Origin of the sequence: Staphylococcus sp. 2S1 (genome assembly GCF_046721335.1) — a bacterium.
Lineage (GTDB): Bacteria > Bacillota > Bacilli > Staphylococcales > Staphylococcaceae > Staphylococcus > Staphylococcus equorum_A.
Window position 1 is genome coordinate 807,401 of sequence record NZ_JBEUUJ010000003.1, and the last position, 115,343, is coordinate 922,743.

At 33.0% G+C, this 115,343-nt stretch carries 105 protein-coding genes, 20 pseudogenes and 1 other annotated feature (1 of these 126 cut by a window edge); of the genes and pseudogenes, 71 read left to right on the plus strand and 54 right to left on the minus strand.

The window, feature by feature from the left end; genetic code table 11:
- The first annotated feature begins 434 nt into the window (after positions 1 to 434).
- From ABLV90_RS04285 to ABLV90_RS04295, 3 genes and pseudogenes are all read left to right on the plus strand, one after another.
- A complete protein-coding gene (locus ABLV90_RS04285; protein ID WP_460872238.1) occupies positions 435 to 1,868 on the plus strand; it encodes an MFS transporter in 1,434 nt (477 codons plus the stop codon).
- A gap of 14 nt (positions 1,869 to 1,882) precedes the next feature.
- Positions 1,883 to 3,830: pseudogene (locus ABLV90_RS04290) on the plus strand (right-handed parallel beta-helix repeat-containing protein).
- Between the two features lie 292 nt (positions 3,831 to 4,122).
- Entirely contained in the window at positions 4,123 to 5,199 is a 1,077-nt protein-coding gene (locus tag ABLV90_RS04295) for an acyltransferase (protein WP_427705679.1), read from the plus strand.
- Positions 5,200 to 5,418: 219 nt separating this feature from the next.
- Here ABLV90_RS04295 and ABLV90_RS04300 read toward each other — a convergent pair whose 3' ends face one another.
- The 3 genes from ABLV90_RS04300 to ABLV90_RS04310 are packed head-to-tail and all read right to left on the minus strand — an operon-like array spanning position 5,419 to position 7,795.
- Positions 5,419 to 5,559 (minus strand): FeoB-associated Cys-rich membrane protein, encoded by a 141-nt coding sequence (locus tag ABLV90_RS04300; protein WP_460872239.1) that lies wholly within the window; start codon positions 5,557 to 5,559, stop codon positions 5,419 to 5,421.
- Positions 5,560 to 5,571: 12 nt separating this feature from the next.
- Positions 5,572 to 7,566 (minus strand): ferrous iron transport protein B, encoded by a 1,995-nt coding sequence (feoB, locus tag ABLV90_RS04305; RefSeq protein WP_427708256.1) that lies wholly within the window; start codon positions 7,564 to 7,566, stop codon positions 5,572 to 5,574.
- A complete protein-coding gene (locus tag ABLV90_RS04310) occupies positions 7,559 to 7,795 on the minus strand; it encodes a FeoA family protein (RefSeq protein ID WP_277579966.1) in 237 nt (78 codons plus the stop codon). The genes feoB and ABLV90_RS04310 overlap by 8 nt, the downstream gene beginning before the upstream one ends.
- A 416-nt stretch (positions 7,796 to 8,211) precedes the next feature.
- On the opposite strand from ABLV90_RS04310, the gene ABLV90_RS04315 reads away from it, so the two are divergent.
- Positions 8,212 to 8,508, plus strand: a complete 297-nt coding sequence (locus ABLV90_RS04315) for a hypothetical protein (protein ID WP_069817358.1) — start codon at positions 8,212 to 8,214, stop codon at positions 8,506 to 8,508.
- 451 nt (positions 8,509 to 8,959) lie between these two features.
- On the opposite strand, the pseudogene ABLV90_RS04320 reads toward ABLV90_RS04315, so the two are convergent.
- Positions 8,960 to 9,794, minus strand: a pseudogene (locus tag ABLV90_RS04320) (aldo/keto reductase).
- A 265-nt stretch (positions 9,795 to 10,059) separates the two neighbouring features.
- Positions 10,060 to 10,158 (minus strand): type I toxin-antitoxin system Fst family toxin, encoded by a 99-nt coding sequence (locus ABLV90_RS04325; RefSeq protein WP_141714367.1) that lies wholly within the window; start codon positions 10,156 to 10,158, stop codon positions 10,060 to 10,062.
- Positions 10,159 to 10,418: 260 nt separating this feature from the next.
- Here ABLV90_RS04325 and ABLV90_RS04330 point away from each other — a divergent pair.
- From ABLV90_RS04330 to ABLV90_RS04340, 3 genes and pseudogenes are all read left to right on the plus strand, one after another.
- Positions 10,419 to 11,841: pseudogene (locus ABLV90_RS04330) on the plus strand (APC family permease).
- Positions 11,842 to 12,188: 347 nt separating this feature from the next.
- A complete protein-coding gene (locus tag ABLV90_RS04335; RefSeq protein ID WP_460872240.1) occupies positions 12,189 to 12,809 on the plus strand; it encodes a hypothetical protein in 621 nt (206 codons plus the stop codon).
- 151 nt (positions 12,810 to 12,960) lie between these two features.
- Complete coding sequence (locus tag ABLV90_RS04340) at positions 12,961 to 14,292, plus strand: TcaA NTF2-like domain-containing protein (RefSeq protein ID WP_427705675.1); 1,332 nt, start codon at positions 12,961 to 12,963, stop codon at positions 14,290 to 14,292.
- A gap of 457 nt (positions 14,293 to 14,749) precedes the next feature.
- Here the strand turns inward: ABLV90_RS04340 and ABLV90_RS04345 are convergent, their stop codons facing one another.
- Entirely contained in the window at positions 14,750 to 15,058 is a 309-nt protein-coding gene (locus ABLV90_RS04345; RefSeq protein ID WP_277595565.1) for a hypothetical protein, read from the minus strand.
- 644 nt (positions 15,059 to 15,702) lie between these two features.
- Here ABLV90_RS04345 and ABLV90_RS04350 point away from each other — a divergent pair.
- On the plus strand, positions 15,703 to 16,503 hold the full coding sequence (locus ABLV90_RS04350) for a Cof-type HAD-IIB family hydrolase (RefSeq protein WP_460872241.1): 801 nt from the start codon (positions 15,703 to 15,705) through the stop codon (positions 16,501 to 16,503).
- 109 nt (positions 16,504 to 16,612) lie between these two features.
- Positions 16,613 to 17,989 carry an MFS transporter gene (locus tag ABLV90_RS04355; RefSeq protein WP_370736930.1) on the plus strand — a complete coding sequence of 459 codons (1,377 nt, stop codon included), beginning with the start codon at positions 16,613 to 16,615 and terminating at the stop codon, positions 17,987 to 17,989.
- Positions 17,990 to 18,043: 54 nt separating this feature from the next.
- Here the strand turns inward: ABLV90_RS04355 and ABLV90_RS04360 are convergent.
- From ABLV90_RS04360 to ABLV90_RS04385, 6 genes and pseudogenes are all read right to left on the minus strand, one after another.
- Positions 18,044 to 18,660 (minus strand): annotated as a pseudogene (locus ABLV90_RS04360) (flavodoxin family protein).
- Positions 18,661 to 18,733: 73 nt separating this feature from the next.
- A complete protein-coding gene (locus ABLV90_RS04365; protein ID WP_427708258.1) occupies positions 18,734 to 19,009 on the minus strand; it encodes a thioredoxin domain-containing protein in 276 nt (91 codons plus the stop codon).
- A complete protein-coding gene (locus tag ABLV90_RS04370) occupies positions 18,972 to 19,523 on the minus strand; it encodes a peroxiredoxin (protein WP_427708260.1) in 552 nt (183 codons plus the stop codon). Before ABLV90_RS04370 ends, ABLV90_RS04365 begins: the two co-directional genes overlap by 38 nt.
- Complete coding sequence (locus ABLV90_RS04375; RefSeq protein ID WP_069817384.1) at positions 19,513 to 19,905, minus strand: hypothetical protein; 393 nt, start codon at positions 19,903 to 19,905, stop codon at positions 19,513 to 19,515. Before ABLV90_RS04375 ends, ABLV90_RS04370 begins: the two co-directional genes overlap by 11 nt.
- Before the next feature lie 328 nt (positions 19,906 to 20,233).
- Positions 20,234 to 21,382, minus strand: coding sequence for an alcohol dehydrogenase catalytic domain-containing protein (locus ABLV90_RS04380; protein WP_069832307.1), 1,149 nt, complete (start codon positions 21,380 to 21,382; stop codon positions 20,234 to 20,236).
- A gap of 234 nt (positions 21,383 to 21,616) precedes the next feature.
- Positions 21,617 to 23,306 (minus strand): annotated as a pseudogene (locus ABLV90_RS04385) (CocE/NonD family hydrolase).
- A gap of 170 nt (positions 23,307 to 23,476) precedes the next feature.
- Here ABLV90_RS04385 and ABLV90_RS04390 point away from each other — a divergent pair.
- Both ABLV90_RS04390 and ABLV90_RS04395 read left to right on the plus strand, forming a co-directional pair.
- Entirely contained in the window at positions 23,477 to 23,848 is a 372-nt protein-coding gene (locus ABLV90_RS04390; protein WP_460872242.1) for a TetR/AcrR family transcriptional regulator, read from the plus strand.
- Entirely contained in the window at positions 23,811 to 24,065 is a 255-nt protein-coding gene (locus ABLV90_RS04395) for a TetR-like C-terminal domain-containing protein (protein ID WP_460872854.1), read from the plus strand. Before ABLV90_RS04390 ends, ABLV90_RS04395 begins: the two co-directional genes overlap by 38 nt.
- Before the next feature lie 490 nt (positions 24,066 to 24,555).
- Here the strand turns inward: ABLV90_RS04395 and ABLV90_RS04400 are convergent, their stop codons facing one another.
- The 7 genes from ABLV90_RS04400 to ABLV90_RS04430 all read right to left on the minus strand — a co-directional run bounded on the left by ABLV90_RS04400 (position 24,556) and on the right by ABLV90_RS04430 (position 29,278).
- Entirely contained in the window at positions 24,556 to 24,771 is a 216-nt protein-coding gene (locus tag ABLV90_RS04400; protein WP_069817392.1) for a hypothetical protein, read from the minus strand.
- Positions 24,772 to 24,802: 31 nt separating this feature from the next.
- Positions 24,803 to 26,302 carry a flotillin family protein gene (locus ABLV90_RS04405; protein ID WP_427705665.1) on the minus strand — a complete coding sequence of 500 codons (1,500 nt, stop codon included), beginning with the start codon at positions 26,300 to 26,302 and terminating at the stop codon, positions 24,803 to 24,805.
- Between the two features lie 109 nt (positions 26,303 to 26,411).
- The gene (locus ABLV90_RS04410) at positions 26,412 to 26,651 is read right to left on the minus strand and encodes a DUF3923 family protein (protein WP_069817396.1); all 240 of its coding nucleotides are present in this window, start codon (positions 26,649 to 26,651) and stop codon (positions 26,412 to 26,414) included.
- A 110-nt stretch (positions 26,652 to 26,761) separates the two neighbouring features.
- Positions 26,762 to 27,022: a hypothetical protein gene (locus ABLV90_RS04415; RefSeq protein ID WP_069817398.1), complete on the minus strand. Its 261-nt coding sequence runs from the start codon at positions 27,020 to 27,022 to the stop codon at positions 26,762 to 26,764.
- Between the two features lie 26 nt (positions 27,023 to 27,048).
- Positions 27,049 to 27,321 (minus strand): hypothetical protein, encoded by a 273-nt coding sequence (locus tag ABLV90_RS04420; RefSeq protein WP_460872243.1) that lies wholly within the window; start codon positions 27,319 to 27,321, stop codon positions 27,049 to 27,051.
- A 488-nt stretch (positions 27,322 to 27,809) separates the two neighbouring features.
- Positions 27,810 to 28,583, minus strand: coding sequence for an ABC transporter permease (locus ABLV90_RS04425; protein WP_460872244.1), 774 nt, complete (start codon positions 28,581 to 28,583; stop codon positions 27,810 to 27,812).
- Positions 28,584 to 28,585: 2 nt separating this feature from the next.
- The gene (locus tag ABLV90_RS04430; RefSeq protein ID WP_427705661.1) at positions 28,586 to 29,278 is read right to left on the minus strand and encodes an ABC transporter ATP-binding protein; all 693 of its coding nucleotides are present in this window, start codon (positions 29,276 to 29,278) and stop codon (positions 28,586 to 28,588) included.
- Positions 29,279 to 29,621: 343 nt separating this feature from the next.
- Between ABLV90_RS04430 and ABLV90_RS04435 the strand changes: the two genes are divergently transcribed.
- The 4 genes from ABLV90_RS04435 to ABLV90_RS04450 all read left to right on the plus strand — a co-directional run bounded on the left by ABLV90_RS04435 (position 29,622) and on the right by ABLV90_RS04450 (position 32,105).
- A complete protein-coding gene (locus tag ABLV90_RS04435; protein WP_460872245.1) occupies positions 29,622 to 29,981 on the plus strand; it encodes a hypothetical protein in 360 nt (119 codons plus the stop codon).
- Positions 29,935 to 30,852 carry a hypothetical protein gene (locus tag ABLV90_RS04440; protein ID WP_460872246.1) on the plus strand — a complete coding sequence of 306 codons (918 nt, stop codon included), beginning with the start codon at positions 29,935 to 29,937 and terminating at the stop codon, positions 30,850 to 30,852. Before ABLV90_RS04435 ends, ABLV90_RS04440 begins: the two co-directional genes overlap by 47 nt.
- A gap of 157 nt (positions 30,853 to 31,009) precedes the next feature.
- Positions 31,010 to 31,618, plus strand: a complete 609-nt coding sequence (locus tag ABLV90_RS04445; protein ID WP_427705655.1) for a stage II sporulation protein M — start codon at positions 31,010 to 31,012, stop codon at positions 31,616 to 31,618.
- Between the two features lie 169 nt (positions 31,619 to 31,787).
- Positions 31,788 to 32,105 carry a hypothetical protein gene (locus ABLV90_RS04450; RefSeq protein WP_427705653.1) on the plus strand — a complete coding sequence of 106 codons (318 nt, stop codon included), beginning with the start codon at positions 31,788 to 31,790 and terminating at the stop codon, positions 32,103 to 32,105.
- 380 nt (positions 32,106 to 32,485) lie between these two features.
- On the opposite strand, the gene ABLV90_RS04455 is transcribed toward ABLV90_RS04450, so the two are convergent.
- On the minus strand, positions 32,486 to 32,806 hold the full coding sequence (locus ABLV90_RS04455) for a helix-turn-helix domain-containing protein (protein ID WP_427705651.1): 321 nt from the start codon (positions 32,804 to 32,806) through the stop codon (positions 32,486 to 32,488).
- A 396-nt stretch (positions 32,807 to 33,202) separates the two neighbouring features.
- Between ABLV90_RS04455 and ABLV90_RS04460 the strand changes: the two genes are divergently transcribed.
- The 5 genes from ABLV90_RS04460 to ABLV90_RS04480 all read left to right on the plus strand — a co-directional run bounded on the left by ABLV90_RS04460 (position 33,203) and on the right by ABLV90_RS04480 (position 35,939).
- Positions 33,203 to 33,478: a hypothetical protein gene (locus ABLV90_RS04460; protein ID WP_427705648.1), complete on the plus strand. Its 276-nt coding sequence runs from the start codon at positions 33,203 to 33,205 to the stop codon at positions 33,476 to 33,478.
- A 122-nt stretch (positions 33,479 to 33,600) separates the two neighbouring features.
- Positions 33,601 to 33,831: an epilancin biosynthesis-related protein ElxI1 gene (gene elxI1, locus ABLV90_RS04465; RefSeq protein ID WP_277579949.1), complete on the plus strand. Its 231-nt coding sequence runs from the start codon at positions 33,601 to 33,603 to the stop codon at positions 33,829 to 33,831.
- Between the two features lie 205 nt (positions 33,832 to 34,036).
- Positions 34,037 to 34,330, plus strand: a complete 294-nt coding sequence (locus ABLV90_RS04470; RefSeq protein WP_277579948.1) for an antibiotic biosynthesis monooxygenase family protein — start codon at positions 34,037 to 34,039, stop codon at positions 34,328 to 34,330.
- A gap of 449 nt (positions 34,331 to 34,779) precedes the next feature.
- A complete protein-coding gene (locus ABLV90_RS04475; protein WP_277579947.1) occupies positions 34,780 to 34,875 on the plus strand; it encodes a type I toxin-antitoxin system Fst family toxin in 96 nt (31 codons plus the stop codon).
- Positions 34,876 to 35,390: 515 nt separating this feature from the next.
- The gene (locus ABLV90_RS04480; RefSeq protein WP_427705645.1) at positions 35,391 to 35,939 is read left to right on the plus strand and encodes a GNAT family N-acetyltransferase; all 549 of its coding nucleotides are present in this window, start codon (positions 35,391 to 35,393) and stop codon (positions 35,937 to 35,939) included.
- 256 nt (positions 35,940 to 36,195) lie between these two features.
- Here the strand turns inward: ABLV90_RS04480 and yidC are convergent.
- The 4 genes and pseudogenes from yidC to ABLV90_RS04500 all read right to left on the minus strand — a co-directional run bounded on the left by yidC (position 36,196) and on the right by ABLV90_RS04500 (position 40,589).
- Positions 36,196 to 37,049 (minus strand): annotated as a pseudogene (gene yidC, locus ABLV90_RS04485) (membrane protein insertase YidC).
- The gene (locus tag ABLV90_RS04490; RefSeq protein WP_460872247.1) at positions 37,049 to 38,152 is read right to left on the minus strand and encodes a helix-turn-helix domain-containing protein; all 1,104 of its coding nucleotides are present in this window, start codon (positions 38,150 to 38,152) and stop codon (positions 37,049 to 37,051) included. Before ABLV90_RS04490 ends, yidC begins: the two are co-directional and overlap by 1 nt.
- A 285-nt stretch (positions 38,153 to 38,437) precedes the next feature.
- On the minus strand, positions 38,438 to 40,207 hold the full coding sequence (locus ABLV90_RS04495; RefSeq protein WP_460872248.1) for a peptidase domain-containing ABC transporter: 1,770 nt from the start codon (positions 40,205 to 40,207) through the stop codon (positions 38,438 to 38,440).
- A gap of 28 nt (positions 40,208 to 40,235) precedes the next feature.
- Positions 40,236 to 40,589, minus strand: a complete 354-nt coding sequence (locus tag ABLV90_RS04500; protein WP_460872249.1) for a cysteine peptidase family C39 domain-containing protein — start codon at positions 40,587 to 40,589, stop codon at positions 40,236 to 40,238.
- Between the two features lie 138 nt (positions 40,590 to 40,727).
- Between ABLV90_RS04500 and ABLV90_RS04505 the strand changes: the two genes are divergently transcribed.
- Positions 40,728 to 40,952, plus strand: coding sequence for a hypothetical protein (locus ABLV90_RS04505; RefSeq protein ID WP_069814971.1), 225 nt, complete (start codon positions 40,728 to 40,730; stop codon positions 40,950 to 40,952).
- 295 nt (positions 40,953 to 41,247) lie between these two features.
- Here ABLV90_RS04505 and ABLV90_RS04510 read toward each other — a convergent pair whose 3' ends face one another.
- The 6 genes from ABLV90_RS04510 to ABLV90_RS04535 all read right to left on the minus strand — a co-directional run bounded on the left by ABLV90_RS04510 (position 41,248) and on the right by ABLV90_RS04535 (position 44,671).
- Positions 41,248 to 41,418 (minus strand): class IIb bacteriocin, lactobin A/cerein 7B family, encoded by a 171-nt coding sequence (locus tag ABLV90_RS04510; RefSeq protein ID WP_460872250.1) that lies wholly within the window; start codon positions 41,416 to 41,418, stop codon positions 41,248 to 41,250.
- A 53-nt stretch (positions 41,419 to 41,471) separates the two neighbouring features.
- Complete coding sequence (locus ABLV90_RS04515; protein WP_460872251.1) at positions 41,472 to 41,609, minus strand: hypothetical protein; 138 nt, start codon at positions 41,607 to 41,609, stop codon at positions 41,472 to 41,474.
- 638 nt (positions 41,610 to 42,247) lie between these two features.
- Positions 42,248 to 42,535, minus strand: a complete 288-nt coding sequence (isaB, locus tag ABLV90_RS04520; RefSeq protein WP_427707032.1) for an immunodominant staphylococcal antigen IsaB family protein — start codon at positions 42,533 to 42,535, stop codon at positions 42,248 to 42,250.
- A 140-nt stretch (positions 42,536 to 42,675) separates the two neighbouring features.
- Positions 42,676 to 42,804: a hypothetical protein gene (locus ABLV90_RS04525; RefSeq protein WP_256092372.1), complete on the minus strand. Its 129-nt coding sequence runs from the start codon at positions 42,802 to 42,804 to the stop codon at positions 42,676 to 42,678.
- A gap of 87 nt (positions 42,805 to 42,891) precedes the next feature.
- Entirely contained in the window at positions 42,892 to 43,692 is an 801-nt protein-coding gene (locus ABLV90_RS04530; protein ID WP_277579944.1) for an ABC transporter permease, read from the minus strand.
- 367 nt (positions 43,693 to 44,059) lie between these two features.
- Positions 44,060 to 44,671, minus strand: coding sequence for a YIP1 family protein (locus ABLV90_RS04535; protein ID WP_427705643.1), 612 nt, complete (start codon positions 44,669 to 44,671; stop codon positions 44,060 to 44,062).
- A 245-nt stretch (positions 44,672 to 44,916) separates the two neighbouring features.
- Between ABLV90_RS04535 and ABLV90_RS04540 the strand changes: the two genes are divergently transcribed.
- The 3 genes and pseudogenes from ABLV90_RS04540 to ABLV90_RS04550 all read left to right on the plus strand — a co-directional run bounded on the left by ABLV90_RS04540 (position 44,917) and on the right by ABLV90_RS04550 (position 47,877).
- Positions 44,917 to 46,029: an efflux RND transporter periplasmic adaptor subunit gene (locus tag ABLV90_RS04540; protein WP_460872252.1), complete on the plus strand. Its 1,113-nt coding sequence runs from the start codon at positions 44,917 to 44,919 to the stop codon at positions 46,027 to 46,029.
- Positions 46,026 to 46,705, plus strand: a pseudogene (locus ABLV90_RS04545) (ABC transporter ATP-binding protein). The gene ABLV90_RS04540 and the pseudogene ABLV90_RS04545 overlap by 4 nt, the downstream one beginning before the upstream one ends.
- Positions 46,702 to 47,877, plus strand: coding sequence for an ABC transporter permease (locus ABLV90_RS04550; protein WP_427705635.1), 1,176 nt, complete (start codon positions 46,702 to 46,704; stop codon positions 47,875 to 47,877). The pseudogene ABLV90_RS04545 and the gene ABLV90_RS04550 overlap by 4 nt, the downstream one beginning before the upstream one ends.
- A gap of 154 nt (positions 47,878 to 48,031) precedes the next feature.
- Here ABLV90_RS04550 and ABLV90_RS04555 read toward each other — a convergent pair whose 3' ends face one another.
- From ABLV90_RS04555 to ABLV90_RS04575, 5 genes are all read right to left on the minus strand, one after another.
- Entirely contained in the window at positions 48,032 to 48,499 is a 468-nt protein-coding gene (locus ABLV90_RS04555) for a DMT family transporter (RefSeq protein ID WP_460872253.1), read from the minus strand.
- Between the two features lie 12 nt (positions 48,500 to 48,511).
- Positions 48,512 to 48,943, minus strand: coding sequence for a DMT family transporter (locus tag ABLV90_RS04560; RefSeq protein ID WP_069814958.1), 432 nt, complete (start codon positions 48,941 to 48,943; stop codon positions 48,512 to 48,514).
- A 59-nt stretch (positions 48,944 to 49,002) separates the two neighbouring features.
- Positions 49,003 to 49,314, minus strand: a complete 312-nt coding sequence (locus ABLV90_RS04565; RefSeq protein ID WP_056935115.1) for an ArsR/SmtB family transcription factor — start codon at positions 49,312 to 49,314, stop codon at positions 49,003 to 49,005.
- A 215-nt stretch (positions 49,315 to 49,529) separates the two neighbouring features.
- Positions 49,530 to 49,844, minus strand: a complete 315-nt coding sequence (locus ABLV90_RS04570; protein ID WP_460872254.1) for a hypothetical protein — start codon at positions 49,842 to 49,844, stop codon at positions 49,530 to 49,532.
- Positions 49,828 to 50,151, minus strand: coding sequence for a hypothetical protein (locus ABLV90_RS04575; protein ID WP_460872255.1), 324 nt, complete (start codon positions 50,149 to 50,151; stop codon positions 49,828 to 49,830). The genes ABLV90_RS04570 and ABLV90_RS04575 overlap by 17 nt, the downstream gene beginning before the upstream one ends.
- Positions 50,152 to 50,703: 552 nt before the next feature.
- On the opposite strand from ABLV90_RS04575, the gene ABLV90_RS04580 reads away from it, so the two are divergent.
- The 11 genes and pseudogenes from ABLV90_RS04580 (at position 50,704) to ABLV90_RS04630 (ending at position 62,826) form a co-directional block, all read left to right on the plus strand.
- A complete protein-coding gene (locus tag ABLV90_RS04580; RefSeq protein ID WP_460872256.1) occupies positions 50,704 to 51,300 on the plus strand; it encodes an NDxxF motif lipoprotein in 597 nt (198 codons plus the stop codon).
- Between the two features lie 350 nt (positions 51,301 to 51,650).
- On the plus strand, positions 51,651 to 51,923 hold the full coding sequence (locus ABLV90_RS04585) for a hypothetical protein (protein WP_069826318.1): 273 nt from the start codon (positions 51,651 to 51,653) through the stop codon (positions 51,921 to 51,923).
- 115 nt (positions 51,924 to 52,038) lie between these two features.
- The gene (locus tag ABLV90_RS04590; RefSeq protein ID WP_427705628.1) at positions 52,039 to 52,164 is read left to right on the plus strand and encodes a hypothetical protein; all 126 of its coding nucleotides are present in this window, start codon (positions 52,039 to 52,041) and stop codon (positions 52,162 to 52,164) included.
- A 163-nt stretch (positions 52,165 to 52,327) separates the two neighbouring features.
- Complete coding sequence (locus ABLV90_RS04595) at positions 52,328 to 52,594, plus strand: type II toxin-antitoxin system Phd/YefM family antitoxin (protein WP_069826319.1); 267 nt, start codon at positions 52,328 to 52,330, stop codon at positions 52,592 to 52,594.
- Positions 52,595 to 52,965: 371 nt separating this feature from the next.
- Positions 52,966 to 53,868: an ABC transporter substrate-binding protein gene (locus ABLV90_RS04600; protein WP_427705625.1), complete on the plus strand. Its 903-nt coding sequence runs from the start codon at positions 52,966 to 52,968 to the stop codon at positions 53,866 to 53,868.
- A 235-nt stretch (positions 53,869 to 54,103) separates the two neighbouring features.
- On the plus strand, positions 54,104 to 54,535 hold the full coding sequence (locus tag ABLV90_RS04605) for a universal stress protein (RefSeq protein WP_427705622.1): 432 nt from the start codon (positions 54,104 to 54,106) through the stop codon (positions 54,533 to 54,535).
- A gap of 339 nt (positions 54,536 to 54,874) precedes the next feature.
- Positions 54,875 to 56,450, plus strand: a pseudogene (locus ABLV90_RS04610) (CoA-transferase).
- A gap of 18 nt (positions 56,451 to 56,468) precedes the next feature.
- On the plus strand, positions 56,469 to 57,995 hold the full coding sequence (locus ABLV90_RS04615) for a class I adenylate-forming enzyme family protein (protein ID WP_460872257.1): 1,527 nt from the start codon (positions 56,469 to 56,471) through the stop codon (positions 57,993 to 57,995).
- Positions 57,996 to 58,088: 93 nt separating this feature from the next.
- Positions 58,089 to 59,297, plus strand: coding sequence for an acyl-CoA dehydrogenase FadE (locus ABLV90_RS04620; RefSeq protein WP_069814947.1), 1,209 nt, complete (start codon positions 58,089 to 58,091; stop codon positions 59,295 to 59,297).
- A 52-nt stretch (positions 59,298 to 59,349) separates the two neighbouring features.
- Positions 59,350 to 61,609: pseudogene (locus tag ABLV90_RS04625) on the plus strand (3-hydroxyacyl-CoA dehydrogenase/enoyl-CoA hydratase family protein).
- A gap of 32 nt (positions 61,610 to 61,641) precedes the next feature.
- On the plus strand, positions 61,642 to 62,826 hold the full coding sequence (locus ABLV90_RS04630) for a thiolase family protein (RefSeq protein WP_460872258.1): 1,185 nt from the start codon (positions 61,642 to 61,644) through the stop codon (positions 62,824 to 62,826).
- Positions 62,827 to 62,934: 108 nt separating this feature from the next.
- Here the strand turns inward: ABLV90_RS04630 and ABLV90_RS04635 are convergent.
- From ABLV90_RS04635 to ABLV90_RS04670, 8 genes and pseudogenes are all read right to left on the minus strand, one after another.
- A pseudogene (locus ABLV90_RS04635) lies at positions 62,935 to 64,759 on the minus strand (assimilatory sulfite reductase (NADPH) flavoprotein subunit).
- Between the two features lie 99 nt (positions 64,760 to 64,858).
- Complete coding sequence (locus tag ABLV90_RS04640; RefSeq protein ID WP_069814938.1) at positions 64,859 to 65,320, minus strand: DUF3021 domain-containing protein; 462 nt, start codon at positions 65,318 to 65,320, stop codon at positions 64,859 to 64,861.
- On the minus strand, positions 65,317 to 65,757 hold the full coding sequence (locus tag ABLV90_RS04645) for a LytTR family DNA-binding domain-containing protein (RefSeq protein WP_069814937.1): 441 nt from the start codon (positions 65,755 to 65,757) through the stop codon (positions 65,317 to 65,319). Before ABLV90_RS04645 ends, ABLV90_RS04640 begins: the two co-directional genes overlap by 4 nt.
- Before the next feature lie 314 nt (positions 65,758 to 66,071).
- A pseudogene (locus ABLV90_RS04650) lies at positions 66,072 to 66,813 on the minus strand (cyclase family protein).
- Between the two features lie 24 nt (positions 66,814 to 66,837).
- Positions 66,838 to 69,084: pseudogene (gene metE, locus ABLV90_RS04655) on the minus strand (5-methyltetrahydropteroyltriglutamate--homocysteine S-methyltransferase).
- On the minus strand, positions 69,081 to 70,922 hold the full coding sequence (locus ABLV90_RS04660; protein WP_460872259.1) for a bifunctional homocysteine S-methyltransferase/methylenetetrahydrofolate reductase: 1,842 nt from the start codon (positions 70,920 to 70,922) through the stop codon (positions 69,081 to 69,083). Before ABLV90_RS04660 ends, metE begins: the two are co-directional and overlap by 4 nt.
- Entirely contained in the window at positions 70,876 to 72,051 is a 1,176-nt protein-coding gene (metC, locus tag ABLV90_RS04665) for a cystathionine beta-lyase MetC (RefSeq protein ID WP_460872260.1), read from the minus strand. Before metC ends, ABLV90_RS04660 begins: the two co-directional genes overlap by 47 nt.
- Positions 72,048 to 73,151 (minus strand): PLP-dependent transferase, encoded by a 1,104-nt coding sequence (locus tag ABLV90_RS04670; protein WP_069814927.1) that lies wholly within the window; start codon positions 73,149 to 73,151, stop codon positions 72,048 to 72,050. Before ABLV90_RS04670 ends, metC begins: the two co-directional genes overlap by 4 nt.
- A 62-nt stretch (positions 73,152 to 73,213) precedes the next feature.
- Positions 73,214 to 73,590, minus strand: a binding site (T-box leader).
- Between the two features lie 180 nt (positions 73,591 to 73,770).
- Between ABLV90_RS04670 and ABLV90_RS04675 the strand changes: the two genes are divergently transcribed.
- Positions 73,771 to 74,616, plus strand: a complete 846-nt coding sequence (locus ABLV90_RS04675; RefSeq protein ID WP_069814925.1) for a ParB/RepB/Spo0J family partition protein — start codon at positions 73,771 to 73,773, stop codon at positions 74,614 to 74,616.
- A 307-nt stretch (positions 74,617 to 74,923) separates the two neighbouring features.
- Here the strand turns inward: ABLV90_RS04675 and ABLV90_RS04680 are convergent, their stop codons facing one another.
- Together ABLV90_RS04680 and ABLV90_RS04685 are read right to left on the minus strand one after the other, a co-directional pair.
- The gene (locus ABLV90_RS04680; protein ID WP_460872262.1) at positions 74,924 to 76,300 is read right to left on the minus strand and encodes an amidohydrolase; all 1,377 of its coding nucleotides are present in this window, start codon (positions 76,298 to 76,300) and stop codon (positions 74,924 to 74,926) included.
- Positions 76,287 to 76,529 carry a hypothetical protein gene (locus tag ABLV90_RS04685; RefSeq protein WP_460872263.1) on the minus strand — a complete coding sequence of 81 codons (243 nt, stop codon included), beginning with the start codon at positions 76,527 to 76,529 and terminating at the stop codon, positions 76,287 to 76,289. Before ABLV90_RS04685 ends, ABLV90_RS04680 begins: the two co-directional genes overlap by 14 nt.
- Positions 76,530 to 76,821: 292 nt before the next feature.
- Between ABLV90_RS04685 and ABLV90_RS04690 the strand changes: the two genes are divergently transcribed.
- The 13 genes and pseudogenes from ABLV90_RS04690 to add all read left to right on the plus strand — a co-directional run bounded on the left by ABLV90_RS04690 (position 76,822) and on the right by add (position 89,390).
- Complete coding sequence (locus ABLV90_RS04690) at positions 76,822 to 77,967, plus strand: globin domain-containing protein (RefSeq protein WP_069814921.1); 1,146 nt, start codon at positions 76,822 to 76,824, stop codon at positions 77,965 to 77,967.
- 421 nt (positions 77,968 to 78,388) lie between these two features.
- Positions 78,389 to 79,117, plus strand: coding sequence for a phosphoadenylyl-sulfate reductase (locus ABLV90_RS04695; protein WP_069814909.1), 729 nt, complete (start codon positions 78,389 to 78,391; stop codon positions 79,115 to 79,117).
- 331 nt (positions 79,118 to 79,448) lie between these two features.
- Positions 79,449 to 81,272 carry an assimilatory sulfite reductase (NADPH) flavoprotein subunit gene (locus tag ABLV90_RS04700; RefSeq protein WP_069814907.1) on the plus strand — a complete coding sequence of 608 codons (1,824 nt, stop codon included), beginning with the start codon at positions 79,449 to 79,451 and terminating at the stop codon, positions 81,270 to 81,272.
- A 20-nt stretch (positions 81,273 to 81,292) separates the two neighbouring features.
- The gene (gene cysI / locus ABLV90_RS04705) at positions 81,293 to 83,002 is read left to right on the plus strand and encodes an assimilatory sulfite reductase (NADPH) hemoprotein subunit (RefSeq protein ID WP_460872264.1); all 1,710 of its coding nucleotides are present in this window, start codon (positions 81,293 to 81,295) and stop codon (positions 83,000 to 83,002) included.
- Positions 83,003 to 83,025: 23 nt separating this feature from the next.
- Positions 83,026 to 83,800 (plus strand): annotated as a pseudogene (gene cobA, locus ABLV90_RS04710) (uroporphyrinogen-III C-methyltransferase).
- 14 nt (positions 83,801 to 83,814) lie between these two features.
- Positions 83,815 to 84,554, plus strand: a pseudogene (locus tag ABLV90_RS04715) (sirohydrochlorin chelatase).
- A 36-nt stretch (positions 84,555 to 84,590) separates the two neighbouring features.
- Entirely contained in the window at positions 84,591 to 85,013 is a 423-nt protein-coding gene (locus tag ABLV90_RS04720; protein ID WP_460872265.1) for an NAD(P)-dependent oxidoreductase, read from the plus strand.
- A 31-nt stretch (positions 85,014 to 85,044) separates the two neighbouring features.
- Positions 85,045 to 85,203, plus strand: a complete 159-nt coding sequence (locus ABLV90_RS04725) for a hypothetical protein (RefSeq protein ID WP_460872855.1) — start codon at positions 85,045 to 85,047, stop codon at positions 85,201 to 85,203.
- Positions 85,204 to 85,228: 25 nt separating this feature from the next.
- Positions 85,229 to 86,135: pseudogene (locus ABLV90_RS04730) on the plus strand (sulfite exporter TauE/SafE family protein).
- 22 nt (positions 86,136 to 86,157) lie between these two features.
- The gene (gene sat, locus ABLV90_RS04735) at positions 86,158 to 87,336 is read left to right on the plus strand and encodes a sulfate adenylyltransferase (protein WP_460872266.1); all 1,179 of its coding nucleotides are present in this window, start codon (positions 86,158 to 86,160) and stop codon (positions 87,334 to 87,336) included.
- Between the two features lie 18 nt (positions 87,337 to 87,354).
- A complete protein-coding gene (gene cysC / locus ABLV90_RS04740; RefSeq protein WP_427705596.1) occupies positions 87,355 to 87,954 on the plus strand; it encodes an adenylyl-sulfate kinase in 600 nt (199 codons plus the stop codon).
- 72 nt (positions 87,955 to 88,026) lie between these two features.
- Positions 88,027 to 88,227: a hypothetical protein gene (locus tag ABLV90_RS04745; RefSeq protein ID WP_069832263.1), complete on the plus strand. Its 201-nt coding sequence runs from the start codon at positions 88,027 to 88,029 to the stop codon at positions 88,225 to 88,227.
- Positions 88,228 to 88,408: 181 nt separating this feature from the next.
- A pseudogene (add, locus tag ABLV90_RS04750) lies at positions 88,409 to 89,390 on the plus strand (adenosine deaminase).
- Between the two features lie 289 nt (positions 89,391 to 89,679).
- Here add and ABLV90_RS04755 read toward each other — a convergent pair.
- Entirely contained in the window at positions 89,680 to 90,087 is a 408-nt protein-coding gene (locus ABLV90_RS04755) for a class I SAM-dependent methyltransferase (protein WP_460872267.1), read from the minus strand.
- Positions 90,056 to 90,283 carry a hypothetical protein gene (locus ABLV90_RS04760; RefSeq protein ID WP_460872268.1) on the minus strand — a complete coding sequence of 76 codons (228 nt, stop codon included), beginning with the start codon at positions 90,281 to 90,283 and terminating at the stop codon, positions 90,056 to 90,058. Before ABLV90_RS04760 ends, ABLV90_RS04755 begins: the two co-directional genes overlap by 32 nt.
- Positions 90,284 to 90,538: 255 nt before the next feature.
- Here ABLV90_RS04760 and ABLV90_RS04765 point away from each other — a divergent pair, with 255 nt between their 5' ends.
- Both ABLV90_RS04765 and ABLV90_RS04770 read left to right on the plus strand, forming a co-directional pair.
- Positions 90,539 to 91,720 carry an FtsW/RodA/SpoVE family cell cycle protein gene (locus ABLV90_RS04765; RefSeq protein WP_460872269.1) on the plus strand — a complete coding sequence of 394 codons (1,182 nt, stop codon included), beginning with the start codon at positions 90,539 to 90,541 and terminating at the stop codon, positions 91,718 to 91,720.
- A gap of 51 nt (positions 91,721 to 91,771) precedes the next feature.
- The gene (locus ABLV90_RS04770; protein ID WP_427708266.1) at positions 91,772 to 92,305 is read left to right on the plus strand and encodes a phosphatase PAP2 family protein; all 534 of its coding nucleotides are present in this window, start codon (positions 91,772 to 91,774) and stop codon (positions 92,303 to 92,305) included.
- Positions 92,306 to 92,646: 341 nt separating this feature from the next.
- Here ABLV90_RS04770 and ABLV90_RS04775 read toward each other — a convergent pair whose 3' ends face one another.
- The gene (locus tag ABLV90_RS04775; RefSeq protein WP_460872270.1) at positions 92,647 to 93,432 is read right to left on the minus strand and encodes a VLRF1 family aeRF1-type release factor; all 786 of its coding nucleotides are present in this window, start codon (positions 93,430 to 93,432) and stop codon (positions 92,647 to 92,649) included.
- 248 nt (positions 93,433 to 93,680) lie between these two features.
- Between ABLV90_RS04775 and ABLV90_RS04780 the strand changes: the two genes are divergently transcribed.
- The 8 genes and pseudogenes from ABLV90_RS04780 (at position 93,681) to ABLV90_RS04815 (ending at position 100,199) form a co-directional block, all read left to right on the plus strand.
- A complete protein-coding gene (locus tag ABLV90_RS04780; RefSeq protein WP_427708270.1) occupies positions 93,681 to 94,079 on the plus strand; it encodes a hypothetical protein in 399 nt (132 codons plus the stop codon).
- A gap of 39 nt (positions 94,080 to 94,118) precedes the next feature.
- Entirely contained in the window at positions 94,119 to 94,451 is a 333-nt protein-coding gene (locus tag ABLV90_RS04785) for a YflT domain-containing protein (RefSeq protein WP_069814880.1), read from the plus strand.
- 21 nt (positions 94,452 to 94,472) lie between these two features.
- Entirely contained in the window at positions 94,473 to 95,369 is an 897-nt protein-coding gene (locus ABLV90_RS04790; RefSeq protein WP_427708272.1) for an ABC transporter ATP-binding protein, read from the plus strand.
- A gap of 1 nt (position 95,370) precedes the next feature.
- Positions 95,371 to 96,327 carry a hypothetical protein gene (locus ABLV90_RS04795; protein WP_460872271.1) on the plus strand — a complete coding sequence of 319 codons (957 nt, stop codon included), beginning with the start codon at positions 95,371 to 95,373 and terminating at the stop codon, positions 96,325 to 96,327.
- A 94-nt stretch (positions 96,328 to 96,421) separates the two neighbouring features.
- Positions 96,422 to 96,958, plus strand: coding sequence for a hypothetical protein (locus ABLV90_RS04800; RefSeq protein ID WP_427708276.1), 537 nt, complete (start codon positions 96,422 to 96,424; stop codon positions 96,956 to 96,958).
- A gap of 447 nt (positions 96,959 to 97,405) precedes the next feature.
- Positions 97,406 to 98,353: a ferrochelatase gene (gene hemH, locus ABLV90_RS04805; RefSeq protein ID WP_427708278.1), complete on the plus strand. Its 948-nt coding sequence runs from the start codon at positions 97,406 to 97,408 to the stop codon at positions 98,351 to 98,353.
- 13 nt (positions 98,354 to 98,366) lie between these two features.
- Positions 98,367 to 99,849: pseudogene (locus ABLV90_RS04810) on the plus strand (catalase).
- A 20-nt stretch (positions 99,850 to 99,869) separates the two neighbouring features.
- A complete protein-coding gene (locus ABLV90_RS04815; RefSeq protein ID WP_460872272.1) occupies positions 99,870 to 100,199 on the plus strand; it encodes a PH domain-containing protein in 330 nt (109 codons plus the stop codon).
- 111 nt (positions 100,200 to 100,310) lie between these two features.
- Here the strand turns inward: ABLV90_RS04815 and ABLV90_RS04820 are convergent.
- Positions 100,311 to 101,046 (minus strand): annotated as a pseudogene (locus tag ABLV90_RS04820) (glucose 1-dehydrogenase).
- Between the two features lie 149 nt (positions 101,047 to 101,195).
- Between ABLV90_RS04820 and ABLV90_RS04825 the strand changes: the two are divergent.
- Entirely contained in the window at positions 101,196 to 101,630 is a 435-nt protein-coding gene (locus tag ABLV90_RS04825) for a MarR family winged helix-turn-helix transcriptional regulator (RefSeq protein WP_427708284.1), read from the plus strand.
- Positions 101,631 to 101,695: 65 nt separating this feature from the next.
- Entirely contained in the window at positions 101,696 to 102,451 is a 756-nt protein-coding gene (locus ABLV90_RS04830; RefSeq protein WP_427708286.1) for an SDR family NAD(P)-dependent oxidoreductase, read from the plus strand.
- 133 nt (positions 102,452 to 102,584) lie between these two features.
- Here the strand turns inward: ABLV90_RS04830 and ABLV90_RS04835 are convergent, their stop codons facing one another.
- Positions 102,585 to 103,010: a MaoC family dehydratase gene (locus ABLV90_RS04835; RefSeq protein ID WP_069814863.1), complete on the minus strand. Its 426-nt coding sequence runs from the start codon at positions 103,008 to 103,010 to the stop codon at positions 102,585 to 102,587.
- A gap of 150 nt (positions 103,011 to 103,160) precedes the next feature.
- Between ABLV90_RS04835 and ABLV90_RS04840 the strand changes: the two genes are divergently transcribed.
- Both ABLV90_RS04840 and ABLV90_RS04845 read left to right on the plus strand, forming a co-directional pair.
- Entirely contained in the window at positions 103,161 to 103,379 is a 219-nt protein-coding gene (locus tag ABLV90_RS04840) for a hypothetical protein (RefSeq protein ID WP_427708288.1), read from the plus strand.
- Positions 103,363 to 104,125: pseudogene (locus ABLV90_RS04845) on the plus strand (SDR family oxidoreductase). Before ABLV90_RS04840 ends, ABLV90_RS04845 begins: the two are co-directional and overlap by 17 nt.
- 163 nt (positions 104,126 to 104,288) lie before the next feature.
- Here ABLV90_RS04845 and ABLV90_RS04850 read toward each other — a convergent pair.
- Both ABLV90_RS04850 and ABLV90_RS04855 read right to left on the minus strand, forming a co-directional pair.
- Entirely contained in the window at positions 104,289 to 104,891 is a 603-nt protein-coding gene (locus ABLV90_RS04850) for a hypothetical protein (RefSeq protein WP_069814856.1), read from the minus strand.
- Positions 104,884 to 105,516, minus strand: a complete 633-nt coding sequence (locus tag ABLV90_RS04855) for a hypothetical protein (RefSeq protein ID WP_460872273.1) — start codon at positions 105,514 to 105,516, stop codon at positions 104,884 to 104,886. Before ABLV90_RS04855 ends, ABLV90_RS04850 begins: the two co-directional genes overlap by 8 nt.
- Before the next feature lie 176 nt (positions 105,517 to 105,692).
- Here ABLV90_RS04855 and ABLV90_RS04860 point away from each other — a divergent pair, with 176 nt between their 5' ends.
- Genes ABLV90_RS04860 through ABLV90_RS04880 form a run of 5 tightly spaced genes read left to right on the plus strand, consistent with a single transcriptional unit; the run spans position 105,693 to position 109,866 of the window.
- Complete coding sequence (locus ABLV90_RS04860; protein WP_460872274.1) at positions 105,693 to 106,334, plus strand: hypothetical protein; 642 nt, start codon at positions 105,693 to 105,695, stop codon at positions 106,332 to 106,334.
- Positions 106,312 to 106,917: a hypothetical protein gene (locus ABLV90_RS04865; protein ID WP_069814850.1), complete on the plus strand. Its 606-nt coding sequence runs from the start codon at positions 106,312 to 106,314 to the stop codon at positions 106,915 to 106,917. The genes ABLV90_RS04860 and ABLV90_RS04865 overlap by 23 nt, the downstream gene beginning before the upstream one ends.
- Positions 106,914 to 108,047, plus strand: a complete 1,134-nt coding sequence (locus tag ABLV90_RS04870; protein ID WP_460872275.1) for an ABC transporter substrate-binding protein — start codon at positions 106,914 to 106,916, stop codon at positions 108,045 to 108,047. Before ABLV90_RS04865 ends, ABLV90_RS04870 begins: the two co-directional genes overlap by 4 nt.
- A gap of 11 nt (positions 108,048 to 108,058) precedes the next feature.
- Entirely contained in the window at positions 108,059 to 109,057 is a 999-nt protein-coding gene (locus tag ABLV90_RS04875; protein WP_427708296.1) for a FecCD family ABC transporter permease, read from the plus strand.
- A complete protein-coding gene (locus ABLV90_RS04880) occupies positions 109,057 to 109,866 on the plus strand; it encodes an ABC transporter ATP-binding protein (RefSeq protein ID WP_460872276.1) in 810 nt (269 codons plus the stop codon). The genes ABLV90_RS04875 and ABLV90_RS04880 overlap by 1 nt, the downstream gene beginning before the upstream one ends.
- A gap of 70 nt (positions 109,867 to 109,936) precedes the next feature.
- On the opposite strand, the gene ABLV90_RS04885 is transcribed toward ABLV90_RS04880, so the two are convergent.
- Positions 109,937 to 110,317 (minus strand): winged helix-turn-helix transcriptional regulator, encoded by a 381-nt coding sequence (locus ABLV90_RS04885; RefSeq protein ID WP_002506113.1) that lies wholly within the window; start codon positions 110,315 to 110,317, stop codon positions 109,937 to 109,939.
- 121 nt (positions 110,318 to 110,438) lie between these two features.
- Here ABLV90_RS04885 and ABLV90_RS04890 point away from each other — a divergent pair, with 121 nt between their 5' ends.
- On the plus strand, positions 110,439 to 111,620 hold the full coding sequence (locus tag ABLV90_RS04890; protein WP_460872277.1) for an MFS transporter: 1,182 nt from the start codon (positions 110,439 to 110,441) through the stop codon (positions 111,618 to 111,620).
- Between the two features lie 157 nt (positions 111,621 to 111,777).
- Positions 111,778 to 112,974: an amidohydrolase gene (locus tag ABLV90_RS04895; RefSeq protein WP_460872278.1), complete on the plus strand. Its 1,197-nt coding sequence runs from the start codon at positions 111,778 to 111,780 to the stop codon at positions 112,972 to 112,974.
- A 261-nt stretch (positions 112,975 to 113,235) separates the two neighbouring features.
- Here the strand turns inward: ABLV90_RS04895 and ABLV90_RS04900 are convergent, their stop codons facing one another.
- Positions 113,236 to 114,657 (minus strand): MDR family MFS transporter, encoded by a 1,422-nt coding sequence (locus ABLV90_RS04900; RefSeq protein ID WP_002506109.1) that lies wholly within the window; start codon positions 114,655 to 114,657, stop codon positions 113,236 to 113,238.
- Between the two features lie 587 nt (positions 114,658 to 115,244).
- Between ABLV90_RS04900 and mbcS the strand changes: the two are divergent.
- Positions 115,245 to 115,343 (plus strand): annotated as a pseudogene (gene mbcS / locus ABLV90_RS04905) (acyl-CoA synthetase MbcS) (it continues 1,480 nt past the right edge of the window).

The following is a 115,343-nucleotide window of genomic DNA, read 5'->3' on the forward strand; positions in this document are numbered from 1 at the left end:
GTAAATGTTTGAGCAAGCAGTTTAGTAGTAATCAACTCCCTACAATTTAATAAATTTATTTGTAGATAATGTAGATAATGAAATACCTTAAAAATCAAGACACGTGCATGCTCATCGGCATTCATTTCAAAATAAAAAAATAAAGAATATAGCTAATATTAAGTGAATTATTATCCTTAAATTGTATTTAATTTTAAGGAGTAAAAAACTACTCCAATATAAGAAAGCGTTTACAAATAAGAAATAAGGTGATATATTAACGTTAATTTGGTTAGTTAAATTAACAAACCAACCAAAAATAAGGGGGCATCGCTAAAAGTTAACGCGTAAAGATAACTATACATATTACTGGTTTGGACATTCTAATTTATGAATAGTTGTTTTGTTAATCATCTATGAGCAGGCATACATTAAAAATTAATGGGGTGGGGATTATGTCCGTTAGTTATGATTCTAAACAAAGTGATAAGAATGAACGATTAGGTATGCCAGAGAAGATTACTTTTGGTATCGGGGATTTTGGAGCGAATTATAGTTGGACCTTTATTGCATCTTTTATAATAATTTATATGACTGATGTAGTGGGTGTTGTTGGTTCAGTAATAGGTACTATTATATTGATTTGTCGGTTTGCAGATGGTTTTTCGGATTTGTTTATGGGAAGTATCATTGATAATACAAATACAAAGATGGGCAAGGCTAAGCCATGGGTCTTTTGGACCGCTCCTATTTTGGGAATCTTAACTATTTTATTATTTAATGTGCCACAATCTTTTGGTGATACTGAAAAGATTATTTATATCTTTTCAATATACTTTTTGATATCAGTAGTGTTTTATACTGCCAATAATGTTGCATATTCTTCTCTTATTTCATTTATGACTAAAAATGAAACTGACCGTGTTTCATTGGGAAGTATCCGTTTTATTTTTGCTAACTTAAGTGTTTTGTGTATTACGACATTTACCACATTTTTAGTTAATGGATTTGGTGGTAATCAGCAAGGTTGGACTGTTACATCTATTATTTATGGCGCATTATGTGCTATACCGTTAATGATTGCAGGATATTTTGTAAAAGAAAGAAACGTTGCAACTAAGAAATATGACCACATTGATAAAAAAGGTGTCAAAAAACAAAAAAACCGCATACCTTTTACATTAATTATAAAAACATTAATGACAGAAAAATACTTTCTTATTACTATTGTTTTATATTTACTATGGTATTTACGTCAAACAGATAATAGCATGAGAATATATTATGCTACGTATATTTTTAACGATGAAAATGTTATGGCGCTTTTAAGTTTTGCTACTTTAATCCCAACAATTTTAGGTTTACTACTTGCGGCTAAATTTTCAGAAAAGGTTGGAATTAAGAAAAGTATCATTATTGGTTTAGTAATATCAATAATTTCTTATATCATTATGAGTTTGTTTTCGGAAAACTTAACTATGTTAGTTATAGGTTTAGTTATACATGGTATAGGAATCGTACCATTTACTGCCGCACTCAGTGGTATTGTTGCAGATATTGGCGATATTATATATTGGAAAACAGGGGTACCAGTACAAGGGTCAGTGTTTAGTTTGGCTAGTGCTGGAATGAAAATTGGATCAGGTCTACAGTCAGCTATTGTAGGGTGGTCATTGTCCATCGGTGGTTATGTCGCAGGAGCTTCAATACAATCTGAAAGTACTATATTTGCCATAAAATCGATGCAAATATACTTTCCGTTTTTAATGGTTATAATGATAATGATTGTTACGTTCTTTTTAAATTATGAAAAATTCATAGGTAAGGTTAAGGACCAAATAAGAAATAATGAAGTGGGAGAACTGAGAAATAAACAAATATATAAATAAGCGGAGGTTATATTATGTCAAAAAAATTATATGTAGCTAAAACAGGATCAGATTTTGCTAAGGGGTCTGAGGATGAGCCGTTATTAACAATTAATAAAGCGGCTTCGCTTGCGTTACCTGGGGACACTGTAATCGTTCATGAAGGCATATATAGAGAAGAAATAAACGACATAAATTCAGGATTAAGCGAGTCTCGCAGAATTACATTTGAAAGTGCAAAAAATGAAAAAGTGACTGTAAAAGGCTCTGAAGAAATAAATGATTGGCATCTTGTAGAAGGAAATATATGGAAAGTAGAAGTTCCTAATCAATTATTCAAAACATTTAATCCTTTTTCAGTGAAATTATTTGGTGATTGGCTTGAGGTTGATAATGATCAGACTTTAGGGCAAGTATATTTAAATGGTCATGCACTATTTGAAGTAAATGCTTTTGATAGATTGAAAAATCCACAAAGCGTCGAAAAAGTATTTGATCATTGGACTGAAAAAGAAGTTGATTTTGATTACGCTGATTTATCGACATTTTTATGGTATGCGGAAGTAGATGAAAATAGTACTACGATTTACGCTAATTTTCAAAACTATAATCCAAATGAAGAATTAATAGAAATCAATGTCAGAGAACACGTATTTTCGCCAAGTCAAACACATACTAATTATATAACAATTCGTAATTTTGAATTAGCGCATGCGGCAACACAATGGTCTCCACCTACAGCTAAACAGACTGGTTTGATTGATACGAATTGGAGTAAAAAATGGATCGTAGAAAATAATTATATACATGATTCGATGTGTAGTGGTGTTTCAATTGGTAAAGAGATATCTACCGGACAAAACTTTAGTTCAATTAGAAAAGATAAACCTGGTTATCAATACCAAATAGAAACAGTTTTTAGTGCTGTTAATGCTGATTGGAATAAAGAAACGATAGGATCACACATTATTAGAAATAATAAAATTAGCGATTGTGGACAAAATGCTATTGTGGGTCATTTAGGGTGCGCTTTTAGTGAAATATATAATAACCATATCTTTAATATTGGTAATAGAAGAGCGTTTTTTGGATATGAAATTGCCGGTATTAAACTACATGCGGCTTTAGATACACAAGTTTATAATAATTACGTTCATAACTGCTCTTTAGGTATGTGGTTTGATTGGCAAACTCAAGGAACAAGAATTAGTAAAAATATATTCAATGAAAATACAAGGGATCTTTTTGTAGAAGTGACAAGCGGACCTTATCTCGTCGATAATAATATACTAACTGCTGATTACGCTTTAGATAATCATGCTCAAGGTGGCGCTTATGTTAATAATATTATTAACGGTGAAATGGTTCATAGATTGATGCTAGATAGATCAACGCCTTACCATGTGCCACATAGTACATTAGTCGCTGGATTTGCTCCAGTTTATGGAGGAGACGATAGATTCTACAATAATATATTTATAGGGAAAAATGCTGTAAATAATATTGGAACTGAACTGTATAATGGTTATACAACATCTTTAGAAGAATATAAGTATTTGGTCTCTCAAGAAGAAGGAGATCACCAAGCTTATCATAAAATAAAACAACCTGTTTTTATTAACAATAATGCTTATTTCAATAAAGCCAAACACTTTGAAAAAGAAGAAAATAATTTAATAGATGAGAACTTCAATCCTGCGTTATCTTTAGAAGAAGAATCAGAAGGTTTATATCTTAACATTTCATTACCAAGCATCATTTTTTGAAATTAAAGGAGAAACCCAATCAAGTGATACTTTACCTAAAGTAAGACTAGCAGATGCAGACTTTGAAAGTCCAAATGAAAAGCCAATCAGTATTAATACTGATTTAGTAGAAAATATGAGAACGGATACTACTCTATTAGGACCGATTGAAAATTTACAAGCTGGTGAAAATAAAGTGCTAATTTGGAAACACAATGAAAACGGTGACTATCTGTAGGACTAAGTCATTATTATACAGATAAAATGCACAAAATAATTAGACCGCTATAACATTCACAAATGAAAAACAGCCTCAATTTTTAAAAATTGAGGTGCATCCCAAAAGTTGGACATAAAAATTCAACTTTTAGGGATGTTTTTTTATGTCAAAATACTATCAATCTATTTTTATTATTGTTTCATACAGAAGCAATGTGCTTTAACGGTTGATTTATGATAATATAGAATAATTGTTTTTTTATTTAATTTATTTAAAAACTTTTTATTAAAACCATAGGAGATATTAGTTTATGAAATATTATGAAGAAATACCTGTTATAAGAGCTATAGCCACGATGTTAGTTCTATGTATACATTTAACAGCTCAATTGTATAATTCAAATGGCGTCATAACAGATCCTATTTTGTCATATTTTAATCAAATAGCGAGATTAGGAACACCAATTTTCGCCGTAATCAGTGCATTTTTGCTTACAAGTTCGACTTTGAATAGAAAATTTAGTTTATTATACTTTATCAAATCAAGATTCACTAAAATCTTTATACCTTATATACTATGGACAACTTTATATATAGTATTGAGGTATCTTTTTACTAATACATATTATCCTCCAGGGACGCCTTTAATAAAATACTATATACTTGGTACAGCTGAAATACATTTATATTTCATTTTAGTAGTAATTCAATTTTATTTACTATTTCCATTCGTACACAAACTTAAAAAGGGGTTACCATTAATAGTAGCATATATCATTGCGACAATAATAAATGTAATTTGGTTGAATTATGGTAGAGGTGAAATCACATTCCAAAGTGACTTATTAAACGCTTTTGTTAATAGTAAAGCATTTATATTGAATTGGCTTTCTTTCTTTTTCCTTGGCATTTGTTATGCGAAGTTTTATAAAGAAATTAATAGAACAATATTAGAATATAAAATTTATTTCAAAATAATAGGGATGATATTATTTGTTGATTTAATAATCAGCATTGATATTACAAATTTATATGGTTCAAGCAGTATAGCTAACATCATTTATATACCATTCTTTCTTGCGCTATTAATTATATTTTATAATCATGTTAAAAATTATAAGTATTTAATGAAATCTTTAACAGTTATAGGAAATTATTCTATGGGGATATACTTGATTCATGTTTTATTAATTATGATATATAGACAGTACCCTTATGCAGATATTGTTAATAATCCATCTACATTTGTTATTTCTTATATCGTTATATTATGTCTTTCTGTAATATCCATTTATTTAATAAGTAAATTGCCTTTTTCAAGTTATATTGTACCGATTCCAGCTAAAAAAACTATTATTAATAAGCGTGTACGAAATGAGAAGACATAGTGAAGCTGTAATATGAGCATTAAGGTATTAGAAAGAACAAGCTTTCAGGACGACAGACTTATCCATCTACAAATAGAGAAAATAAGTAAATAGATATGTAAGAACATTTTGAATGCTAAAGCGTAAAATTTAAATGAGAGGCTGAGACAAAATATGTGTCTCAGCCTCTCATTTTATCTATTTTAGTGATTGAATTGATAAGATCTATTTAGTTCACTGTTATTCTTTTGTATTACAACCTTCTTTAGAACCGCAAGAGCCGCATTTTCCTTCTTTAGATTTTTTCATAAATTTAGTTAATGTAAATATAGTGTAGCCAAAAATTGCTAAAAAGATAACGATGTTAATGATAATCGACATAAAATCACGTCCTCAAATAAAAAATTGGCTAACTTGGTAGAAGATGAATGTCAGTATATAGGCAGCAATTAAAGGATAGGCTACTGCGAATATTGTCCATTTTAAGGCATAGGTTTCCTTACGAATGGTTGCTACAGTCGATAAACAAGGTATGTACAATAGGATAAATATCATAAAGGCATAGGCTGATAATGGCGTAAATTGATCTTGAACGATATTTACTAATCCGGCTTCATCTGAAGCGTAAATAATAGCCATCGAACTAACTATGACTTCTTTAGCTAAGAACCCTGGAACAAGCGTTGCGCCCGCTTGCCAAGTTCCGAATCCTAAAGGTGCAACTAAAACTGCAAAGAAACTTCCTATAAAATGTAAAAAGCTGTCGTTTACATCTACGTTGAAACCACCTGGTCCTGTATAATTTAAAAGCCAAATAACTACTGAACCCGCAAAGATGAAAGTTCCTGCTTTTTTAACAAATCCTTTTGCTTTTTCCCAAGTACTTCTCCAAAGTGTTTTGATAGAAGGTAAACGATATGTCGGTAATTCCACGATAAATACTGAATCATCATTTTTCAGCACAGTTTTAGTCAGTAAGACACTTGTTAATAATGCGATGACAATGCCAAGCACATAAAGACTTAACACAATGAGCGCTTGATTTTGCTCGAAGAAAACACCAACAAATAATGCATACACAGGTAGTCTTGCAGAACATGACATAAACGGTGCAATTAAAATTGTTGTAAGACGTTCTTTCTCACTTTCAATACTACGTGCGGCCATAATACTAGGCACGTTACACCCGAAACCAATAATCATAGGAATAAAGGATTTACCACTTAAGCCAAAGGTTTCCATAATTCTATCCATCAATATAGCTATACGTGCCATGTAACCTGAATCTTCTAGTAAAGAAATAAAGAAGAAGAGTACGATAATCTGAGGGACGAATACTAATACACCCCCAACACCCGCAATCACTCCGTCAGTAATTAAATCTTGTAAGAAAGCTACAACACCAAGGTTATCCATGACTGACTTAACGGTATCGGTAAATGTGCCACCAAGAAATTCATCAAGCTGATCAGATAATGGTGTACCTACCCATGTAAATGTAATGTGGAATATGAGCCACATGATACCTAAAAAGATAGGGATACCTAATATTCTATGTGTTAGCAATTTATCTATACGATTAGAAAGATATTGTTGTTCTTCATCAGGATATTCAATCACCCCGTCTAATAATTGAGCTATGTAGTCGCTACGTTTACGTTGTACTAATTCACGAATAGAACAGTCTAGTAAATCAGATAATGTTTCACGTAAAGGGATGATTTTTTCTAACACGACTTCATCGAGTAATTCATGAATTTTAGGATTGTCTAAAAGGAATTGTATAGCGATAAATCTGAAAAGCTGTTTATCGAAAGAAGTGTGTTCAGATAAATATTTTTCAATACAAGATATTGTATCTTCAAATTTTTCGCCATAATTTATTCGTAAAGGTCTAGATTTTGATAATGAATGGTCTTTAAGCGCATGTAATAAATGAGTCGTACCTTTACCACTTCTCGCTAGGATAGGTAATAAGGGTAGTTTTAATTTCTTCATTAGAGCAGTCTGATTAATACGAATACCACGTTTTGTGGCTACATCTATCATATTTAAGCCGATAATAATGGGTGCCCCTAATTCCATTAATTGAACTGTTAATTGTAAATTTCGTTTGAGTTGGCTTGCATCTATGATATTGATCATACCTGAGAAGTCATTGTTTAATAAGTAGTCGGTCACTACAGTTTCATCTTTAGAAATAGGTGACAGTTCGTATATACCAGGTAAATCTATAAGGCTTCCAGCGTTCTCTTTTAGACGGCCGACCTTCTTCTCAACGGTAACGCCGCTCCAGTTGCCTACATATTCGTAAGTGCCAGTTAATGCATTAAATAATGAGGTCTTACCTACATTAGGATTTCCTAGGATACAATAGCTATTATTCATGTGCTTCCTCTAAAAAAATCTGACATGCATCACAACCACGTATACTTAAACATTGGTCATTAACTTCTAAAATACAAGGCCCTTTGAATAAACATTTTTGCTTAATTTTCACGTTCGTTCCGTTATTTAAGCCTAGCGCATTTAAACGTTGTAACATATGTTGGTTTTTAATATGTAGAGCTTTAATTTTATAACGTTTTTCCAAAGTGGCTGTCTCGATATTTAGCATAGTCATCACTCTTTCTTAATTGTAAATAATAATCATTGTCAATTATACAACTAAGTTTTGTACGATAAAAGCGTTTTAAATATTAATTTTGTGGACATTTTGTTAAAAGACATTGCAATGCTCATAGATTTCATTAAACTTGTAATAAAATCTATCTGAAATATATATTAACCTTGAATTAAGGGTATAGATAAGTGAGCAAAAATATTGTATATTTACACGATAGGTATTACACTCGAATCAAACTTGAAATGAAGCGGTCCAGTTTTTTAGATATTTTGATTTGTAAATATAGTTTTTAATACATAAAAATAAAGACACCAAGACGATTTGTTTTCAATCCATCAGTAGCAATATGTAAATAGTTTATATGCATTAAGGGTTTGTAAAATGCGCATAATGTAGGAGGGATTCAAATGGTTATTCGTGAAAATAAACGTATCAAAGTCAAAAGATTGAATGAAACACGTTCTAGTGGTATTTCTGTGATGATTGAGGAAGGCGGATTGGGAGCCGATCAATATTATCAAATAGAAAAGCAAAACACGGAAACTTCAGAAGAGCATTTACACCAATTTGAAAATGAAGTTCGTGAAAAGAGTGACATTGAACTTATAGATTTATTAGTTGTAAATGCAAAAGAAAATACAAATACAGATTATAATGAAGCGTTGCAAGTAATTCAAGAAGAGATACTGGATCGCATGAAATAGTGATTAAATTCATACAATTGAATAATAAAATGAGCATATGAAGGCTATTGATAGGGGGTAATTAGAACTATATCAGTAGCCTTTTTAGTATGTTAGGCTGTCTAAAGTACGTCTAGAATATTAAAAATGATTAGAAATACCAATGAGAACATAAAAAAGGAACGGGAATACGAAATCAAAAGTTGAAATTTGATTTCGTATTATCGCTCCTATCAGACTGCTACTGTGTAATTGTTAGTTGGTACTTTTTGTGCACGCTTTCCGAGGGCACAGCCTTAGCCTGTAGTCTTCGGCTGATGCTTTCCTCACAGGAGGCGGTCCAAATCACTGGCATTTTAAAACAATGAACAAACATTTAAAGTTATATAGTAACCCAAAGTACAACTTTTTGAGTTCTTTACACATTGGGTTTGTTTACGTTCTGTTACAACATCATATATTTGTATTTTTGTTAACCATTTAATTCTAATGGATTAGGTCCAATTCTCTTATTTTCGTTTAATGCATCAATACGTTCCATTTGATTAGTTGATAATGAGAAATCAAAGATATTAATGTTTTCTTCTATTCTATGAGGTGTAATTGATTTTGGAATTGTTACGACACCATGTTCAATATTCCATCTAATAACAACTTGTGCTTGGAGATTTTCCAATTTCTTCTGCAATCGCATTGATTGTTTCATCTGTTAAAATCTCCGCGTTCATTAGTGGAGACCATGACTCCATGTATATAGATTCAGTATCTAAGTAAGTTCTCAATTCTTGTTGTGTGAAGTAGGGATGAAATTCGACTTGATTGATGACAGGTTTAATAGAAGTTTGTGATTTTAACACTTCTAAATGCTCAATATTGAAGTTACTTACACCAATATTTTTAACTTTGCCTGATTCGTATAGAGCTTCCATACCTTTCCAAGTTTCAATCATGACAGACTCATCTGTACCCGGCCAATGAATAAGGTAAAGATCTAAGTAGTCTAGACCTAAGTTATCTATAGAAGTTTGATATCCTTGTTCTACATTGTCTTTGCCAAAGTTATCAAACCAAAGTTTTGATGTAATAAATAAATCTTTTCTTTGAATACCGGCTGCGACCATACCTTCTTGTATACCACGGCCGACCATTTCTTCGTTTCCGTAAACTAATGCGGCATCAATACTGCGATAACCGTTGATAATTGCATGCTTCACTGCATCTTTTGCAGTGTCATCATTTTCTACTCTAAAAACACCTAAACCAAGTTGAGGCATAGTATTACCATTATGAAAATCAATATATTGCATAGTTATTCTCCTTTTACTGTGTTTGATTTCAAAATATTTTCAAACAATGTTTATATTAGTTATATTACCGATGATTAAGTAAAAATGTAAGTACGCACTTTAAAGTAACCTAGGTATCTATTTTATGAATAATCATATTTTTAATTGATTTTTAAGATTGCTGTGATTATAATATAGGTATAAAAAATGTTACCATTTAGTTCACCAAGCCCTCACTATTGCCTATAATAGTGAGGGCTTTTTATGGTGTGGCTTACGTTATCGCCTATTGTTTTTCGCCACGATTACGAAGCCATTGCGTAAACATGGCAATGATGCAACCACTGATGATTGTGGCTAAGACATTTATAAAAAATGCTACCATTATTCAGCTCACCTCCTCTCAACGTCTAAATTGACGCCTGAGAGATAGGCGACATCCATATTATATACTAGAAATGCTGTGCTTTTATCATATGTTTGAGCTTGTCACTTTATCTTCAAATATTTCCTCAATTATACAAATTACCACAAATATCATTATCAATTTATTTAATTTCTTCTTAAAACAACATGTACATTGTATTCGAAAATCATTATACTTAAGAACATGTTTATTTTTAAAACAACAAGGAGTTAGACAAAATGAGTATCATTAAAAGAGTATTTCGGAAAGAAGATTTATCCCGTTATCAAAATAAAGATTCAAATTTAGAACGTACACTTCGTGTGAGAGACTTTTTAGCATTAGGTGTCGGAACGATTGTATCGACTGCTATTTTTACATTACCAGGTGTTGTTGCTCGCAGATCATACAGGACCAGCTGTAACACTTTCATTTTTAGTATCAGCAATAGTAGCGGCACTCGTTGCTTTTGTATATGCAGAGATGGCTTCAGTGATGCCATTTGCAGGTTCGGCTTATACTTGGATTAGTATATTATTCGGAGAGTTTTTTGGTTGGATAGTAGGATGGGCGCTCATTGCAGAGTATATTATTGCAGTTTCTTTTGTAGCGTCAGGTTTTTCAGCCAATTTAAGAGGGCTTTTAGACCCCTTCGATATATCATTGCCAAACGCATTATCCAATTCACTTGGAACTAACGGTGGCATAATGGATATTATTGCGGCAATTGTAATTATTATCACAGCACTCTTGTTAGCGAGAGGTGCATCAGAAACAGCACGCGTACAAAATATACTTGTTGTGTTAAAAATATTAGCGATTTTCTTATTTCTTATTGTAGGTTTATCAGTTATTAATCTTGGAAACTACATACCGTTTATTCCTGAATATAAAGAAACAGCAGCAGGTGCCTTTGGTGGTTGGCAAGGTATTTACGCAGGAAGTTCGGTTATTTTCATTGCTTATATCGGTTTTGATTCTATTGCGCCTAATTCTGGAGAAGCAATTAACCCACAGAAAACAATGCCTCGAGGTATCTTAGGATCACTACTTATTGCAGTTGGATTATTTGTTGCTGTATCACTCGTATTAGTAGGTATGTTTGATTACTCAGCATACAAAGATAACGCAGAACCAGTAGGTTGGGCATTACGTATGAGTGGACACGGCACAGTTGCTGTTATCGTACAGGCTGTCTCAGTTATAGGTATGTTTACGGCACTTATTGGTATGATGCTTGCCGGTTCACGTTTACTTTATTCATTTGGCCGTGATGGCATTCTTCCGTCTTGGTTAGGGAAGTTAAATACCAAGAATCAACCTAATCGTTCTTTAGTCATACTAACAATTGTGGCAGTCATTATCGGATCTGTATTTCCATTTGGATTTTTAGCGGAATTGATTTCAGCAGGTGCGCTCGTCGCATTCATGTTTGTGACAATTGGAATTTATGCATTACGCAAAAGAGAAGGTAAAGATTTACCAGAACCAGCATTTAAATTACCATTTTACCCTGTTATGCCGATTTTTATATTTATCTGTGTATTTGCAGTGTTTTGGGGATTAAGCGGACAAGCTAAATTCTATACATTGATTTGGTTTATTATTGGTATTGTATATTATTTATTTTATGCCATTAAGATGAATGGTCAGCAGAAATAGATAGCTTATAGTTTAAAAATTACTTTTAATGAAAAGACTCCGGATCTAGATGATTAGATTCGGAGTTATTTTTGTGCAGAAATAGATAATCTATAAGTAAAAGTAAAAAACATATAGAGTGACGAATTAACTTAGTTTTACCTTACATGTTTAAACTTTATTTAGACAAAACCTCAAAAACACTTCTATAATTTTTTTAAATAGTTCATAATCATTATTTTTATTTTAAAATTTTTAGATTAATTTAATTTCGTACATAAATTAAAATATTTTTCAAAAATAAACAGAAATTATATATAGAAATATGATAAAATTTAATTTAAATACATAAATAAGGGGTGTTTGATATGAATTGTCCTAATTGTGGTGCAACTGCTCAAAATGAAGACTTATTTTGTGGAGAATGTGGAACAAAATTACAAAATGATTTCACTGAACCTACAAATAAAAATTCTAGTCAAAATGATAATGATGACAAAATTCAAAATTTCAAAAAAAGTATGAATGATTATACGAGTGACACTTTAAGCGAAAGTAAAAGATTTTTTGGGAATGTTTTCACTGGTTTAGATAACGAAATAGCTTCTAAATATGTTTATTCTTATAAGCTCTTAATGTCATTAGTTGGTGGAGGATTGATTATACTATTGTTATTTTCACTTTTTCTAGTACCTGGTGAAGTAGCATATTTGGGGATAACTAAAAGTAGTATTATATTTAAAATTCTAATCTATTCATTGATTGCTTTATTAATACTGTTTGGAATTACTATTGGAATTATGAAGATTTTAAATATAAAAGAAGATGTACATAAAATACTCTCAGATTTTATAGCTTTTAATACATACGCTGTAATATTTATACTTTTAGGACTTTTATTTATCCTTATAAAAGTGGCAAGTTTTGCAAGCATTCCTAATTGTAATTGGAATACTATTATTTGTTGTTTCGCCAATTTATTTGATTAGTAAATATAGTAATTATAATAAACTTCGTATACCTACAATTTATGGTATTATTGTTTATTTTATTATATTAGCTATAATAACTCGAATAATCGTTGAAAGTAGTATATCAGGCTCTTTAAATCTTATTCAAACATTGGTAGGAGGGTAATATATGAAGTATTGTAAAAAATGTGGAGCTCCTTTAAATGAAAATCAAAAGAACTGTACAAAGTGTGGAGAACAAATTAAACAGGAAACAAAAACACCAAAAAATAATAAAAAGTTAATAATGATTATAAGTATTATTGTAATAATATTTATTCTGTTATTTACATTATACAAAATAATTGAATCAACTATATCGCCTGTAAATGAAGCTAAGACAATTTCTGAAGATATCAAAAAAGGAAAACATAAAAATTTATCTAATAATTTAGTGTTTAATGATCGCAATTTAAGTAAAGAAGAGTCCAAAGCTTTTTATGATTATATTGTAGAATCTGATAGCCCAGATAGAGTTGCAAACGAAATTGAAAGTAATGTTAAAGAGATGCAAAAAAATAATACGGAATATACTTCTATTGACATTAATGATTCTGAAGTAATACATGTTAAAAAAAATGGCAAAAAATATGGCATTTTTGATAATTATGATTTTGAAGTAGCTAAAGAAACGGTTTCCATTTATCCTGATTCTGATGGTACTATTGCATATCAGTATAATGATAAAAAGCATAAAATCAAACTGTCTGAAGAAAATGAAAAAGTATTTGCTACACTACCAATTGGTAATTATAAGCTAAAAGCAGATAAAAATATCGATGATAAAAAGTTTGAGGGCCACCTCATTATCAATATGTCTGATGATAATGAAGTTACTGAAGATTTTAACGCAAAATATTTAGATGTGAGTATTGATGCCGAAGATGTTGATGATACTTCAACTATTGAAGTTTATGTTAATGATGAGAAAAAAGCATCTTATGATGAGGTAAATGAATATTTATTTGGTCCACTTTTACCGGATAAAAAACAAGAAGTATATGCTCAAGCTGAGGTAGATAATAAAAAATTCAAATCAAATGTAGTTAAAGTACCAAAAATGAAAGATACTACTGATCCAATTAATATAGATTTAGTATTTGATGATAACGAAATAAAAGAACGACAAGAAAATGCAGAAGTTAAAGAAGAAGTACAAACATTTATAGAAGATTACACAGATGCCTTAAACGAAGCTTATGAAGAAGAAGAGTATATGTATATATCTAGTTATATTAAAAGTGACAGTGATACAGCTGACCACATGGAAGAAGTTGTAACATCAGGAAGTGAGGCAGAATATTCTGATCCTAAAGTTACAAAATATAATAAGGATGGTAATACTGTAACGATTGAAGTTGAAAAACAAGATAAGAATGGAAAAAATATTAAATCTCAATACGTTTTAGATTATGATGATGATATATCTGATTTTGAAATAAAAAGTTATACAGATATTTAATTGCATTTTATGTATTTAAAAATATTTATGCTAAATGATATGTTTCTTTTGTTTTGAAGTGGTGTTTGCAAGCATATATAACCAACTTTAAATTTAATAAGGTTAAAGACGGAGGGTATGCATTTATATGACTAATAAAGACAAAAAAAGAAAATTTGATAAAGAAGATAAATTTAGCATTATGACTATTATCTTAGATGTATTACTCTCAATAATTAGAGGTATAATTACTGTGATAAAAAACATATTTTCATAACAATACCCAATAAAAAGCGCTTAACAGTTTGTTCTCTGTTAGGCGCTTTTAACTTTTTTATTTTAATGATTCATAGTTATCTTTCTTTTTCTTATTCATAGCTTTAACAAAAATAGGATAAAAAAGTAATAAAAAAATGACTAACATTTTAGGTAACATGTGTGACTTCCTCCTTTGATTTCATGTAATATACAAAAATTCTTAACTAATAAATACATTTATGATAAGCATAGCTAGACCAAAGTAAATATAAATCGGTTTAACTTTATTTTTACCTAATAGAGAAAGTTGAATCATTGCTATTCCTAATAATATTAAAGTTCCTTCAAAATTTGACAGTTCAATAATTTTTAAAAGCCCTATGACTGCAAATATAATTAATAAAACACTATTTAACATTAAAAACATAGCAGTTATTTTCTTCTTTAATCCTTCTGACTCGTTACGATCTATGAATAAAAACCACAAACTTATGGCAATACCATAAACCAGTGAAAGTATTGCTATCATATTTTTAATCTCCTTAGCTACATTTATTATGTTATCCATCATCATTCTTTTTTGTTTTTAAAAAGACAAAGCAATTATAGACAGAAATTACCCAGGAAATACTTACAAATATAAGTATTATATAGTCTTTATCAGTAATAAATTTGGGCACAGTAATAGTTACTATTTTCATTTTATATAATATCTTTGACGCTTTTAACTATTCTCCGAATTATTACGCTTTTTTGGAGCGACGATATCACTTAAGATACCGATAGCAACAAAGCTTAATACGAATGCTAGTGACCAACCAGAAGAAATCCAGTCAGTCGACAGTAATAATATGCCGTAAACGATGGCGTATATAATTAGCCCTATATGTATGTAAAACCTTAATTTATTTTTATTCATATGTTAAAACCTCTCCACAATATGCTATGTAATTTAGTATCCCAGTAAATGACTGTTTAAAACACTTTATATTTAAATTAACACATATTATTTCAACTTTATACTTTATTTTGAATATATATCTAAAAAATAAAGTTTTAATGTGACGAAAAAGATTCTACCCACGAAAAATATGAACAAGTCGATATAAATATTATCGTTTTCATTTATAAACCGATACAATTATCTTAATTATGGTTAAAGGGGAATTTATAATGGATATTAAACTGGTTGTTGCGGACATGGATGGCACATTTTTAAATAATGATAGTCAATTTAATAGTGAATCGTTCCAATTATTAAAAGAGAATTGCGAGAAACACAATATTCGGTTTGTATTTTGTACGGGGAAACAGTGTGAGCGTGTCGAGAGTATTATTGGGGATTTAGCACAAAATACGTTTATCGTAGGAGATAGCGCAACAAGAATTAAATTTAACGGTGATTTTATTTATAATGCCACGATTGAAAATAAGAAAGCTAAAGAAATTATACAAGTGATCAAAGATATTGATCCAACGCAAACGGTACTTGCATGCACCGCATCAGGCGCGTATGTCTTACAAGACACACTAGAATCAGAGAAGAAATTGGTACATGGATCGTTCCAAAATGTAATTTATATTAATAATTATGACGAAATTGAAGAAGATATTTTAAAAATTTCTGTGCATGATGCAACAGGTAAGTGTAAAGAGACTGCTAATCAAATTAAACACTATGAGTCGGAGGTTTATATCATCGCATCTGATGAAGAATGGATTGATATTGCAGATTTGGGAGTTAACAAGGGAACGACAATTAACCGAATTCAAAGTTTACTGCAAATCAGCCCTTCAGAAACTATTGCATTTGGCGATGGATTAAATGATATTGATTTATTTAAAGCGACGAAATATAAAGTGGCCATGGATAATGCTTACCCAGAGTTGAAAGCAGAGGCCAATTTAATAGCAATAAATAATAATGCTGATGGCGTAGTACAAACATTGAATTTATTATTAAATTTTAAATAATAAAAATATATAATAGTTTTTAACATTAAGTAGTTAATTCTGTGATATTATCTATCTAGTGCATATGTTTTTTTAAACATATGAATTATATAAGATGGAGGCATAGAACATCATGAGTACGAAGCAACAATCGGGCAACAAATTAATTTTAGCTATTGTATTAAGTGTATTAACGTATTGGCTGTTTGCTCAATCGTTTATAAATATATCTACCCCAGTGCAACAAACATATCAAACAACGTCTGGTATTATTAATTTGTCAGTGAGTATTACATCTTTCGCAACTGGTATCTTTATGGTAGGCGCAGGTGATGTGTCAGACAAAATAGGAAGACTCAAAATGACCTATTTGGGTATCATTTTAAGTATTATCGCCTCGTTATTAATCATTATTTCGGATATTACGGCACTACTTATTATAGGAAGAATCATTCAAGGTATATCAGCAGCCATACTCTTACCCGCAACAGTAGGTGTGCTGAAAGATCAATTTGAAGGCAAGGATTTACGTAAAGCGATTAGTTACTTAATGATCGGGACTGTTGGAGGCGTAGGTATTGCTTCATTGGTTGGTGGATTTATCGCTACATATATCAATTGGCAGTCTAACTTCATCTTGTCTATTATCATCGCTATCCTAGCATTTGTGCTATTACTTGGCACGAAAGAAGAAGCTAAGGAAGTTATCGATAATCGACCATTCGACTATATAGGTATGTTAATCTTTGCTGTTTTAATAGGAAGTATCACCTTATTTGCAACGCAAGGCTTTGAACAAGGCTGGACGAGTCCTTTTTCAATTATTTGTGGTAGTGTATTTATTATTTCTATAATTGTATTTTACTTTTTTGAACGTCGAAAGCGCGCCCCATTTATTGATTTTGCATTATTCCGTAACCGTGGGCTCGTTGGGTCTTCTTTGGTTAACTTTGTACTTAATACAGGTATAGGGGTAACAACAGTATTTAATATGTATGCTCAGACAGAATTGGGCTTAACGCCGTTTCAATCAGGTTTAGTGACAGTGCCGTATGTCATCATGGCAGTGTTAATGGTTCGCTTAGGGGAAAAAATATCACTGCGTCATGGCGGTAAACCAATGTTACTTGTAGGACCATTATTTCCTGCAATAGGCATTATTTTCGCCAGTTTAACCGTATTGCCATCTGACTGGTATATTGCATCTGTAACATTTGGTTTTGTTATTTTTGCTATTGGCAACGGTTTATGTGCGACACCTGGTTTAACTGTAGCTATTTTAACGATTCCAGATGAAAAAATTGGCCTAGCTTCAGGTCTGTATAAAATGACTTCTTCACTTGGTGGGGCGTTTGGCATTGCAATGAATACGACAATATTTGCTGCGGTACAAGTGACACATAGTGCAAGCGTGGCAGCGACTTGGTCTTTCATGGCTAGTATCATGTTAATGATTATTGGTGTGATTTTAGCGCAGATCATTATACCAAAAAATATAAAAGCTTAAACACTACGAGAAAAAGCCAGTTGCTGCTATGCAACTGGCTTTTGACATTGTATTTTATAATTGGTTACCTTCATTAGGAATAGGGTAATCCTTGAAAATTTTGGCTAAGTGCATTGTATTATAGGCGAGCATTTCAACGTGTTTTTTGGTAAATTCATTTACGTGCTCGATGTCTAAATAAGAAGGGCCTGGACCAGCTTCGCCAACCCAATAAGCGTCAACATTTGGAGGTACTGTTAAGCCAATATGAGATAGGGCGTATAGGATTGAGGCAGTTGCATTTTTTGCGCCATCTTCGTTACCAGTAACAATGGCACCACCCACTTTATTATAAAAAAGGATTGACCACGCTCGTTGGTTAAACTTGTGCTACCATAAAGGCGTTCAATGGCAAGCGTTGCGATACTACTTTTTTCACCTAGCCATAAAGGCGTACCAATAATTAAAATATCTGCATTTTTAATTTTTTCTAAAATGAGAGGCCATTCGTCTCCGTTGCCCATATCATCAGAAATGCCATAAGAAATATTATAATCACTTAATCGAATCATCTCACTCGTTACATTTTCTTTATGATAGATGTCAGTGACTTCTTGCGCTAACCCTTCTGTATTGGATAGTTCATCACCATGTTTTAGAGATGCATTTAAAATAATTGCTTTCAAGGTCATAACTTAGCCTCCATTTTTATATTTTCGTCTTGAACATGAGCTAGAAGTAATAACACATTTTCTTGGAGTAGGACTAATTGTTATATAAAAATGGGTTATAAAATTTTTTAGAGCTTTGTTCAGCATCTTTTTCACAATAATACCAATTTTTACAGTCATAATTGGAATCTTTCATTCGTTTTTTAGCATCTTCAAGCGTTTCTGGTGGGGCAGCTAATAAATTATCTCCCTTTTTCCAATTAGCAGGTGTGTTATCTCCTGTTTCATCAGAAATCTTAATCGCTCTAGTAACACGTAAGAGTTCATCGATATTACGACCGGTAGTCAGGTGTGTTATCTCCTGTTTCATCAGAAATCTTAATCGCTCTAGTAACACGTAAGAGTTCATCGATATTACGACCGGTAGTCATTGGATAGTAAATCATAGCACGGACCACAGCATCGTCATCGATAATAAATACTGCTCTTGAGCTTTCGGTATTATGCGATTCAGGCGCCAACATACCATAGGTTTCTGATATTACCTTGTTGGAATCTGAAATAAGTGGGAACTCAATTTGCACATCAAAAGACTCTTCGATACTGTTTAACCATGCCACATGTGACGCAAGACTATCTACACTTAAACCAACCAGTTTCACACCTAAATCTTGAAATTCCGAATATTGATTTTGTAACGCTACAAACTCCGAAGTACAAACTGGCGTAAAATCAGCTGGATGAGCAAATAAAAGCACCCAGTCATTTTTATAATCATCTAAAGTTATTTCCCCTTGTGTGGATTGACCTTTAAAAAATGGGGCTTTTTCTCCAATGCGTGGTAGACGTTGTGTTTCGGAATGTAAATCTGAATTAAGTGGCATGTACATCACCTACAGTAGAAGGGTGGTTGAAAAATTTCACTTGCATTTTATTTATATTCAAATTAAATAATGGCGTAGTTTGATTACCAACAATTTTGAATTCTGTCTTAAGATAAGAATTATTTTGAGCAAAAGAATATTTCACTATATATTTATCGCCATCTTTAAAATACTCGTATTTGTAAAAAGTAGTTACTAAACGTGTGAGTTTTTTTAAGTATTTATCTTTTATATAACGATTTACACCAAGGTGACCTGTTTTTATATATAGTTTTTTTCTTAAAAGAGATAAATCTTTAGGGCATAATAAACTACAAAATAACTCTGGGTCTTTTTTAATAATACTTTTTATAAAATCTTCTATACATTGTTCTATTTTCATAATTATCACACCTAAACTTTGAATTTTATATCTTAGCTTTGGAATTGAAAATTTAAAACTGTAATGGAAATTGTTAAAAAGGTTAAAAAAGGGCGTTTATACAAAATAATATATTAAGTCGTTTGTGTATTAGACATGAATTTAAAAAGTTATATTGAAGATTGAGAAAAATTACTGCTATGGTGTATATATTCCACAAAATTAATATATTAAACTTTTTACAATAATTATGTATTATATTTATTGTTTTGTGTAACAAATAAAAATATCTCCCCAATTCTATTTGAATTGAGGAGACATTCATAGTCGTATTAATTTTTTATTTTGTTTAAGGTTTTAAAATCACTTTAATATTATTATCTTTTTTCTGGTCGAATATTTCATAAGCTTCTGCCGCTTTATCTAATGGCATCGTATGTGTAAGAATGTCAGTTGGATCAAATGTACCTTCACGAATCATCTCATATAATTTCGGCATAAGGTGAATCACAGGTGCTTGACCGGTCTTAACTTGGACATTACGGTTAAAAATCAGATTTAGTGGGAAATCATCGGCTGGTGTTGCGTAGATACCTGTTAATTGAATTGTACCGAATTTACTTACAGCTTCTGCCGCAGTATCAATGGGACTGATTGTGCCGCGTTGTGCAGAATCTGGACTCAAGTCACGTTCAGATGCTTTGACTTGGCCATCCATGCCTACGCAATCGATCACAATATCCGCACCACCATGTGTAGTATCACGCAGTAATTTACCGATTTCTTTTTCTTTATCAAAATTATAGGTTTCGACTTGGTTATATTCCTTGGCATGTTGCAGTCTGTGCTCAATATTATCTACAGCGATGACACGTTTTGCACCTTTAAGTTTTGCGAATTTTTGTGCCATAAGGCCAATTGGACCACAACCTAAGATGACAACTGTATCACCTGATTTAACGCCAGAATGCTCTACACTCCAATATGCAGTAGGTGCGACATCAGATAAAAATAAAACATCTTCATCTTTCATATCATTGTCTGGAACAATAAAAGAAGAAAAGTCTGCGTAAGGGACTCTTAAATACTCAGCTTGGCCGCCCCAATGGTTACCATGCATACTGCCGAAACCAAACAAACCACCATTATCCATTTGCCAATTGGCTTGCTCTTGATTTGAATTATCACACTGCGATTCCATTTCGTGATTGCAATAGTAACAATCACCACAGCCTATATTAAAAGGAATCACTACACGATCACCTTTTTTGAGTTTTTTAACGTCTTTACCAACTTCTTCAACGATACCCATAGGTTCATGACCAATGACAAATCCTGGGTCCATCATTAAATCACCTTGATGATATAAGTGTAAATCAGAACCACAGATGCCGGATGCCGTTATTTTAATAATAGCGTCTGTTGAATCTTCAATCTTTGGGTCGCTGACTTGCTTAACTTCCATTTGTTTTTGACCTTGAAAAGTAACAGCTTTCATAAATAACGCCTCACAATTTTTATAGAATTTCTCGTGATCAAGTGGCATAAATATAATCTGTTTCTTTCAATATATTCCCGTCGCCTATATGACTAAACTTTATGGACTTGTAAATTGAAATATAGTTCCATATAAAAAGCTTAATAGTACGTGTTTATGACCCAGTGATATCAATGTAAGTTTATAGACTCAAGAGCATAGAAAAATGAGCGTTACTAACATTGAAATGAAATATTAGTGATTTGGTATTATTGGTACAAGTAGATGTGAATCATAGTCGCCACCTGTATAAATGTTGTGTGTACCTTGATTGACTGTTTCGGTATGTTCATAACGTGTTTTAAGGCCAGGTGTGCTATTCCCTTTAACGACTTCACTTGCTTTGATGACAACTTGAATACTTTCGCCTTTTTTGAACAATGTACCGGATGGCAATATTTCAATTTCTACTGACACAATTTCATCGCCATTAAGTTTACGTTCGCTTTCATGTGTATGCCAAGGTTGTAGTGGTGTAGATTTGGTATTATCTCGTTCACGATGAGAAACACGTAGCCAACCCGTTGCGACTTGACCATGTTCGATATGATTAAAGTCTGGGAAGTTAACTTCTTCGCCTTGACGATTCACTTTTTTAATCCCGACAAATAGATCCATATCATCTGCGTTATCTGCAAATACCCATAATTTTAATTTCATATTACCTGTAAGTTCAGTATCTTCTTCAAATATTTTGCTGAATCTTACTTCGTCGTTGTCTGCTACTTCACTATTATATGAAATTTTTGCAACGTCTTTAACTTTTGACGTATTTAATGTCATATTATGTCCATCTAAATATAAAGGCGTTGCTTCTGTATTTGGAAGCGGGTAGTTGGATGCTGATTTGATTTGGCCTTGATAAAATTTATCTCTGACTTCATAAGATACAGTTGGTGTATCTTGCCAATCATTTTTAATACCTTTTAAATAGTAATCAAAGAAGTCTTTTTGTTGTTCAAGTGATTCACGTGCATAATATGTTTCCCATTCTTTACGTCCATGAATTTTAAGCCATTTGTCTTTGGAACTTGCTTGTTTAAATCCTTCGAATGTACCTCTGTTATGCAATCCTTGTGTAGACCAACTTGCACAAACAAACATAGGTACTTGAATCGCTGATAAATTGGCTTGCTTTCCTTTCCAATAATCATCAAACCATGGATGGTCTTGCTGTACAGTTTTTAAATCTTCAATATCTGTGTCTGGCCATCTTGCGATAATACCTTCATACCAAAATCTATAAAAACCAGTATCAGTGCATACCACCATGGAACGCTATTTCACGATACATATCGTTTAAGCCCTCCCAAGGAATCATCGCTTTTAAATGTGTTGGATTTAATGAAGCGACCCACCATTGTGTAACAGCTAAATAAGAAACACCATTTGTACCTACATTGCCATTACTCCATGATTGTCGGCCAGCCCATTCGATTACTTCGGCATAGTCTTTTGCTTCTGCTAGACCCCAAGGATATAAAGCACCCTTAGATTTCGCACTGCCACGTAATGCAACTTTCACCACGACGTAATCATTTGGTACCCAGAAACCAGGGTCAGGGGACTCTTCCGGCGTTATACTTGAAGTTGGAATGGGACCTAGTGTTGGCCATAATGCACCCATGTTCGTAATTTTAGGTTTGTTATCTTTACCGTATGTGTCTGCGGACATTACTACAGGAAATTGACCTGATTTATTAGGACGGATGACATTAACATATAGCTCTGCACCGTCTGACATTGGAACGATGATATCTTTTTCCATAATCATTTCTTGATTACCATATTGGATGCTATCGACTACGATATGGTTTGTACCTTCTGTAATATCTTCCATAGGTGTAGCTGTTAATTTTGGATTACCTAACATTTGTTTAGTCATAAATCATCATATCCTTTCTTGTATAAGGTAATACTTGTTTTTGAATACACGCTTACCCTAAACTTAAAATAATCGATAAACAACAAGCGGGGATGTGCTTTGTGTACGAAACTCAACAGTCTTTGTAGGATTGTCTATTAAAGAGAAACAAATGGAGGTGTGATACGTAAATGACTCAAGATCGTAGAGTAAGAAAATCACAGCAAGCGATAAAATCATCATTTTTACAATTATTGAAAGAAGTACGTTTTGAAGCTATCACGGTGCAACAACTTGCAGATTTAGCAGATATTAACCGTGGCACATTTTATGCGTATTATGTAGATAAATATGATTTATTAGAAAGTATGGAAAATGAAAAAATAGATGCCCTTCAAACATTTATTGAAAATCAACACAAAAAGGGTGCAGAAGAGGCACCATCAAGTGTGGTTGAAAGTATTATGTCTTATCTCGTTGAGCACATAGATGACAATATAAATTTCTATCAAACGATGTTTGCGATTGGTAAAGCGTCTATGCTCGCAAGAAAAAATATATAGACTTATTTATAATCATTTAAGTGCATATAAAGGGGAAGACAACAAAATTGGTAATATGCCATTTGATTATTTTATGAGTTATGTGTCAGGCGCAGGAATTTCAATATTAAAACATTGGGTTGAAGATGAGCACAGAATTACAAAAGAAGAATTTGTTCAGCATTTCTATAATATTGTGACTGTAGGAACTATTGGGATCGTAAAGCAGTCTATGTAAGGTGAACCGGCAGTGGTTAGTTGGAGCTATACGTGTGATTGAAGCGGGAAAAGATGGATATAAACGGCTATGCATGGAATGAACATGAAAAGCGTTTGAAGTGAGAATATAAAGTTAATATCCCGTCTCAGGATAAAATGAAAATAATAGATGTTATTGATAAAAGAATAGAGTTCGAAAAAGTCGAATTAAGAGGTAAGTAATTTTGCTTCTCGTGTTTATACGCAAGCGATTGCTACAGGGCAGGGGCATGGGATTATGTATTCTGACTAAGCTATCAAAGTTGTGAATTTAAAAATAATGATTTTATAGTAAACATTCTGATCATTTAATAAGTGCTAATATTACCCGCATATGTATCTTAAAAGTCATTGTATTTTAGAGATAGTTAAGTAAAAGGTTATTTACTTTTTATATATCATGTTTTTATGAAAAACAAAAACACATACAAAATATGTATGTGTTTTGATCGTGTGTATTAAATGGTTTTCTATTTAACTAATTTTAAAGATACATTAATTAACAGCCATATGAATTGTACAATAAATGGTATTACTAATAATCCAATAAGTAGCCAGAAAAATGAGTACACTTCTTTGTTATTAGCGTCGGATAATCCGTTGGACCAAGAATATAGTGACAATCCCAATATCACTAGAAGCCAAAATAAAGTTGCTACCGACCACAATATCCAAGAAAGTTTCATAATAATCCTCCATTTGCACTTATAAGTTCAATTATTGTTTTTCGTTGCTACTTACATCTTGTGTTTGATCGATATCATTTTTAAGCGCGGCTTCTTCATTTTCTAGATCATTATTCTTAGACATCTCATTTTGTTCAAAAGCATAAGTTTTCTTTTGATCTGAGACGTTCTCAAGCATCTTAGTTAAATTAAAACCAGTCATTTGGTTTAAACCTTCTTCAGCGTTAGCCATTTGAGCAATAATACCGTTTGATAAAGAATTAACACCATCACCGTTTCCCCCATCAAGAATACGGATATTCTCAACGTTAGATAATGGTTCAGCAATTGCTCTAGCAAACTCAGGCATTGTTTTAATCATCAATTCAGCTAACATAACGTCTTTATTTTTCGCAAGCGCATTTGCTCTTTCTCTTAAGCCATCTGCTTTTGCTTTTTCTTGTTCTCTAATAACTTCAGCTTCAGCTTTACCTTCCTTGATACGTGATTCGTAAGATGCTTCGGATTGTTTAATCATAATTGCCGCATCTGTTTCGGATTGTTGGCGGCGTACGTCATCTTTTTGACGTTGAATATGAACGTCATTCTCACGCTCCATTTGGATTAAGTGTAATTCGTTTTCTTTCTCAGTACGTTCAACATGCAATTGTTTTTCTTTAATTTCTAAAGCTCTAGATTCTTTCTCTAATTGACCAGAAGCTTCGGCTTGCGCTTGAGCTTTATTTGTTTCACTCAAGATTGATTGTTCTTTTAAATCTTTCTCTCTACGAGAATCAGCTACGTTCATTTGGCGAGAAATCTTTTCCTTCTCGGTTAATTCCGTATTTTCTGCTATTTTCATTTCAGTTTCTCGTGAAGCATCACTTTCAGCAATATCTGCCTTTTTCTTAATCTTAGCAATCTCAGGTTTACCTAAGTTTTCTAAGTAGCCTTCGTTGTCACTAATGTCAGATAGTCCTAATGAAGTAATACTAAAGCCCATATTGTTGAGTTGCCCTTGAGCAACCTCGGTTACTTTATTATTGAATGCTTCTCTGTCTGAGTTGATTTCTTCAACTGTCATTTTAGATAAGATAGCTCGTAAATTTGTATTCAAAACTTGCGATATTTCATCAGATACTTCATCTTTTGACTTGCCTAAGAATTGTTCAGCATATTTAACAATACCTTGTAATTGATCGGCAACTTTAACTGTAGCCACCGCCTCAGCTTCGATGCCAACACCGGCTTTAGTCCAAACAACAGGTGTTTTGATTTCTAACTGAAATGATTTTAGTGAAACTCGCGTTGATGATTGGAACATTTTCATTCTATAACCACCACCACGTACTACTCTCATGTGACGTCCTTCATCATCTTGATAAACATTGGACTCAGATTTTGGATCGCCGATGTTAGGTCCTGTAATGATTAAAGCTTCATTTGATGGAACTGTCTTAAATCTTGCTTTCATGTATAGGTACCAAATTAGACCTCCAAATACTACAAGTCCAATTATGGTAGCAATTGTAATTAATATAAATATATTCATATGGGTATTCTCCTAATTCTTTTTGAATTTAATAAACGTTACACATCTTTTAACGAATTTCGATATGATTTATCTTGTTTTTATTGATTTTGGAGTGACTTCGTTATTGTTAATGAACTACATTTTTGTTTTTTGAATAAATTAAATTTATGATTAACCATATGAGTTGCATTACGAAAGGTAGCAAGAAAAAAACAGCTAATATTGCTATGTTAATCCATTTAAGTTCAATTGTTTGAATAGCACCAGTAGCATCGACTTCTCTGAACCAAACCATAAATGATAGGATTAAAAACGCTGAAAATTCGAGTACGCTGACAATCCACCAAAAAATCCATGAAAATTTCATATTATCATCCTTTTATTATTAAATATTTCATTACATAACTAAGAAGCAAGCGCATCAAAATACATAAGGTTAGAATTAAATCAAACGTATAGTGAAAATTTAATAATTGGCTAGTTAGAATCAGTTTCTTTTTCAGTATTGAAAAACATATCGTAAATAAATGAAATAACGCCAAGTATAAAGCCAAGAACAATTAATCCATTTAAATTTTGACTATCGTATATATTAACCCAATCCAGATGACCTAACTTATTCCAATATTTATTAAGACTTAGATTAGGATTTATATAATTTAATAAAGTCGCTAATATAAAAGTGAACATAACAATGAAAATGAAATCTTTTATTGCGTCTAAAAATCTATGCTTCATACTTCATACCTCGTTTTTATACATATTTAGTATTTTTTATTCCATTTTTTTAGAACAGCTGACATCAAAGCACTTAGAAAAGTAATTAAAATTAATACACTCATGATAATTGAACTCGTACCACTGACAGTAAAGCCCATTTCGAAATTACCATTAGCGTCTGCATTTAAATAAAAATTCAAAATTACAATGATTATTGCTCCTATAAAAGCAATAATGCCCAGTAAATCAAAAGCTAATTTAGTATAAGGATATTGAATGTTTTTAGTTAACATATATATGTATTCCTTTCTTCTCATAAAATATCGTTTATTTATTGCTGTTTTTGTTTAAAAATACAACAAAATAACACATGCTTATAATCAGCCATGTGGCGATTATTGTGATACATAAAGTAATCATTTAAAGTGCCCCTTTATAAAACTACTTATTTTGATACTTTTCTACTTAATTGAGTTGTTGCCATATTTCAATGGAACTTTCTCTATAACGTAATTTCACCTCTTTATAAATCCGTTAGTAAAGTAATTGAAAACGGTCATTATAGTCGCAAATATAAATGACAATAATACTATTTTGATAATGGCGAAATCGCTTTTGAAAATCCATAAAACTATGCTTTCTAGTATAAAAAATATGGCTAGCATGAGTATAAAATATTTAAATAAATACATTAGAAGCTCTCTCCATCATATTCATTTTCTAACTTTCCTATTTAAAAACACGCGCTTAACATTATAAACGCGTGTTTAGTTAAATCACTTGTTACGAATTTTTGGGGTTAATCTTAAACGTTTTTCTTTTTGAAAACAAAAATAACGAGTACTAAGAAAATCACAATATAAACAATGTTACCGATAAAGAGTTCATGTAATTCCAATTTAGTGAAAGGTTTCATCATGTCGTTATCGATAATTTGAGAACTTAAATTCAACATATTAATCGGTAACCATTTTAGCCATTCCCATTGATCAATCAATGCGAATAATATGCCTGAAACAATAGAAATAGCGAAATAAAAGATGATGCCGATTGCGATAGAAACGCCAGGACTTTTGAAGATACAAGAGATGAGGAGCGTTAAGCTTAATAATAACCACATACCTACATAGTTACCTAAGCCTGTTAGCAACATTTCTTGTAAAAGTGAAAGATTATCACCCGTTTGTTTTAGGATATTTACATCAGAGAACATTGCTAAATTGATTATGACAGTAATAATCATGCTAAGCGCAAATATAATGACAGAGTAGATAAATAAAGCAATGAACTTACTGATAACAATGCTTGTTCTAGAATAATTTCTGTATAATAAGTTTTTAATTGTTCCATAATGAAATTCCATCGCTATAATCGTGTTGGCTTGTATAATCATGAGGAAAAAGATCCATGAGAAGGAACTAAAACCTTGTTTAAACAACGATTTTGAACCCATGATATCAGGATAACTTTTACTTAATATAGCTAAACCAATCATTAGTATAAAAATGAGAATAGGTATGATGATTGATGATTTTTTCTTGAACATTTTAAATAGTTCTTGTTTGACGAGTGTTACCATATTTACGCTTCCTCCTTGCGATCAATAATATTAAGGAGAACATTTTCAAGGTCACTTTCACCTGATTGATTTAATTCATCCATCGTCGTTTCTTTAATGATTTCTCCGTCATCGATGATCAGTATTGAATCTGTAACTTTAACGAGTTCACTTAATATGTGACTTGATATAAGGAAAGTAACGCCTTGTTCTCTTAAGCTGATGATTGCTTCTCTAACATTTTTTACAGCTTTTGGATCTAAACCATTCATAGGCTCATCTAAAATCACAAGTTGTGGATGATTTAAGAAGGCAAGTGCGATACCTAGTTTTTGTTTCATCCCTAAAGAATAAGTTTTGACTTTCGTATGTATAAATTTCTCCATTTTTAATTCTTTAATAATCAAGTTTATATTCTTATTGTCTGGGTCTTCGTCGATGAGTTTCATGTTGTCATAACCTGTTAAAAACGGATATAAACCAGGACTTTCAATCAATGCACCTATGTCATTATGGTTCGAACTTGGATGTTTTTTAAATTGACCTGATTGATAACTGGAAAGCCCCAAAATTACTTTCATGAGTGTGGTTTTACCTGCACCATTGCCCCCGACTAGGCCTATAATGTGGCCTTCTTCAAGTGAAAATGTGATGTCTTTCAAAACATGTTTTCGCTTGATTTTCTTATTAATATTCTCCATAGCTAAAAGTTCCAATATGTAACCTCCTAATTTTTCACACTAATTAATCTTAACAAAATTAATATTTCAATGAAATACTATTTTTATTGGAATAGTAAGATTTATATTTTAAAAATTGTTTAAAACAATTTTATATCCATCTTTTTTGGAAAGAAATGAAGTTGAAAAAACTATATACGGACAATGATTTACATGTTTATAAAAACAGTGATGAAAATAATTGTTATAAAAATAGTGAAGCATATATTAAAAGAGTATTTATAATGAGTAACAATTTACTTTACAATTTATTAATAAAATAATTTATAATTTAGATGATAAAGTATAAACTTAATATAAAATATGTTGGAGGTTTATTATGGGAATGTTTAAAAACTATTTAAATAAATTTAAATGGATTATTATTGCTTTGGTAGTTTCGATTATCATTATCATTTTTATAGCAACTTTGATAGTGAAAAATCATAAGGTGGATGTTGAAGATGACGTAAAGGTTGATTTTAGTGGTTACAATAAGTCTGGATCAGCCGAGATTACAGACGATTCTTACGAAAAAGTAATCAATCAACTCACTGTACGTGCGTTAAAACAAGCTAACTTCAAAAATAAAGAAGTCATTGAGATGATTGAGGACAACAATGGAGAAGAGATTGAAGAAGAAGACTTAAATTATGAAGAGCAACAACAAGCAAGACAAGCAAGCACAGATTATGGATAACGTAGATTTTGATATACATAATGAAAATGATTTGAAAAATGGAGATAAAGTAAAAGTAAAATTAAATATTGAAAAGGGTATTTCAAAGGAATATAAGTTGAAAGCTAAAGAGTTCACAAAAGAATTTAAAGTGAAAGGGTTAAAAGAACCTAAAAATTTAAAGGCTAAAGACTTATTTGAAGGTTTAAAGCCCACTTTTACAGGAATAAATGGATCAGGATCCTTAAATTTAATCAGCAAGGATGCGCCTAAAGCAATGAAAGACTTACCGCTTTCTAATTATGAATTTACGGTGACAAATAATGGTGATTTAAATAATGGTGATGAGCTAGAGCTTAAAATCCCTCAAAGTTTAGTTGATGATATAAATAAGAGTGGATCAAATACATTTAGTGGGTCTAAATCTTATAAAGTGAAAGTGAAAGATTTAAAGGACATTAGCAAATTAGATAACATTACTGAAACATTAGAAAGAAATAATAAGTTAATTAAGAAAGCGTATGATAGCGATAAATATACTAAGTACACTACTGAGAACTTAAATAATTACTACAAAGTACAGTATGGCACATCAGAATATAGTGGATTTACTAATGAAGACGAAGAAAAACAAAGTGAAAAGGTGTCACCTGTTTCAGAAATAGAACCTACAAACATAATACTTGTTACAGCTATTAAGGTTACAAAAACAGGTAAATATTCAGAACCAAACGTTAAATACAGTTATGAAGGTTATGAAAATTATAAATTAGAAGACAATAGACTTGTTAAAGACGACACTACAGAAGAAATATCTATGCCAAGTTCTGAAGAAAAATTAGATGAATTAAATAATGAACTTGATTCTGATGATTTTAAAAAATTTCAATAAATAATATTAAAAGTTAAAAACCATTAAAAAAAGATAATTTTAAATATCAAAAAAGAATAGAGGTTAGTGGTTTTAAAAAAATTGATGTTAACACGAAAGTTTTTGAATAAAGTATATATTTAAAAACGCAATAAATTGTAAGTATGGAAGGATGTATATGCTAAATTTAACAGATTCATCGTATTATAAACGAGCTTTTAATTTTTTTATATTTGCCACAGTCATATTAGTTATCACTATCGTTTTAGCTTATTTCTTTAGCCCATCTATTGAAACGATTAAACAAGCGGGGGAAAAATCTCCAGATAGAGTCTCAGGAACTGAAGGTTTAGAAAAGGTTTGGGGATTTATAGTCAGTAACGCTTTTTCTGTTACGTATAAAGCAGTTATTTTATCCATTATTCCTATTCCTTATTTGTATAGCATCCATATACTCGCTACTTCTATAATACCTGGTTTGATGTTAGGATTTATAGTGAATTTTGATACATATAAAGGGTTTATAGGAATTATTTCGTATATCCCGCATTATACACTTGAAGTTGGTGGTCACTGTTTAGTTCTTTCAGGACTTTATATGATAAATAAATGCATTAGAAGAAAAATCACAAATATATTTAGAAAAGAAAAGAAAATTGATATATCTTTCAGAAATGTAGTGCTGAACTTTTGTAAGATCTTTGTATGTATAGCGTTACCTGTATTTATTATTGCGGCATTTACTGAGACTTATGTTGCTGACTTTTTATTTAAATTAATGACATAGTATGAATAAGTAAAAAACGTTAGTATTAATGATTACTAACGATAATAATGAAGTTAAATATAAATTACTTGTAGAATTGCAACCAAACCATTGGAGTAATGCATATAGTTATATAGAATTTTTTGAGTAACTTTATATTTAGAATAGGCTTACAAGAAAGGAGGTCTACATGGTTTTCTTATACATAGTTGCTTCAGGCGTAGTACTATATCTTTCTTTAAGGTACGCAATAAGAGACGCTATCATTGAATGTGAAGCTAGCAAAGATAAGTTAATATATTTACAAAAAAGTGAAGATATATTTGAAGAAATAAGGTTAATCTATTCGAATTTTTCTAAAAAGGAAGATAAAGAATTTATAAAGGAAGCAAAGAAAATATACGAGGAGTCGTTTGATATTTTAAACTCAGATATGAATTCTGAAGAAAAGTATAATGCTCTGCGTTGTAAAAAACAACAAATGCTATCGATAAACAAGGGTAAGTGAAAATTTAATGGCTTATAGAAATTGATGGTAAAAAGGAGGGGTACTATGGGTGTGTTTTTCATGATACTTGGAGGATTAATTTTAGCTAGCATTGGATTTAGTATAATGTATAAATTTTATAAAAAATAGATGGCAATAAGAGACACCAACCCCCTCGCTACCGCAAATAGTGAGGGGGTTGGTGTATATATATACAAAATGAATTAATAGACTAAGAACCACTAGATTAAATTTAAATGTTTTTAAAAGTAAAGTTCCTAGCCCTACGAGACATGTGACATTTTAACTATTTGGATATCATCTCATTTAATTGTTTACGGGTACTTATTCCTACTGATCCTAAAACAAAGCAACTTATTTGTAAGTAAGGCTCCTTTACATTAAGAGAATACTTGAGCTACAGAACCACAAATGATAACTACTATAATAATGACTAACCACCATTTTTCAGATAAAAATGCCCACACATTCATCACGTTTGGCTTTTCTTCAACCTTTTTTACTGTTTCGCCTATTATCAATGTGTCCAATGAAATTTTGAATAACCCAGATAATTTTAATAGCATATTTATATCTGGTTCAACTGTGTCCTTTTCCCACTTTGAGACAGTCTGTCTTGTAGTATGTAAATGTTGAGATAAATCTTCTTGAGTCATTCCTAGCAATACTCTGTGTTTTTTTATTTGTTCTCCTAATATCATATTTTTGCACCCTTTCTTTTAATAATTGTATTAGAAATGCTATTAACAAAATAGAACCAAAATAGATCATATATGTATTTTCAGATAACATTATGTTATCTGAAGTAATTTATAGCATTCATTAATGTAACATTTATGAATACGCTAATACCAATACCTTCAACAACAATTGTTACACGTCCAATTGTTGTTGGAGGTATTGGTAACTCTTCTTTTACTTAACGTAATTAAGTGCTATAGACAGTGGCAATGTATAGTTTATCCATCTATTTTTAGAGTTTTTAGAAGATATATTTGCAATTTAATATAAAAGAGAACAAAAATCAATTTGCTTTTGAAATTGTTTTTTGACAATATTAATTTATGTTTTTAACATAGCTTTTAGGAGGAATTAAATTGTTTATACAAAAAGATAAAGAATACGAAAAATATGAAAAATCATCTAGAATCGTTATGGTAACATCTATGTTTCTTTTGTTTATTACTCTAATATTAAAAATTATATTTGAATGGTCTTTTTTGGAATATATCGCCAATATTTTAAAATGTGGATTTATACTTAGCTTGTTTATTGATGCTGTACCAGACTTTTTAGAAAAGAATATTAAACGTATTATTTGGGATTTGATATTTATTTTGATTATGATTGTTTTATTTTTTGATTTTATTTAATACATTATGGGTTGTTGATAGAACTTTTAGAATAATTAATATTTTAATATTATATATATATCATTATTTTTAAAAAACTTATGATAAATATGTTATAGTATTTTTGAAAAAGAGGTGTAGTATTGAAAATTTTAACTAAAATTTTGGATGGGTTAGCTTATGTTTGTGTCGCTTTGCTATTTTTAAAATATGCTGTTATTTCGGCTAATATGGTGTTTGATTGGAATTTGAAATGGTATTTTCTAGAGGATATTCCATATATGGCTCTTATATTGTTTATTTTGATGTTTGTTTTTGCGGTTCCTTCAGAAATGATAAAGGATAAGGAAAAAGGTGAAACCAACATTACTTAGTTATTTATTTGAATGAACGTTCAGATATAGTTATTTTGTTCAAGTCATTTTATGTTCTTTATACCCTGTTTTATAAGTAGTTTCGTCTAGTATTTTACAATTAATGTATATAAGTATAAAAAGTATTTAGATATATTTGACGTATTAAATGATAATGAAATAAATACTAATGCTTTTAAATAAAGATTAAGGGAGTGTTGTAACTATGATACTTGAAGGCGCTATGTTGCAAGTTAAAAAAGGTTTGGAAAACGATTTTGAACAGTCTTTTAAAGAAGCTTCAAAAATTATTCGTTCAATGGACGGTTATATAAGTCATACTTTGAATAAATGCTTCGAAGAAACAGGAAAATATTTATTATTAGTTAAGTGGGAGACATTAGAAGATCATACGATTGGTTTTCGGAAATCTCCTGAATATGAGAATTGGAAAGATTTATTGCATAACTATTATGATCCCTTTCCAATTGTTGAACATTTTCAAACGATAGACATTTAATTCATCGTTATTAAGTTTTAAGTAAATAAGTTGGAAGTAAGGAATCAAAAGTAGATGTTGAACAAAAACTATTTGAAGAAGCAAAATTATATAGATTAAACTGTTTTGTACAAAATGCAATAGGATAGGTATTCACGCTAACATATATAACAACGTGAATGATTTTATAGTAAACATTATTATTTAGTTTAGGAAAGGAACTAAAGCTTTTGATGAACTGGTAAGAGGCATCAATTCTTTATCTAGGAGGTTAATATCAAAAATAAATGTATATGAGTTTGTACTCACCAGGTTCAAGATTTAAGCCACTTTTATAGTAAGATAATAATTACTAAATTAATGCATTTCAACTAATCGAAAGCCAATATGTTTGCAGATTCTCAGGTGGTATAATAGTGGTGTCGCCTATCTCTCAGGCGTCAAGTTGACGTAGAGAGGAGGTGTATAAAGTGACGCTTATTTTCGTTCACATCCTAGCGCCAATCATCAGTGGCTGTGCCATAGCGTATTTTACTTATTGGCTAAGTAAGCGCAATAAAAAATAGGTGACATTAAGCCACACCAACAAAAATCCCCTCACTATTGCGAGTAGTGAGGGGATTGGTGTATAAGTGAATACTTATTTTCGTTACATATATTTTACCATGATAGGATAGGGAATGTAAAATAAACTAAGAACCACTAGATAAAAATTTAAATGTTTGAAAAAGTAAAGTTTCTATCCCAACGATACATGTGACAATTTTAACTATTTGGACATCATCTCATTTAATCGTTTATGGACACTTATTCCTCGTAAATGAAGTCTAATTCTTGATGCAAATAAACGTGTCTCTCATCATCTAAAACTCATGTTTTTGTTGCTTGTGATACATTTTGATTATAAGACAAGTTTATAGACTTAAATATCCAAGAAAATCTCTTACTATTAAGTTAAGAGGATTTGTGTAAATAACGAACGTTTTAAGTTTTGGGAGTGATAGAATTTATTATGTATAATTAATTCAGTAAAAAGTATATACTATCAATAAATTCTGAACAATGTAGGAGTAGATTAAAGTTGGAAAACACAAATAAGAAGACACTTCTAGAAGAACTAAATGAAGATGATTTAAACGATTATTATTATTGGAAATATTTAGATCCATTACAAAAAGCTAAGGAATGGAACGGTCCATATATCGAAGAAGAGTATTTTACATTTACTGAATTCGAAAAGAAATATAGAGAAAGTAAATATCTTTATAAAAATACATTATCAACTTTAGCAATAAAATATGAAAATGATTTTTTAGGTGTTGTCACATCATATTGGAAAGATAAGAAATCCAGATGGTTAGAATGTGGTATTGTTATATATAAAAATAATAAATGGGAAAAGGGATTAGGTTCTCAAGTATTCAAAGAATGGATTAATTATCTATTTAAAGAAACTGATGCTAATAGAATAGGTATTTCAACATGGTCTGGCAATATTAGAATGATGAAAGTAGCAAATAAAACTGGAATGATAGAAGAGGCACGTATACGTAAAGGGCGCGTAGTTGAAGGTGAATTCTATGATGCCATACAGATGGGGATTTTAAGAGAAGAGTGGCAAATTTTTTAATATTCTTCTCTCTAAAATAAATAACACTCTAAGTATATGTAATAAAAGAGACTTCCTTTCAAAAGGAAGTCTCAGAGTGTCGACAAAGTGTCGACAAAGTCTCCGACTTTGTTGGCACTTTTTTTGTGCACGCTTTCCGCGGGCACAGCCTCAGCCTGTATTCTTCGGCTAGTGCTTTTCCCGCAGGAGTCGGCACAAATTACTGCCTTAATCGTTTCAAAATCTAATATCGTCTTAATAACGATCGTTTAACAAACTACGTATTTTCAAACAAAGTTTGCTTACTTTCATTCTTTTGACTATGATTACTTTGAATTTTTTTCTCTAACTGATCAGCTTCTTCTCTCGCTAATTTTGAATAATACTTATTCGAAAAGAACATTTGAACGATTAAAAATGCGAGCATTAATGGTCCAATACAATCCCAAGGCGGAAGCTGATGTGATTGATATATACATGATAAATATTGGAGAAATGATTGCCATCATATAACCCATAGAACATTGCTCTTTTGGCATATTTTCAAGATTTATTAATGGTTGGATGATGTATAGGATGCCGGCGATTATAGTAATCCAAATATCAGGCTGTGTTAAATTAAATCAAAGAAAATCGGCATGTTCGGTTAAACCACCACTTGAGGGCCATTTTAGTGAAACATATAGCCCAAATAAGACGGGCATTTGTATAAGTAAAGGTAGGCATCCAAGCATAGTTTTCATAGGATTCATGCCATAAGCTTTATATTTTTCCATCATTTCTTGATTGGCGGCCATTTTGTCTTCTTGAGTGTTTGCATTTTTAATTTTTTCTTGTATTTTAGTCATTTCTGGTTTAACTATATCCATTTTTTTGCGCATGAAATGCTCATTTTTAGATTGTGCTAACATAAATGGCAACATGATGAGTCTAACAATCAATACGATTGCAATAATTGCTAAACCATAGTTATTATCAAATATTGAAATCTAACCAATGTAAAAGGTTATCCATGGGTACTGCAAATGTATTATAGAAAAACCCATCTTTATTTTCTGATTTTGAATAATCACAACCGGATAAAGTAATTAATGACGTTAATAGTAATAGCATTATCTTTTTCTTTTGTATCAATTAGATTCATCCTTTTTGTTATAAATTCTAAGCAAATCTTTCTTTATATATTTAAAATTTTCTAAAGTATTAAAGTTCTCGTTTTCCGAAACTCGTGAATACATAACACTCAAAGTATTTTCGTAATTAGTCGGTAATCGTTCTCCTAGGGGTAGTGTATCTAACCATTCATCAATTTCATTAAAGAAATCATCTTTTTGATATACAAAATCACTGACTAAATAATCAAAGCATTTGCAGTAATTTTTTAAATAATCAATAGCACAACTATCAGACTTCTCGACGTAATATAAGGCAAATTGATAATAACAATTAATACTTAGATGTGGGTATAAGTAATCCACGTTAAAAGCTTTATTTAAATGGTAAAGCTTTGATTCTAATGATTCTATCGAAACAGAATGTAAGTCACGTGAAAGCATCAAAGCAAAATCATGCATGAAAATCATTAAAGATTGATACATATCCGTTTGGATTACATTTTTAGCTTTTGAAATATTATCTTTTTGTAAATAAGCCATCGCTAATGTCGCATTTTCTCCGATTTTCAAATCAAAATCTGGTGTGTTTTCTATAACAGAAGAGTAATCACCTTCAAACATATATAGCAATGTTTTGTATCCTTGTGCATGTTTTTTCAAATGAATTGAGTCTGAATTATCCTCTGTAGTCTTAATAAGTTCATGTGTTAGTGAGGCTGTTTCCTTTAGTTGTAATTCGTTTTCGCAATATAAAATATTGTTTAATAAAATACCTAATAACGAATTTAGAAATTTAAATTCATTACAATGCGTAATATAATATTCTCTCACAGTAGCTAAATATTCAGGATAACTTGTGTAATTAATCATTTTAGATAGTGATATAGATATTTTTTTAATTTCTTCATCAGTCATTGTAGTACTATAATTGAGTAAATCATCAACTGAAATATTAAATACTTTTGCTAATTTAGGGAGCATTGTAATATCAGGATAAAGGGATCTATTTTCCCATTTTGAAATGGTCGTTTTCGTCGTATTAAGATATTCAGCTAATGCTTCCTGCGTCATTCCGCGTCTCAATCGTTCTTTTTTAATTGTCTTTGCTATTTGGATCATTCATAACACCTCTTGTATTTAATGATACTAGAAAAACCATAGAGGGTATATTTCCCATATGACAACTTACATAAACAAAGTTTCCTAATAAGAAACAACAATTAAAGGAACTCCCTATTGAATAAGGAGTCCCTTTTAATTATGGCTTCTGATAACCATGGATTATGTTAAGCAGATATTGATGAACTTATATTTACTATACTGTAAGATATCTAGAGTTTTAAGCATCAATATTGTGAGACATGTTATAAAAATTTTGTGAAGAAAAGTCATATGGTAATTAATTTAAAATTGATTTGACCATAATTCGTAATATTCACCTTTATTATCTATTAAAGATTCATGCTTTCCTTGTTCAATGATTTTACCATGCTTAAGTAAATAAATATTATCGGCATTTTTAACGTTATTCAATTTATGTGTAATTAATATAATAGTTTTATTTATACAATGATTTTCTATGTTGTTTAATATGTTTTTTTCAGTTGAGGCATCTAATGAACTAGTGGCTTCATCTAATAATAATATATCTGAGTCTTTAAGAATAGCTCTTGCTAATGCTATTCTTTGTAGTTGTCCACCTGATAAATTAGATCCACCATTGTGTAATTGAGTGTCTAATTTTAGTGGGAGGTCATTTATAAAATCGTATGCGCAAACTATTTTACATACTTTATATATTTCCTCCTCACTAATATTTCTATTTAATCCAATTTTTAAATTTTCTTTGATTGTAGCACCGAAAATAAAATTTTGCTGTGTGACATAACTAATCATATTTCTTAATGAAGTCTTAGGAATATATTTTATAGAAATATTATTTATTTTAATAACTCCTTCATAATCCGTGTGAAAATTATCTATTAATTTAGCAACAGTTGACTTACCAGATCCACTTTCACCAATAATGGCTATTTTATGCCCTTTTGGTACTATCATATTTATATTTTTTAAAGTCATTTCTTTGAAAGTATATTGAAAATTAAGATTATTTATTTCTAACTGACTATTAAACTTAGTGGCCAAATCTGATGTTTTGTTATCATTTCTTTGTTCATTTTCAGTTTTGATATCCATAATGTCTAAGTATCTTTGAGTGGCTACAAGAGCTGACTGTATCTGTGGCTGTAGGTTTATTAAACGTTCTATAGGATCAATGTAGTATATGACTAGGGCATTAAATGTTAAAAGTGCACCTAATGACAACTCATCTTTCATAATAAGTGAAGACCCGATCCATAGAATTACTATGGTTGCTACCATTTTCATAAAGGCATTAATAGTAAGTTGAATGTTTGTAAAAAAACTTAATTTATAAAGTCTTTTTATTAAATTTTCAAAATAATGAACACCTTTTGTAAAAACTTCATTTTCTGCTCCAAAACTTTTTATAACAGGATAACCAGAAAAGCTTTCAATAAGATATGCACTTAAAGTTGCATCTTGTTCCATTACGAGTCTATTATATTTTTTTAAACTTTTTCTGAATGATAAACCTATTATTAAATATAATGGTACAAGAACTAAAGTAATGTAGAACAATGTTGAACTTTGAGTAAATAAAATAGTTCCTCCAACTACAACCATTAATGTATCTACAATCAGTGTGATTGTAACTGAAGAAAGGGCTTCTCGTATGTGAGACAGATCAGAAAATCTCGATAAAATTTCACCACTTTTTCTTGTTTCATAAAACTTAACAGGTAAATGTAGAACATGATAATAATAGTCCTTCATAAAGTTTATATCAATTTTCAAACTTAAATTTAGAGAAGCTTGGTACCTAATTAAAGAAATAAATGAATTTATTAAATATAAAAAAAGGACTGCTATAGAAATTATATGTAAATTCCCTAAAATTCTCGAAGGTATAATAGTGTCAATAAGGTATTTAAAGTAAAAAGCTCCAATAATTCCTAATAAATTTATAATTATTGAGAGTATAAGAATATTCATGATAGCAAACTTATTGTTTTTTAATATTTTTCTAAATAATTGAGACTTCTTAGGAATACTATAGGATTGCTCAAAAGAAGGGTTATTTTTTACGAGCAATAGGATACCTGTCCATTTTTCTTCGAATTCAGAAAAATTGCACTTTCTTTTTCCTCTTGCTCGGATCCAAAATATGTAATTTGTTGTTCTTCTTTTTTTCTATTATTATAAAATGCATAAAGCCTTCTTCATTTACTACATGTGCGATTACAGGTAAATCGTCATTTTCAATATCTTCTATTTTCTCTCCTCTGACCCCTGTTAATTCAATGCCTAAATGCCCTCCGGCCTTTATGAGACCATATAGTGATGTACCTTCTTTATCTGTTTTTGACCATTCTCTAATTCTTGAGAGCATCGGTTTCTTTCCGTAGTGTTGGGCTAGCATTGCTAAACAAGCTGGACCACAATCACTTTCATCATATTGATTAATAAATTTCATTTTATCCCCTCGCGCAATATTTTGTAAAATAACTATAATAGTAATGTTTTTTAGAGAATTATTTTTAGCATAATAAAGATTAATATGTTATATTATAAATATAAAATATTTTATATTTATAAAACTAGAGGTGAAAACATGAGGGATCAAAAGCCTTTATACAAATTATTTTCAATTATATCAGGGGTTTTATTGGCCTTAGGTATTGTATTTTTATTAATGAGCTACAAAGAATTTTCTACTTTCTTATGTGTGTTAGCTGTAACTGTTGCATTCATTCCTAATTTATTAAACAAAGAAAAAATTGGTTATGTCTGTGTAATCTTCGGATTAATTATCCTCGTTTTATCATTGTTTTATTAAAATGAGGATAATTAATTTACAAGCTAGTCACAATAAAGTTATGTACTATTTTAAAGGTATTAATCATATTCTTTGACTCTATAAAAAAAGGAAAATATTAGGTTTTACTAACTTTAAAAGCAGATGAAGTTCTTATAATAATAAGGATTTCGCTTGCTTTTTTTCTATATCAATTACTTTCATATTGTTCAAGTTGGTAATAGAAAAATTAAGAAAACAGTTTAATTTGCATAAAGGAAGCACAAAACAATATGTATTTATTGTTTTGTGCTAATAGTTATGTATCAACTAATTATTATAATCTCTTTCCTCCGCCTGTTTCTTTCATTGCATCTTTATATCCTTTTTTGATCTCGTCTTGATAATTATAAACAGCAACACCTGCTGAACCTATCGTCGCTACTATTGGCCATACGCCACCATTAGTTGAATGTAATTCATTTTCACTAAGTTTTCTAAAAGTCATAATAAATTCCTCCTAAATTAATAAGTATTACCCAATTTATACTTCATTTCCAGTTACTTTCTACCGTACATTGCTTTTCCTGTATCATCAGTTGCTTTTCCTTGGGCTACTAAACCTTTGGTTACCCATCCTGAAGCAGTATAGAAAGCATCTGCAAAAAAATCTTTTACTCCGCCATTAACTGATTTCAAAGTATTGGTATCTAATTTATTATAAGTCATTAAATTTGGCTCCTTTCTAAGATATAAGTTTTACGTTACCACAAAAGAAATTTGTTTTAAATGTAATTTTTTTGTAATAATATACTTTTATAAACAAAAAAATGTAAAATTAAATTTTTATGGATAATTTAAATGAAAAGTTCATTAAGATTTTTTAAATACTAAATATTAATAATAGCACTTGAAGAGTGAAATAATGAAAAACTTAAGGAAGACAGAAAATAATAAATAGGATTTCGCTTTAGCATTTAAATTAGAAAAACAATTTTATATAATTGTTGATGAACTTTTTCTAAACAATCGTTATTAAGATATTATTTGAATTTGGAAAGTTTAATACACAAATCTTTAAAAGGACTTATAGCTTTTTAAAAAGTGCGGACGTCTGAAAGAATCATATTTATGAGAGACTACATACTCGAATCATATTCCTAGATAAGCATGAACATCTGAAATCGAAAATTGCATAATATAAAATAAGCACATCACTTTGCGTCCTGATTTTAGTCAGTAGAGTGATGTGCTTACTATTTTACCTTAAGAGTTATGTCTCAAATTTTTAAATCCGCACTTTACTTTTAAGGTTACTACTTATTATAGTTGTTATTTCAATCTATTGAGCAATTATCATTTATATCAAAGAAAGCTTTATATGAACCATCATTTGTATTATAAGGAATCATTGTAACACCATTACTATCTGGTTTAGATTCATCGTCCGTGTCGATAGGTGCATGTGCTTTTTTGAATGCTTCTTTAGATACTGTGTCTGGTTTTGTATTAAAACTAATTTGAATAATTTCATTATTATAGTTAAAGTCTACTGATGTATCATAAATGTTTTTAGTATGGTCATAATTTTTATAAGCTTTGGGATCTACTTTATAGCCGTTGATTGAAGCATTGTCATATTTTAATGCACGTAAAAATAATAATCTTGTGTAAACGAGGGATCATACGTAGTATAACCTTCGTGGTTATACCATGGTGCTTCAGCTTTTAAACTTGCACTACTTTCAGTGTTGGCACCACTAGCTCAACTTTCACCATGACCCCATTTTTGAACTTGTTCTGCTACTTGAGCCTCTGGATTCATCGTCGTTAAATATGCCGCTGAAGAAACTACGACAAGTGTTGATACTATTTTTAGATATTTGTTTTTCATAATTTAACCAACTTACTTTATTTAAATTTAATTTCTAAATTTTCACTTCACTAATTCGAATCAATACATTAATTTTCAATCCTTTTATTACATATAATCGGCAAATCTATCTCTAAAACGCATATGCAAAATGGATCCTAAGCTAAAGATTAGAAGACAAAGTAAGATATTATACACTGCGAGTTCCCAATGCGTAATAAAATACCATTCATGGTGTAATATAGCTGCCCTATATCCTCCGGCTAGAAAGTATATCGGGTTAAATTGCATGACTGTTCCAACTATTTGATTATTTGGTAAATAGAGTATAGAAGAGACGAAAAATATCATTCTCATTAAAGCTTGTAGAATTAAATGTATGTCTCTAATTAACATACTTAATGTTGAAGCTAATAGTGCTATAGCGTTGGTTAAAACTAACGCATAAAACAAATATATAAATAATTGTAAAGTATATATAGAGGGCTTGTATCCTCCAATGAAACAAACACCCATAATAATTACTAGTAGAAAAATATGACCGTAGAATTTACTAAAAACGACATAACTAGGAATAATAGAAAGTGGGAAATTCATTTTAGCTACTTGATTAAATTTAGAAGTAATAGACTTACTACCTTCTAGAACACCTTCATTTACGAAAAACCACATACTGATCCCAACAATGAGCCAATATATAAATGGAACGCCCTCCATAACCTTATTGCTTCTTAGAGCTAAACCAAACACAAACCAAAAAACTGCAATTTGCATAGTAGGATTAATTAACTCCCACGCCATTCCTAGATAATTCTTTTTGTTAGAAATTCTTAATTGAAATTCCGCTAATCTTCTTATTAAATATAAATTTTTTAGTTGTTCTTTTAATACAAACCATATTGAATTCATTTGAACATATCACTCTTTCTAAATGTAACGATACTTTTGCAAAAAACCAAATAAATATCATATTCATAATTTATTATTATATAATTTGTTAACATTACTAAACTTTACAATAACTAAATAACAGACACAACTTTTTATTCAGATAAAACAAAGTTATTTTTAAAATGAGTAGTCTAATTCAGTCAGCCACTGCCAATATAAAAAAGGCTGACACATGTGATATGTCCCAACCTTATTGTATTCTTATATAGAATTTCATCTTAATAACAATTTCTCTGGTATCTAGAAAGTATATGTATTAAACAATCAATTTTTACTTGTTCTTTGTGCGCGCTTAGCAAACTCCTAAATCTTTCGCATAATTCTTTTATGAGAAAGATGCGCCTAACAATACAAAACCTATATTCACTACAAGATATGCAATCGCCCAAATAATTGCTGATTTTTTTGAAAAACGATTTGTAGCGAATAGCATAACGCCAAATACATATGCGGCTATAAATGTTTGTAAATTAAATGCACCTAATATGTTATTTCCTTTATCAAAAATATTAAGACTTGTAATAGAATAATCTGTTGGTGATAAGCCAGCGATCCACTGAATGAGTATAACGATTAAAGCAATAATTCCGGTAATCAATGTATAACTTAAAGTAGCAGAGAAAATTGATTTTCCACTTGCATCAGATTTCATGATCTTGGAAATCAGTAAAAAGATGACAAATGTAATACCAATACTAACAATAGCACCGAATATGCCAGCAATTGCACCACCGATTTGTCCGAACATTTTAGCTTGTTCTAATTCCGCTCCTGTCATACCTGCATCTTTATACAGTTCGTTATAGTCAATTGCAAGCGACCCAATAACAGCTGATAATGTCATGACTACAATTGCGAGAATTAATTTTAAAACCCATTTAGGCTTATTACGTAGTTCTGAAAAGTGTGAAACTAAGGGTAATTTTGATGTTTCCATATGAATTTTTCCTCCTGTATGTATAATGACCAAAGCATAACACTACACATAAAATATTAAAATAGTTTTATAGAAATTAAAAAAATAATAAGTATTTATAATACTTAAAGATATATAGAGTAAATAATAAGTATTTATGACATTCAAATAGTAATAATCATTCAAAAATATGTTATTAGATATATTTTTAATTGTGTGGCTATGGTAGTCTTGTAAAGTGAATAAATATAAGGAGTGTTTATCAATTGAAGAAAAAGTGGATGTGGCTTATAGGGATAGTCGCGATAATTGGATTAGTCGTCGTGGCATTGGTTTTGAAACAGACCAACAGTAGTTCGGCGGAGAAAGATGGTTATGATACATATACAGTGGAGAAAGAAAGTCCACTCAATTTAGAGGGAAAAGCATCACCCAATTCAGTTAAAACATATAACAACAACAGTCAATTAGGGGCATATATCAGTACACAAGTTGATGATGGTCAATCAGTTAAACAAGGAGACCCGTTAATTAACTACGATATTAATAATAGTAAGCGTGAACAATTAGCAGATAAAGTAGATGAAGCGCAAAATGCTGTGAATAAAGATTATCAAAATATTAATCAAAGTCCTAACAACAATGATTTGCAAAAGCGATTATCACAAGATCAAAATGCATTAAGTGAAGCACAACAACAACTGAATTCACATGATAAACAAGTCAATGACAGTGTCTATGCAGATTTTGATGGAAAAGTGGATATTAAAAATGAAGATAATGTAACAGATGGTGAAAAGATTCTTCAATTAGTATCCAATGAACCACAGATTAAGACGACAGTTTCTGAATTTGACCTGAATAAAATCAAAGAAGGCAATAAAGTAGATGTGAAAGTGACAAGCACGGGTGAAACGGGTGAAGGTAAAATCCAAAAAATTTCAGAATTACCTAAGAGTTATGAAGAAAATTTAAATGAATCGGCTGTTGGTGGTGCTTCGGCTGTATCGGGTAGTGAGGATGGAGGTGCTACGCCGCAAGCCTCGAACCCAGTTGAAGGTGATCCTAGTGGTGGAAATGATTCAGAATCATCCAAATATACCGTAGTTATTGACGATATAGATATCCCAGTGCGTGCGGGTTATTCTATGGAAGTGGAAGTACCATTAGATTCTATTAAATTGCCTAAATCAGTCCTTACAAAAGATAATAATGTTTTTGTGGTAAATGAGGAAGGAAAAGTTAAAAAACGAGATATTAAAACAGACGAAATCAACGGTGAAATTTTCGTAAAAGAAGGTCTGGAAAAAGGGGATAAACTCATTAAAAATCCTAAAAAAACGATGAATGATGGAGATGAAGTTGAGGTGTCATCATGATAGAACTGGTAGATATCAATCGATATTTCAAAAATGGGGATGAACAAAACCATATTTTGAAAGACATTAATATCAACATCAATGAAGGTGAATTCATTGCGATTATGGGTCCTTCAGGTTCTGGTAAAAGTACGTTAATTAACATTTTAGGATTTATTGATCGTGGTTATGAAGGTGATTACCTTTTTAATCGTAAAAATTATCAAGAAAGTTCAGATAACCAACTTGCAGATATCAGAAATAAAACAGTTGGCTTTGTCTTTCAAAACTTTAAATTAATTCAAAATAATACAATTTTAGAAAATGTCAGCATTCCGCTCGTTTATGCGGGGTTAGGCACTCAAGCGCGTAAATCACGTGTAACACGTACATTACATGATGTAGGTTTGTTTGATAAAGAAAATTTAGTGCCCAACAAATTGTCGGGGGCCAACAACAACGTGTTGCTATCGCACGTGCCATTATCAATCAACCCAAGTTTATTATTGCTGATGAGCCTACGGGGGCACTTGATTCGAAAACGTCTAAAGATATTATTGAATTATTTATAAAATTGAATAAAGAACATAATACGACGATGATATTAGTCACGCATGATCGTAAAGTTGCAGATCAAGCAGATCGTATTATTCATGTTCTTGATGGTCGTGTTCAACGAGAAGAGGTGGTTGGATGAAGAATTTGTCTAATATCATCGCCATTTCGTTCAAATCTATTTTAAAAAATAAGCGACGTAATATTTTTACGATGATTGGTATTATTATTGGTATTGCGGCTGTTATTACAATTATGTCTTTAGGAAACGGCTTTAAAAAAACGGCTTCTGAAGAATTTGAAGATACGGGTGCTGGAAAAAATTCTGCAAATATTAATTTCATGAGTAATGATATGGAAGGCGCGAAAACGAACCCTTTCAGCCAGCAAGACTTGAGTATTATAAAACAAGTTGACGGCGTAGCAGATGCTGAAATTAAAGAAACGGATGACCAAGGTTTTTCTGCAAAAATGACTAATGCGCAGAAAAAAGGCGACATCAGTATTGTGAAAAAAGAAGCTATGGATAGTCCTGAAAAGGGCCAAGGCTTTGATAAAGATGATAATGAATTACGGAAGAAAGTCGTAACCGTTGATGATAAAATTGCCAAAGATGTTTTTAATAAAGATGCCATTGGTAAAACATTATATATTGATGATCAAGGTTTTGAAGTCGTGGGTATTGCCAATGACGCGATGAATCCATCAGCTGTGAATATGCCTTCAAAAACATTTGAGCAATATATGAGTGGTTTAAGTCAAGATTTTCCGTCATTAAAACTTTCATTGGAAGACGGAGCTGATAAAAAAGATACAGCAAATAAGGTCGTAGATGAATTAAATAAAAAAGGTTCTGGCATGAGTGACGGTAGCTATAGTTACAATGACACTGAAGAAATGATGAAAGGCATCAATCAAGTCTTTGATGCAATTACTTACTTTGTGGCAGCTGTCGCGGGTATCTCATTGTTTATTGCTGGAATTGGCGTAATGAATGTGATGTACATTTCTGTTTCAGAACGTACAGAGGAAATTGCGATTCGACGCGCATTTGGTGCGAAGTCCCGAGATATCGAAATACAATTCTTAGTGGAAAGTGTCGTGCTTTGTGTGATTGGTGGCATCATCGGTCTGATTATAGGTATCTTAATAGCGTCAGGCGTCGATGCGTTAACGCCAGACTACATTAAGAGTGTTGTCAGTCTAGGTTCCGTTTTAACAGCAGTTGGTGTATCTATGTTAATCGGCATCGTATTCGGTTGGATTCCAGCCAGATCCGCAGCTAAGAAAGAATTGATTGATATTATAAAATAGAGCTCTACAGTTCTATTTACATGATAAACGCCCTTCAAAGTGACACTTAAAATGTGAAATCTTTGAAGGGCGTTTTTTAGTTTGAAAAATATAAATAAGTCGTAATTAAGTGATAGATATTGCTGATTGCGATTTTGAACATATTAAAAATAGTTTAAGTTAACTTTTCATGTAAGCTATTTTTAATATCAGCTTTATAAATCAATCTTAGTGCGATAACCATTAAAATTAATGCGATAATTCTTTTTGCATCAAAGTGAATGACCATGCCTTCAAATAAACCAAAATGGTCGATGATCATACCCATGGTTAGTTGTCCGATAACAGCAGAGATATTTGTTGCTATAACGCCTATTTTGGGAATTGCTACAATTGTTAAAAATAGATAACCAACACCAAACCAAACGGCACTCAATTGCCATTTAGGGGCACTAAAGAAATCTAAGAAGTTACCTTCTCCAAAAAACAAAGTAATAATGAATAAAATCATACCACCTGTTATAAATGTTAAAAATGCACTTTCTAACGTTCCTGCTTTTTTGCTAAAAGACCCGTTTACTGATGATTGTGTACTTAAAGTGATACCGACTATTAAAGCTATGACTACTAAAGCTACTTGCATTTTATACTCCTCCTAATAAATAAGTGTTAATGCAACTATCATTAGTATAATTGCCACTACTTTTTCAATTCTTAATGGTCGTTTTTCACTGCCTAGTATGCCGTAATGTTCTATTAATGCACTCATAATCATTTGGCCAACCACAACGCTTCCCATTGCTAGGCCAACACCTATCATAGGAATGATGAAGACTAAAACAGTTAAGTAAATAACACCTAATATGCCGCCAGTTAATTGCCATTTAGGTGCTTTAATTGCGTAAGATAGTTTGCCTTTGCCTAAAAACAATAATGCAATGCCTAATATGATTGTTCCTATGGCAAAATTGTATAAACTACTTTCTAATTCTCCAATAGAATCACCTAATACTGCATACATGGCACCTTCGATACTCAAAAATATACCTGCTACTATAGCAAGGATATAAAATATAAATTTATTCATGATTTACCTCTTTTCCTCATTTCGCGAATTATCGAATTATAATCAATAAAAAAAGACCTTTAAAGATCTTCTTTTATTAGATTGGCTAATTCATTAATACTTTCTTCGTTTCTTCTATAATAAGTCCATTGACCATGTCTTTCAGATTCTAATAGCCCTACTTGCTGCATCATTTTTAAATAATGCGAGACAGTAGAGGGGGACATATTGGCTTTTTCTTGTATATCTCCTACACATACGCCTCCTTTTTCTTTTAAATATTCACCTGTATAAATATGTCCAAAATGTTCACTAGGATGTTTCAGCCAAACTAAGATATCAACACGGGCATAGTTACTTAATACTTTAAAAGTTTCAACTAAATTTTTCATAACACACATACTATTCGAGAATATTCGAAATGTCAATACACAAATACTTTTCAATAGAAGAACAACAAAATTTTGAATGTTATTCTCACTAAAATGACTAATAGTCTAAGCATATATATTAAAAGAGACTTCCTTTCAAAAAGGGAGTCTCTTAATTGTTTCATTATCAAATTTACTTTTAATAACAAAGCATACGGATAGTTATTGTTAGCTATCTAAATAGCTTTTAACTTTTCATTAAAGTTTTTTATTTTTTCAGCTCTTAAATTTGTATAATATTCTATATCTTCTTCTCTAGTTTCTAAAGGAAATATGTTATAAATATCTTGATAAAATTCAATACTTGATTTATTACGTTGGCCTTCTAAAGATATTCTTGTACTATCAGGTTTAGTTGTTGATAATTCATAATTAGGTATCACACTATGATACACGTTTACTATTTTGCCATCTTTTATTAAATCTGATGTATTTATAAATTTAACCTCTATATGATGTTGATGTGATAATTCTCTAGTTAACATTGCCAAGCATCACGTCACAAAACATGATGGTCATGACGCCTTTATTTTCAAATGTAGAGGTTACTTCTAGTTTTTCAATACAAAATTTTTCGGTTTCCCCAAAATGCTTGAACCTGGACTCGAATTCCTCATTTTCTTCACCATCACATCTACTAATCACACTTGTTGCAATGTAATCAAATGAAGTATTTTTCAAATAATAATAAGAACTTCCATAATCGATTAATCTATTGTATGTGAAGGCATTTGTTTCTTCATATTTATTTTTACAAATTATATTAAATGGATTGGTAATACTATCCTTTACAATCATACATTACGCTCCTTATAAAATTTTTGCTTATATAATAGATAGTCTTCACAACATCTATTATTAAACGTTGATTTAAAAACATAGAAAAACACCCCACATTAAAATGTGAAGTGCTAAAGCCGATATTTTTTTGAATAGAAATAATATTTAAAAGAAATAAAAATCGCTTCTTTTTAATATAATTCTGATATTTTATATTCAATATCCGACTATATCAAAGTTCAACATTTAAAGAAACATAATTGATTCATTCGAATTTAATTATGAGTAGATTAAAATATTTTTATTGAAATAAAGTCTTCTCGTATCGACATTTTCTCCGACTTTGTTGGCGGTTTTTTATGTGTATTTTCTACTTGTACCGCCTCAGCTTGTAGTCTTCAACTAGTAATTCTCCTGCAAGAGTCGGTCAGACTAATGATACTTCTTTATAAAAAAATGCCTTATTCGTTTAAACAATTTTGGGTTTAATAAAACAATTGAATATAATTTTAATTAAAAGTATTTATAATATTTATAAAAATGGTATTCTAAAGTAAAGAGGAGGCTATTATGAAAATTATAAAATACATATCATTAATAACATTAGCGTTGTTATTAGTCGCTTGTAGCAATGGAGAATCCGAAAACAAAAGTTCTGATCAAGAAGCGAAAGCAACAGAAATTCCCAAAAAGGTCTTTTCAAGTCAAAAAAGTGACGAAAAGATTAGTGAAGATGAAATGGGTTCAAGTATCAAAAAGTATTTAGACACATTTGATGCATTAGATGAAAATACTTCGGAAATTAGAGATAAAGATGAATTAAATGAAAAAGACCAGGATAAATTAAATAAACTTACTAAGCTTACAAATAAAAATGATAAAAATTTTAAACAGTTTATAGAAAATAACCAGCTACCGAAGCAATACGAAAAAGGAAGTTTAAAAGTAAGTAATTATGTAACTTCAGTAAATGAATTAATGAATCAAATCAACGATAAAGTAGATGCAACAACGGACGATGCTAATACGGACCAAACAAAATTAAAAAATGTAGGCGAAATAAAAGAGATAAATGCTCAATATAAAAAGCAAGTTAATGGTAAGAAACAAAAAGAAGTAGAACAATTTCTGAACAAGCATGATATCCAAACAAACGCTTTTGAATAAAAAGGATTGAGTTAGATTGACACAACGAAGAACAAAATATAAAGCAATTACCATTGCATTGAATTTTGTCTGTATAGAGGTGATATTGTGAAGTGGTTTTTATTTTTAATTCAAACAATTTTGACAATTTTATTAGCTGTTTTTGCATATCAGCAAATGAATCAAAATCACTTAGACACTTGGTTTTCTTTTTATCTGTTGTTTTTTATTCTCTTTTTATTTTGGAATAATCGTGATAAAAAACGTTGAATATATAATTTAGATAAGATTTGTAATAGCTAAGTGTTCTGATGTTAACGTTCATACTCCAATATCGTTTTATATTCAGAAAAGAAAAGGAAGTTTTAAGTGTGAAAAAGAGAGTTGTGAGCGGTCTGAAAGATGGCTTTTTCGTATTTATAGGTGTCGTTATCATTGCTATAATTTTAAATGTAACAGGTTTGAATATGGGTCATAATAGAGTTTGGAGTAGTTTAGGTAATTTGGAATTAATTAATATCTTTAAAGATAAAGAATTGAACGGAATGATTGTATTAGGACTTATACTAGGGTTTATTGCTTTTATTTTAGGCTTTTCTTCTTTGGATAAGGTGAAAAAATCTAAAAAATTAAAAGGCGAATAGAGAAATATACAACAGCTGAATATTGTAAAATGAGGAAAAGGAATTCGAATGAAATAATTATGTCATTTTAAAGGAGATATAGTTATGAAAAAGATTTATTAGCTGGATTCCATATATGGCAATTATATCTATTGGAATGTGTTATACATTAGGTTTTCCTTTTGGTATCGGACCTAGCATTGCAATAGGCGCAATGATTGGTATGACTGTTGATTTCGATAAAAAGAGGAAATTAATTTAAGAACTTGGGTGTTCCATTTGAAGCACCATTTGAAGCAGGTGAGAAGCCGATATTACTTATAAATCCATGATAGGCATTGTCATGTATAAATTATATAATTTCATCAAGAAAGAATAAATTAAAATTGTATTTTTTGAATGGTTGATTTAGGAGGAATGAGATTATGATAGTAAAAAACTATAAGTTTGTCCGAGATAATTTTCGAGATATGATTAATAAAGTGAATGAGGATAGGGATACGATCACTATTACAACGAAAGAATATAATGCTGTCTTGATGTCAGAAGATGATTATGAGGCAATCATGGAAACATTATACCTTCAACAGAATCCTGCCAATGCGAAACGACTTGCAAGTGCTATTGAGAATTTAGAACGTGGAAAAGGTAAGATTGTAACCATTAATGAGTTATCAAATGATATCGTGTAGAGATAAAGGGACTATGAAAGGACTTGAAAGAGATGATGCAAGTTTAGTTGTTTCATGTAGGTACCATTATAAATAAAGTACCTTACTTTACAGAATAAGCTACACTTTTCATAAAACACCTCCGTATAAGTTCATTTCCAAATGAATTTATACGGAGGTGTTTTTATTATTTTCTATTGCCTCAGTTAATACGTTTTTGTAACACTCATAAGCTTATGAAAATTTTCGTTTTATGAATTAAGACGCCCTTATATTACATGTTTTGTTCTTTTAAATTAATTAAATTATTTTTAAATAGTAGTTGCTAAAGTAACAAAAAATTATATAATTGATAATGAATATCAATATCAATTATATATGGGGGAACATAGATGAAAAAATTAACAGTACCATTTTTAATAGTATTATTGCTACTGACTGCATGTAGCAATAATGATTATAATGAAAAGACGAAAGATGAAAAAAAGTATACTTTAGACTCTGGTAAAAAGATAAGTATACCCAAAAATCCCCAACGTATAGTTGTTGTAGCTGATACATACGCAGGAGGTATAAAGCAACTAGGCGGACATGTAGTTGGTGTGAACAAAGACATAAAGCAAAGTGATGTATTAAATGAAAAATTCAAAAAGGTTAAAAAAATAAACGCTGAAAATGTAGAAGAAATAGCTGAACTAAAACCAGATCTTATTGTTGCAGATACTGATGACAAAAACTTGAAGAAGTTCCAAAAAATCACAAAAACAATCCCGATGGAATATGGTAAAAGAAATTATTTAGATACTCAGCTTCAATTAGGAAAATTATTAGGAAAAGAAGAAAAAGCAAAGCAATGGGTGAATAATTGGAAGAAACAGACAGCTAAAGATGCTAATGAAATCAAAAAGCACATTGGCACTCATGCCACAGTTTCAATTTTTGATGACTTTAATAAAGAATATTATGCTTTTGGTAAAGATTGGGGTAGAGGAGGAGAAATTTTGTATCAGGCATTTAATTTAAAAATGCCAGAACCTTTAGAAAAGGTAGTGAAAAAAGATGGGTATAAAGCTTTATCATTAGAATCAATGCCTAAATACGCTGGAGATTATATTATTACAATGAGTGAGGGAAAATCCTCTCCAGAATTTGAAAAAACTAATGTTTGGAAGAATATTCCGGCAGTAAAACAAGGTCATGTATTTCACGTTAAAGCTGAAAACTATTGGTATAATGACCCATACTCATTAGAAGAAAATAGAAAAATACTAAAATCCAAATTGCTAAACAACTAAATTTAATCCTTTATAGTTTATTAATTAGAATATTTGAGATAAACAATCTTGTATCCTTTCATAATGCAAAATGATTTTAGACACATCTCTGTTATTATAAAGTTTCTAACTTCAACTACTTTGAATTTGTCTCTCCAATTGGTTGGCATCTGTTGTCGCTAAATTAAAAAATATTTTTGAGGGTATTATATAAATAATAGGTATCTAAATACTTGCCACTAGGAGGTTAGTGTATATGTTTAAAAATATATTATTACCCTATGATTTTGAAAATGATTTTAGTGCAATTCCTGACCATTTAGCAAAAATGGTTGATACAGATTCAATTGTTACAGTTTATCATGTGGTTGAAGAAGCTAATTTTGCAACTAATTTAGAAAATTATATTGAACATAAGAGTGATATTATTAGAGAAACAGAAAGCGATCTTGCTCCATTTTTACATGAATTAGATGAAAAAAAGGTTCAATACAAAGTAGATATTGATTTTGGACCTGTTAATGATACAATCTTAGACAAAATTACTTCTGGCGATACAGATAAAGGTGAATACGATTTAGTAATTATGAGTAATCATAGAGTGAGTTTGAATATTAAACACGTTTTAGGAGATGTTACGCATAAGATTGCTAAAAGGAGTTCTGTCCCAGTATTAATTGTTAAATAAAGATAAAAAGTATAGAAATTCTATTGAACTAACCATCATGTCTAATATTTTTAATATATACTGACCTGAAAAGTACTACAATCTTATAATGATATATTCCCTTCAAGGTGTCCGCTGAAAAAGTGTGGATTTTGAAGGGATTTTTAATTCACTCATATCTGCCCGCCATTATCCCGTTTGTTTATTAATTTACTATGTAAAATAAAAAATTTTTGCATAATTTTCAATAATGATGGTATATTACATGTAAGGGCTTACATTTATATAAAGGGGAGAGATTATTCAAGGGGAAAATGATAGATAAAATAGCCGGATTAAACAAAGATAGGAGTCGCAAGTATGAAAATTATTCCGTTTTCAGATTTGAAAGACATCATTAATGAAGGTGATGTGATAGCCCTAGCGAGCATTATCAACGGCTAACTTACCAGCTGAGATTCTCAAAACATTAGTCGATCAATATGATGAGCATCAAACACCTAAAGCCTTCACCTTTATGTTGGCAAACGATATTAGTGATTATCGTGGTGACAGTTATGATTTAGATTCTTTTGTATCAAGGGGTATGATCAAACGATTAATCACAAGTATTATTACTGGTTCACCTAAGACAATCAATGCAATGCGCAATAATGATATTGAAGCCTATTACGTGCCTCAAGGTGTAATTACGACACATTATCGTAGTCAAACACCTGCTTCACCAGGGACAATTACTAAGATTGGGCTGAATACTAATGTCGATCCTAGATATTCTGGTGGCAAAGTAAATACACGTACGACAGAGGATTTAGTATCTTTAATTGAAATCAACGGAGAAACATATTTAAATTATGATTTTCCAGAAATTGATGTCGCATTGTTACGAGGTACATATGCCGATACAGAAGGTAATATTTATATGACGCATGAAGCACACCTTGGAGAGGGTTACAGTGTTGCAGCAGCTACACATAAGAATAAAGGTAAAGTGATTGTGCAAGTGAAAGTAGTCATCCAAAGTGGGCGTTTCAATCCGAGTGATGTATTTATTCCGGGTAAACTTGTAGATTATGTTGTAGTTAATAGTAACCCAAAATATCATAGACAGGTTGTCCAAACACAATATGACCCAGCACTTTCAGGACATTATCAGATTACTGAGATGCGAGAGCCATATATAGCATTAGGTAGCCGTAAAGTGATTTTGAGACGTGCAGCTCAATTTTTACTTGAGGGAGACGTAATCAGTATTGGTTTTGGCATTAATAATGAATTGTCGAATGTTTTAGAAGAGGAGCAAGCCAATCATTTAGTTCAAACGAATATAGATACAGGCGTTTTTGGTGGATTGATTAGTAGTGGTAATTACTTTGGTATGAACTATAATCTCAGTGCACGTATCAGACATGAGTTAACATGGGATTTTATCTATAACGGTGGTATAGATGTTGCATTTCTAAGCTTTGCTGAAGTTGACCAATATGGCAATGTTAATGTGTCTAAGTTTGGAGACAAAATGAATGGTTGTGGCGGTTTTATTGATATTAGCCAATCAGTTAAAAAAATTGTTTTTTCAGCTTCAATGGTTGTTGGGGGTCAACTAAATTTCGCTAATGGTGAAGCTCAAGTGGAAACCCAAGGTAAGTCACCTAAATTTGTAAAACAAGTGGGCAACATAGATTTTAATGTTGAAAATGCACAAAAATTAGCACAGGAAGTTTATTTTGTTACCGAACGCGCAGTATTTGAACTAACGGACAAAGGTATTAAATTAATTGAAATTGCACCTGGCTTAGATTTAGAACGAGATATTTTAGCAAATATGGAGTTTCAACCAATCATTTCTGAAGAGATTAAGGTAATACAGAGTGATATTTATCAAAACACATGGGGAGGTCTGTCTCAGGTAATTAAGTCGGAAGATCGTATTTAAATTAAGGGGGAGAAAAATATGAATTACGACTGGATTAAAACGAGAGCAGTATTTGATGAGGAAAAGCCAGCAGTTATCGATCCATTTAAAGGTACTGAATGGACTTATCAAGATTTAAATAAACGTGCAGAGAATTTAGCAAACCATTTACAAGATCAAGGTATAGAACGTGGGGACGTCGTTGGTATTTTTTCACCAAACGATGTAGCTATTCTAGATTTACTATTCGCTACATTCAAGATAGGTGCAGTATATTTACCGATGAATTGGCGTTTAAAACCACAGGAAATTGAAAGTGTGATCCAAGATTCTGATGTGAAATTAATTTTTTATTCACAAAAGCATTTATCAAGTTTAGAAGGCATTGCAGACGGACTCATTCATATGGATGTTGATTCCGAGCAATATGATGATATGGTGAATCCTAACAATCACCGTCCATTCAAAACGGTAAATGTAGAAAAAGATGATTTAGCGACGTTAATGTACACGAGTGGTACCACAGGATTACCTAAGGGCGTTATGTTTACGTATGAAACTTTCGTCAGTAATCCAATAAACACGGCACTCACTTATAAAATAAATTCTACGTATAAGACCATTGTTTCAACACCCATGTTTCATGTATTAGGTTTTAATGATTTGACGTTACCATTGTTAATGGCGGGCGGCACATTGATTATACAACGTTACTTCAATGGTGAAGCATTGAATGATCTCATGGCACATTACAAGCCTGATTATTTAATACAGATACCAACGATGTACTATGCAATGTTAGTTGCAGAGAATTTTGACCTTAAAAACTTCGATAACATTGAATTCTTACTTCAAGGTGGGTCAGCACCGCTACCAGCTGTGCAAAAGAAATTTAACAGCATGGGCTTATCTATCATTAATGGTTACGGTTTAACGGAAGCACCACTTACAATGGTTAACACGCCAGAAAATGGTGCTGAAAAACCTGGTAGTATTGGACAACCCGTCATGTTCGTAGATTACCGTATTTTAAATGATGAATTTGAAGATATACAAACTGGAGAAATTGGTGAATTAGCTGTAAGAGGTAATAATGTCACACCGGGTTATTGGAAGAAGCCTGAAGAAACAGCGAAAAACTTCAAAGATGGATATTTCTTAACAGGAGATTTAGCAAAAATAGATGAAGACGGTGATATCTATATTGTTGATAGACGTAAAGAAATGATTATCACTGGTGGTGAAAATGTGTTGCCTTCAGAAGTAGAAGCGGTCTTAGCAACACATCCTTTAGTAGCACAAGGTGTGGTAGTGAGCTATGAAAGTCCCAAATATGGAGAATCTGTCTCAGCGGCAGTGGTATTGACTGAAGATGATCCAGACTTTGAACAAAAACTGGACGCGCACATGAGAGAAAACATAGCTGGATATAAAATTCCGAGAATGTATTTAAAATTAACAAATATTCCGCTGAACTCAACTTCAAAACCAGATAAGTTAGAGTTACAGAAGAAGATGAATAGTAAAGCTGACAAAGCACGTCAACAAGATGATGAATTAGCCTAAATAACTTATGCTTTTATAAATATTTTAAAATAGTAACTATAAAATTTTTTGACAATCTTTGTAAGCGTTAACATTAAAGTGGAGGTTTTAATTATGCCAACAAAAGAAGAAGTAATCAAAGCATTATATCCAGAGGATATTTTAAGTATTGCGAAAGATTTAACTGAAGGAGAAGTTAAATTATTAAAACAGCTTAATGATATGTTAGAAGAAAAGTACCGCGACTCTATTAATGAGCATTGGATAAACGCGACACAGCCCGAAGACTACTTTGATGAATTAGGAAAGTTAGATTATTTCAACAATCCATTATTATATGAAGGACGTGAAGGTGAACATACGCCAAGTCAGATGTTCCAATTCTTCATGTCATATACAATAGCTAAATTTGATGTATCTTTAGCGACACTGCTAGGTGTACATCAAGGCTTAGGTCATAATTCGTTTTGGTTTGGTGGTAGTAAGGAGCAACAAGCTTATTATTTACCAAAATTACAGTCACACGAATTACGTACGTGTTTTGCTTTAACAGAACCAGAACATGGCTCTGATGTCGCGGGTGGTTTAGAAACAACTGCTAAAAGAGAAGGCGATGAGTGGATTATTAATGGTACGAAAAAATGGATCGGTGGAGCGAATGTCGCTGATGTGATACCACTGTATGCAGTGGACGTGGATACTGGAAAACCTAAAGGGTTTATTATCGAACCAGACCAAGAAGGCGTGGAAATCGATCTTATTGAAAATAAAATCGCATTGCGTATCATACCGAATGCTAATATTCGTTTGAAAAATGTGGTCGTTAAAGAAGAACAAAGGCTGCAAAATATTAATAGCTTTAAAGATATTGCGAAAGTATTATATTCTACTCGTGCGGGCGTGGCGTATATGGCAACAGGAGCGATGGCGGGTGCATTAAAAGCTACGACAGACTACGTAACGCAACGTAAACAGTTTGGTAAAGAAATTAGTAAGTTCCAATTAATTCAAGAGAAATTAGCCATGATGCAAGGCAATCTTGCGCAAGCAATGGCGACATGTGCGCAACTTGCACGCATGCAAGCGAAAGGTGAATATGATGAAGTGGCAACTTCAACAGCTAAGATGATGAATGCATTAAGATTAAGAGAAACAGTAGCAATGGGCCGTGGCGTACATGGTGGTAACGGTATTTTAGCTGGAGAGTATGACATTGCAAGATTCTTTGCAGATGCTGAAGCGGTTTACACATATGAAGGTACACATGAAGTCAATGCGCTCGTAATTGGCAGAGCAATCACAGGAGACTCAGCATTTATTTAATATAAAGCATGAACGATTGAAACTATAGAAAAAACAATTTGGAGGTTTTAGTATGACGATTAGAAAAGCAACTGTGTTAGGTGCGGGTACGATGGGTAGTCAAATCGCCGCGCTCCTTGTCAACGCAGGTTTAAAAGTAAAATTATTAGACATTGTGATTGATGAGCATGAACCTAATAAAATTTCCAAAAAAGCATATGAAATCATAACAAATCCAAAGCGCCCACAGCTATTTGATTTAGCCTTTGCCTCAAATTTATCTTATGGCAACTTTAATGAAGATTTGGTTGAGCAAGATGATGCGGACATTTATATTGAAGCAGTAAAAGAAGAAGTAGATATTAAGCATCAAGTTTGGGATAAAGTAAAAAAAGTAGCAAAAGCTGACGCTATATTTGCAACGAATACATCAGGAATTCCAATTGAATCGATTGCAGATGTATTTGAAGAAAAAGATAAAGCACGATTTTTCGGAATGCATTTCTTTAATCCACCACGCATTATGAAGTTAGTCGAAGTGATTCCAAATGAAAAAACGTCTGAAGCAGTAGTGGAATGCGTACAAGCATTTGCAGAAGACGTATTAGGTAAAGGTGTCATCGTTGCAAATGATGTCCCAGGGTTTGTGGCAAACCGCGTTGGTACACAAACGATGAATGACATTATGTACAGAGCAGAAAACCAAGACTTTTCTATTACAGAAGTGGATGCTTTGACTGGGCGTAGTATTGGACGACCAAAAATGGGAACGTATGGTTTATCAGATTTAGTTGGTCTTGATATTGCTATGACAGTAATTAAAGGCATGCAAAACGTACCAGATGAACAACCATTTTTCCACGATGTAAAACTTTCGGAAAAATTAGCGAGCAAAAGGTGCATTAGGTAATAAAACGAAACAAGGGTTTTATAAAAAAGTAGATAAAAAACGTTTCGTCTTTGATTCAGAACAAAATGATTATGTGCCACCGCAACCACCACAATTAGAGATTTTAGGTAAGTTTAGTAAAGACTTGGCTTCTAACTTAGACGTTATCTTTAATGCACAAGATGATGCCGGCGTATTTTTATGGGAAACATTGAGAAATAACTTCTATTATTCAGCGATTAATGTACCTAAAGCGGCAACAGATTTTAAAGATATTGATCGCGCCTTAGTATGGGGCTTTAACTGGAAACAAGGGCCATTCCAATTGTGGGACTTAATGGGCTTTGAACGTGTGAAGTCACGCATGAAAGAAGAATTAGGATCACTTCCAGATTGGATAGAGCAACGCAATGAAGCATTCTATAGTGAAGGTGAATCGATTGAACGTGTTACACCAGTAGCAGAGTATATTGACCAAGAGATTTGGGAAAGAGCAGATTCTAACTTATCAGTAGCGCATAAAGATCAATTACTATTAAAATTACAAAGTAAAAACAATGTGATTACTGGCGGATTCCTTGATGATTTATTAGAATCTATTAACAAATTAGAAGATGAAGACTACAGTAGCATGGTCATCTATGCAGGCGGCAACAACTTTAGTGTCGGTGCGAATTTGTATCAAATGAAAAAAGCACACGAAGAAAATAAAGTTGTCTCTGAAGTAGGTGACATGGTCGGAAAACTACATTATATTTTCACTAGACTGAAACATGCGTTGAAACCAGTTGTTACTGCAGTTCAAGGCAGAGCGTTAGGTGGCGGTTGTGAACTTGTACTTCATTCACCATTTGTGGTTGCCGCAAGTGAATCTTATATTGGTCTTGTCGAGACAGGCGTAGGGTTACTACCAGCTGGTGGTGGACTCGCAGAATTAACGGATAGAGTATTGCGCACAAATCATAAAAATAATGATAAACAAGATTCAATTACTAAAATATTAATGCAAGTTGGTTTTGCAAAAGTCTCAACAAATGCATATGAAGCAGTGAAATATGGTTATTTAAGAGAGACAGATACTGTGATCTTGAATGCTGAAAGACGTGTCGAAGTTGCATTAAATAGAGCACGTTACGAATCAGAAACAAATTACGTACCTACACCAAAATCACAATACATTGCTTTAGGCAAAGACTTTAAGGCATTAGCTGAAGGTCAGTTAGATGCACAACGTATGGGTAACTTTATCAGTGACTACGATTATGAAATTACGTTAAAAGTGGCAGAAGTTTTAGCAGGCGGTGACATTCCTCGTAACACATACGTGAATCAAAGATATTTACAGACGCTTGAAAAAGAAAGATTTTTAGAACTTTTACAAAATAAAAAAACGTATGACAGAATTTCACACATGTTAGAAAAAGGAAAACCACTACGCAATTAATAATTGAGAGTAAAAAGAAAGGGTGAACTTAAATGCGAGATGCATATATTGTAGCTTATGGACGTTCAGCAGCTGGTAAGGCAAAGAATGGAGCGATGGCTCACGAAAGACCAGATGAAGTGGCGGCAAAAGTATTAAAAGGTGTATTAGAAAGAGTTGGAGGTTCATTTGACCCTAGCATGGTAGAAGACGTTATCGTCGGCAATTCGTTCCCAGAAGGTTTGCAAGGACAGAACATTGCAAGAACGATTGCATTACTTGCGGGCATGCCAAACGAAGTACCAGGACAAACGGTCAACCGTTACTGTTCATCAGGACTTCAAACGATTGCGCATGCGACAAACCAGATTAACGCGAATCAAGCAGACATCCTTGTAGCAGGCGGTATTGAATTAATGAGTGCAGTACCAATGGGTGGTAATGAACCAACGAACAATCCGATTCTACAGGACGAAGATTCAGGTGTTTCTTATCCAATGGGACTGACTGCAGAAATGGTAGCAGAAACTTATAATGTATCTAGAGAAGACCAGGATGCATATGCAGTACAGAGTCATCAACGTGCTACAAGAGCACAACAAGAAGGTAAATTTGATGACGAAATTATACCGATTGAAGTGAATAAAGTCACTTATGATCAAAATGGTCCAGTCGTTTCGAAAGAAGTATTTAAAGACGATGAATTAATCAGACCAGATACAAATAAGGAAACTTTAGCTAAATTACCTACAGTGTTTAAGGCTGACGGTACAGTGACCGCAGGCTCCTCGGCCCCCTTGACAGATGGCTCGGGATTTGTCGTGGTCATGTCTGGTGAAAAAGTGAAAGAATTAGGCGTGAAACCAATTGCACGCTTCGTTGGCTTTAAAGCCGTGGGCGTAGATCCTAAATTAATGGGTATTGGTCCAGCTTATGCAATTCCAGAAGCATTGAAATTAGCAAACTTGGATGTTAAAGATATTGATTTAGTTGAGTTAAACGAAGCATTTGCATCTCAAACGTTAGCCTCTATTAGAGAAACAGGTTTAGATATTGAGAAAACGAATGTTAACGGCGGTGCAATTTCGCTAGGGCATCCGCTTGGCGCAACAGGCGCGATGTTAGTAGGAAGATTACTTTCTGAAATGAAGAAACAGCCAGATACGAAATACGGCATGGTTACGATGTGTATTGGCGTTGGCATGGGCGCTGCTGGTATCTTTGAATATGTAAGATAATCGCAGTTTGAATATGTAATAAATAACCCCTTAAGCGTAAGATAAATGCTTAAGGGGTTTTGATATGAATTAAATCATTATTCTGTGCTTAGTTATACTTGATACATACTAATAAACGTCTCGTTGATAACGTTGATTTTTAATTAAATCTCTTAAATAGTCTTCTGCACTATCTTGACTGTAATTACCATGTTTAATCAGTACATTCACTAATGCTTGATGGACACCTGAAGCCATCTCATCTTTATTTCCACATAGATAAATCGTAGCGCCCGCTGTCATCCATTTATAAAATTCAGCACTATTATCTTCAATACGATGTTGGACATAAATTTTAGTTTCAGTATCTCTTGAAAAAGCTAAATCTAATTTACTGAGTACACCGTCACTCAGCCAGCCCTCTAGATCACTCTGATAAAGGAAGTCTGTATCATAATTTTGGTTGCCAAAAATAAGCCATTGTGAGCCTTTAAGATCTAAATGTGCACGTTCTTGTAGATAGGCTCTGTAAGGTGCAATGCCTGTGCCAGCACCAATCATAATGACAGGTGTTGTTTCTTCATAAGGAAATTTGAAGTTTGGATTCTTTTTAAGATAAACAGGTATATGATCACCAGGTTGTATACGTTCAGCAAGTTGAACGGAACAAACGCCTAGACGTTCACGGCGATGTGCTTCATATTTCACGACACGTACTGTGATTTGTACACGATTTGGATTAACGTTGTTACTGCTTGCGATTGAATATTCTCTAGGTGGTAACTTTCTTAATAATTGCGGTAACATTTTTGGTTGAAGTGATACGGGTGAAAAGTCTTTAATCAAATCGATGACATCTCGACCATAAATATAATCTTGAATCCAATCACTATTTTGAACATTTGCATTTAACATTGGGTTACTGAATAATTCAGCGGCACTGCTCATTAATGCAGGTGTTATTTTTGAAATTTCAAAGTGATGTGTCAATGCATCTTTTAATGTTAGTTGCTGTTCATCTTTATCAACATAAACAAGTGTTTCAGCGTCCCGACCTAAAGTATCGATAAAGTGTTCAACAAGGGCAGGATCATTTTCAGGGATCACTACTAAACTATCTCCAGGCTCATATGATTCGTTATAACCCTCAAGAGACAATTCAAGATGTCTGACTTCGCGTGTTGCATTGGCTTCAGTCAGTACATTATTTTGTATCACTTCAGCTTGAAATGGGTTTGATTTGGAATACTGACCATGAGGTTCTTCAATTGTGACTTCGTCGTCTATCACATCATTTGAATCTGTGTTTGGCGAAACGTTGGTCAATAGCTCTAGCATATCTGCGATCCATTGTTCTGCTACTTCTTCAAAATCAAAATCACAATCTACCCTTTCAGCTAATCGATGGCCACCAAGTTTACCAAAGATTTCATCAAAGTCTCTTCCTGCCTGACAAAAATCGGGGTAGCTTTCATCTCCTAATGCGAGTACAGAGAAGTTTAATCCATCTAATTGTGGGGCTTTATCACTGTGCATAAACTCATGGAAATCTATCGCATTGATTGGGGGCTCACCCACGCCTTGTGTAGAGCATATGATAAACAAGTAATCTATATTTGTCAGTTCATCTAGCGGAAAATCATCCATCTCCGACAAATGAACATTTAAATTGTGTTCCTTTAATTTTGCTTCAAATTGCTCGGCAACTTCTTCAGCATTACCTGTTTCAGTGCCAAATAGAATATTTACTTCTAAAGGTTCAGCCGTCGTTGTTGATTCAGGTATTGAATCAGCAGTTGCTCCTGATGACGTCGTATGATCATCTTGTTCTTCAGGATTTACCAAATAACTACCCAACCACTGTTGCTCGGCTTGAAGATAATGTTGGCAGAAGTTGATTTATAAGTTCCAATTGTTCTCTATTAAAAGGGGTATTGTTTTCATTAAGTTGCAAATCATTCACCTCGTTTTTTTATTGTATGAGGTTTGCGTAAACATCATGTCCTTAAATCATAACATCATTGAATTACTTTATTAATTAATTGAAATAGGATTAATGTTTTTGATTCTCTGAAATGATTTGGTTTATTTCATTTACATCTCTTTGCGCTCTCCTACTTTCAATAAACCAAATAATAAAGTAAATCATTGTATATATGAGAATAAATACGATGATGACCGAGATTCGGAGTGGAAACCAACCTGCTAATATGCCTAAAGGAAACATGACTATCAACATGACACTAAAGTGAATCACCGTCTTTTTAAAAATTGAGAGGCGGGTATGTGAAAATATTAGTTCACCAAAACTAAATGTGACACCGATGAATGCCCAAATTAGAACGGATATCAGCATAATCTGTAACTCAGTGAAGTGTTCATAGTAAAATCGTCCCATCGTCGATATTGGAGAAACGGGCATAAATTGCGTATGTGAAAAAATAAAAGAAAATAATAACGAAATCATTGTGCCTATGGAAACGCCTATAGTTGCCCCATGTATTATCCTTTTCATAGTTTTAAAGCCTCCTTTATTATAGATAAGTATCTTCTGGAAGAATATGTGAAGTCATCATTTGAAAAACGAATTTCTATAGTTCCATTTTTATTGAGTTTCAAATGGTCGATATAATCGATATTGATGATTTCTGATTTAGATATTTGTAGGAAGTTTGAACTTAATTGTTTTTTGATGGTATATAGTCTTTCGTTCAGCGTAAATTGTTGATTCGATGTATATATAGTTAGTATTTTATTTTCCATCCTGAAACATATAATATCTCGCTGTTTTATAAAGTGAATTTCATCATTATATTTCCCAGTAAATGTTTTTCGGTTGGATAATTGTTTGATGTATTGCACGATATCCGGCAAATTTTCTGCATTTTCGTTAGCTTGTATGATAACTTCATCTTCTGATAATTCATTGTTGTATTTAACTCTCACCTTCATATGCAACGCCTCCTGTTAAGTTAAGTAAAACAAATATGAGCATTAAATACTATATAGTTTAATTAAGTGGTCAGTATTGCTAACTAAGTGGTGACAAATGCACATTAAGCGGATGAACTTTAAAGGTGCACATATAAATACCCCCAAATCATTTTTGGTAGGCAATGATTTGGGGGTATAATTTATATGTTTTAAAAGGAGATGTTGAGATATCAGAAGGGCTCAATTTCTTAATATCTTTGTACATTATAATAGCTAGGCTTTTAAGTTTGGGGTGCTCGTGTATATCTAATGATATTTTAAAGATTTAGCCATTAGGGTGTAATAGCGAATGCGCGTACAGGAAATCCTGGCGCGTCTTTAGGTTTAGGGCTAATCGTGTAAATAATGGCGCCTCGTGTGGGTAGTTGATCTAAATTCGTCAACAATTCAACTTGAAATGTATCTTGTGCTAGGACGTAACGTTCACCAACAATATCACCATTTTTGGCTACATCTATCGAAGCATCTGTATCAAATGTTTCGTGACCAATGGCTTTGACTTGTCGTTCTTCGAGTAAGTATTTTAAAGCATCGAGGCCCCAACCAGGTAAATGAAGGTCGCCATTGCTGTCTTTATTCTCGAACTGTTCGATGTCTGGCCAACGTTTCGACCAATCACTGCGTAAAGCGACAAATGTACCAGGTTCTATTGTTCCATGCGTTGCTTCCCATTGTTTGATATGTGTGCGAGTTAAGATAAAATCTGCATGCGGCTGCTACTTCTTGTGAAAAATCTAAAACTACAAGTGGTAGAGCGAGTTCTTTTAAATCTAATTCATGTAAATAGCGTGTGTTTTCCACAAAATGAATAGGTGCATCGATATGTGTGCCGTACTGACTTACTATATTCCAATTTTGAACATAAAAGCCATCGTCTGCTACGTTAAACAGGGTAGAAACTTTAGCGCGTTCAAATTCACTGAAACATGGAATGGTTTCATCAAATGTGTGAGTCAAATCGACCCACTTTGATGATTTTAATTGCTCTAATTGTTCCCATAATGGATAACTCATGTGTATCACCACCATTTTTAATCGTTATACTATTGCTGTGTTTGTTGATTTTCGTAACTTATCAACGGCATTTACTAAGACACTTAATGCTTCTTTTACTTCATCTTCTTTACGTGTCTTCAAGCCGCAATCTGGATTGACCCAGAATAGCGAACGGTCAATTTCTTGTAAGGCACGATGGATTGCTTCTGTAACTTCTGATTCAGTCGGAATACGCGGACTATGAATATCATATACCCCTAAACCAATACCTAAATCGTAAGTAATATCTTCGAAGTCTTTAATCAAGTCACCATGGCTACGAGATGTTTCAATAGAAATCACGTCTGCATCTAAGTCGTAGATTGCATGTATGATTTGTCCAAATTGCGAATAGCACATATGCGTATGAATTTGCGTTTCATCAGCCACGGAAGATGTTGCAAGTTTAAACGAATGTACAGATTTGTTTAAATAGTCTTCGTGATATTCTGAACGAAGCGGTAAACCTTCTCTTAAAGCGGGTTCGTCTACTTGAATAATTTGAATGCCTTCATTTTCAAGCGCCAATACTTCTTCATTAATCGCGAGTGCAATTTGATTTTGTACTTCTTCACGCGGTAAGTCTACGCGTTCAAATGACCAGTTCAGAATTGTGACAGGTCCAGTGAGCATACCTTTTACAGGCTTGTCTGTTAAACTTTGTGCATATAGCGTTTCTTTCACTGTAAGTGGTTCAGCCCATTTCACATCGCCATAAATGATAGGTGGTTTCACCGCACGTGATCCGTATGATTGTACCCATCCGAATTTAGTTACTAAGAAACCTTGTAGTTTTTCACCAAAGAATTCAACCATATCATTACGTTCAAATTCACCATGGACTAAGACGTCTAAACCAATATCTTCTTGAATTTTAATCCAACGTGAAATCTCATTTTTTAAGAATGATTGGTAATCTTCATCTGAGATGCGGTCATTTTTCCAATCTGCACGGTATTTACGTACTTCTTGAGATTGTGGAAATGAACCGATTGTTGTCGTTGGTAAATCTGGTAAATTAAGACGTTTGTCTTGTGCTTGTTTACGTACTTTAAAAGCAGATTGTCTTGAAGTGCGCACGCTATCAAAATCATATTCAAGATTTTTAAATGATTGGTTTTGGAAACGATTATAGCGTGCTTTTAATTCATCATATTTTTCAGCATCATTGTCATTAAATAGGCGTCTCAAAGCATCTAATTCGTCTAATTTTTCAGTAGCGAAGCTTAAACCCTCGGCAATTGAATCTTCAAGTGTTTCATCATCTAATGATACAGGAACGTGTAATAGCGACGCTGATGGTTGAATAACAAGGTCATTTGTGTAATTTTGTAAAGTGTCGATGAGTTCTTTTTTAGCTTCAATGTCGGCAGCCCAAACATTACGGCCATCGATAATACCTGCATAAAGTGTTTTGTTTTTATCAAAATCGCCAGCTTTAATTTGTTCAAGGTTAAAGTTATGGTCATGAACGAAATCTAGGCCGAGCCCTTTAACTGGTAGGCTGTTTAAAAACTTTAAATTAACGCGTTCGAAATAAGTTTGTATCACGATATGATTTTCTAAACCGAGCATCAGCGAAATACGCATATGCTTGCTTGTGTAATACTTTCATAATCTGCACTATCATCTGTCACTAATGCAGGTTCGTCGATTTGAATATATTCAGCCCCAAGCATCTTTTAATGATTGTAGAACTTCTTTATATAAAGGTAGTAGTGTGTTTACTTTTTCTTCGAAAGATTGGTCGCCGCCTTTAGATAATTTAACAAATGTAATTGGACCTACAATGACTGGATGTGCATTTACGTTTAAAGATTTTGCATAGTTAAAGCGTTCTAATAATACATTGTGATTAAGTTTCGGTTCTGCATGATCCCATTCTGGAACGATATAGTGATAGTTTGTGTTGAACCATTTGATTAGGGCACTTGCAACATGTTCTTTATTACCTCTAGCAATATCGAATAATAAATCATCATCTATGTCTCTACCTTGGAAACGTTCAGGAATAATATTGAAGAGTAAAGACGTATCAAGAATATGATCATAAAGTGAAAAATCACCGACAGGAATACTTGATAAATTGTAATTTTTTTGTAGTAATAAATTTTCTTTATGCAAATCTGTTAATTGCTGGTGTAATGTATCTAAATCTAATTTTTTAGACCAGTAACCTTCGATTGCTTTTTTCCACTCTCTTTTTCTACCTAATCTTGGAAAACCTAAGTTTGATGTTTTAATAGTCATAATATTGCCTCCTGTTTAGTTGAAGTAATTGATTTTGAATAAGTCGCAAGTTCTAATGTGTAATCTACTTTTTGGAATGGTGTAATTAAATACAAGCCATTAAAATATTCATGTACTGTGTCAATCAGTTCTTTGGATAGTTTCAAGCTTAATTCTTTTGTTTTTGTTTTATCATCTTTAACGGCTTCAAATTGTTCTAACACTTCTTCTGATAATTTAATGCCAGGCACTTCGTTGTGTAAAAATATTGCGTTATTATAACTTGTCACTGGCATAACCCCGATAAAGAAGGGAACATCTAAATGTTTGGTTGCTTCATAGACTTCTTTAATTTTTTCAGTGCTATAAACTGGTTGTGTAATAAAGTAGTGCGTACCGCTTTCTAATTTTTTCTCTAAGCGTTTTACTGCACCGTCTAATTTTCTTACATTTGGATCAAAGGCACCTGCGATGTTGAAGTTTGTCTTTGTCTTCAGCGCATCACCATCTGTGTTGATACCTTGGTTGAAACGTAATGCAATTTCGGTTAAACCTTTGGAGTTTACATCGTATACGTTCGTGGCACCTGGTAAGTTGCCTATCTTAGAGGGGTCACCTGTAATAGTTAATATTTCATTGATGTCTAGTAGTGATAGCCCTAATAAGTGTGATTGCAATCCGATAAGGTTGCGGTCGCGACAAGTGATGTGCACTAATGGTTCGATATCGTATTGTTGTTTAATAATGCTTGCCGCAGCGACATTACTAATTCTTACGGTTGCTAAAGAATTGTCTGCTAATGTGACCGCATCGATATGGGCATCATCAAGTTTTTTGATATTTCTGAAAAATGTGTCTGTGTCTAAGTGCTTCGGTGTATCTAATTCAACTATAATCGTCGGTCGTTGCTTTACCTTTGATGTTAGGCTCTGAGATTGTGTTTTTTTAGATGAAGTACTTGTATATTTTGTGATTGGTATGACATTTTTATCTGTTACGGGTTTTAAATTAGCTATGGATGATTTAATGAATTGAATATGCTCAGGTGTTGTACCACAACAACCACCAATGACGCGAACACCTTCGTTAATAAGTTTCTGTGCTACATTGCCAAAATACTCGGCGTTATCGCTGTATTTGAATTGGCTATTTTCGATATCAAGCAAACTTGCGTTCGGATAGCACGATAAGTATGCGCCTTCTGGTAACTCAATATGTGAGAATGACTGTTGCATATGGTGGGGGCCATGATGACAATTCAACCCCACAATATCAGCGCCACTTGTCGCTACTTGTTGTAACGCGGTATTAATCTTTGTACCATCTCTTAAATAATTTGTATTCAAAGCAGTGAGTTGCGCAATAATCGGTATATCGTGTTTACGTTTTGTCGCTTTTATAATATTTGTAAGTTCTTCTAAGTCGTAATAAGTTTCAAAGAGTAAACCATCTACGCCAGATTCTACTAAAGTATCCACTTGAATTTCTGTGTGATATTGAATCGCAGATAGACCTAAATCTTCTTGTTTAACGCCTCTAAATCCTCCAACAGTACCTAATATGAATGTGTCATCTTTTGCGGCTTCTTTTGCGATTTTTACAGCAGATTGATGAATTTCTTTCACTTTATGTTCTAAGCCAAAGTCTTTTAACTTTTCAAAATTTGCGCCATACGTATTGGTCTGTATAATATCAGCGCCAGCTTCAATATAAGAACGATGGATATGTGCTACTTTCTCAGGATGTGTTAAGTTGTAAGCTTCGGGACAAGTATCTAGGCCTTCAGAGTAAAGAATTGTGCCGATAGCGCCGTCAGCTACTAATATGTTGTTCTTCAGTTTGTCGATGAGTTGACTCATTGAAAGCCTCCTTAATTGCGTAATTTAAATCTGAAATTAATTCATCTGCAGATTCTAAACCAACACTTAATCTAAATAATCCAAATGTAATGTTACGTTCTTCGCGTACTTCTTTAGGTACTGTTGCGTGTGACATTGTAGCTGGGTGCGAAAGGATTGTTTCTACGCCACCTAAACTTACAGATACGAGTGGTAATGATAATGCGTCTACAAATGCTTGTGCTTTGGTTTCGTCTTTCAATCTAAATCCTAATACTGCACCGCCATGACGTGCTTGTGATAAATGTAAGTCGTCATTTCCCGGGTAATATACTTCAGCAATTTCATCGCGCTGAGCTAAGAATTCATAAAGTTGTTGCGCATTTTCCACAGATTGATTGAATCTCACTGGCAACGTTTTTAAATGTTTGGCTAAAGTCCAGCTATCGTGGGCGGATAATGCTGTGCCTGTGCCATTTTGTAATAAATAAAGTGCATCTGCTACGTTTTGATTATTGGTAATCGCTACACCGGCAATAATGTCGCTATGACCACTTAAGAACTTCGTTGCACTATGAACAACGATATCTGCACCAAGTGCTAATGGTGATTGACCAAGTGGTGTCATAAATGTGTTATCCACTGCGAGTAAGAGTTGATGTTGCTTGGCGATGTGCGCTACACCTTTAATATCTGTAATTTTGAATAATGGATTAGATGGTGTTTCCACATAAATTAGTTTTGTGTTGTCTTGTATCGCATCTTCTATCTCATTTAAGTTTGTCGTATCTACTGTTGAAAATTGAATGTTAAAACGTGTTAATATCTGTTCAGTTAGTCTGAATGTGCCACCATAAACATCATCAGGTAGGACAACGTGATCACCAGCATTTAACGTAAGCAATACTGCTGAAATTGCGGCGATACCTGAAGCATAAGCAAATGCATGACTACCACCTTCTAGTTTGGCTAATTTTTCTTCTAATAATGCTCTATTAGGATTACCACTTCGTGCGTAGTCGTATTTTGCATTACCACCTAACACTTTTTGATGAAACGTAGAAGAATCATATAAAGGAGGGTTCGCCGAATCATAATCAGTACCTCTATGTGCATCGAATATTACTTCTGTCTCTTTTGATAAACTCATGAAATCACTCCTTGGTTAGATTTTTGTAATGCTTGTATGATATCTTTCTCAATATCTTCATAATTTTCAATTCCGATAGATAGTCTAAGTAAATGTTCATCAATGCCGCGTTTGTCTTTTTCCTCATCTGGCATATCTACATGGGTTTGGGTATATGGAAATGTTATGAATGTTTCAGTACCGCCGAGACTTTCGGCGAATAAACAAACTTTTAAATGTTCTAAGAATTTATCAGCTTTATAAGCTTTGTTTAAACGTAAGCTCAACATGCCAGTGCGTCCGCTATAAAGTACTTTATCAATTGCGTCTAAGTTACTACATCGTTCTGCGAGTAGTTTAGCGTTATATTCTGAACGATCCATTCTGATGTGTAGTGTTTTTAAACCACGTTGTAGTAAATAACTATCGAAAGGTGATAGTGTAGCACCAATCATATTGTGTAACTGTGCTAATTGTTCTGCTAGCGCATCGTCATTCACTGTAACAACACCAGCAAGTACATCGTTATGACCACCTATATATTTTGTAGCAGAATGTAAGACGATGTCTGCACCATCCTCGAGTGGCGTTGAAAGATAAGGTGTTAAAAATGTATTATCTATAATTGTTAGTAAATTGAATTTTTTACTTAAGATATAGTACGGATCAATATCAACATCTATCATTTGTGGATTAGAAATTGGTTCTATAAATAGTGCTTTTGTATTTTCAGTAATACTTTGTTCTACTTCTTCATAATTAAGGAAGTCTACATATTTGAAATGAATACCATACTGTTGCTCGTAAAAATCAAAAAGTCTAAATGTGCCACCATATAAATCGAAAGATACTAATATTTCGTCACCAGTTTTGAATAAGTTACAAATAAGTTGAATGGCTGACATACCACTTGAAGTTGCAAATGAAGCAGTACCTCGTTCTAGTTTTGCAAAAGCTTCCTCAAATGCTGAACGAGTTGGATTTTTCGTTCTTGTATAGTCGTAACCAGTTGATTCGCCTAAGTGAGGGTGTTGGTATGCTGTTGATAAATATATTGGATTTGCAACTGCGCCTGTATGATCTTGTGACAAAGCAATTTGTGCCAGTTCAGTATTTTTCATAATAGATAACCTCCTTTTAAAAATAAAAAAAGCTTCCGTCCTTTACACCCGAATAATCGGATATAAAGGACGAAAGCTTAGCTCGCGGTACCACCTTTGTTTGTTACTCTATCACTAAAGTAACCTTATCCAGTACGCCAAATTGTTGAATAGGCAACAGAGACTGAATAGTGACATCGTATCTTCGTTGAAATTAAAAAACTCATCTTATATGAATAAAATGAGTATTAACGAAATATACGACGCGTGGATTTAATCCAGTACGCCATTTAACAAAATGTTAATACTGTATCGCTATAACGGGCGATCCCGTTGACACCTCATATTGGTATCAACACTCAAAGGCCATTTTCAAACTTTCTTTCCGTGTCTTCTTTCAGCGAACAAAGACTCTCTGTGTCGGCAGTGTAAGTTTTACTTTCCCTATTACTGTGTTTCGTATGTGCAATTCGTATTTGATATACCTTAGATTACACACCAAAATACTTTTTGTCAACAACTTATCTGAAAATTTAGATTAAACAAATTATTTTCCATGTATATTTACTGTCATGAGAGTGATGATATACTGTGAATATATTAAATACGTAAAGAGATATTGGAGGAGGAAAGTAGGTGTATGATAATCGAAAATTCAAAAGATCATAGATTACAATTAGAAGAAGATGCTCAAATTCAACAAGTTAAAGTAACGACTATTAAAGCGAACCCTTATCAACCACGTAAAACATTTGATGAGGAACGTTTAAATGACTTAGCAAAATCGATTAAACTTCACGGTATTTTACAACCTATCGTATTAAGAAAGACTATTACGGGTTATCACATTGTAGTAGGTGAACGACGTTACCGAGCGGCAAAAATAGCGGGGTTAACAGAAGTGCCCGCAATTGTTAAAGCACTAACTGATGAAGATATGATGGAACTTGCCATTATTGAGAATTTACAACGCGAAGATCTCAATGTCATTGAAGAAGCAGAAAGCTATCGTCAATTAATGGATGATTTAAAGCTAACCCAACAAGAAGTTGCAGAGCGTTTAAGTAAATCTAGACCTTATATTGCGAACATGCTACGCTTACTACAATTACCTAAAGACGTATCGAATATGATAAGAGAAGGTACACTATCTGGTGCGCATGGACGTACCTTATTAATTGTAAAAGATGTACAAAAAATGCGTCAAATCGCCAAGCAAGTCTCCCGGGAGTCTTGGAGTGTTCGTTATTTAGAGCAATACGTAAATGAGAATTATAATGAAAAAAATACAAAGACGAAAACACAGAAAGCAGCTTCAAAACCTAAGTTTATTCAACAACAAGAAAGACAACTTAAAGAACAATATGGTTCAACCGTTTCTATTTCTACACATAATAAAAAAGGAAACATCACTTTTGAATTTAAATCAGAAGCTGAATTTAAAAGATTAATCCATCAATTAAATGAGAAATATAATAATGATTAACTTACTTCATATGTGAGGAATAAAACACTGTAATTTTAGACTGATTTGCCTAGGACACTGACTCAGCTTGCAGTCTTTGGCTCGTGCTTGGTTCCTCATGCGACTCGTCAACATTTTGATAAATGTTAAATATAGCATCACTAAAAAAGGACATGTTGAATTTTGAGTTCAACATGCCCTTTTTTATATCAATGTTTCGTATTGTAGTGCGCGCTTTCCGTGGATATGGTTTGAGACTGTGGTATTGAGATGGATGCCATTCTCATAAGGAGTCTTTCAAACAATACACATCATCCATAGGGCGCTGCTATTTTTTATAGACTAATTTACCGTTACAAATCGTTGCTTCAATTAAGTTGTTATCGAGTGTTACATCTTCCTCGAGAGGATTACGATTCAGTATGACAAAGTCTGCAACATGTCCAACTTTAATTGTACCTTCGTAGTCTTCTGTATGATTTAAACGCGTCGCATCTGCAGTCATCTTTTTATATGTGGAGCTGCGAGATAAACGTTGGTGGGCACCAAGTATCTCACCGTTTTTAGTTTTTCTTTCAACAGCAATCTGAATAGATTCTAAAGGAGAAATTGGTGTCACTGGCGCATCCGTATGCAAAGTAAACACCATGTTTTCATCTTCTGCCCATTTAACTGGGTCTAAATTTTGCGCTTTATCGCTGCCTAAAAAGACATCACGGTGTAAGTCACCAAAATAATACACATGATTAATAAAGAAAGAACCTCCAATATCATGCGCTGCCATTTCTTTAATATCTGAACGCGTTACTGTTTGTAAATGTTCAACTCTATTGCGCAAAGCGTTTGTTTTATACGCTGCTGTATCCTTATAAGCTTCTATCACAGTTTGGGCTGCATAATCACCATTTGCGTGGGTAATAATATTAAAGCCTAATTGCTGAAAATGTTTGAATTTTTCTGTCATCACATCTTGTGACATTAAAGGTTCAGGTGGTGTTGCGCCATCTAAGTAAGTACCTCTTATAGAAGCAGTTTGTAATTGAATAGATCCGTCATTAAAGAATTTTACGCCGCCTAAATGACTCATACGATCACTTTGCTGTTGAAAAGTACGATCAAGTGTTTCGGCATGGACGTCTTTAAATTCAGGATGTTTTTCCAATAATTCATGCGTAATCACCCGACGTGTGCGGATACGTTGAGGTGCGTTTAAAAATGTTAATATGCCTTCATAGTCTGTGTAGCCATTACCGCCGATGAGTAAATCAGACGTATTCGTTATACCATTTTTTACATAATCATCAATTGCTAAATTCATACTATAAGCGAAACTATCTGCTGTAGATTTAGGTAGTGTTGCTCTTAATTTAACAGTAGCTGGCAATTCAATAAGCACACCGTTGACATAGCCTTCTGAATCTCGTTGGTAATAACCACCTTCTGGATTATCGTCTGTTAGGTTAACACCCATAACTTCAAGTGCCTTGGTATTTACAGTAGCCATATGACCAGAGTAATGCATAATCGCAATTGCAGTATCCTGAGAAATTTGGTCTAAGTCAAAGCGATTAGGATGACGTTGTTCGGTTAAAGCTTTTTCATTATAACCGTAACCTATCAACCAACCGCTGTTAGTTAAGCTATGCTTATTGTCATTAAATTTATTAATTAAGTCTGTGATGTTTAGAATGTCAGAAGCAAGCACAATCTACCATTAATTTTGTTGAACCATAGCCTGTCGGATGACTGTGCGTATCTATAAAACCAGGTGTAATCCATTGTTGTTCCAAGTCTAGCGCACTGTCATCTTCTACGATATCTTCTTGTGGCACAATGTCAGAGATGACACCGTCATTTAATATTAGCGTGCCTAAAAATGGTTCATTATCTTCCATATCCAAAATCATTGCATTTACTATTTTTGAAAATTTCAAAGTAAAGCCTCCTACTTGTCTTTTGTATCCATTACATATACTAATCTTGAAAAAAAGTAAATTCAATTAATAACATATTTTAAAGGAGAATTTATTAGTTTAAAATATAAGTCTTTGAGTAGTATAAGTTTTAAATTCATGTTATGCGCATTTGTTTATTTTTAAAAAACGGAAAATAATTACAAATTTATGAATATAGAATGTGAATGTTGTGTGAAATAAGTTTCAATTTATTGTAAGTAATTGAAGTTCGTATAATAATGGATATATACAAAATATTAGGAGGGCCAATATGTTAACTCAAGAAGAGATACAAACAATTAAAGAAACAGTGCCATTACTAAAAGATAAAGGACAAACGATTACATCAATTTTTTATAAGAGACTCTTTGAACAACATCCAGAATTAAAAAATGTATTTAATCAAACTAACCAAAAAAGAGGATTACAATCTTCAGCACTTGCAATGGCTGTATTAGCGGCAGCTGAAAACATCGAAGATTTGTCACCGATTGTTCCAGCGATTATGCCTGTTGTATACAAACACTGTGCATTACAAGTTAAACCCGAACATTACCCAATTGTTGGTGAAAATTTAATATGGGCGATTGAAGAAGTGACTGGTCTTGAAGATGAAGATCCAATTATCCAAACATGGATTAAAGCTTATGGAGAAATTGCTGATGCGTTTATCGGTTTAGAAAAAGAAGTTTACAGCAATATGGCTTGGGATGGTTTCAAACCATTTGAAGTTACTGAAATCACTGAAGAAACTGAGATTATTAAAGCATTTACAATTCAATCAGAGGATATTGATTTAAGTCAATTTGTTCCTGGTCAATATATTACTGTAGATATTACGAGTGAAAAACTACCTTACCAAGCTAAGAGACATTACTCTATCGTTGATGGTGGTAAAGACTTCTTAACATTTGGAGTTAGAAAAGATGTTACTGAAGCGCATGAAGGTGAAGTATCAACAATTCTACACGATGAAGTGTCAGTTGGAGATACGTTAAGCTTATCTGCGCCAGTAGGTGGTTTTGCTTTAGCGAATAAAGAAAATAAACAATTATTCTTAGGTTCAGGTGTGGGCGTTACGCCACTTGTCTCTATGTATAAAGAAGCGGTCGACGCAGGTTTAGAGTCAACATTCTTACAATCAACATCTAATGCGCAAAATGTCGCTTTTGAAAACAAATTAAACGATATTTCTGATCGCGCTTCATTTGCACGTTTTGACACACATTTCCGTGATGAAGACGGCTTTATTGAAGTAGCACAACTACAACAATATGTAGATAATGAAACAGAAATTTATATTTGTGGTGGCGATTCATTCTTAAAAGCAATGATTTCTGAATTACAAACAATTGGCGTGCCAATGGATAATATTCATTTCGAAACATTTATTCCAAGACTTAGTTTTTCAGCATAATTATTAGATAAAATTGAATTTATTTTATGAACTAGCGCCAATGACATTTAATTGTTATTGGCGTTTTTGTCATTTGATTAAAAATAAATTATGATCTTATAAAAATTAAAATAAGAAAAATATTTTTAAAAAATAAGAAATGTTGATGTAACGTGTTTTACAACGTTGTTAATGAAAATTACATTATTATAATTATTATTTAAAAATAATTATCAAAAACATTTTGAACACGCTATGTTAAGCGCTTACATTTCACGAAATTATACTGTTTTTAATAGAAACTATAGTTTAAAAGTACGCTTGACATAAAAAATTACAATGAGTAAAGTATGTATCATAATTATTTTCGAATAATTCTAAAGACTAAAAATGATATGAATTTTAAACACAGCACATTAAAGAAAAGGGGATGAACCCATTAATGTCAGAGGAAAAAATAACATATGAGCACTTTAAAACCGACGCTTTTAGTGACTTAGATATTTCAGATGAAACTAAAGGTGCACGTCAGGTTATCGCATGGGCATATGAAACGTATGGTGATTCGATTGTTTATGCATGTAGCTTTGGTGCGGAAGGCATGATTTTAATTGATTTGATTTATAGTGTTAGAAAAAATGCTGAAATCGTATTTTTAGATACAGATCTTCATTTTCAACAAACCTATGATTTAATCGATAGAGTCAAAACGCGTTATCCAGAACTGAATATCAAGCTTAAAAAGCCAGAATTAACACTAGATGAACAGTCAGAGCAATTCAATTCTGCACTTTGGAAAAATGATCCTAATCAATGTTGTTACATACGTAAAATTAAGCCACTGGAAGAAGTGCTATCAGGTGCTACAGCTTGGGTTTCAGGATTGCGTAGAGAACAATCGCCAAGTCGTCAATTTACAAATTATGTAAACAAAGATGAAAGATTTAAATCAGTAAAAGTGTGCCCGCTTATTCATTGGACCTGGGATGATGTATGGCATTATATTAAAAAACATGATTTACATTATAACGAACTACATGATTTTAATTTTCCGAGTATTGGCTGCATACCTTGTACATCAGCAGTTTCAACTTCCGGAGACTCAAGGGAAGGTAGATGGAGTAATTCTAACAAGACAGAATGTGGTCTTCATACTACTGAAAAACCATAATTTAGATTAAGATTCTTTTTTTACTATTAATCCTTAGTATACACATCGGATATGTATAGAATGAAAGCAATATTTATTCAATAAATATATTATGAGTAAGATATAGAGCTGTTTTTCAGACATGAGCTTAGGACATGAATATATATATCAAACTCAATTATTAAATTGGCAATAGCTGACTGAATTGAAAATATGCTTATGCGAGGAGCTTCAGCCCTTGTATTTCATTTTCTAGTCATCCTTGTCGGTCTGGGCTCATACAACGAAATCTTATTAGAAAAATTAGATTTCTGTCCCACTCCCATAAAAACAAAAAAGAGGTGAACTTGCGGTGAATTTATCTGTATCAAATAGTCCATTTAATGAGCATCAAGCAGACCAACTCAATCAGGTCGTTAGCATTTTAACCACAGAACAAAAAGTTTGGTTGAGTGGTTATCTTTCAGCATATCAAAACACTTTAGTCAGTGATGCTGAAGCCCCACAGCAAGTAGCAGAATATGTATTAAACAGTGAGTCAGAAGACAATGTTGATAGAAATATAACAATACTTTATGGCTCAGAAACTGGTAATGCGCAAAGTTTGGCAGAAATTTTTGCAGATCGATTAGTAGAACATAACTACACTGTGAAATTGACTGCAATGGACGAGTTTAAACCTAAAGACTTGAAAAAAGTAGAAGATTTATTTGTGATTTCAGCTACGCATGGTGAAGGTGATCCACCAGATAATGCACTTACATTTCATGAATTTTTACATGGCAGAAAAGCGCCTAAATTAGAAGGTGTACGTTATTCAGTACTTGCTCTTGGAGATGAATCATATGAGTTCTTTTGCCAAACAGGGAAAGACTTTGATGCTAGATTTTTAGAATTAGGCGGCGAACGTTTAGTAGCAAGACGTGATTGTGATTTAGATTTTGATGAGCAAGCTGAAGCCTGGATGAATGAAAATATTCAACAACTCAACCAATCATCGAGTCACAAAGAATCAGTAATACTAGCAGAAACAGCACAGGCTACAAAAGAAAAGCGTTATTCCAAGTCGAATCCATATGAAGCAGAAGTATTGGAGAACATTAATTTGAATGGCCGAGGATCTAACAAGGAAGTAAGGCATATTGAGTTTTTACTAGATGACTATGGTGAGACATATGAACCAGGTGATTGCTTAGTCGTAGTGCCACAAAATAATCCGAATATTGTGGCATTACTTATTGAAACTTTAGGTTGGCATGCTCAAGACGAAATTGCTATTAATTCGAATGGTGACAAGCTCACGCTCGAAGAAGCATTACGAGATCATTTTGAAATTACTAAATTAACAAAGAACTTAGTGCTAAAAGCCTCAACGTTATTTGAAAATACGACATTAACCGAGCAAGTAGAGGATACGTTATGGATACAAAGTTACATAGAAGGTCGAGATTTAATCGATTTATTAACAGATTTTCCACCGAGTCAATTTAATTCACAGTCATTACATCAATTGTTAAGAAAGTTACCACCGCGAGAGTATTCTATCGCAAGTAGTTTTCAAGCAAATCCAGATGAAGTGCATATTACAGTCGGTGCAGTAAGGTATGAGGCTCACGAACGTGAACGTGATGGTGTTTGTTCCGTACAATTAGCCGAACGCTTACAACCCGGAGATAGTATACCAATTTATTTGAAGAAGAATCCTAATTTTAAATTTCCATTTAACGAAGAAATACCTGTAATAATGATTGGCCCAGGTACCGGAGTTGCACCATTTAGATCATATCTTCAAGAGCGAGAGGAACTTGGATTAACTGGTAATACATGGCTGTTTTTCGGAGAACAGTACTTTACTACAGATTTTTTATATCAAACAGAATGGCAAACTTGGTTAAAAGATGATGTATTAAGCAAATTAGATGTAGCATTTTCACGCGATTCAGAAGAAAAAATTTATGTGCAACATCGTATTGCTGAACAAAGTGCAACATTTTACGAATGGATAATGAATGGCGCCGCATTATATATATGTGGTGATGAAAAACAAATGGCTAAAGATGTGCATGAAACGATTCGCTACGTATTAGAACAAGAAGGCGGCATGTCTGAAACAGATGCCGAAGCGTATCTTACACAAATGAAAAAAGAAAAACGTTATCAAAGAGATGTTTATTAAAAGAGAGGTAGGGATGATGTATGGCTGAAACGAATGTGAGTTTTTCTGACAAACTCGATGAATTAGAACGTATCAAAGAGCATAGTAATTATCTCCGTGGCACGATTGTTGAAGGTTTAGCAGATAGAATTACTGGTTCGATTACAGAAGATGATACAAAACTTTTAAAGTTTCATGGCAGTTATATGCGGGACGACCGAGATATTAGAGATGAACGTCGTAAGCAAAAATTAGAACCGGCATACAGTTTCATGATCAGAGTACGTGCGCCAGGCGGTGCTTCAACGGCTGAACAGTGGATTGCGATGGACGATATTGCGAATACTTATGCCAATGGAACAATCAAACTTACGACAAGACAAGCATTTCAATTTCATGGCATTTTAAAGAAAAATTTAAAAAGTTCTATGCAAAGTATAAATCAGGCATTACTAGATTCTTTAGCGACCTGTGGTGACGTGAATCGTAATGTGATGTGTAATCCGAATCCTTATCAGTCTCATGTACATGGTGAAATTAATCAAATTGCGAATGACATCAGTCGACACTTGTCACCGAAGACGCAAGCCTATCACGAAATTTGGTTAGATGGTGAGAAAGTATTAGATACGAGTGATGCAGAACCTGAGCCAATGTACGGTAAAACATATCTTCCACGTAAATTTAAGATTGGTATTGCAGTGCCACCTTCGAATGATATCGATGTTTATTCACAAGATGTTGGTTTGATTGCCATTATAGAACAAGACGAACTCGTCGGTTTCAATGTAACGATTGGTGGTGGCATGGGAATGAAACATGGCAATACAGCTACCTATCCTCAAGTAGGTCGGCTGATTGGCTATTTTCCTAAAGCAGAAGTTGTGGACGTTTGTGAAAAAATATTAACAATTCAACGAGACCATGGTAATCGTGAAGACCGTACGAACGCACGTTTTAAATATACAGTAGATCGCAAAGGCGTAGAGTGGGTTAAAAATGAATTAAACGCACGTCTTGGATGGCAATTAGAAAGTGAACGACCATATCATTTTGACCATAATGGAGATCGCTATGGTTGGACAGAAGGCAGCGGTAAATGGCACTTCACGCTATTTATACAAAATGGACGAGTCAAAGATACGGATGACTATAAATTAAAAACAGCGTTAAGAGAAATTGCTCAAATCCATAAAGGTGATTTTAGACTAACCCCTAACCAAAATTTAGTTATTGCGCATGTTTCTGACAGTGAAAAGCCAAAGATAGAAAAAATCATCTCAGAATATAGTCTGACAGATGGCGAACATTATACAGGCTTAAGACGAAACTCTATGGCGTGTGTTGCTTTTCCGACTTGTGGTTTAGCGATGGCTGAATCCGAACGTTATTTACCATCACTTATTGGAAAAATCGAAGAATTATTAGATGAAGCAGGATTAAACGACGAAGAAATTACGATTCGAATGACAGGTTGCCCTAACGGATGTGCCAGACCCGCATTAGCAGAAATTGCATTTATAGGTAAGGGCCCAGGAAAATATAACATGTACTTGGGTGGCGGCTTTACAGGCGATAGATTAAATAAAATTTTCAAAGAAAATATAGCAGAAGCTGAGATTTTAGAAAGCTTGAGACCTATATTAATCCAATATGCGAAAGAAAGAAACGAGGGTGAACATTTTGGTGATTTCGTCATACGTGCGGGCATCGTAGCCGAGGTTAAGGACGGTCAAGTATTTCATAGCTAATAAATTGAGAAGGTGGTGTCAAGATGGGCAAAGTATTTTTAGTAGGCGCGGGTCCAGGCGATCCTGATTTAATCACAGTAAAGGGATTAAAAGCGATTCAACAAGCAGACATCATTTTATATGATCGACTAGTAAACAAAAAGTTATTAAGTCATGCATCGCCGCAAGCGAAGTTTATGTATTGTGGGAAAGACCCTTATCGTCATTCTTTATCACAAGAAGATACGAATAAGTTGTTAGTGAATTTTGCGAAAAAAGGTCAAACCATTACAAGATTAAAAGGTGGAGATCCTTTTATTTTTGGAAGAGGTGGAGAAGAAGCAGAAATTTTAGCAGAACATCAAATTCCATTTGAAATTGTGCCAGGTATTACATCAGGTATCGCAGACACCTGCATATGCAGGTATCCCCGTTACACATAGAGATTATAGTTCATCTGTTGCCTTTGTTACAGGTGTGATTAATAAGAATATAGATAAAGATTCGTATTGGAAACATCTTGCTCTCGGTCCAGAAACACTGTGCATTTATATGGGTGTCAAAAAATTACCAGAAATTAGTGAACTATTGATTAAACATGGACGTCCCATTGATACACCGGTTGCTTTGGTTCAGCTTGGTACATCAGAGAATCAAAAGACAGTGGTTGGTAACTTGATGAACATTGTGGAAGTTGCCAAAGATATTGAAAACCCGGCAATGATTGTCGTAGGCGAAGTGGTCAAATTAAGAGAACATATCAGTTGGTTTGAAGCGGGACAATCAGAAGCGTCACTTGCGAATTTAACATATCAATAGAGGGAGGTCTTAGTATGCGAGGCGTCTTATATGTCAGTCACGGTAGTAGGGTAGATGAAGCTGTTACAGAAGCTGTGAACTTTATTGAATCAGTTAAAAATCAAATCGATGTGCCATTACAAGAAACATGCTTCTTAGAATTAACACTGCCTAATGTGTCACAAGGTTTTCAGCGATTAGTTAATAAAGGAGCAACTGAAATTTCTGTGATACCCGTACTTTTACTAAGCGCAGGACATTATTTCAAAGATATACCGACAGAAATTCAACGAAATCAGCAAATGTACCCACATGTCAAAGTTTCTTATGGAAAACCATTAGGGGTACAACGCCGGTTAACTGAAATACTACATCAAAGAATTGAAGAAACACATATGACACCTAATATGGATGCGAAAGTATTGATCGTGGGCAGGGGAGTTATAATCCTCAAACACAAAAAGACCTCTCGACAATCAAAGCGCAGTTACAAGATAAAAATATTCATTTAGACATCGAAGTGTGTTATTTGGCTGCGTGTGGGCCTTCATTTGAAGAAGCGCTTCAAGATGCAGTCAATAAAGCACATTCACAAATATTTGTAGTTCCATATTTGTGGTTTACAGGTATTTTAGAACGTCACATAGCAACAACTATAGATGACTATCAAGTAGAGCATGGCATTGTACTGTGTGACCGACTTGGCAACCATAGTCATTTACAAATTGCATTAAAAGAACGTGTAGAAGCAACATTTGAAACTGTAAACCAGTAACAGTCTTAAGTACTCAAGATAGTAAGGAGTGACATAATGCCATTGATTCCACTCATGATTGATATTTCAAATAAGAAAGTCTTTGTAATTGGCGGGGGTAAAGTTGCAGAACGAAGAGTGAATACTTTAGTCAATTATGCCAAAGACATTCATGTGATTAGCCCCACTATTACTGAAAATTTGAAAGATATGGTTCAACACTCAGCAATAAAATGGAGTGAAAAATTATTTGAAATTAACGATATCCAGCAGGCAGATTTCATTGTTGTAGCGACAAATAGCGCATCTACAAATCAATGTGTATTGCAACATAAACCAAGTCACGCAATGATAAATATGGCTGGAGCATCGACCTCAGGTGATGTGGTATTTCCAAGCATATTACGACGTGGCAAGTTGACATTAAGTATTTCTACAAACGGTGCAAGCCCGAGCGCTTACAGCACAAATTCTCGCTGAATTTCAACAACAGTTTACGAGTCGTTATGAAGTGTATGTAGATTTCTTATATGAATGTAGACAACGCGTTAAACGGAGTTCGTTATCTTCATTAGAAAAGCAAAGATTTTTGAAATCAATTTTAGCAGATCGTTATTTGGAAAAAGATAACCAAAGAGATGTGGTTAAATGGCTTGATTCACTGAATTAAACACAATTCGGAAGGAGTATGACACATGTATAAGTTATTTATCTTCGCACTTGCAGGATTTCTCGCACAATTGATAGATGGTTCCCTTGGTATGGGATTCGGTGCATCTTCTTCCTCAATATTATTAACTTTCGGTATAGCGCCGAGCAATCGCATCTGCAACGATTCATTTTGCTGAAGTTGCAACAACTGCTGCTTCTGGCACAGCACACTGGAAGTTTGAAAATGTGCACAAGCCGACAATGATTAAATTAGCAATTCCAGGCGCAATTACAGCATTTATTGGAGCGGCGTTTTTAAGTCATATACATAGTAATTTAATTAAGCCTTTTATTGCTGTGTTTTTATTAACTATGGGTTTTTACATTTTATACCAATTTTTATTTAAAAAAGACAACCAAGTACAAAAAGATGCAAGTAAAATAGGGCGTTACGCTATGATTCCACAAGGCGCAATTGCAGGTTTCCTTGATTCAATTGGTGGCGGGGGCTGGGGGCCAGTCAACACACCATTGTTATTAGCTCAAAAAAAGTTAGAGCCAAGATATGCAATTGGTACCGTGTCTGCGAGTGAATTTTTCGTGGCACTCTCAGCATCAATTAGCTTTATTATCTTTTTAGGTTGGAGTCAGATTAATTTAGGTTTAGTGGTTTCATTGAGTATTGGAGGGTTGATTGCAGCACCTTTCGCGACTTGGCTTGTTAAAATTTTACCGGTGAATATCTTAGCGGTTTGCGTAAGTGGTTTGATTATCTTTACTAATAGTAGTTCTTTAATCAGCGTTTTTGACCCAACACCAGTAATATCCATAACAATTAAAGTATCGCTTATTGTCATTTGGATTATTTTAATTACTTATGCGTTATATCAAAATAAAAAATTATCATTTTCAATTTCTAAAAATAAAGCAAACACGAATGAACTAGATTAAAACATAAAGGAAGTGTATAAGTATGACATTAACAACAGAATCAATTGCAAATACGATTGAAGCACATGGTGGGAAACTCATTAACAGAGAAGTGAGTGACTTACTAAAAAAGGAATTATTGGCCGAGTCGAAATCATTATCTACTATTACACTGAATCCATGGAGTTTGTCAGATTTAGAGCTTATTGGTATTGGTGGGTTCAGTCCGTTAACAGGATTTATGAATGAAGCAGACTATACAAATGTAGTAGAAGACTTACATTTAAGTAATGGCTTAGTGTGGAGTATTCCCATCACTTTACCTGTAACTGAAGATAAAGCAAAGCAACTAGAGATAGGAACACGTGTCGCATTATATGGTGAAGACGAGCATTTATATGGCGTACTTGAATTAGAGGAAAAATATACGTACGACAAAGAGAAAGAAGCACAACGTGTATATGGTACTACAGACATTGACCACCCTGGTGTGAAGAAAGTATATGAAAAAGGGAATGTCTATCTTGCTGGACCAATCTATTTACTAGATCGACCAAAGCATGACGATTTTGTAGATTATCATTTAGATCCCGCTGAAACGAGACAATTATTTAATGACTTGAATTGGAAGACAGTTGTAGGATTCCAAACAAGAAATCCAGTACATAGAGCACACGAGTACATACAAAAAGCAGCTTTAGAATCTGTTGATGGACTATTATTGAATCCATTAGTTGGAGAGACAAAATCTGACGATATTCCAGCTGCTGTACGCATGGAGAGTTATGAAGTCATTCTTAATAATTATTACCCGGAAAATAAAGCACGCTTAGTCATTTATCCTGCGGCAATGCGCTATGCTGGTCCACGAGAGGCAATATTACATGCGACAGTAAGAAAAAATTATGGCTGTACACATTTTATTGTTGGACGCGATCATGTTGGTGTAGGTAACTACTATGGTACTTATGAAGCACAAGAGCTTATTTCTAAATATGAAGCAGAGTTAGGAATACAAATTTTGAAATTCGAACATGCGTTTTACTGCAAAACTTGTGAAAATATGGCGACTGCAAAAACATGTCCACATGACGCTTCCTCACATTTACATTTGAGTGGTACAAAAGTTCGTGAAAAGCTTAAAAATGGAGAATCACTACCTAAGGCATTTTCAAGACCAGAAGTAGCAGAAGTATTGATTAAAGGCTTGCAAGAGCAATAATTTAAAGGAGTGAAGTGAATGAACACATCTCAACATATTACATGGCATGAATCCGAAGTTAAAAAAGAAGAAAGACAACGCCGTAACGACCACAAAAGTGTATTGATTTGGTTTACTGGATTATCAGGGTCTGGTAAATCGACGGTGTCTGTTGCGTTAGAAAAAGCATTGTTTCAACGCCAGATACATACGTATAGATTAGATGGAGATAATATCAGACATGGACTTAACAATAATCTTGGGTTTAGTCCAGAAGACCGTACAGAAAATATTAGACGGATTGGCGAAGTAGGAAAGTTAATGGTAGATGCAGGGTTAATCACTGTTTCTGCATTTATTTCACCTTATCAAGCGGATCGTGACACGGTACGTAGCTTATTACAAAAGGACGAATTTATAGAAGTGCATACATTATGCAGTCTCGAGGAATGTGAAGCGAGAGATCCTAAGGGATTGTATCAGAAAGCTAGAAGTGGAGAAATTGCTGGATTTACAGGTATTAGTGCACCTTATGAAACACCAGAAACGCCAGAAATAGTCATAGATACAGAAAAAGATAGTATCGAGCAATCTGTAAATAAAATTGTTAACTATTTGAAAGTGTATCAATATATTTAGATAGATGAGTTAAATCTTGTGGTGTGTTGATTTAAGTATTAAATAAAGATAAAACACGAAAGGGGAATATGGATGGAAATCTTAAATATAATTGCTTATAGTTTGCTTATTATATTGATCTTAGTAGTGTTTTGTGGTGTTTTCCTAGTAAATAAAGGACAAGATAGAAGTTATTTTATGCTAGAGTTCAAAGTGATTGTAGTTATATTGTTCACATGCTTTATAGGCTTAGGTATAACATTAACAATTTTGGGTTATTTTGGAAAACTATAATAAATTAAAGGGCATAAGCGATTTATAATTGATTAGCATCTGTCTTTAATGTAGAGGGTTTTATGGTCATGTTAAAATAATCATGTTATAGTATATGAATTAATTTCTAATAAAATCTTTCTTTGTGTCTACAGTAAAATATAATTATAGTGACATATTGGAAGTAAGGAAGGTTTCGGACATGAATAAAACCATACAAGATATATCTAAAGTAGAACTTCATTGTCATCTCGATGGTTCTACAAGTATAGCGTTAATCAAGCAACTTGCTTCTGAACAAAATATAGTTTTAAAAGAACCCCGTTTGCTCGTAAGTGAAAATTGTGAAAGCCTAGATGAATATTTGCAGTGTTTTGATGAAATATTAAAAGTGCTACAGACAAAAGATAGTCTCAAAAGAGCTGTCTTAGATGTTGCGCAACAAGCGAGTAAAGATAATATAAAGTATATAGAAATTCGCTTTGCACCGTTATTGCATACTGAACACGACTTGTCGTTAGCAGATGTATTGAAAGCAGTCGAAGCGGGCGTCCAACTTGCAACAGAAACGATGGATATCAAAATTAATTTATTGGTTTGTGCAATGAGACAGCATGAAGCTACAGTGAATGAAGCGCTTTTCGATTATCTTGAGCAGAGAGATAGTGAAGTGGTGCGTGGGATTGATTTTGCAGGTCCGGAAGCAAGCATTTCCACCGGAAGATATTCGTACCACAATTCAATACGGTTTAGATAAAGGGTTTAATCTCACTTTACACGCCGGTGAATGTGGATGTATGCATAATGTTATGGAGTCTATTAAATTAGGCGCAAAACGTGTGGGTCATGGTGTTGCCATTAATGAAAATGAAGCTGCGTTACAAGAAATAAAGCGAAACAATGTGATGTTAGAAATGTGTCCGAAAAGTAATGTTCAAACGAAAGCGATAAAAGATTTAACAGAATTAAACATACCTTATTTGCTAGAGCAGGATATACCTTTTATTATTAACACGGATAATCGTACGGTCACTCAAACTTCACTAAATGAAGAGTATGCGTTATTAATGAAACATCAATTGATTTCAGTCGAACAGATTGAATTTATCAACTTAAGAGCAATCGAATATGCCTTTTTGTCAGATATTGAAAAAGAAAATTTAAAAGCAGTGATGCAATCATAAAAAAACGAACTTCCAATAGTTGGAAGTGCTCTTAAAGTCTCTGACTTTATTGGCAGTTTTTGTACATGCTTTCCGCGGGCACAGCCTCAGCCTGTAGTCTTCGACTAGTGCTTTCCCCGCAGGAGTCAGCCCAAATCACTGCCATTTTCTAAAACGAAGATATAACTGAATTAACAAAAAGAGAACTTCCGTTTCTAATAAGTGTTAAATAAAGAAATGAATCAACAAAGATGGTCTACGTTCTGAGAGAACTTCCAATAGCCGGAAGTTCTCTTTTTTGTATAACAAATTATGAACGGCCAGTTGCAATAAATAAACTCGCATCTTTATTCATAAATATATTTTCACCTTCATAAAATGTGTGTGATTGGACATGTGTTAAACCTAATTCAGTAAATAGTTGCTGGATATCCGTTTGTTCAAAGCCATTATAGACTTTTGGATGATATACATTTTCATTCTTATTAAAATCAACAAGAACGAGCAGACCACCAGGATTTAATTTCGCACGTAACGCTGTTAATAATGCTTTGTAATCACCGCTGTGAAGTAGTACTAATGAAAGGAAAACTACATCATAGGTAGCGTTAATCTGTGTTTCATCTGAAAGAATATCACCTACATATGCGTGAATCTGTGTTTTGCCTAGTTCAGCAATTTTGCTTTCAAACACCTTGATCATTTGAGGTGCAAGCATCCATCATTGTGACTTCGTCAAAATGACGCTCTATATTTAATGTTACTAGACCAGTGCCGCCACCATAATCTAATAGTGACTGATATGAAGTGTTTTCGAACACCTTTTTCACTTCGGTCGCAATTGTATCGGCAAGATATATTCTACTCGGGCCATCGTACTTTTGAGCAATTTGATCAAAACGGTCTTTATTCAAGTTAAAACTCCTTTGTTGAGTGAAATTATTATAAAAAAATCATTCATTTATATAATGGTTATTATAGACATGTTAAGTCGTTAATAGAGTTTATCACAAGATGAAAAGTAGCACAATGTATATTATTTAAAACAGTATATTTAATAATATGAAAATACATGTGTTCAAATAAGTATTAGGTGAGCCTAAAGTATGATTGAGGACATGTTAAAAATATGTTTTACTGGAGTCTATCAGTCATAATGAGGTGAAGTCATGAAGCGATTTTTAACACTGGCGCGCGGGCGTTTAGAAGGTTTGGATTTTAGTATGATTCTCTGTTTTATCATACTTGGTATTATAGGTGTAATGATGGTTTACAGTGCGAGTATGGTATCCGCATCTAAAGGCGCATTAACAGGCGGTGTGCCTATCGAAAGTAATTATTTTATGAAAAGACAATTGCTCTTTTTGGTATTGGGTGTAGTTATTATTATATTTATTGGTAGTTTCGTTAACATTAACGCTTTTAAAGAGAACAATGTACAGAAAATGATGGTGTTAGGTACATTGTTGCTATTGCTAATTACTGTGTTAATTGGTAAGGAAATCAACGGTTCCAAAAACTGGATTAATTTAGGTTTGTTTAGTATTCAATCTTCAGAATTTTTAAAGCTAACCTCAATTTTTTACCTTTCCTATGTGATTAACCAACGTGTATCGAGTCGAAGGGATTATCAGTTGAAACATCTCATTCCACCACTAGGCATCATCGGGATAAGTTTATTACTTGTCTTAATGCAAGGGGACTTGGGCGGTACTTTATTAACAGTAGCGATTATTGCTTGCATACTGATTTATTCAGATTTAAAAAATAAGGTAAAAATTCAAATCATGGCAATCGCAGTGATTCCAATTGTATTTTATAGTATTTATACATTGATTTTTGATGCTAAAAACCTTTACAGATTAAGACGTATTCAAGTCATGATCGACCCATTTAAATACGAAAAAGATGATGGGTATCAACTTACGAGTGCTTTAACAGCAATTGGAAATGGCGGATTTACTGGCAAAGGTCTAGGTAATGGTATTGCTAAATTAGGGTATTTACCAGAACCGCATACTGATTTTATTTTCACGGTTATTTCAGAGGAATTAGGTTTACTAGGTGTATTATTTATATTACTGATTTATGGCTTTATATTAGTTAAAGGACTTATATATGCAAATAAAACCACAAATCAATTTTATAAATTAATTTGCGTCGGTGTCGTAAGTTATTTATTTATGCAAGTGTTCATTAATTTAGCAGGAGTCTCTGGCATCATTCCTTTAACGGGGGTAACATTACCGCTATTAAGCTATGGCGGATCATCTATATTGAGCATAAGCATTGCCTATGGAACGCTATTAGCAGTAGCTAGAAGAATTAATAATGAAAGGAAATTAAACTAAGTGAGAGACTATTTGAAAATGATTTTAATAAGTTTGTGCTTATTGATACTCATGATATGTATACATATAGATTTAACTGATCCATTAGATAATTTTATTTATCAATGGTTACATGGAACGATTAACTCTAATAGTGTCGTTGTATATCTTGAAATAATTTCTAATATATTTGAGCCGTTGCACTGTTTAATCATGATATTGATGATTTTAACACTCGTATTTTTTTATAATCAATTTAAGTTTTGGTGGTATGGATTTTGGTGTTTCAGTGTTTTGTTGATAGGCACATTTTTTAAATATATTATTCAACGACCAAGACCTGATATCAGTATAGATGGCTATAGTTTTCCAAGTATGCACGTGTTAAGTGTCTGTCTACTGGTGAGCCTCATATTATTGTTGAAAAATAATAAATGGCTAACGCTCATATGCTTATTATTGATCATTTCGATTATCGTTTCTAGAATATATCTACGTGCACACTTTTTTACAGATACAATAGGTAGCATACTCATTATAGGGATTATGCTTCAAGCTTTGAAATTGGGTAATGCAACTTCAACTACAACTAAAAATAATAGGTGACATTACTAGCCATGTGTAAAAACACCTCTTTATCAGGTTGTCGACAACGACTTCTACTTTGTTAGCAGTTCTTTTGTGCACGCTTTCCGCGGGCACAGTCTCAGCTTGTAGTCTTCGGTTAGTGTTTTATTAACGAGTTAGAAGTCGGCTCAAATCACTGCTATTTTTAATTTAATAAACCCGCAATAACAATGAACAAATCAAAACAAAATTTAAAGGCTTGTCTCCTACAAAAATTGGGAAACAAGCCTTTAAAATTATATGCTAAAGCAAAGTACAGCTTTTAAAATTCAGTACATATTCAGGTGTTTTGATATATTGTGACTAGCATGATTTGAAATTTATTCTTCCATTACTTTGTTTATAATTTCTGTTGCATTTAAATTTAATATATTACTTGGTGTGACTTGGTCAATGTTACGATTGAACATCGTTTTTAATTTTTCTACTTCTTCTTTTTCACCGACTAAATAGAGTAGGTGCCAGCCTTTCTTCTTAGCATTTTTCTCAATAGTAGCGACTAAACTTTTGAACCAACGCTCTTGATTAGCTTTCACACGTTCTTTATATTCATCTCTTTGCGCGCCACCTTGAGTTAAATCATCGCCTTGTGGTCCAGAATGTTCTCTCCAATCATTAGTATCTAAATCTAGAGTGTAATAATCTTCGTCTACAATTGTACCAATTTCAGTTTCAATTACACGTGCTTTGTCTTGTTGTAAAACTAAAATACCAGTGTAAGGATAGCTTTGTTGTAATGATTTGAGCTGATCTAATTTGGGTTTTGTGTCCCATTTAAATTCCGTTTTTATAGAAATGTTGACGTGTTTTTCGAACCTTAATGACTCGTCGGCAGTCATAAATAAAATAAGACCTCTTTTTAAATTAGGTTCAGCGCCTTGTATTTCAGTTTCTACTTTATTGATAATATCTTTTGCTTGGTTTTTTTCTTCGTGATTGTCACTGCTTTTTGTTTTGTCTGATAAGTCTTTCAAGGCATTTTTTAATTCAATTTTCCACTTTGTTCCTTGTTCGGGACTGGTATCTAAATAAATTGAGAATACTTTTTGATTTTGTGACTTACCATCGAATTGTTCCAAGTTATTAATTTCTTCTTGTAAAAGCATTATATATCACCCTTCATAATTCTTACATACTATATATTTTGCCTTTTTTATAGAAGTTAAACTTTAGATATATTATCAGATCGTATTAGTAAATAAATATAAAATCTTAATAATAATTTTTTACAACAATAAAAGTTAATTTTAAGATTTTAAAAGTGTTTAAAAGCGTTTTCAAAGGGAAAATTAACTATAATATTGGAAAAAGATAACTTGAATTGAAAATTCACACGAATAAAGGGGGAGTATGTATGGCTACGCTACTATTTCTTGTAACGATACTTTTCATATTAGTCATTTACTTACTTGTTAAGCTAAAGTATACAAAGGATTTTAAAGTGTCAAAAGATAAGCGTCACAGAGAAAGACGAATTGAAGAATTTGTACAAAGTGCCTATAAGATAGATAACTTAGAAGCAATACATCAAGGGCGTGCGCATCTCGAACTCATTTATAAACGTAAGACAGTAGATGTAAGAAAAGATCAAGTTATTTTTGTTGAAGATGAAGCGGAAGAAAAGGTTGAAACGCAATTTGAAATGACAGATAACATGGTCAGAGATGAATTGTTCGATTTAATGTTAGAGGATACTTATTTTTATATAACTGAAAATCGATATAACAGTTTAATGATTAAGGCAAAAAATTAATATATTAATAAGTTGAAGTATTGGAAAGGGAGGATTCTTATGGCACCGGTTGTAAAACCTTATACAAATGACGCGGCTTTAGTAGCGGATGTGAAGGCTTTAAAAGATCGTGGTATTGGTAGCCAAGATATATACGTGCTATCAGATGATAAAGATCGAACTGCAGAGGTTACTGAAAATATAAAAGTTACAGCAGTTGATTACAATAAAGTTGATATAGATGAAGATTTTGATTCGAAAGCTGAAGAATTAAGAGAAAAGCTTAGCATATTAGGCGTTCCTTCTAGTGATGCAGATCACTGTGAGGCAGAAATGAAAGAAGGCAATATCATTTTAATTGTTACTGATTTTAGAGTTAAAGGACTGTTATAAATCGTGTAAAGGGTGGTGTGTATGACCCTACTTAAAATTAATGATTTAACAAAACGCTTTGGTAAATTCTATGCTTTAGATGGCGTGGATTTAGAACTCAATGAGGGTGAAATTTATGGCTTTATTGGACCAAACGGGGCTGGGAAATCAACGACAATCAAAGCAATATTAGGTATGTTGAAACCAACGCAAGGTACTATTGAAATTTTTGACAAAAATGCGCTGAAAGATGCAGTAGCCGTGCATAAAGATCTTGCTTTTGTGCCTGGGGATGTCAATTTTTGGCCAAATTTAACTGGTGGAGAGATTATTGATTTCTTTCTTAGTCTTCATCCTAAAGCAAATCACGATAGAAAAAATGAATTAATTAAACGCTTTGAATTAGATACTACTAAAAAATGTAGTGCTTATTCTACAGGAAATCGTCAGAAAGTAGCGTTAATTACTGCGTTTAGTATTGATGCAAAATTATATATCTTAGATGAACCTACTTCTGGTCTTGATCCTCTAATGGAAGAGGTTTTTCAAGAATGTGTAAGAGACATTAAAAATAATAACAAAAGTGTATTACTCTCAAGTCATATTTTAAGTGAAGTAGAAAAATTGTGCGATCGCGTAGGTATTATCCGTAAAGGGAAGATGATAACTTCTGGGACTTTAGACGAGATGCGCCATCTTACACGCATGCAATTCACCGTAGAAAGTGGACAGCAATTAGGCGCGTTAACACAAGTGACAGGTGTGCATAATGTGAGGCAAGAAGGCAACACATATTATTTTGAAGTTGATTCAGATAAAATTTCTGCTGTCATTGAATATCTAAGCCACTTTGAAATTAAAAAATTAGAATCTACGCCACCAACTCTAGAAGCAATATTTAAACGATATTATGAAGCAACAGATGAAGTAGGTGAATGATATGAAGCAATCATTTTACCAAACCTCAAAGTTATTTTATTTTTATGTAAAAAGAAATAGTAAAAAAATGATTTTATGGGTGGTTTTATTAACTGCTTTAACGTTAATGATTCCACCTGCTTTTGAGTCGATGTACCCGAGTCAATCTAAGATGAGTCCTATCATCGAGATGTCAAAAAATCCTGCGATGCAAGCGATGCTCGGACCGGCTGATTTTGATGATGTAAATATTGGTGTGCTTTTTACGCATGAAATGACTTTATTCACAGCAATAATGGTAGCAATTATGAATATTTTAATAGTATCTCGAGACACACGTGGCGATGAAGAAGACGGTAGAATAATCATTTTAACTGCTTTGCCGATTGGTAAACAAGCACCTTTGATGGGACATCTAATTCAAAATTTATTACTTAATGTCAGCCTAATCATATTACTCACTTTAGGGTTAGCGTGGTTAAACGTTGAGGATATAGATTTAGTAGGTGCATTTTTATATAGTTCAGCTTTAGGTGTATTTGGTATGATGTTTGTTGCGTTGACCATGTTCGTTGCCCAATTTGTATCATCTAGTAGTGAGACGACTGGTGTGAGTATCGCTTTATTGCTCATTATGTATTTGATTAGAGCGTTTGGAGATGTAGCCAATGAGACGCTATCTATGTTTTCACCAATGGGCTGGTTGTCTAGAACTTATGCATTTTCAGAAGATCATTGGTGGCCGGTGTGGTGCATTTTAGGCCTTACAGTTATCATTGCTATACTTGCCTTTGTGTTAAATGGTTTGCGTGATATCGATGCTAAATTATTACCACAGAAAAAAGGGAGCCAACATGCGAAGTGGTACATGAAGTCTCCACTAGGTTTACAAATCAGATTACAAAAAATGATTTTTTATATTTTGCTATTGGATTATTTATACTTGGGTTATCTTATGGCTCTATTTTTGGAAATTTAGACGACTTTTTAAAGATAATCCATTATTACTGTCAATGTTAGAAAATCCAAATGGGGATTACGTCGAACAATTTTTACCGCAACTGATGTTGGTGATGGCGATAATCAGTACGGTTCCTACGCTGTTAGCTTTATTTAAAATAAAGAAAGGGATAGATAAAGGATACGCGATGCTTGTATTAGCCAATCCGCTTTCGCGTATCAAGTACTTACTGAGTTTTCTAATTATCAGTGTGGTGAATGCGGTAGTGATGATTTTTGTCGCAGGACTCGGTTTGTATGTTGGCCAATTCTATTCAATGGATACACCACTCGACTTTAACATGGTCATTCAATCGGCTATTGTCTATATACCAGCCATACTGAGTTTTGTTGGTATAGGAACTGTCGTAATTGGATGGGGCATAAAGTTAACGACTTTAGTCTATGCTTATCTCGCTTATACTTTTTTAGTGAATTATTTAGGTACTTTACTGAATGTGAAAGATTGGATGAAAGATATCACACCATTTGAGCATATACCAAGTTTGCCTATAGATGATTTTACAAGTGGGCCGATGATTACCCTTTTGCTTATTTTCATTATTCTGTGTGTCATAGGTGCGTTCGGATTTAACAGAAAAGATATATAATGACTATAATAAAAATGATTATGTATAATGACAAATCGTAATGTGAATTGAATATAATCACTAAAAAGAGTTGCCAAATTGTTGGTAGCTCTTTTTTGCCATATTAAATACTATTTCATAATCGCTTGCCAAGGGCACATCCACGGCCGCCATGTGTTCAACTCGTGTTAAATTGTTTGGTGCGAGGTAGGCCTTTATTATGTACACCACCAATATATAAAATATAGATTATTGCAAGAAAGTGAAGTGTTATATTACTATTTAATAGTAATAAAAAATAATGAAAACGCATAATTCATTATCACTTATAAGGATGTATTATCAATTCAAATGATATATTGAACATTTAAATATAGACTTTAATCATTTTTACGTTATAATAGATTATAATAATTACAAATAGATAATTATTGTAAAGAAGAGTAAGTTAGTGGAGGTGCACTTAACATGAAACGTGTAGCATTATTATGTATGTCTTATGGTACGCCATATAAGGAAGAAGATATTTTACCTTACTATACGCATATCAGACATGGACATGAACCAAGCCATGAAGCATACATAGATTTGAAAGATAGATATGAATATATTGGTGGCGTATCACCTTTAGCAACAACGACTGAAAAACAAGCTGAAACATTATGTCATACACTTAACGCAATGACGAGTGACATAAGCTATGAATTATATATAGGTTTGAAACATATACATCCATTTATTGAAGATGCGATAGATGACATTAGTGCGGCAGGCATAGATGAAATCGTCAGCGTAGTTTTAACGCCGCATTATTCTTCATTTTCAGTAGAAATGTATAACCAGCGCGCATCTCAATATGCAAATGAGAAAAATATTAAAGTAACGACATTGGATCAATTTTATAAAGAAGAGAAATTCATTCAGTATTGGGTTGATTCAGTAAATACACAATTGAATTTAATACCTGAGGAAGCGCATCAAAAAACAGCAATTATCGTTTCTGCGCATAGTCTTCCAGAAAAAATATTGGAACATAATGATCCTTATCCAAGTCAGCTTGAAGAAACAGCACAGTTAATCCAATCACGAATTGGACATAACCATGTTTTTAATGGTTGGCAATCTGAAGGTAACACTGGGGAACCTTGGATTGGACCAGATGTGCAAGATTTGACTCAAACATTACATGAACAATATGATTATCAAAACTTTATATACGTTCCATTAGGTTTTACATGTGAACACTTAGAAGTCTTATATGATAACGATTATGAATGTAAAAAAGTTTGCGATGATTTAGGTTGTAATTATTATAGAGCTGAAATGCCTGGCTCAAATCAACTGTTTATTGAAAGCATCGCAAATGCAGTCATCAATAATTATAAAGAAAAGAATCACTTAACTGCGGTAAATTAAAGGAGATAATATAATGAGTAAAAAACTAACAGGATTATTTGGTGCACCAGTAGGAGATAGAGAAAATAGTATGACAGCAGGCCCTAGAGGTCCGCTTTTAATGCAAGATATATATTTCTTAGAACAAATGGCACACTTCGATAGAGAAGTTATTCCGGAACGTCGTATGCATGCAAAAGGTTCTGGTGCGTTTGGTACATTTAAAGTAACAAATGATATTACACAGTACACTTGTGCAAGTATTTTTTCTGAAGTTGGCAAAGAAACAGAAATGTTCGCTCGCTTTTCAACAGTAGCAGGTGAACGTGGTGCAACAGATGCAGAACGTGATATTCGTGGGTTTGCATTGAAATTTTATACAGACGAAGGTAACTGGGATTTAGTTGGTAACAATACACCAGTATTCTTCTTCAGAGACCCTAAATTATTCGCAAGTTTAAACCATGTTGTTAAACGTAATCCAAAAACAAACATGAGAGATCCTCAAGCAAACTGGGATTTCTGGACATTATTACCAGAAGCGTTACATCAAATTACGATAGTGATGTCAGACCGTGGTATTCCTAAAGGTTTCAGAAATATGCATGGCTTTGGTTCTCACACATACTCTATGTACAATGATAAAGGCGAGCGTGTTTGGGTTAAATTCCACCACAGAACGCAACAAGGGATAGAAAACTATTCACCTGAAGAAGCAAGACAAGTTATAGCAAATGACAGAGAGTCTTCACAAAGAGATTTATTTGGAAACATTGAAGAAGGTAACTTCCCTAAATGGAAAATGTACATCCAAGTAATGACTGAAGAACAAGCACGCAATCATAAAGATAATCCATTTGATTTAACAAAAGTTTGGTATAAAGACGAATACCCATTAATCGAAGTAGGAGAGTTTGAATTAAATAGAAACCCTGAAAACTATTTCCAAGATGTTGAACAAGCAACATTTGCACCAACAAACATCGTTCCAGGGCTAGACTTTTCACCAGATAAAATGTTACAAGGGCGTCTATTCTCATATGGCGATACACAAAGATATCGTTTAGGTGTAAACCATTGGCAGATTCCTGTTAACCAACCTAAAGGTGTAGGTGTAGAAAATATCTGTCCATTTAGTAGAGATGGACAAATGCGTATTTTAGATGATAACCAAGGTTCAAAAACACACTACTATCCAAATAGTAACGGTGCGCTTGAAGACCAACCGCAACACAAAAAACCAGGTTTAGACATTCAAGGCCAAGCGTTCGAATATGATTATCGTGAAGATGATGATAATTACTTTGAACAACCAAGTGAATTGTTCCGTAGAATGTCACCTGATAAACAACAAATATTATTTAATAATACGGCTAATGAAATGGGCCCAGTTACTGATCCACTAAAACACCGTCATATTAGACATTGTTATAAAGCGGATCCAGACTTACGGTCAAGGTGTAGCAGATGCTTTAGGTATTGATATTAATACTGTAGACTTAGAAGTTGCAGACTAATTGAAAAGGTAGGTAATCGAATGATATTAGATAATATTAATCCAGAAGATTTATTTCCAACTGAGAAACAAGGGCCTTCCGTTTTAGGAAATATGGAATACCCTGTTCAAGGAGAAATAAAAGTATACGAAGCGGCTTATGTCGCAACAAATGAACGTCTTATATTAAATGTTGATATGGGCGGCCAGTTTTACTATAGAAACATTAGATATGACGAAATTGAAAATATCGAATTAGACGGTAATGTATTAACGATGCGCTTTAGCATTGGCACATTTTCTTTAACAGATTTAAATAAAGAAGATGCTGAAAACTTTGTCGCTTACGTAGAACCTAAAAAATATAATTAGTAATTTGATTTCAATAGATAGTATGAATTATTATAAACCCCCTTCACAACCATTTAAATGGTATTGCGAAGGGGGTTTTGTTGTTTGAAATATTTGGTTTGCTTAAGTTGTTTATAACGCAGTAAGACCGCCATCGATTACAAATTCAGAACCTGTAGAGTAACTCGCGTCATCTGAAGCTAAAAAGATGACCATATTAGATACTTCTTCAGTTAGAGCAACACGACGCATTGGAATGGTCTTCGCGAATTGTTCGACTGCTTCTTTAACACCTTCTTGTTCAATCATAGGTGTCTGAATTACACCGGGATGTACTGAATTCACACGTATATTATAGGGTGAAAGATCTCTTGAAGCAGCCTTAGTCATGCCGCGAACTGCAAATTTCGTATCTGTGTAGCCAATTGCACCACCAACAAGTCCATTCATAGAAGATATGTTAATAATTGAACCTTGCTGTTGCGCTTTCATAGTTGAAGCGACTGATTTCATACCTAAAAATACAGAGACTTGATTGATGTTTACAATTTTCATATAACTTTCTAAACTGAGTTCTTCTATTGGCGTGTTATAAGTAATGCCAGCATTATTTACTAAGACGTCTATTTTGTCCCATTTTTGGATTACTGTATTTACTACATTTTGCCAATCTGCTTCATTAGAAACATCATGTTTAATAAAAAGTGCATTGTCCCCAAGTTCCTGTGCAACTTCTTGACCCAGTGTTTCATTGATGTCAGTAATCACAACTTTTGCACCTTCATGCAATACTTTTTCAGCGTGCATTTTCCCCATACCTTGTGCTTGCGCCAGTAATAACTACAACTTTATTATCTAATCTTTTCATAATTTAACTTCCTCCCATGATGAATTCACTATTATTATATAATTTAACAGTAAATACATTAAAAGTTAACTGTTTAGCATTAAGTATTTTACTGCTAAACTAATTTTGTATATACTATTATTATATCAACGTATTTAAGGAGGCATATCATGGAAAAGAATAACTTTTTCGAACTCATTCATAATGCTGAGTTATTTAATGACGCGACAATGACACTTTTTATGAAACAATTTAATATGAATGTTAATATTTCACAAATTATTGCCTTATCTAAACTTAAAGAGCATGGTGCGCAGAAGCCATCCGCGCTTGCGCAGTCGCTTGGTTATACTTCTGGTGCAATTACCGGTTTAACAAACAGACTCGTTAAAGAAGGCTACGTAGTAAGGGCACATCAAGAAGAGGATAGACGTTCCATTTTAATCACGATTACTGCAAAAGGACTGGATTTGTTAGAAGAAGCGCAAAAACAAGGTCAAAAAATGAGAAATGAAATTTATGCAGTATTAAATGATGAAGAAGTGACGGAATTACTTAACATTCAGAAGAAACTTTATAGTCATGTCAAACAATTGAATAAATAAGATTTTATACGTACAAAAGAAAGAGCGAAAATATTCTAATATTAAAAAATGAAAAGGTGATTTTAATGACTAGATTAGATGGTAAAGTAGCAATTGTGACTGGTGGCGCAGGAGGTATTGGCTCTGGAATTGTGAAGGCATATGTTAAAGAAAATGCGAAAGTGGTTATCTCTGATATCGCTGAAGAAAAAGGGCGATTATTGAGTAAAACACTAAACAGTCAAGGTTATGAAACGTTATTTATTAAGACAGACTTAACAGATAAAGGTTCATTGCAAGCTTGTGTAGATACTACGCTAGAAAATTATGGGAAAATTGATATATTAGTTAATAATGCACACGCATCTCGTATGAATTCTTTTTTAGATATTACAGAAGAAGATTTGAACTTATCATTGAATACAGGATTCTATGCGACATTTTATTTATGCCAAATGGTTATACCTTATTTGAAAGAAACAAAAGGTAATATTATAAACTTTGGTTCGGGCGCCGCTGTAAAAGGGGATAAGCATCAAGGTGCATATGTTGTAGCCAAAGAGGCGATACGTGGTATTACACGTGTGATAGCTAATGAATTTGGCGAATTTGGCATTAATGCTAATATCATATCCCCAATCGCTTATTCTGAAGGCGTTGATCAATGGCGCAAAGATAACCCTGAATATTATGAAAAGGTGGTCCAAGGCATTCCATTGCAAAAATTTGGAGATGTTGAAAAAGATATTGGTCCAGTAGCAGTATTTTTAGGAAGTGAAGACGCGCAATATATCACGGGACAAACGGTTATGGTAGATGGCGGTAGTATTAAATTATACTGATGATGTTAAAAATATAACGAAGTACTTGTGTATCAATTGAGATGAAATAGAATAATTTATTAACAAGAGCGAGACGAAAATTAACATTTGAAAGTTGATTTTCGTCCCGCTCTTGTTTTATATTCTGAGCGTTTTAACGTTTGATAAGTGCCGTGAGTTCGCCTTCAAATACTTTAACATCTTCATGATTAAATGTTGTCATTAATACCGTAAGTAAACCTTGGTCTCTTTTACCAGCCTTTTTATCAATAACTTTTATCACAGTATGTAATTCGTCATCCGGAAACACTGGTTTGATAAATTTAATATTATTCATATGTGTACCCGCAATGACATCTTCTCCGTATTTGCCTGTTTCAATCCATAGTTTAAAAGAAATGGCTAGTGTCTGGATACCAGAAGCGATGACACCATTAAATCTGCCTTGTTGCGCTTTTTCTTTATCTAGGTGCATATATTGTGGATCAAATTCACTAGCAAAATCCGTAATTGCTTCTTCGCTTATTTTATATGGCTTAGTCGTAAATGTTTCGCCAATGTGAAATTCATCTAGTTTCATGATTGTATTCTCCTTTAATGTGTTAAATGATTCATATTTCTATTGTACTGAGTAATATGGAAAATTAAAATTTATTGAAATGAAGTTTAGCTGTTTTTTCAACTAACTAATATATAATTGTATCAATTATGGCGGAAGATTCGTACCATCATGTCACCGGTTCTATTTGTTATAAGACAATTGAAAGCAACAGATTCATTATTGGAGATAAAAGGGTTTTTAAATGGTATATTTACACTAGTTGATGCAATTCATATACGTATCATCATTGTCGTTATTAGTTTAATTCTATCTTATTGGATTAAAAAACCAATAAAATTAAGAAACCATTTGAATAAAGGGGACGAATATTATGAAATTAAAAGATAAAGTAGCGATTGTCACAGGTGCGAGCATCTGGCATGGGTAAAGCAATTGCCGAATTATATGCTAAAGAAGGCGCTAAAGTTATTGTAGCTGATCTTAATTTAGAAAAAGCAGAAGCAGTGTCAAAAGAAATTAATGAAAATAATGGCGTTGCTCAAGCCATTGAGGTAAACATAGTTGAGCAAGAAGATATCGATAATATGATTGATACAACCATAGAATCTTATGGTACTTTAGATATACTAGTCAATAATGCTGGTGTTATGGATGGTTTTGAACCTGTGGGAGATATTTTGGATGAACGCTGGGATTTAATATTTGATATTAATACTAAAGGTGCAATGAGAGCAATGCGCAAGGTGATACCAATATTCTTGGAAAAAGGAAAAGGTATTATAATCAATACGACTTCTACAGGAGGATTAAATGGTGCACATGCGGGCGCTATTTATAGTGCTTCTAAACATGCACTCGTAGGCCTTACAAAAAACACTGGATTTATGTATGCTAAAAAAGGTATACGTTGTAATGGAATTGCGCCAGGAGCAATTGAAACAAATATATCTGATTCAATGAAAAATATTAACCATTTTGGAGCTGAACGTACAAAAATTGCACAAAGTGCGATACCTAAAACAGGGCAAGCAGAGGAAATTGCTAAAGTAGCATTATTTTTAGCTTCTGATGATTCGAGTTTTATCAATGGGACAATCGTCACAGCAGATGGTGGATGGACCGCAACATTCTAGAATAAATATGCATAGCATTATCATCATTATTTCTTGGGAAATATAAAACAACTTTAACTAAAAAAATGATGGCTTCTACGTGAAATAAAGTAGAAGCTATCATTTTTGTATAAACTAAGTGATTGTCATTAATATTATGGTTTTATTTCTTATTTATAAAAATTTATTCATAAGCTAAGTATGGAAAAAAGCCTTCAAGAAATTTTTCTGTAGCCGGCATGAAATATGAGCCAAAATGATAATCCGGATCTAGCGTTGTAATAATCCAATGACCATATTGCTTGGATTTTTGTTCGTACATTACAGCACCGCCATTTTTTGAGGCAATTAATATTTCAGCATCTTCTGGTGGCCAAAACACACCATGTTGATGCCACGTGCAATCATTTAGCGTAAGGTAACGTGCGAATAATGAATGATTCGGTGCGGATAAAAGCAAACCACTATCAGCATTCTCTTCTAACCACCACCAAAAATTAGTAGGTCTAAATTCCCAGTTTTGATTTGGTAACCAGTCGTGGGGTTGTGGTCCAAATGCGACAACAGTGCCTCCAGATTGTGCGAAATCATGAATTTTGTCGACACTTTTTAATAATAAGGGCTGGTTTAGCTGTGAAGGCACGATTAATATATCAAGCTGACTAATGTCTGTTTCTAAAAAACCTGGATGGTAAATTAATTGGTCTATAAATTGATGAAACTTAGGTTCATGAAATGTACGATAATGTGACTCATTTCCAGAGTATATAACACCTATTTTATTCATTAATTTTTCCTCCTTGTAATGATATTATTTCTTGTTTTAACCAAGTTATAAATTGACCAGAAATATAATCGGTTGTTTTATTTTGCGCTTTGTATCCTAAAAGTGAACGGCCCGCGTGCATAAAGAGTGTCCCTTCTGTTGATATTCTATCTACGTAGGTTACAACATGTCCGTTTTGAAAGGTTAGGTGTATTTCATGTTCAGGTTGCGTTTGGTAATGGCCTCTTGCAAAGAAACCAACTACCCCTTTATTAAATGTCATATCGTCAGTTTTGACATTGGCATATATAGAAGAGTCATGCTTTGGAGTTAGCGAATAATCACTGAAATGATGAATGTGCTCAGGCATAAACAAAGCAGTTTTCGGCAAACAAGGTTTAAATAAGTGTCCAAAAAAGACAATGATTTTTTTAGTGTTCAAATAATCGTTTATCAAACCTTTATGACGATACAAATATTCTTGATCTACAAAATTAGGAATGATAATTGCGTCAAATTTAAAAATGTCTAATTTATGAAATTCGTATTGAGGTATATACTCTACAATGATTTCTTTGTCTATATCACTTTCTTTGTTAATGCCAAATGCATGCTCAGGGTCGATGTGACCGATTAAATAAGTCATTAAAAACATCCTTTTATAATTAATTTGTTTTTTGAAATAACATTTTGATGATAATTAATTTTTAAATTTAAATTCAATTTCAAAGTTTTAATTGAAATTGAGAATCATTATCGGTAAAATGGTTTATATATTATAAAATACGCATAAATATAAAATTTAGCAAGGGAAGTAGAAAAATGAATGAAATCGCATATTTAGCAATAGACATCCAATTTTCGAGACTTACAGAATTAGATCGTCAAAGAGGACTCGTGTTTTTAAATGTATATGACTTACCAAACACCAATTTAAATACATTTGATGGCGTGATTATTTCAAACCATATCGATGAACCTTATCTATTGGCACAAGACGACATATTAAATGACTATATCAACCAAGGTGGAGTGATTTTCACATTAGTGGAGAAATCTTTACCTTGGTTGAATTGTGTATCGACTTGGAAAAGGTCTCCCATTCCATTAAAAGATCGAGCGTTAGAAATGAAAGCAACCGATAATGGGCTTTTTGAAAATATTAAAGTAAAAGATTTGGAATATAGACGAGGTGTGCGTGGTTTCTTTTCAAGAGGTTATTTTGAAACAGTTCCAGAGCAAGCAAAAGTATTAATTACGGATCAAGAACAACAACCTATTGTTTATGTAGATCGAACACATAAAGGCACGATATATGCAGGTGCGTGCACTGATATGTACCGTATATATACATATGAAGACAACACTTCAAACCAAGTAGGGCTACAGATGTTGAATGCTATACGCACAGAAGCATCGAACATTAGGGGGAATATCAACATTGAATATTGCTTTGATTGTTAATGGGACACCATACCAAAATAGATTTTTAGAAGAACAGGAATTTAAGTATTTATATAATGACGTAATACATATTAGAACATTAAGTTCATACGACTTAAGTTGCTATGACACGATTTTATTATCGTGTCGCTTAGATATTCAATTATTGAAACAACATAGACAATTATTTTTAAAATTTTTAAAACTAGGTAAGCGGCTAGTGATTTTTGGAGAAGTATTGGATCAGTGGTTTCCTCACGTACATTGGGAAGATTCTGAAGTGAATTTCAGTTGGTGGGTCCGACCCAACGGTGACCTACCGTTAAATCCTGATTATCAAACGCATAGTCTATATGAATACTTAAAAGTGGATGATATGAAGTGGCATTATCACGGCACGTTCGATCCACCAAATGGTGCGAAATCACTATTAAATACACCAGATGGACGGTCGATTTTTTATATTGATGATGTCAATTTCAATGGCGAGTTAATCGTAACTTCGTTAGACCCAATGTTTCATATTGGACTTGGATTTATTAATCAAGCTAAGCCATTTTTACATGGTTTAGGACAATGGCTAAGAACAGGAGATAATCAATGAAGAAAAAATATAGTGTCCTAGCCGGGATTGTATTATCAGCTACATTACTTACAGCATGTAATTCAAATACGACAGCTACGAATTCAGAAGAGAAAGAATTAACGAAAGAAGAAAAAATAGTGAAAGACCAAACAGGCCGAGAAGTGAAAATCAAAAAAGATCCAGACAGTATTGTAGTAGGAGGCATCTTGCCATACTTTTCTACTTGGTTTGTAGGGACGAACTCTACGAAAGAAATTAAAGGAATACATCCTAACGCGTATAACGCCGCAGAAAATTCTATACTTTCTAAAATATCACCTGATATAAAAAAAGCGTCTACAGAATTTGTGAAAAATGGCGATGTGAATATAGAAGAACTCTCTAAAATAAACCCAGATGTCTATTTTGAAAATGCTACTGAACAGAAAACCTTAGATAAAGTTGCGGAGAGTGGTATACCAACCATGGGACTAGAAACAATCAAGGTAGAAGACGCTGATCCTTTAGCTACGTTTAACAGCTGGTTAAAAGTCACTTCAGATGTTAAAGGTGGTAAGACGAGCGATAGAACTGAGAAATTTATGAAAGAGGGAGAAAAATCTCAAAAAATGATTGATGATGGTCTAAAAGGCACGAAAAAATCAGACAAACCCAAAGTGCTATTCTTACATCAACATACAGACAACTCTATTGTTGTCGGTGGCGGTAATTTCTTTAGTGAAAAATGGACAGAAGCAACTGGTGGTATAGATGTTGTTGGCGATGACGGTGTCGATGGTCAAAAAGAAGTTAATATGGAGCAAATTTATAAATGGAATCCAGATAAAATCTATATTACGAACTTCACTGAGACCCAGCCTAATGATTTATTGAAAAACAAAGTGTCTGGTCAAGATTGGAGTCAGGTAAAAGCAGTTAAAGACAAAGCGGTCTATAAGGTCCCTTTAGGTATCTATCGTTGGTTCCCACCAAACGGAGATGCGCCATTAATGCTTAAATGGATGGCGCAACATAATCACCCAGATAAATTCAACTATGATATGAAAGATGAAATTAAATCATATTACCAAGATTTTTACGACTATAAATTATCAGACGAAGATGTTGAGTCTATTTTACATCCGTCATCTGATGCGACGAAGTATTAAGGAGTTAACTAATGAAGAAATCAAAAATATTATTATTAATTGTTTTACCACTTGTGGTAGCAATTATTTCACTCGGAGTAGGAAGAGTTTTTATAGATCCTATTACCATTATTAAAATTTTAACATCACAAATTATTCCTATAGAAGAAACTTGGGCGCCAGTGCAAGAAACAGTTGTGATGAATGTTCGTTTTCCAAGAATATTATTAGCCTTATTAATAGGGGGTGGATTGTCTATTTCTGGTGTGAGTTTCCAAGGCATGTTTGGCAACCCATTAGTTTCGCCAGACATACTCGGTGTTTCAGCAGGAGCTGGATTTGGAGCTTCCCTAGGTATATTGTTCTTTGGTAACACATTTGGCGCACAAATATTGGCTTTAGCATTTGGATTATTGGCGATATTGTTTACATTCTTTGTAGCGGAAAATCAAAAAAATTCTCCAATCTTTATGTTTGTACTCGCAGGTGTCATTACATCAGCATTATTTAACGCGCTTATTTCATTAATGAAGTTCGTAGCTGATCCAGAAGAAAAATTACCTGCAATAACATATTGGTTAATGGGAAGTCTAGGAACTGCAACTTATAAAGATTTATATGTTGCGGCACCAATTATCATTATAGGTGTGCTCATATTGTATACACTAAGATGGAGACTCAATTTACTCACGTTACCAGAAGATGAAGCTAAATCTATGGGGATTCCTGTTGTATCTTTAAAATGGGCAATCATTGCAGGTGCAACGATAATCACAGCGGCTACGGTTGCAGTAGCGGGTATCGTAGGATGGGTTGGTTTAATCATCCCACATATTGCACGTATGTTTGTAGGTAATAATAATCAATATGTGTTACCTGTATCACTCGCTATCGGTAGTACGTATCTGTTAATTATTGATAACTTAGCTAGAAGTTTAACAGCTACTGAAATTCCATTATCTATCTTAACTGCAATTATTGGCGCACCATTTTTTGCATACTTATTACGCCGTATGGGAGGTTCGTGGTAATGCACTTAGAAGTAAAAGCAGGCAATTTTCATTATAAAAACAAACCTTATTTATATAAAGAAGATGTGAGTTTTAAATTGGCTCCTGGCGAGGTCTTATCCATTCTAGGGCCTAATGGTGCAGGAAAAACAACATTGCTAAAATGTGTTATTGGTCTGCTAGATTGGACGGATGGCGAAACGTTTATCAATGATGTCCCGTTAAATGACCTGAAGAAAAAAGAATTATGGAAGAAGATTGGTTATGTGCCACAAGCTCAAAAAATGACTTTTGGTTATACGCTCTTAGAACTTGTGATTATGGGGAGAGCACCATTTATAAGTACTTTAGCACAACCTTCAAAAAAAGATGAAGCGGTCGCAATTGAAGCGCCGGAAACAGTAGGTATTAGCCATTTAGCCAATCAATCATGTAACGAAGTCAGTGGCGGAGAATTACAATTAGCACTTATCGCAAGAACACTTGTGTCGGGCCCTGAATTATTAATACTGGATGAGCCAGAATCTCATTTAGATATTCAAAAACAAATTACGATTTTACAAACGATACGTAAGCTATCAAAAGAACAGGGGATATCGTGCATTATTAATACGCATTATCCAAACCATGCGTTTTATCTATCAGATAATGTAATTATTACTGGAAAAGAAAAAGGTATTGTCTTTGGTGAAACAACTGAAGTAATGACTGAACAAAGAATGAAACAATTCTTCGATGTTGATTTAAAGAAACTGTACTATGAAGATGAAGAACTACAACTTGAAACGATGGTTCCTAAAGATTTAGGAATCCCCAAAAACAAGACTTAAGAACAAAATAATTATAATAATTTGGTATACAAAAATGCCCCTTTCTAAAGTTATAGAAAGGGGCATTTTTTTAACTCGGTTTGGGTATATCGACAAAATCTTGTTGTGCTAATGAGACCGTTTCACCTTGTTGGTGCATTTTTTCAATATGGAACTCTCCCCAATAACAAAGTGAAGAAAGTAATTCTCCTAGTGTTTGACCATAAGTTGATAATTCGTATTCAACTTTAGGCGGGATTTGATCATATACGATACGGTTGATGATACCGTCATTCTCTAGTTCACGTAATTGCTGTGTTAACATTTTTTGAGTGATCGTTGGAATAGCACGTTTTAATGCAGATGTACGCATCAACCCGTTGTTTTGTAAATGACATAAGATGACAGGTTTCCATTTTCCACCGATGACATCAATGGTTGCTTCGACGCCAATATTATAAGATTTGCTCATTTAATTACCTCCTTATAGGTACTCAAAGGTGCCTATAGTACTTTAAAGTGCGTACTTCCGCTTTTGATACGTGTAGTTTATATTAACACATACACAAAACAAGAAGGAGTCAAAAAACATTATGAGAAAAAACAAATTCGCTATATTAGCGTTAGCAATGTCTGCCTTTGCAATTGGAATGACTGAATTTATTAGTGTAGGTCTCTTACCGCTCATTAAAAATGCTTTTAATACTACGATTTCATTAGCAGGATTAACTGTATCTTTGTATGCTGTGGGGGTAACAATAGGAGCACCTGTACTAACACCACTGACAAATAAAATGAAACGGAAGCATTTACTATTAATGATTATGCTTATTTTCATTGTTGCGAATACACTTGTCGCCTTTGCTACCACGTTTAGTATGTTGCTAGCAATGCGTGTATTATCGGCATTAATGCACGGAGTGTTTATGTCTATAGCCACAGCAATCGCAAGTGATTTGGTAACGCCTGATAAGCGTGCAAGCGCGATTGCAATGATGTTTACAGGTTTAACCGTTGCTACAATTACAGGCGTACCATTAGGAACGTGGATTGGTCAGCACTTTGGTTGGGAAGCGTCGTTTATTACGATTGCTATGATTGGATTGATCAGTTTAATCATTAATATATTTGCAGTGCCAAGTAATTTGAAAGAATATGCTCAGGCATCGATAAAGGAACAATTAGAAGTGTTTAAAAACAAGTCATTAATGATGGTTTATTTGATTACTGCACTCGGTTACGGTGGCACTTTTGTAGTCTACACATACCTGACTAGTATACTTACAGATATTTTGAATTATAGTGACGAAGCGGTGGTACTACTACTTGTGATATATGGTGTAATGGTTGCTATTGGCAATACACTTGGTGGGAAATTAACAAACAATAAGCCAACAAAAGTACTGATATGGATATTTTTAATTCAAGCTATTGTTTTATTACTTCTAGGCTTATCTGTGACACATTATTTCTTAGGTACGATAGCCATACTTATTATGGGGTTGTTCGCATTTATGAACGTTCCGGGTCTGCAATTGATTGTGGTGCTTTTTGCAGAACGTAAAAATAAGGCAACGACTAACTTTGCTTCTAGTTTAAACATTGCCGCCTTCAATATCGGCATCACATTGGGAGCGGTCATCGGAGGATATGTGCTCAATCATTTTTCTCTTTCAATGACACCATATTTTGGCTTTATTATGGTGGTGATTGCTAGCATTATGATGTATATCGTTTATAAAAATGAGACAGAAGTACAAGTAGATATACTATAAAAATTTCATAATAAGAGAGATTAACATTACTTCATTAAATATTTAAAAATGTAAAATTCCATAAAACAGTAATTTATTTTTGTATTAATCTTCTTTTAGATTTAAAATTTTAAAATGGTTAAATTATTTATAAACAAATCGAAAGAAGTGAACAGTTATGAATACAAAAGAGATATTATTTGAAAAGTTGGAAGAGAAGGAATCTGAGATGATTCAGCATCGTCGTTATTTACATCAACATCCGGAGTTGTCATTCCAAGAGGATGCTACGGCGCAATATATTAAAGATTTTTACAAATCGAAAGAAGTGACAGTTACGCAACCTGTTCTAGGTAGTAACGCAATTATTGTAGAAATCAAAGGGGGACAACCTGGTAAAACAATAGGATTACGCGCTGATTTTGATGCGTTGCCAATACAAGAAGAGATAGATGTGCCCTTTAAGTCAACAAATGAAGGGGTGATGCATGCGTGTGGCCATGATGCACATACCGCGTATTTGTTAGGATTAGCAGACGCATTAATTGAAATAAAAGATGAACTTTCAGGTACAGTTAAAATTATTCATCAACATGCTGAAGAAATGCCTCCAGGTGGTGCACAACAAGTGATGCAATCAGGTGCATTAAATGATTTAGATGAAATATATGGTATTCATGTAGTACCCGTCGCCGGTACAGACGTGATTGGATATAATAAAGGCAATGCTTTCGCCGGTAGTTCTACATTTACTTTAACGATTAATGGTTTAGGTGGTCATGTCGCGAGTCCTCATAAAACACACGATGCTTTGATTGCAGGTACCAACTTTGTAAACACCCTCCAAACAATAGTGTCTAGACGTATCGATCCTTCAGAAATGGGTGTGATTACTGTTGGTGCGTTTGATGCACCTGGTGGAGCCAATGTTATACAAGACAAAGTTACAATCAAAGGAACAGCACGTTATCTTAATGATGACTTAGAGCAATTTATGTATGAAGAGATTGAGAAAGTCGCAAAAAGCGTAGCGGTCGGTTTTGATGTTACGTATGATTTAGATTACCAATTTGGTTATCCTGTGCTATACAATCATCCCGCACAAACAGAACAAGTGGTAGATATTTTAACAGCAAGTAAGGGTGATTATTTTGAACATCTTGTAGAAATACCGTCAGTTTCAGGTTCTGAAGATTTTGCGTATTATTTAAAAGAAATACCAGGTGCCTTTTTCATCGTTGGCTGTAAACCAGAAGACATTGAAGCGCCATATATGAATCATCATCCTAAGTTTGAAGTGAATGAAGATGCATTATTAGTTGCGGCGAAAGCAGTGGGTGAAATTGCAATTAACAGACTTTCTGCTACAGACTAATCTTTGAAATATTCTTTTATAATTGGCCTCGTAACTTTTTATTGCATTTTGGATTGAACTACTCATAGCTCAACCAATAGCGAGATTTGCAATGAAAACACTGCACGCTAACAAATCGAACAGTTAATAAAGCATTTTTATCAACCAAAGTTAATATATTAAAATATAAAAAACACTTTCGAAAACATTCTATTTATATGAATGTAACGAAAGTGTTTTTTTATTATCTATTATAATGAAGCTTTTTGATCGATTGTCTAATTAAATTGTTCTGCGTGATGGTTTACTATCATCTTTAAGTTTAGCTGATAATAATAATGCGATGACTGATATACCAGTAGCGACCATGAATGTTACATTCACACCATGAATCATACCTTCTAGACCTTCACTAGGAATAGCTGAAACAGACATTAACGTAATGAATAACGCTGTACCGATTGCACCGGCCATTTGTCTAAATGTGTTGTTCATAGCAGTACCATGAGCAATGAGACTATTCGGTAATTGATTAATCGCTAGCGTTGTCATAGGCATCATAACCATTGCTAGTGATACCATACGTACTGCGTTAGCCGTGGCAAGATAAGTAAAGGTTGTATCAGCTGTGAGCATTGTAAATGGTATTGTTGAAGCAACTAATACGAGCAAGCCAATACGAGCGAGCCATTTACCGCCAAATTTATCAAATAAATAACCTGTAATTGGGTTCATTATTCCCATAACAACAGCGCCTGGTAATAATACTAAACCAGATTCTAATGCAGAGAATCCAATCATATTTTGCATATATAATGGTAAAATAATGTTTGATGCGATTAATACACCAAATACGAACATGCTTAATGCTGTACCTAACGTATAAATGCTGTAGCTAAACACTCTAAATTCAAGCATAGGTTCTTTGAGGTTTAACTGGCGACGAATAAATATAACTAATGCAATGATACCAACGATAAGTGGTAAGATAAATTGTACACTGCCCCATCCTGCTTCTCCAACAGAACTGAAACTGTATAAGAGTCCACCAAAACCTAGTGTAGATAGAATTACTGATGCGATATCTAGTTTTGGGTTTGAAGTTTCTGTAACGTTTTTCAATAGGAAAATTGAAGCAACGATGATAACAACTGCAATTGGGAATACGACGTAGAAGACACTTCTCCATGAGAGATGCTCTACTAAAATACCTGATAGCGTAGGTCCAATCGCCGGCGCGAATGCAATGACTAAGCCGAATAAGCCCATTGCGGTACCACGTTTTTCTACAGGGAAAAGTAAGAATAAGATTGTTTGCATTAATGGCATCATAATACCTGCGCCTGCTGCTTGTAAGACACGTCCAATTAATAGCATTGAAAAATCTAGTCCGACAGCACAGATTAAAGTACCTAATGCAAAAATGCTCATGGCGGTTAAGAATAACTGCCTCGATGTATAACGTTGAATTAAAAATGCAGTAACAGGTATCATTATACCGTTTACTAACATAAATATAGATTGTAACCACTGTACCGTACTTTCAGATACTTGTAGGTCTTTCATAATAGGGGGTAAAGCTGTACCAAGTAATGTTTGGTTTAAAATTGTAATAAAGGCCCCTGATAATAATACGATAAATAAGGGGATTCTTTTTTCTACATGGAATGCTCCTGTTTCAGTCAATAGACTCACTTCTTTCATAAAAATTGCACATCTAAACAGTTTAACACTAAGCTCATTTTCAATCTAGTGATTGAGCTTAAAAATAAATAATACATCCGATAATTGATGAACAGGGACCATTTCTCAATCTATTTTAATAATTTTGAAATGGTGCGTATAATTTTCGTAGTGATTTACACATTTATAATGCTACGTATGAAATACTACACTTTTATTATAGCTAATGTCAAAATAAACTCTATTTATATGAAGGGAAATATAAATGAAGTTGAAAAATCAGGAGTTAACATAAATTATTTAGATTAATTTCAGAACTCTATAAAGTGATTGCTAGAGCTTTTTGTGGAATTAATAAGTGTATAAAAAAATGATTTTGCAAAAATATTTTAATTATTCTGAATTTAAAATATATCTATCTATGGGTCACTTTTGCTATAATAAATAAGTAAATAAATCATTTAAGTCATAATCGTATCTATTTACATGTAATAAGTTTAAAATTATCATTAAATTATTGGAAAGTATTTGGATAAGTAATCAGTAATCTATACATTTAAAGTACAATTGTACAGATTATAGATGTTCAAATAAAAGGAGAGTAAATAATGAATAAACAAGATTTGATCGCTCCAGAAACTTATAACATAGTGAGCGAAATCGAAAAATTTACAGTAGATCAATCTAAAAAAGCTGTAATATTTGAA

Coding starts and splice junctions, on each gene's coding strand:
- ABLV90_RS04795 (WP_460872271.1), top strand. CDS start 95,371: ATGAAGCAATCATTTTACCAAACCTCAAAGTTATTTTATTTTTATGTA.
- ABLV90_RS04450 (WP_427705653.1), top strand. CDS start 31,788: ATGGTTTTCTTATACATAGTTGCTTCAGGCGTAGTACTATATCTTTCT.
- ABLV90_RS04645 (WP_069814937.1), bottom strand. CDS start 65,757: ATGAAGGTGAGAGTTAAATACAACAATGAATTATCAGAAGATGAAGTT.
- ABLV90_RS04605 (WP_427705622.1), top strand. CDS start 54,104: ATGTTTAAAAATATATTATTACCCTATGATTTTGAAAATGATTTTAGT.
- ABLV90_RS04775 (WP_460872270.1), bottom strand. CDS start 93,432: ATGCTTTTACAAGAAGAAATTAATAACTTGGAACAATTCGATGGTAAG.
- ABLV90_RS04620 (WP_069814947.1), top strand. CDS start 58,089: ATGCCAACAAAAGAAGAAGTAATCAAAGCATTATATCCAGAGGATATT.
- ABLV90_RS04315 (WP_069817358.1), top strand. CDS start 8,212: ATGGTTATTCGTGAAAATAAACGTATCAAAGTCAAAAGATTGAATGAA.
- ABLV90_RS04435 (WP_460872245.1), top strand. CDS start 29,622: ATGGGAATGTTTAAAAACTATTTAAATAAATTTAAATGGATTATTATT.
- ABLV90_RS04405 (WP_427705665.1), bottom strand. CDS start 26,302: ATGAATATATTTATATTAATTACAATTGCTACCATAATTGGACTTGTA.
- ABLV90_RS04410 (WP_069817396.1), bottom strand. CDS start 26,651: ATGAAATTTTCATGGATTTTTTGGTGGATTGTCAGCGTACTCGAATTT.
- ABLV90_RS04900 (WP_002506109.1), bottom strand. CDS start 114,657: ATGAAAGAAGTGAGTCTATTGACTGAAACAGGAGCATTCCATGTAGAA.
- ABLV90_RS04560 (WP_069814958.1), bottom strand. CDS start 48,943: ATGAATAAATTTATATTTTATATCCTTGCTATAGTAGCAGGTATATTT.
- ABLV90_RS04300 (WP_460872239.1), bottom strand. CDS start 5,559: ATGTCGATTATCATTAACATCGTTATCTTTTTAGCAATTTTTGGCTAC.
- ABLV90_RS04425 (WP_460872244.1), bottom strand. CDS start 28,583: ATGGTAACACTCGTCAAACAAGAACTATTTAAAATGTTCAAGAAAAAA.
- ABLV90_RS04765 (WP_460872269.1), top strand. CDS start 90,539: ATGAAGCGATTTTTAACACTGGCGCGCGGGCGTTTAGAAGGTTTGGAT.
- ABLV90_RS04755 (WP_460872267.1), bottom strand. CDS start 90,087: ATGCTTGCACCTCAAATGATCAAGGTGTTTGAAAGCAAAATTGCTGAA.
- ABLV90_RS04885 (WP_002506113.1), bottom strand. CDS start 110,317: ATGAGCAAATCTTATAATATTGGCGTCGAAGCAACCATTGATGTCATC.
- ABLV90_RS04850 (WP_069814856.1), bottom strand. CDS start 104,891: ATGAATAAAATAGGTGTTATATACTCTGGAAATGAGTCACATTATCGT.
- ABLV90_RS04500 (WP_460872249.1), bottom strand. CDS start 40,589: ATGAAATTTATTAATCAATATGATGAAAGTGATTGTGGTCCAGCTTGT.
- ABLV90_RS04400 (WP_069817392.1), bottom strand. CDS start 24,771: ATGAAACTTTCTTGGATATTGTGGTCGGTAGCAACTTTATTTTGGCTT.
- ABLV90_RS04345 (WP_277595565.1), bottom strand. CDS start 15,058: ATGATAGCAATACTTTCACTGGTTTATGGTATTGCCATAAGTTTGTGG.
- ABLV90_RS04615 (WP_460872257.1), top strand. CDS start 56,469: ATGAATTACGACTGGATTAAAACGAGAGCAGTATTTGATGAGGAAAAG.
- ABLV90_RS04600 (WP_427705625.1), top strand. CDS start 52,966: ATGAAAAAATTAACAGTACCATTTTTAATAGTATTATTGCTACTGACT.
- ABLV90_RS04895 (WP_460872278.1), top strand. CDS start 111,778: ATGAATACAAAAGAGATATTATTTGAAAAGTTGGAAGAGAAGGAATCT.
- ABLV90_RS04670 (WP_069814927.1), bottom strand. CDS start 73,151: ATGAAAAATACTGAACTGGCACAAATTGCTTTGTCACAAGATCATACA.
- ABLV90_RS04815 (WP_460872272.1), top strand. CDS start 99,870: ATGATATTAGATAATATTAATCCAGAAGATTTATTTCCAACTGAGAAA.
- ABLV90_RS04825 (WP_427708284.1), top strand. CDS start 101,196: ATGGAAAAGAATAACTTTTTCGAACTCATTCATAATGCTGAGTTATTT.
- ABLV90_RS04580 (WP_460872256.1), top strand. CDS start 50,704: ATGAAAATTATAAAATACATATCATTAATAACATTAGCGTTGTTATTA.
- ABLV90_RS04690 (WP_069814921.1), top strand. CDS start 76,822: ATGTTAACTCAAGAAGAGATACAAACAATTAAAGAAACAGTGCCATTA.
- hemH (WP_427708278.1), top strand. CDS start 97,406: ATGAAACGTGTAGCATTATTATGTATGTCTTATGGTACGCCATATAAG.
- ABLV90_RS04470 (WP_277579948.1), top strand. CDS start 34,037: ATGATACTTGAAGGCGCTATGTTGCAAGTTAAAAAAGGTTTGGAAAAC.
- cysI (WP_460872264.1), top strand. CDS start 81,293: ATGGCTGAAACGAATGTGAGTTTTTCTGACAAACTCGATGAATTAGAA.
- feoB (WP_427708256.1), bottom strand. CDS start 7,566: ATGAATAATAGCTATTGTATCCTAGGAAATCCTAATGTAGGTAAGACC.
- ABLV90_RS04790 (WP_427708272.1), top strand. CDS start 94,473: ATGACCCTACTTAAAATTAATGATTTAACAAAACGCTTTGGTAAATTC.
- ABLV90_RS04340 (WP_427705675.1), top strand. CDS start 12,961: ATGAAGTATTGTAAAAAATGTGGAGCTCCTTTAAATGAAAATCAAAAG.
- ABLV90_RS04875 (WP_427708296.1), top strand. CDS start 108,059: ATGAAGAAATCAAAAATATTATTATTAATTGTTTTACCACTTGTGGTA.
- ABLV90_RS04855 (WP_460872273.1), bottom strand. CDS start 105,516: ATGACTTATTTAATCGGTCACATCGACCCTGAGCATGCATTTGGCATT.
- ABLV90_RS04440 (WP_460872246.1), top strand. CDS start 29,935: ATGAAGAGCAACAACAAGCAAGACAAGCAAGCACAGATTATGGATAAC.
- ABLV90_RS04630 (WP_460872258.1), top strand. CDS start 61,642: ATGCGAGATGCATATATTGTAGCTTATGGACGTTCAGCAGCTGGTAAG.
- ABLV90_RS04695 (WP_069814909.1), top strand. CDS start 78,389: ATGTCAGAGGAAAAAATAACATATGAGCACTTTAAAACCGACGCTTTT.
- ABLV90_RS04390 (WP_460872242.1), top strand. CDS start 23,477: ATGACTCAAGATCGTAGAGTAAGAAAATCACAGCAAGCGATAAAATCA.
- ABLV90_RS04350 (WP_460872241.1), top strand. CDS start 15,703: ATGGATATTAAACTGGTTGTTGCGGACATGGATGGCACATTTTTAAAT.
- ABLV90_RS04380 (WP_069832307.1), bottom strand. CDS start 21,382: ATGAAAGCTGTTACTTTTCAAGGTCAAAAACAAATGGAAGTTAAGCAA.
- ABLV90_RS04770 (WP_427708266.1), top strand. CDS start 91,772: ATGATATGTATACATATAGATTTAACTGATCCATTAGATAATTTTATT.
- ABLV90_RS04785 (WP_069814880.1), top strand. CDS start 94,119: ATGGCACCGGTTGTAAAACCTTATACAAATGACGCGGCTTTAGTAGCG.
- ABLV90_RS04590 (WP_427705628.1), top strand. CDS start 52,039: ATGGCAATTATATCTATTGGAATGTGTTATACATTAGGTTTTCCTTTT.
- ABLV90_RS04370 (WP_427708260.1), bottom strand. CDS start 19,523: ATGCCACTTAATTCAGATTTACATTCCGAAACACAACGTCTACCACGC.
- ABLV90_RS04565 (WP_056935115.1), bottom strand. CDS start 49,314: ATGAAAAATTTAGTTGAAACTTTTAAAGTATTAAGTAACTATGCCCGT.
- ABLV90_RS04510 (WP_460872250.1), bottom strand. CDS start 41,418: ATGACTTTTAGAAAACTTAGTGAAAATGAATTACATTCAACTAATGGT.
- ABLV90_RS04890 (WP_460872277.1), top strand. CDS start 110,439: ATGAGAAAAAACAAATTCGCTATATTAGCGTTAGCAATGTCTGCCTTT.
- ABLV90_RS04415 (WP_069817398.1), bottom strand. CDS start 27,022: ATGAAGCATAGATTTTTAGACGCAATAAAAGATTTCATTTTCATTGTT.
- ABLV90_RS04365 (WP_427708258.1), bottom strand. CDS start 19,009: ATGAAACAGGAGATAACACACCTGACTACCGGTCGTAATATCGATGAA.
- ABLV90_RS04550 (WP_427705635.1), top strand. CDS start 46,702: ATGAAGAATTTGTCTAATATCATCGCCATTTCGTTCAAATCTATTTTA.
- ABLV90_RS04420 (WP_460872243.1), bottom strand. CDS start 27,321: ATGAGAAGAAAGGAATACATATATATGTTAACTAAAAACATTCAATAT.
- ABLV90_RS04720 (WP_460872265.1), top strand. CDS start 84,591: ATGCCATTGATTCCACTCATGATTGATATTTCAAATAAGAAAGTCTTT.
- ABLV90_RS04660 (WP_460872259.1), bottom strand. CDS start 70,922: ATGAGTCAACTCATCGACAAACTGAAGAACAACATATTAGTAGCTGAC.
- ABLV90_RS04830 (WP_427708286.1), top strand. CDS start 101,696: ATGACTAGATTAGATGGTAAAGTAGCAATTGTGACTGGTGGCGCAGGA.
- ABLV90_RS04445 (WP_427705655.1), top strand. CDS start 31,010: ATGCTAAATTTAACAGATTCATCGTATTATAAACGAGCTTTTAATTTT.
- ABLV90_RS04835 (WP_069814863.1), bottom strand. CDS start 103,010: ATGAAACTAGATGAATTTCACATTGGCGAAACATTTACGACTAAGCCA.
- ABLV90_RS04870 (WP_460872275.1), top strand. CDS start 106,914: ATGAAGAAAAAATATAGTGTCCTAGCCGGGATTGTATTATCAGCTACA.
- ABLV90_RS04675 (WP_069814925.1), top strand. CDS start 73,771: ATGATAATCGAAAATTCAAAAGATCATAGATTACAATTAGAAGAAGAT.
- ABLV90_RS04595 (WP_069826319.1), top strand. CDS start 52,328: ATGATAGTAAAAAACTATAAGTTTGTCCGAGATAATTTTCGAGATATG.
- metC (WP_460872260.1), bottom strand. CDS start 72,051: ATGAGTTTATCAAAAGAGACAGAAGTAATATTCGATGCACATAGAGGT.
- ABLV90_RS04375 (WP_069817384.1), bottom strand. CDS start 19,905: ATGAAAATAGAACAATGTATAGAAGATTTTATAAAAAGTATTATTAAA.
- sat (WP_460872266.1), top strand. CDS start 86,158: ATGACATTAACAACAGAATCAATTGCAAATACGATTGAAGCACATGGT.
- ABLV90_RS04295 (WP_427705679.1), top strand. CDS start 4,123: ATGAAATATTATGAAGAAATACCTGTTATAAGAGCTATAGCCACGATG.
- ABLV90_RS04860 (WP_460872274.1), top strand. CDS start 105,693: ATGAATGAAATCGCATATTTAGCAATAGACATCCAATTTTCGAGACTT.
- ABLV90_RS04535 (WP_427705643.1), bottom strand. CDS start 44,671: ATGGAAACATCAAAATTACCCTTAGTTTCACACTTTTCAGAACTACGT.
- ABLV90_RS04530 (WP_277579944.1), bottom strand. CDS start 43,692: ATGAATTCAATATGGTTTGTATTAAAAGAACAACTAAAAAATTTATAT.
- ABLV90_RS04285 (WP_460872238.1), top strand. CDS start 435: ATGTCCGTTAGTTATGATTCTAAACAAAGTGATAAGAATGAACGATTA.
- ABLV90_RS04840 (WP_427708288.1), top strand. CDS start 103,161: ATGTCACCGGTTCTATTTGTTATAAGACAATTGAAAGCAACAGATTCA.
- ABLV90_RS04455 (WP_427705651.1), bottom strand. CDS start 32,806: ATGATATTAGGAGAACAAATAAAAAAACACAGAGTATTGCTAGGAATG.
- cysC (WP_427705596.1), top strand. CDS start 87,355: ATGAACACATCTCAACATATTACATGGCATGAATCCGAAGTTAAAAAA.
- ABLV90_RS04880 (WP_460872276.1), top strand. CDS start 109,057: ATGCACTTAGAAGTAAAAGCAGGCAATTTTCATTATAAAAACAAACCT.
- ABLV90_RS04490 (WP_460872247.1), bottom strand. CDS start 38,152: ATGATCCAAATAGCAAAGACAATTAAAAAAGAACGATTGAGACGCGGA.
- ABLV90_RS04325 (WP_141714367.1), bottom strand. CDS start 10,158: ATGGTAGCATTTTTTATAAATGTCTTAGCCACAATCATCAGTGGTTGC.
- ABLV90_RS04335 (WP_460872240.1), top strand. CDS start 12,189: ATGAATTGTCCTAATTGTGGTGCAACTGCTCAAAATGAAGACTTATTT.
- ABLV90_RS04575 (WP_460872255.1), bottom strand. CDS start 50,151: ATGATTGTAAAGGATAGTATTACCAATCCATTTAATATAATTTGTAAA.
- ABLV90_RS04525 (WP_256092372.1), bottom strand. CDS start 42,804: ATGAAAAACAAATATCTAAAAATAGTATCAACACTTGTCGTAGTTTCT.
- ABLV90_RS04505 (WP_069814971.1), top strand. CDS start 40,728: ATGAGGGATCAAAAGCCTTTATACAAATTATTTTCAATTATATCAGGG.
- ABLV90_RS04555 (WP_460872253.1), bottom strand. CDS start 48,499: ATGCAAGTAGCTTTAGTAGTCATAGCTTTAATAGTCGGTATCACTTTA.
- ABLV90_RS04640 (WP_069814938.1), bottom strand. CDS start 65,320: ATGAAAAGGATAATACATGGGGCAACTATAGGCGTTTCCATAGGCACA.
- ABLV90_RS04745 (WP_069832263.1), top strand. CDS start 88,027: ATGGAAATCTTAAATATAATTGCTTATAGTTTGCTTATTATATTGATC.
- ABLV90_RS04310 (WP_277579966.1), bottom strand. CDS start 7,795: ATGCTAAATATCGAGACAGCCACTTTGGAAAAACGTTATAAAATTAAA.
- ABLV90_RS04800 (WP_427708276.1), top strand. CDS start 96,422: ATGGCGATAATCAGTACGGTTCCTACGCTGTTAGCTTTATTTAAAATA.
- ABLV90_RS04780 (WP_427708270.1), top strand. CDS start 93,681: ATGGCTACGCTACTATTTCTTGTAACGATACTTTTCATATTAGTCATT.